Annotated in this window: 97 protein-coding genes and 1 pseudogene (1 of these 98 running past the window's edge); 60 read left to right on the top strand and 38 right to left on the bottom strand. The window is 60.9% G+C overall.

What is annotated here, in order from left to right:
- Nucleotides 1-283: 283 nt before the first annotated feature.
- From ACR0JN_RS20680 to ACR0JN_RS20660, 5 genes are read right to left on the bottom strand one after another with little or no spacing between them, the layout of a single operon-like run.
- A complete protein-coding gene (locus tag ACR0JN_RS20680; protein WP_480888365.1) occupies nt 284-1294 on the bottom strand; it encodes an Ldh family oxidoreductase in 1011 nt (336 codons plus the stop codon).
- Nucleotides 1295-1305: 11 nt separating this feature from the next.
- The gene (locus ACR0JN_RS20675; RefSeq protein WP_480888364.1) at nt 1306-1935 is read right to left on the bottom strand and encodes a DUF3726 domain-containing protein; all 630 of its coding nucleotides are present in this window, start codon (nt 1933-1935) and stop codon (nt 1306-1308) included.
- Nucleotides 1932-3617: a hypothetical protein gene (locus ACR0JN_RS20670; RefSeq protein WP_480888363.1), complete on the bottom strand. Its 1686-nt coding sequence runs from the start codon at nt 3615-3617 to the stop codon at nt 1932-1934. The genes ACR0JN_RS20675 and ACR0JN_RS20670 overlap by 4 nt, the downstream gene beginning before the upstream one ends.
- Nucleotides 3614-4591 (bottom strand): membrane dipeptidase, encoded by a 978-nt coding sequence (locus ACR0JN_RS20665; protein ID WP_480888362.1) that lies wholly within the window; start codon nt 4589-4591, stop codon nt 3614-3616. The genes ACR0JN_RS20670 and ACR0JN_RS20665 overlap by 4 nt, the downstream gene beginning before the upstream one ends.
- On the bottom strand, nt 4591-6036 hold the full coding sequence (locus ACR0JN_RS20660) for an aldehyde dehydrogenase family protein (RefSeq protein ID WP_480888361.1): 1446 nt from the start codon (nt 6034-6036) through the stop codon (nt 4591-4593). Before ACR0JN_RS20660 ends, ACR0JN_RS20665 begins: the two co-directional genes overlap by 1 nt.
- A gap of 102 nt (nt 6037-6138) precedes the next feature.
- On the opposite strand from ACR0JN_RS20660, the gene ACR0JN_RS20655 reads away from it, so the two are divergent.
- From ACR0JN_RS20655 to ACR0JN_RS20605, 11 genes are all read left to right on the top strand, one after another.
- Nucleotides 6139-7011: a LysR family transcriptional regulator gene (locus ACR0JN_RS20655; protein ID WP_480888360.1), complete on the top strand. Its 873-nt coding sequence runs from the start codon at nt 6139-6141 to the stop codon at nt 7009-7011.
- 138 nt (nt 7012-7149) lie between these two features.
- On the top strand, nt 7150-7665 hold the full coding sequence (napF, locus tag ACR0JN_RS20650; protein ID WP_480818605.1) for a ferredoxin-type protein NapF: 516 nt from the start codon (nt 7150-7152) through the stop codon (nt 7663-7665).
- Complete coding sequence (locus tag ACR0JN_RS20645; RefSeq protein WP_480818604.1) at nt 7662-7955, top strand: chaperone NapD; 294 nt, start codon at nt 7662-7664, stop codon at nt 7953-7955. The genes napF and ACR0JN_RS20645 overlap by 4 nt, the downstream gene beginning before the upstream one ends.
- Entirely contained in the window at nt 7952-10444 is a 2493-nt protein-coding gene (napA, locus tag ACR0JN_RS20640) for a nitrate reductase catalytic subunit NapA (protein ID WP_480888359.1), read from the top strand. The genes ACR0JN_RS20645 and napA overlap by 4 nt, the downstream gene beginning before the upstream one ends.
- A gap of 27 nt (nt 10445-10471) precedes the next feature.
- Nucleotides 10472-11290 carry a ferredoxin-type protein NapG gene (gene napG, locus ACR0JN_RS20635; RefSeq protein WP_480888358.1) on the top strand — a complete coding sequence of 273 codons (819 nt, stop codon included), beginning with the start codon at nt 10472-10474 and terminating at the stop codon, nt 11288-11290.
- On the top strand, nt 11287-12204 hold the full coding sequence (gene napH / locus ACR0JN_RS20630) for a quinol dehydrogenase ferredoxin subunit NapH (protein WP_480888357.1): 918 nt from the start codon (nt 11287-11289) through the stop codon (nt 12202-12204). Before napG ends, napH begins: the two co-directional genes overlap by 4 nt.
- Before the next feature lie 12 nt (nt 12205-12216).
- Entirely contained in the window at nt 12217-12654 is a 438-nt protein-coding gene (locus ACR0JN_RS20625; protein ID WP_480888356.1) for a nitrate reductase cytochrome c-type subunit, read from the top strand.
- A gap of 29 nt (nt 12655-12683) precedes the next feature.
- The gene (locus tag ACR0JN_RS20620; protein ID WP_480888355.1) at nt 12684-13385 is read left to right on the top strand and encodes a NapC/NirT family cytochrome c; all 702 of its coding nucleotides are present in this window, start codon (nt 12684-12686) and stop codon (nt 13383-13385) included.
- Nucleotides 13386-13398: 13 nt separating this feature from the next.
- Nucleotides 13399-13656 (top strand): hypothetical protein, encoded by a 258-nt coding sequence (locus tag ACR0JN_RS20615; protein WP_480818598.1) that lies wholly within the window; start codon nt 13399-13401, stop codon nt 13654-13656.
- 150 nt (nt 13657-13806) lie between these two features.
- Entirely contained in the window at nt 13807-17082 is a 3276-nt protein-coding gene (locus ACR0JN_RS20610; protein WP_480888354.1) for an adenylate/guanylate cyclase domain-containing protein, read from the top strand.
- A gap of 19 nt (nt 17083-17101) precedes the next feature.
- Nucleotides 17102-18274, top strand: a complete 1173-nt coding sequence (locus tag ACR0JN_RS20605) for a hypothetical protein (protein WP_480888352.1) — start codon at nt 17102-17104, stop codon at nt 18272-18274.
- Here ACR0JN_RS20605 and ACR0JN_RS20600 read toward each other — a convergent pair.
- On the bottom strand, nt 18271-21897 hold the full coding sequence (locus ACR0JN_RS20600) for a flavoprotein (protein WP_480888351.1): 3627 nt from the start codon (nt 21895-21897) through the stop codon (nt 18271-18273). The two genes, ACR0JN_RS20605 and ACR0JN_RS20600, sit on opposite strands and share 4 nt — an antisense overlap.
- 389 nt (nt 21898-22286) lie before the next feature.
- Between ACR0JN_RS20600 and ACR0JN_RS20595 the strand changes: the two genes are divergently transcribed.
- Both ACR0JN_RS20595 and amaB read left to right on the top strand, forming a co-directional pair.
- A complete protein-coding gene (locus ACR0JN_RS20595) occupies nt 22287-23393 on the top strand; it encodes a saccharopine dehydrogenase family protein (protein WP_480888350.1) in 1107 nt (368 codons plus the stop codon).
- An 18-nt stretch (nt 23394-23411) separates the two neighbouring features.
- Nucleotides 23412-24908 carry an L-piperidine-6-carboxylate dehydrogenase gene (amaB, locus tag ACR0JN_RS20590; RefSeq protein WP_480888370.1) on the top strand — a complete coding sequence of 499 codons (1497 nt, stop codon included), beginning with the start codon at nt 23412-23414 and terminating at the stop codon, nt 24906-24908.
- A 32-nt stretch (nt 24909-24940) separates the two neighbouring features.
- Here the strand turns inward: amaB and ACR0JN_RS20585 are convergent, their stop codons facing one another.
- Nucleotides 24941-26518, bottom strand: a complete 1578-nt coding sequence (locus ACR0JN_RS20585; RefSeq protein ID WP_480888349.1) for a DUF5928 domain-containing protein — start codon at nt 26516-26518, stop codon at nt 24941-24943.
- Between the two features lie 143 nt (nt 26519-26661).
- On the opposite strand from ACR0JN_RS20585, the gene ACR0JN_RS20580 reads away from it, so the two are divergent.
- Nucleotides 26662-27480 (top strand): sulfotransferase family protein, encoded by an 819-nt coding sequence (locus ACR0JN_RS20580; RefSeq protein ID WP_480888348.1) that lies wholly within the window; start codon nt 26662-26664, stop codon nt 27478-27480.
- A gap of 96 nt (nt 27481-27576) precedes the next feature.
- On the top strand, nt 27577-27957 hold the full coding sequence (locus tag ACR0JN_RS20575) for a hypothetical protein (RefSeq protein ID WP_480888347.1): 381 nt from the start codon (nt 27577-27579) through the stop codon (nt 27955-27957).
- 93 nt (nt 27958-28050) lie between these two features.
- On the opposite strand, the gene ilvD is transcribed toward ACR0JN_RS20575, so the two are convergent.
- Entirely contained in the window at nt 28051-29883 is a 1833-nt protein-coding gene (gene ilvD / locus ACR0JN_RS20570) for a dihydroxy-acid dehydratase (protein WP_480888346.1), read from the bottom strand.
- A 106-nt stretch (nt 29884-29989) separates the two neighbouring features.
- Between ilvD and ACR0JN_RS20565 the strand changes: the two genes are divergently transcribed.
- The 4 genes from ACR0JN_RS20565 (at nt 29990) to ACR0JN_RS20550 (ending at nt 32965) form a co-directional block, all read left to right on the top strand.
- The gene (locus ACR0JN_RS20565; protein WP_480888345.1) at nt 29990-30544 is read left to right on the top strand and encodes a helix-turn-helix domain-containing protein; all 555 of its coding nucleotides are present in this window, start codon (nt 29990-29992) and stop codon (nt 30542-30544) included.
- A 33-nt stretch (nt 30545-30577) separates the two neighbouring features.
- Nucleotides 30578-30847 (top strand): CBU_0592 family membrane protein, encoded by a 270-nt coding sequence (locus ACR0JN_RS20560; protein ID WP_480888344.1) that lies wholly within the window; start codon nt 30578-30580, stop codon nt 30845-30847.
- Nucleotides 30848-30926: 79 nt separating this feature from the next.
- Nucleotides 30927-31781: a 3-mercaptopyruvate sulfurtransferase gene (gene sseA, locus ACR0JN_RS20555; RefSeq protein ID WP_480888343.1), complete on the top strand. Its 855-nt coding sequence runs from the start codon at nt 30927-30929 to the stop codon at nt 31779-31781.
- Entirely contained in the window at nt 31781-32965 is a 1185-nt protein-coding gene (locus tag ACR0JN_RS20550; protein ID WP_480888342.1) for an amino acid aminotransferase, read from the top strand. Before sseA ends, ACR0JN_RS20550 begins: the two co-directional genes overlap by 1 nt.
- A gap of 68 nt (nt 32966-33033) precedes the next feature.
- Here ACR0JN_RS20550 and ACR0JN_RS20545 read toward each other — a convergent pair whose 3' ends face one another.
- The 3 genes from ACR0JN_RS20545 to ACR0JN_RS20535 form a co-directional block, all read right to left on the bottom strand.
- Nucleotides 33034-33378, bottom strand: a complete 345-nt coding sequence (locus ACR0JN_RS20545; protein WP_480888341.1) for a hypothetical protein — start codon at nt 33376-33378, stop codon at nt 33034-33036.
- 140 nt (nt 33379-33518) lie between these two features.
- Nucleotides 33519-34844, bottom strand: a complete 1326-nt coding sequence (locus tag ACR0JN_RS20540) for an ammonium transporter (RefSeq protein WP_480888340.1) — start codon at nt 34842-34844, stop codon at nt 33519-33521.
- A gap of 35 nt (nt 34845-34879) precedes the next feature.
- Nucleotides 34880-35218, bottom strand: a complete 339-nt coding sequence (locus ACR0JN_RS20535; protein ID WP_480656621.1) for a P-II family nitrogen regulator — start codon at nt 35216-35218, stop codon at nt 34880-34882.
- 260 nt (nt 35219-35478) lie between these two features.
- Here ACR0JN_RS20535 and ACR0JN_RS20530 point away from each other — a divergent pair, with 260 nt between their 5' ends.
- A complete protein-coding gene (locus ACR0JN_RS20530; RefSeq protein ID WP_480888339.1) occupies nt 35479-37662 on the top strand; it encodes a transglycosylase domain-containing protein in 2184 nt (727 codons plus the stop codon).
- 45 nt (nt 37663-37707) lie between these two features.
- On the opposite strand, the gene leuB is transcribed toward ACR0JN_RS20530, so the two are convergent.
- Nucleotides 37708-38811 (bottom strand): 3-isopropylmalate dehydrogenase, encoded by a 1104-nt coding sequence (leuB, locus tag ACR0JN_RS20525; RefSeq protein ID WP_480888338.1) that lies wholly within the window; start codon nt 38809-38811, stop codon nt 37708-37710.
- A gap of 90 nt (nt 38812-38901) precedes the next feature.
- Here leuB and ACR0JN_RS20520 point away from each other — a divergent pair, with 90 nt between their 5' ends.
- Nucleotides 38902-39429 (top strand): redoxin domain-containing protein, encoded by a 528-nt coding sequence (locus ACR0JN_RS20520; protein ID WP_480888337.1) that lies wholly within the window; start codon nt 38902-38904, stop codon nt 39427-39429.
- A gap of 11 nt (nt 39430-39440) precedes the next feature.
- Here ACR0JN_RS20520 and ACR0JN_RS20515 read toward each other — a convergent pair whose 3' ends face one another.
- The 6 genes from ACR0JN_RS20515 to ACR0JN_RS20490 all read right to left on the bottom strand — a co-directional run bounded on the left by ACR0JN_RS20515 (nt 39441) and on the right by ACR0JN_RS20490 (nt 44404).
- On the bottom strand, nt 39441-40472 hold the full coding sequence (locus ACR0JN_RS20515; protein WP_480888336.1) for an endonuclease/exonuclease/phosphatase family protein: 1032 nt from the start codon (nt 40470-40472) through the stop codon (nt 39441-39443).
- Complete coding sequence (locus tag ACR0JN_RS20510; protein WP_480888335.1) at nt 40469-41296, bottom strand: hypothetical protein; 828 nt, start codon at nt 41294-41296, stop codon at nt 40469-40471. The genes ACR0JN_RS20515 and ACR0JN_RS20510 overlap by 4 nt, the downstream gene beginning before the upstream one ends.
- A gap of 333 nt (nt 41297-41629) precedes the next feature.
- Nucleotides 41630-42235, bottom strand: a complete 606-nt coding sequence (gene leuD / locus ACR0JN_RS20505; protein ID WP_480888334.1) for a 3-isopropylmalate dehydratase small subunit — start codon at nt 42233-42235, stop codon at nt 41630-41632.
- Between the two features lie 42 nt (nt 42236-42277).
- Entirely contained in the window at nt 42278-42823 is a 546-nt protein-coding gene (locus ACR0JN_RS20500) for an HdeD family acid-resistance protein (protein WP_480818578.1), read from the bottom strand.
- Nucleotides 42824-42861: 38 nt separating this feature from the next.
- On the bottom strand, nt 42862-44265 hold the full coding sequence (gene leuC, locus ACR0JN_RS20495; RefSeq protein WP_480888333.1) for a 3-isopropylmalate dehydratase large subunit: 1404 nt from the start codon (nt 44263-44265) through the stop codon (nt 42862-42864).
- 43 nt (nt 44266-44308) lie between these two features.
- Entirely contained in the window at nt 44309-44404 is a 96-nt protein-coding gene (locus ACR0JN_RS20490; protein ID WP_224857982.1) for an isopropylmalate isomerase, read from the bottom strand.
- Between the two features lie 242 nt (nt 44405-44646).
- Between ACR0JN_RS20490 and rsfS the strand changes: the two genes are divergently transcribed.
- The 3 genes from rsfS to ACR0JN_RS20475 are packed head-to-tail and all read left to right on the top strand — an operon-like array spanning nt 44647 to nt 46011.
- Nucleotides 44647-45009, top strand: a complete 363-nt coding sequence (gene rsfS / locus ACR0JN_RS20485) for a ribosome silencing factor (protein ID WP_050605604.1) — start codon at nt 44647-44649, stop codon at nt 45007-45009.
- Nucleotides 45010-45053: 44 nt separating this feature from the next.
- Complete coding sequence (rlmH, locus tag ACR0JN_RS20480; RefSeq protein WP_480888332.1) at nt 45054-45524, top strand: 23S rRNA (pseudouridine(1915)-N(3))-methyltransferase RlmH; 471 nt, start codon at nt 45054-45056, stop codon at nt 45522-45524.
- A 1-nt stretch (nt 45525) separates the two neighbouring features.
- Nucleotides 45526-46011: a flavodoxin family protein gene (locus ACR0JN_RS20475; protein WP_480888331.1), complete on the top strand. Its 486-nt coding sequence runs from the start codon at nt 45526-45528 to the stop codon at nt 46009-46011.
- Here the strand turns inward: ACR0JN_RS20475 and ACR0JN_RS20470 are convergent.
- Nucleotides 46008-46355 (bottom strand): hypothetical protein, encoded by a 348-nt coding sequence (locus ACR0JN_RS20470; protein ID WP_480888369.1) that lies wholly within the window; start codon nt 46353-46355, stop codon nt 46008-46010. The two genes, ACR0JN_RS20475 and ACR0JN_RS20470, sit on opposite strands and share 4 nt — an antisense overlap.
- A 35-nt stretch (nt 46356-46390) precedes the next feature.
- The gene (locus tag ACR0JN_RS20465; protein ID WP_480888330.1) at nt 46391-47101 is read right to left on the bottom strand and encodes a DUF599 domain-containing protein; all 711 of its coding nucleotides are present in this window, start codon (nt 47099-47101) and stop codon (nt 46391-46393) included.
- An 82-nt stretch (nt 47102-47183) separates the two neighbouring features.
- Between ACR0JN_RS20465 and ACR0JN_RS20460 the strand changes: the two genes are divergently transcribed.
- From ACR0JN_RS20460 to ACR0JN_RS20435, 6 genes are all read left to right on the top strand, one after another.
- A complete protein-coding gene (locus ACR0JN_RS20460; RefSeq protein WP_480888368.1) occupies nt 47184-48632 on the top strand; it encodes an FAD-linked oxidase C-terminal domain-containing protein in 1449 nt (482 codons plus the stop codon).
- Between the two features lie 67 nt (nt 48633-48699).
- On the top strand, nt 48700-49788 hold the full coding sequence (locus ACR0JN_RS20455; protein WP_480888329.1) for an FAD-binding protein: 1089 nt from the start codon (nt 48700-48702) through the stop codon (nt 49786-49788).
- 4 nt (nt 49789-49792) lie between these two features.
- Nucleotides 49793-51115, top strand: coding sequence for a glycolate oxidase subunit GlcF (gene glcF / locus ACR0JN_RS20450; RefSeq protein WP_480888328.1), 1323 nt, complete (start codon nt 49793-49795; stop codon nt 51113-51115).
- Nucleotides 51116-51225: 110 nt separating this feature from the next.
- Complete coding sequence (locus ACR0JN_RS20445) at nt 51226-52017, top strand: trypsin-like serine peptidase (protein WP_480888327.1); 792 nt, start codon at nt 51226-51228, stop codon at nt 52015-52017.
- Nucleotides 52014-52829 (top strand): trypsin-like serine peptidase, encoded by an 816-nt coding sequence (locus tag ACR0JN_RS20440; protein WP_480888326.1) that lies wholly within the window; start codon nt 52014-52016, stop codon nt 52827-52829. The genes ACR0JN_RS20445 and ACR0JN_RS20440 overlap by 4 nt, the downstream gene beginning before the upstream one ends.
- A 124-nt stretch (nt 52830-52953) precedes the next feature.
- A complete protein-coding gene (locus ACR0JN_RS20435; RefSeq protein WP_480888325.1) occupies nt 52954-53421 on the top strand; it encodes an Hsp20 family protein in 468 nt (155 codons plus the stop codon).
- Nucleotides 53422-53897: 476 nt separating this feature from the next.
- On the opposite strand, the pseudogene ACR0JN_RS20430 reads toward ACR0JN_RS20435, so the two are convergent.
- Nucleotides 53898-56081: pseudogene (locus tag ACR0JN_RS20430) on the bottom strand (esterase-like activity of phytase family protein).
- 267 nt (nt 56082-56348) lie between these two features.
- Here ACR0JN_RS20430 and ACR0JN_RS20425 point away from each other — a divergent pair.
- From ACR0JN_RS20425 to ACR0JN_RS20385, 9 genes are all read left to right on the top strand, one after another.
- Complete coding sequence (locus tag ACR0JN_RS20425; RefSeq protein WP_480888324.1) at nt 56349-57428, top strand: hypothetical protein; 1080 nt, start codon at nt 56349-56351, stop codon at nt 57426-57428.
- 270 nt (nt 57429-57698) lie between these two features.
- On the top strand, nt 57699-58817 hold the full coding sequence (locus ACR0JN_RS20420) for a hypothetical protein (protein ID WP_480888323.1): 1119 nt from the start codon (nt 57699-57701) through the stop codon (nt 58815-58817).
- 53 nt (nt 58818-58870) lie between these two features.
- Nucleotides 58871-60802 (top strand): AAA family ATPase, encoded by a 1932-nt coding sequence (locus ACR0JN_RS20415; protein WP_480888322.1) that lies wholly within the window; start codon nt 58871-58873, stop codon nt 60800-60802.
- Nucleotides 60799-61134: a hypothetical protein gene (locus ACR0JN_RS20410; RefSeq protein WP_480888321.1), complete on the top strand. Its 336-nt coding sequence runs from the start codon at nt 60799-60801 to the stop codon at nt 61132-61134. Before ACR0JN_RS20415 ends, ACR0JN_RS20410 begins: the two co-directional genes overlap by 4 nt.
- Nucleotides 61131-61424: a hypothetical protein gene (locus ACR0JN_RS20405; RefSeq protein WP_480888320.1), complete on the top strand. Its 294-nt coding sequence runs from the start codon at nt 61131-61133 to the stop codon at nt 61422-61424. The genes ACR0JN_RS20410 and ACR0JN_RS20405 overlap by 4 nt, the downstream gene beginning before the upstream one ends.
- A 76-nt stretch (nt 61425-61500) precedes the next feature.
- Entirely contained in the window at nt 61501-61827 is a 327-nt protein-coding gene (locus ACR0JN_RS20400) for a hypothetical protein (RefSeq protein ID WP_480888319.1), read from the top strand.
- Nucleotides 61828-61884: 57 nt separating this feature from the next.
- The gene (locus ACR0JN_RS20395; RefSeq protein WP_480888318.1) at nt 61885-63222 is read left to right on the top strand and encodes a DUF6638 family protein; all 1338 of its coding nucleotides are present in this window, start codon (nt 61885-61887) and stop codon (nt 63220-63222) included.
- Complete coding sequence (locus tag ACR0JN_RS20390; protein ID WP_480818559.1) at nt 63223-63489, top strand: hypothetical protein; 267 nt, start codon at nt 63223-63225, stop codon at nt 63487-63489. It begins immediately after the preceding gene.
- Between the two features lie 11 nt (nt 63490-63500).
- On the top strand, nt 63501-64148 hold the full coding sequence (locus ACR0JN_RS20385; protein ID WP_480818558.1) for a DUF1523 family protein: 648 nt from the start codon (nt 63501-63503) through the stop codon (nt 64146-64148).
- Between the two features lie 32 nt (nt 64149-64180).
- Here ACR0JN_RS20385 and ACR0JN_RS20380 read toward each other — a convergent pair whose 3' ends face one another.
- From ACR0JN_RS20380 to ACR0JN_RS20355, 6 genes are all read right to left on the bottom strand, one after another.
- The gene (locus ACR0JN_RS20380; RefSeq protein ID WP_480888317.1) at nt 64181-65275 is read right to left on the bottom strand and encodes a flagellar basal body P-ring protein FlgI; all 1095 of its coding nucleotides are present in this window, start codon (nt 65273-65275) and stop codon (nt 64181-64183) included.
- On the bottom strand, nt 65272-66279 hold the full coding sequence (locus ACR0JN_RS20375; protein ID WP_480888316.1) for a flagellin: 1008 nt from the start codon (nt 66277-66279) through the stop codon (nt 65272-65274). Before ACR0JN_RS20375 ends, ACR0JN_RS20380 begins: the two co-directional genes overlap by 4 nt.
- A 2-nt stretch (nt 66280-66281) precedes the next feature.
- Nucleotides 66282-67733 (bottom strand): flagellar hook-associated protein FlgK, encoded by a 1452-nt coding sequence (gene flgK / locus ACR0JN_RS20370; protein ID WP_480888315.1) that lies wholly within the window; start codon nt 67731-67733, stop codon nt 66282-66284.
- A 33-nt stretch (nt 67734-67766) separates the two neighbouring features.
- Nucleotides 67767-69062, bottom strand: a complete 1296-nt coding sequence (locus ACR0JN_RS20365) for a flagellar hook protein FlgE (protein WP_480888314.1) — start codon at nt 69060-69062, stop codon at nt 67767-67769.
- A gap of 91 nt (nt 69063-69153) precedes the next feature.
- Nucleotides 69154-69993, bottom strand: a complete 840-nt coding sequence (locus tag ACR0JN_RS20360) for a flagellar motor protein MotB (RefSeq protein ID WP_480888313.1) — start codon at nt 69991-69993, stop codon at nt 69154-69156.
- Between the two features lie 58 nt (nt 69994-70051).
- Entirely contained in the window at nt 70052-71428 is a 1377-nt protein-coding gene (locus ACR0JN_RS20355) for a FliI/YscN family ATPase (RefSeq protein WP_480888312.1), read from the bottom strand.
- An 88-nt stretch (nt 71429-71516) separates the two neighbouring features.
- On the opposite strand from ACR0JN_RS20355, the gene ACR0JN_RS20350 reads away from it, so the two are divergent.
- Genes ACR0JN_RS20350 through ACR0JN_RS20310 form a run of 9 tightly spaced genes read left to right on the top strand, consistent with a single transcriptional unit; the run spans nt 71517 to nt 76047 of the window.
- Nucleotides 71517-71900 (top strand): FlgB family protein, encoded by a 384-nt coding sequence (locus tag ACR0JN_RS20350; RefSeq protein WP_480888367.1) that lies wholly within the window; start codon nt 71517-71519, stop codon nt 71898-71900.
- On the top strand, nt 71900-72286 hold the full coding sequence (gene flgC / locus ACR0JN_RS20345) for a flagellar basal body rod protein FlgC (RefSeq protein ID WP_480888311.1): 387 nt from the start codon (nt 71900-71902) through the stop codon (nt 72284-72286). Before ACR0JN_RS20350 ends, flgC begins: the two co-directional genes overlap by 1 nt.
- A 12-nt stretch (nt 72287-72298) precedes the next feature.
- Entirely contained in the window at nt 72299-72589 is a 291-nt protein-coding gene (gene fliE / locus ACR0JN_RS20340) for a flagellar hook-basal body complex protein FliE (protein ID WP_480888310.1), read from the top strand.
- A gap of 4 nt (nt 72590-72593) precedes the next feature.
- Nucleotides 72594-72866, top strand: a complete 273-nt coding sequence (locus tag ACR0JN_RS20335; protein WP_480818970.1) for a flagellar biosynthetic protein FliQ — start codon at nt 72594-72596, stop codon at nt 72864-72866.
- Nucleotides 72866-73576, top strand: a complete 711-nt coding sequence (locus ACR0JN_RS20330) for a flagellar hook-basal body complex protein (protein ID WP_480888309.1) — start codon at nt 72866-72868, stop codon at nt 73574-73576. The genes ACR0JN_RS20335 and ACR0JN_RS20330 overlap by 1 nt, the downstream gene beginning before the upstream one ends.
- A 16-nt stretch (nt 73577-73592) precedes the next feature.
- Nucleotides 73593-74378 (top strand): flagellar basal-body rod protein FlgG, encoded by a 786-nt coding sequence (gene flgG / locus ACR0JN_RS20325; protein ID WP_480888308.1) that lies wholly within the window; start codon nt 73593-73595, stop codon nt 74376-74378.
- Complete coding sequence (flgA, locus tag ACR0JN_RS20320) at nt 74378-74794, top strand: flagellar basal body P-ring formation chaperone FlgA (protein WP_480888307.1); 417 nt, start codon at nt 74378-74380, stop codon at nt 74792-74794. Before flgG ends, flgA begins: the two co-directional genes overlap by 1 nt.
- Nucleotides 74794-75525, top strand: coding sequence for a flagellar basal body L-ring protein FlgH (gene flgH, locus ACR0JN_RS20315; protein ID WP_480888306.1), 732 nt, complete (start codon nt 74794-74796; stop codon nt 75523-75525). The genes flgA and flgH overlap by 1 nt, the downstream gene beginning before the upstream one ends.
- Nucleotides 75526-75534: 9 nt before the next feature.
- Nucleotides 75535-76047 (top strand): flagellar basal body-associated protein FliL, encoded by a 513-nt coding sequence (locus ACR0JN_RS20310; RefSeq protein ID WP_480888305.1) that lies wholly within the window; start codon nt 75535-75537, stop codon nt 76045-76047.
- A 23-nt stretch (nt 76048-76070) separates the two neighbouring features.
- Here ACR0JN_RS20310 and ACR0JN_RS20305 read toward each other — a convergent pair whose 3' ends face one another.
- The 8 genes from ACR0JN_RS20305 to ACR0JN_RS20270 form a co-directional block, all read right to left on the bottom strand.
- Nucleotides 76071-76454 carry a hypothetical protein gene (locus ACR0JN_RS20305; protein WP_480888304.1) on the bottom strand — a complete coding sequence of 128 codons (384 nt, stop codon included), beginning with the start codon at nt 76452-76454 and terminating at the stop codon, nt 76071-76073.
- Entirely contained in the window at nt 76451-77539 is a 1089-nt protein-coding gene (gene flhB / locus ACR0JN_RS20300) for a flagellar type III secretion system protein FlhB (RefSeq protein WP_480888303.1), read from the bottom strand. Before flhB ends, ACR0JN_RS20305 begins: the two co-directional genes overlap by 4 nt.
- A complete protein-coding gene (locus ACR0JN_RS20295; protein ID WP_480888302.1) occupies nt 77539-78309 on the bottom strand; it encodes a flagellar biosynthetic protein FliR in 771 nt (256 codons plus the stop codon). The genes flhB and ACR0JN_RS20295 overlap by 1 nt, the downstream gene beginning before the upstream one ends.
- A complete protein-coding gene (gene flhA / locus ACR0JN_RS20290) occupies nt 78306-80393 on the bottom strand; it encodes a flagellar biosynthesis protein FlhA (protein WP_480888301.1) in 2088 nt (695 codons plus the stop codon). The genes ACR0JN_RS20295 and flhA overlap by 4 nt, the downstream gene beginning before the upstream one ends.
- Nucleotides 80394-80402: 9 nt before the next feature.
- A complete protein-coding gene (locus ACR0JN_RS20285) occupies nt 80403-81098 on the bottom strand; it encodes a lytic transglycosylase domain-containing protein (protein WP_480888300.1) in 696 nt (231 codons plus the stop codon).
- A 72-nt stretch (nt 81099-81170) separates the two neighbouring features.
- Nucleotides 81171-81599, bottom strand: coding sequence for an Lrp/AsnC family transcriptional regulator (locus ACR0JN_RS20280; RefSeq protein WP_480818959.1), 429 nt, complete (start codon nt 81597-81599; stop codon nt 81171-81173).
- Nucleotides 81600-81650: 51 nt separating this feature from the next.
- Nucleotides 81651-82871, bottom strand: a complete 1221-nt coding sequence (locus ACR0JN_RS20275; protein WP_480888299.1) for an MFS transporter — start codon at nt 82869-82871, stop codon at nt 81651-81653.
- A 3-nt stretch (nt 82872-82874) separates the two neighbouring features.
- On the bottom strand, nt 82875-83126 hold the full coding sequence (locus ACR0JN_RS20270; protein WP_480818957.1) for a metal-sensing transcriptional repressor: 252 nt from the start codon (nt 83124-83126) through the stop codon (nt 82875-82877).
- Between the two features lie 132 nt (nt 83127-83258).
- On the opposite strand from ACR0JN_RS20270, the gene ACR0JN_RS20265 reads away from it, so the two are divergent.
- The 7 genes from ACR0JN_RS20265 (at nt 83259) to ACR0JN_RS20235 (ending at nt 88038) form a co-directional block, all read left to right on the top strand.
- On the top strand, nt 83259-83873 hold the full coding sequence (locus ACR0JN_RS20265) for a ribonuclease D (RefSeq protein WP_480888298.1): 615 nt from the start codon (nt 83259-83261) through the stop codon (nt 83871-83873).
- The gene (locus ACR0JN_RS20260; protein WP_480888297.1) at nt 83870-84832 is read left to right on the top strand and encodes a KpsF/GutQ family sugar-phosphate isomerase; all 963 of its coding nucleotides are present in this window, start codon (nt 83870-83872) and stop codon (nt 84830-84832) included. The genes ACR0JN_RS20265 and ACR0JN_RS20260 overlap by 4 nt, the downstream gene beginning before the upstream one ends.
- A gap of 12 nt (nt 84833-84844) precedes the next feature.
- Nucleotides 84845-85444 carry an LPS export ABC transporter periplasmic protein LptC gene (locus ACR0JN_RS20255; protein WP_480888296.1) on the top strand — a complete coding sequence of 200 codons (600 nt, stop codon included), beginning with the start codon at nt 84845-84847 and terminating at the stop codon, nt 85442-85444.
- A gap of 3 nt (nt 85445-85447) precedes the next feature.
- Nucleotides 85448-85939: an LptA/OstA family protein gene (locus ACR0JN_RS20250; protein ID WP_480888295.1), complete on the top strand. Its 492-nt coding sequence runs from the start codon at nt 85448-85450 to the stop codon at nt 85937-85939.
- On the top strand, nt 85939-86697 hold the full coding sequence (lptB, locus tag ACR0JN_RS20245) for an LPS export ABC transporter ATP-binding protein (RefSeq protein ID WP_480818952.1): 759 nt from the start codon (nt 85939-85941) through the stop codon (nt 86695-86697). The genes ACR0JN_RS20250 and lptB overlap by 1 nt, the downstream gene beginning before the upstream one ends.
- A gap of 252 nt (nt 86698-86949) precedes the next feature.
- Nucleotides 86950-87513 (top strand): ribosome hibernation-promoting factor, HPF/YfiA family, encoded by a 564-nt coding sequence (gene hpf / locus ACR0JN_RS20240; RefSeq protein ID WP_480818951.1) that lies wholly within the window; start codon nt 86950-86952, stop codon nt 87511-87513.
- A gap of 60 nt (nt 87514-87573) precedes the next feature.
- Nucleotides 87574-88038, top strand: a complete 465-nt coding sequence (locus tag ACR0JN_RS20235; RefSeq protein ID WP_480818950.1) for a PTS sugar transporter subunit IIA — start codon at nt 87574-87576, stop codon at nt 88036-88038.
- Between the two features lie 52 nt (nt 88039-88090).
- Here the strand turns inward: ACR0JN_RS20235 and dalA are convergent, their stop codons facing one another.
- Nucleotides 88091-88606 carry a divisome-associated lipoprotein DalA gene (dalA, locus tag ACR0JN_RS20230; RefSeq protein WP_480818949.1) on the bottom strand — a complete coding sequence of 172 codons (516 nt, stop codon included), beginning with the start codon at nt 88604-88606 and terminating at the stop codon, nt 88091-88093.
- A gap of 169 nt (nt 88607-88775) precedes the next feature.
- Between dalA and ACR0JN_RS20225 the strand changes: the two genes are divergently transcribed.
- Nucleotides 88776-89375, top strand: a complete 600-nt coding sequence (locus tag ACR0JN_RS20225; RefSeq protein WP_480888294.1) for a L,D-transpeptidase — start codon at nt 88776-88778, stop codon at nt 89373-89375.
- 139 nt (nt 89376-89514) lie between these two features.
- On the top strand, nt 89515-89697 hold the full coding sequence (locus ACR0JN_RS20220) for a hypothetical protein (protein ID WP_117870963.1): 183 nt from the start codon (nt 89515-89517) through the stop codon (nt 89695-89697).
- A gap of 96 nt (nt 89698-89793) precedes the next feature.
- Here ACR0JN_RS20220 and hemH read toward each other — a convergent pair whose 3' ends face one another.
- Nucleotides 89794-90843 (bottom strand): ferrochelatase, encoded by a 1050-nt coding sequence (hemH, locus tag ACR0JN_RS20215; protein ID WP_480888293.1) that lies wholly within the window; start codon nt 90841-90843, stop codon nt 89794-89796.
- 56 nt (nt 90844-90899) lie between these two features.
- Nucleotides 90900-91730, bottom strand: a complete 831-nt coding sequence (locus ACR0JN_RS20210; RefSeq protein ID WP_480888292.1) for a methyltransferase domain-containing protein — start codon at nt 91728-91730, stop codon at nt 90900-90902.
- Between ACR0JN_RS20210 and ACR0JN_RS20205 the strand changes: the two genes are divergently transcribed.
- The 3 genes in view from ACR0JN_RS20205 to ACR0JN_RS20195 are tightly spaced (at most 37 nt apart) and all read left to right on the top strand, a layout consistent with a single transcriptional unit that may run on beyond the window.
- Nucleotides 91711-92475: a double zinc ribbon domain-containing protein gene (locus ACR0JN_RS20205; RefSeq protein ID WP_480888291.1), complete on the top strand. Its 765-nt coding sequence runs from the start codon at nt 91711-91713 to the stop codon at nt 92473-92475. The two genes, ACR0JN_RS20210 and ACR0JN_RS20205, sit on opposite strands and share 20 nt — an antisense overlap.
- 37 nt (nt 92476-92512) lie before the next feature.
- A complete protein-coding gene (grxC, locus tag ACR0JN_RS20200; protein ID WP_480818944.1) occupies nt 92513-92770 on the top strand; it encodes a glutaredoxin 3 in 258 nt (85 codons plus the stop codon).
- Nucleotides 92770-93482, top strand: partial view of a carbon-nitrogen hydrolase family protein gene (locus ACR0JN_RS20195; RefSeq protein ID WP_480888290.1) — the 5' portion only. The gene runs 118 nt beyond the window's last position; the window shows 713 of its 831 coding nt (coding positions 1-713); it begins with the start codon at nt 92770-92772; its stop codon lies beyond the right edge, outside the window. Before grxC ends, ACR0JN_RS20195 begins: the two co-directional genes overlap by 1 nt.

Raw genomic sequence — 93482 nt, 5'->3', positions numbered from 1 at the left:
CCAAATTCCAAACGCAGCCCGTTCGATCTACAAACAGTCCACCGGACTGTTTGCTTAACGATCAAACCTCGTCAGGCTCATAACCTGAAGGTCAGAGGTTCAAATCCTACTCCCGCAACCATTACTCTCAGTCAGATATCAAGCAATTAGCCTCACAACTCTAAAGGATAATTGTATCCCGATAATTCAATCATAAGAAGACGAGGTGGAATAGCGTTTGGTCCTAAAGCAACAGCCAGAAGCGGACGTCGGCGCGGATATCGATCCCGCCAAACAGGTCAGGTTACCCCAACAAATCTTCGATTTTCGCCAGCGTCGCCACGTTTACATCAACGCCGGTTTCCCGCGCCGATACGCGGTGCGACTGGCGGCCATCGCCGGGGAGGTGGGCTCCCTCCTGCGAGCGCACCGCCTCGACCAGCGAAGCGATCCCGCTCGAGTAGCCGCCAGCGGATGTCGCATCGGTGTCAATTGCAATAAAGAACTGGCCGGTTTTGGGCGGGCCACCGGCCGTTCCTGAAAAGGGTGAGGCGTGAAGGCCCAGTGTTGCCCCGGTCAGCGTTGCGGCCATGACTTCGGTCAACAGCGCGATGCCGACGCCTTTGTACCCGCCGGATGGGGCCATGCTGCCCTTAAGCCCGACAGTCGGGTCTGTTGTCGGCCTGCCGTCCGGATCAAGCGCCCAGCCAACCGGGATCGCCTTGCCCTCGCGCGCATGTTTCATCACTTCGCTTTTGGCAATTGTGCTGGCGCTTTGATCAATCAGCAGCGCAGGTTGCCCGTCTGCCCCCGGCGCAGCGATGGAGAACGGGTTGGTTCCGACCACGGGTTTCGAGCCCCCGGACGGCGCAATCGACGCCGGTGCGTTGGTGAAGCCGAGCCCGACCAAACCGGCTTGGGCCAACCGGTAGGTGTGATAGCCCAGCACGCCGCAATTGTAGCTGTTGGTGATCGCTAGCGCCGCAATGCCCTGTGCGCGGGCTGCGGGGATCAGGGCCTCGAACCCCAGATCAATCGCGGAATGGGCAAATCCGGTTCCCGCATCGACGCGGACGACTCCGGGCTTGGGCGCTTCAAGCGTCGGCACCGCTTGTCCGTCCACTTTTCCACACTGCACGTGCTCGCAATAGATCGGGATATAGGCAAGGCCATGGCTGGCGACCCCATCCGCCTCGGTTGCCGCTGTCGCAATGGCCAGCGGGCGTGCGTTCGCTTCGCTTGTTCCGGCGGCGGTCAGGGCCCGGAATGCCAGGTCTTCGATCTCTGTCAGCGAAAGTCTGCGCGTTTTAACCATCTTGTTTACCTTCATTCATTGTCGGACAGCCCGGATCCGGCCCCGAGCCTGCGGGACTCCTCGGTTGCGGGTGCATAAGTGCGGTGGGCCATGCCAGTGAGGATGCGCCAGCTTTCGTCATCCGGTGTGGCGCGAGTGGCCGGGGGTCGGGCATGATCCGGCCCCGGGCCTGTGGCGATGCGGACATTGCCGGTTTGGCCAAGGTGACCGTCCGGCAGGGACAGCGCCTCCCCATCCGTTGCCGCGACGCAATCGTCGCACGTAATGGTAAGGCCGGTCTCCAGACGCCGCGCCACATTGGCAGCAAAGGGAAGCAACAGCGCCGGGGCGGCGACATTTCGGATCAGGATCGATCCGGTTCGCAGGGTGGCGGCATGATCGGACAACGCCGCGCCAGTCATCAGCGGGCAGAGATCGCCCTCGCCCTGCCAGTCGCCGTTCACATCCCCGGGCACGTGCCGTTCCATATCGTCAGGAAAGCCGCGCTGCAGAACCGCAGCAAGTTCCGCAGCGCAGTCCAGACCCTGCGCGCACAGCCAGCGCGTGGCTTTTGCGGCCTCTTCCGCGAGGCCCCATGAATAGCCCGCGCCCCGGGTGGCGCGCTTGGCCATGGCTTCGACCTCGTTCAGGGAAAAGTTCATGGTGTGACCTCGGGATAGACCCAGAGATCGGCGTTTTCAGGGCTCAGGTCCTCGGGGTAGGGCGCGCCGGAATACATGCAGATGCGCACCCAACGATCCGACCGGGGATCGAAATGCGTCGCGCCAAAGAAAGAGAGTTTGGCCCGCAGCATGTCGATGGGCAAAACGGTGCCGCTGATCGTGTTGTCGCGGACCTCGCCATAAGGGGCGAAGGGGGTCATCTGCGCGCGGCGGACCGTGTGGCGATGTTCCGGGTGGCGCAGCAGGAAGGCGGCTACCGGTTCGTTGTCATCCCATCCGGTTAGACATTTGTGGGCCAAAGCCGCATCCCGCGCAGGCGCCAGCGGCTGTTCGTAGTCCGCAATCGGTTCCTCGAACCGTTCCCCTAGTCTGGGTTCCAGCTTTTCTTCCGAGACATACCACGCTCGCGCGCAATTCCCGGGGGCCTCCCAGTCCATATCCAGCGCCCAGTCAAAGCTTTGCCGGATCAGCGCCCGCAGGTCCGCGATCGTCATCGCGCCGTCAATGACCTGCGCTCCGGAATGGGTGTCTGACATGCAGCTCGCCAGACCGTCGACAAGGTCGGGGTATGGTTCGAGGATCAGCGATGCGATCAACTCCTGCCCTTCGGGGCTCAGCGCCGTTTCGGACCAGCGCACCAGCCGGTCCCAGGGGTGGTTTTCGGTCAGGTTGTCCCTGTCGAGATAGTCCGAGATTGCCGACAGGTCCGCCTTCAGCGCTGCCAGTTTTTCGATCTGAACCGGGTGCTCGGACTGCCACCACGAGACCGACAGTTTGCTGCGCTTGAAGATGTCCCGGAACGTCTGGGCCTCCGCAGCAGATGCTGTTTCGACCGAGCGCACGCGCGAGATCGCCTCTTCCCGCGCCATGATCCAGTTGTTGAACAGGACCGGGTGGTTGACGATGAAGGGGGCCATGCCCAGACCGGTGGAGTTGCCGATCCCCAACCAGCGTGCGATGTCGGGGGCCAATTCGGCGGTCTCTTCACCGCCCTTGGCGCGGGCCATATGCTGCACCAGATCGCGGACGAAGGTGCGGGTCAGGTAGACCGACAGCATCTCGGCTTGAAACGGCGCGCTGGTTTCCGGGCGGTCCGCGATCTTTTCACGATCCGCCGCCCCGAACTTGCCCGAGCCGTACACGGCGGTGGTCCGCATCAGGTAGCCGACCTTGTAGATTTGCTCGGGATCCGGCTGTTGCCCGGCTGCCAGCCTGTCCACCACATGCGCCCACAACCGGACCGAGCGATTGGCGCGCGACAGGGACAACTCGCGCTCGCTGACGCGACCCGCCTCTTGCAGTGGGACGTTTCGGGACAGCCGGTCGATATCCTCGGTCGTCGGCACGCCATCGAACAGGGCAAAGGTCGCATCCCACGCCTCGGCGATCACGCGGTCCGAGCGTTGTTCGGGCGGCAAATCATGGGCGAAGGCGACCAGCGAATAGGCGCGCTCGGGTCCTTGTGCGGTGTAGACGGCATGGCCGACGCCACGCGCATCAATCTCAAAGACCGGGCGCGAGAAGGTCCAGCGCTCATTGGCCAGGCGCCGGGTCAGTTGCCGCATGAAGCTGAGCCTGCATTGATGCAGCGACCCCAGACGCGACAGGCGCATCACCTGCGCGGGATCGCGCCGGGGGATATGTGCGCCGCTGAGGGTCATTTGGCCTGCGGTCCAAAGTTTTCGGCGAAGAAGCGATACCAGTTGCCGCCCATTATGCCCGCGACCTCGTCGGCGCTCATGCCGACAGCGCGCAATCCGTCTTCGATATTGCCAAAGTCGCGGCTGTCCTGAAACCAACCCGGCATCGGCGGGAAACCGGGGGCCGAGGCCGAACCTTCGCCATAGTCGATTTCCTTGGTCCAGCGCCCCACGCGCATCCATTCGACCACGCTGTCGGGCTGGTCCTGACACAGATCGGTGCCGATCCCCAGATGCTGTGCGCCGTACTTGTCAGCGGTGCGGGCGATCATTTCGCAGAAACTCTCCAACGGGCAAGCGGATTTGTCCTTCAGGTGATGAGGGTAGACCGAAAAGCCCAGCATCCCACCCCGTTCGGTCACCGCCCGGATCACCGCGTCGCGCTTGTTGCGCAGGGCAGGGGCCCAGTCATGCGGGTTGGCGTGTGTGATGGCGATGGGGCGCTCGGACAGGTCGGCGGCCTCGATGGTCGAGCGGTCGGCGGAATGGCTCATGTCGATCACAAGGCCCACGCGGTTCATTTCGCGGATCACCTGCTTGCCCATGCGGGTGATGCCGGTGTCGTGATCCTCGTAGCAACCGGTCGCCAGCAGGGACTGGTTGTTATAGGTCAGCTGCATGAACCGCGCGCCCAGATCGTGCAGGATTTCCACCAGCCCGATATCGTCTTCGATGGGCGAGGGGTTCTGGAACCCGAAAAACACCGCCGTCCGCCCGGTTTCGCGCGCTACGTCAATGTCGCTGGCCCAGCGGCCTTTCAGAATCAGGTCCGGGTATTGCTCGAACCAGCGGTTCCATTTTTCGAAATTCAGAACGGTTTCGCGGAAATTCTCATGATAGGCGATGGTGACATGGATCGCGTCCACGCCGCCCTCGCGTAGTTGGCGGAAAATCTTTTCCGACCAGTTGGCGTATTGCAGCCCGTCGATGCGCATCAGACCGGTGTCCCTGCGCTGATATAGGCGGTTTTGACCGTCGTGTAGAACTCAGCTGCCGCCTTGCCCTGTTCACGCGGGCCATAGGAACTGTCACCGCGCCCGCCGAAGGGCACGTGATAGTCGGTGCCCGCCGTGGGCAGGTTCACTGTGACAACACCGGTGCGGGCGTTGCGGCGGAAATGGGTGGCGCGGGCGAGGCTTTGTGTGACGATGCCCGAGGTCAGGCCGAAATTCGTGTCATTCACCACGCTTAGCGCCTGATCATAGCTGTCGACTTTGATGACGCTGGTCAGTGGCGCGAACATCTCTTCGCGGTTGATGCGCATGTCGTTGGTGGTGTTCAGGAACACGCCGGGCGACATGTAGAAGCCGTCATGCGGCATCTCCAGCCGTTGCCCGCCACAGGCCAGTTCCGCGCCCTCGGATTGGCCCAGGTCGACATAGGCCAGGTTTTCCTGCAATTGCTGTTCGCTGACCACCGGGCCCATCTGTGTGCCGTCCTCCAGCGCATGTCCGACCTTCATCGCTTGCGCACCCGCGACCAGCTTGTCGACAAAGGCATCGTGAATGCCCGCATGCACCACAAGGCGCGAGGATGCGGTGCATTTCTGACCCGTGCCGCCGAAGGCCCCGCCAAGCGCCAGCGTCACCGCCAGATCCAGATCGGCGTCGTCCATCACGGCCAAAGCGTTCTTTGATCCCATCTCCATCTGCACCTTGGTCAGGTTCTGAATGGCCGCCGCTGCTATGCCTTTGCCCACCGGAACCGAGCCGGTGAACGAGATCGCGTTGACCATCGGGCTTTCCACCAGCCGCTGCCCGATGCTGCGCCCCGAGCCCATCACCAGACTGAACAGACCTTTGGGAATGTCCTGCCGCGCGATGATCTCGGTCAGCGCGACCGCCGAGGCCGGGGTCAGGTTCGCAGGCTTCCACACCACCGCGTTGCCGTAACACAGCGCTGGCGCGATCTTCCACGAGGCGGTGGCGGTCGGGAAATTCCACGGGCTGATGATCGCCACCACGCCTACGGGTTCGCGGCGCACGTCGATCTCGACTCCGGGGCGGACGCTGTCGGCATTCTCGCCGATCTGACGCAGGCATTCGGCGGCATAGTAAGTGAAGAACTGACCGGCGCGATAGACCTCACCCTTGCCTTCGGCCAGTGGTTTGCCCTCTTCCCGGCTCAGCAGCGTTCCCAGTTCTTCGGCGCGGGCCATCAACTCGGTGCCGATATTCATCAGCACTGCCTGCTTGCGCTCGGGCAGATAGGCGGCCCATTCGGCCTGCGCGATTCGGGCCTGATCCAGCGCGGCGTCCAGCTGGTCGGCGCTGGCTTGCGCGAACAGGCCAACCAGATCGCTCTGGTCCGAGGGGTTGCGGTTTTCAATCTCAGCATCGCCCGCCAGCCATTCGCCAGCGATCAGGTTCAGTTTGGTCACGTCAGGCCCCAAATGCACAGGTTCAGTTGGGAACAGGATGGATTCCGCAGGGCGCATCAGTCAAACTCAAAGAACTTTAATCCAGTTCAGGAAATCTGAAATATGGCGATCAAAGTTGAGATGCTGCGCTGTTTCAGTACGGTCGCCCAGACCGGCACTCTGGCCGAGGCCGCCGATCGTCTGGGTCGCACCCAGTCTGCCGTGTCGATGACGCTGAAACAGCTTGAGGATCATCTGGGCAAGAAGCTGTTCGAGGGCGAAAGAAAGAACCACTTGTCACCGCTGGGGCAGCAGGTGTTCGATCTGGCGCTGCGGCAGGTTCGTGACTTTGATCAGACCGTTTTGGCCATCGAGGCCGCGGCTAAGGCCGAGCATGGCCTGATCCGCATCGTCTCGGTGCCGTCGGTCGGCGCGCTGGTGTTTCCGTCGCTGCTGGATCACATGACAGCCCGGTTTCCGGGGGTGAAGATCGAGTTGCGCGATGCCGACACGCAGCAAGTGCTGGATTCGCTGGCCGGTGACAGGGCCGATATCGGCATCGCGTCCGGCCATCATGCGCTGAACGGCGTGCAGGCGGTGCCACTGTTCGAGGACCCGTTCGGCCTGGTTGCTGCGCCGGATCACCCGCTGATCACACGCCCCGAACCGCCCCGGATCGCAGACCTGCTGACGACGCGGTTTGTGCGGAACGCGTTGTGCGACCTGATCGCATCGCCCGGATTTCAGGCGGTGCTGGACCGGTCCGAGATCACCATCCACAACACTCATTCCCTGATCACTATGGTCAGAACCGGGGAATGGGCGACGGTGCTGCCGCAAACCGTTGCAATGGTCGGGCCGGGTGGCGCGGTCTTTCGGGCCATTGCCGACCTGCCCGACAAGCGGCAGGTCTATCTGTATATGCGGGAACGCGCCCGGTTCCGGGACCTGTCCAAGGCCTGCAGCGCCTACATTCTGTCGGGCAAATTTGACTGACCAACCGGCGGCAGATGACCTGGACGCGGATAAAAAATACCCCGTGCCACATGACATAAGTCAAAACTCTTAATCTAAAATAATGCTACGCGTCAAAAAAACGGGATATAATGAGTCTTAGACTCAGGTTACACGCGAATGGATCAACTGCCGACACGACGCGCGTTTTTGAGCGCTCGTATGCTCCGTGAGGATGCGGATGTTTTGCGTCCTCCGGGATCGGCCAGCGCCGGATTTTCCGACCTATGCACCGGCTGTGGTGACTGTGTCAGTGCCTGCCCCGAAGGCATCCTGTTCGCCGATGACAGCGATTTCCCCGTACTTCAGGTCAATGACGGTGCCTGCACCTTTTGCGGTGACTGCGCCCGGGCCTGCCCTACGGGCGCGCTGGATGTTGACCGCCTGGCCGAGTGGCCCTGGCGCGCGGCGGTTCAGCCCTCGGACTGTTTGTCTTTGAACGGCGTCAGCTGTCGTCTGTGTCAGGATAACTGCGATCAGGGGGCCATCCGGTTCAAGCTGCAACTGGCCGGGCGCGCCGAGCCCGAACTGGACACCGACGCCTGCACCGGCTGCGGCGGATGCGCCAGCGTGTGCCCCGTCAGCGCCGTGTCCCTGCAGCGCGTCACCGATCCGCAAACGGGAGTGATCCAATGAATATCTGCGGCTGCCTTGTCCATGTCTCGCCGGATCGCACCGACTCGGCCCGCGCCGCCATGGCCGGTACGCGGGGGGTTGAGGTACATGCCGAAGCCGATGATGGCCGCTTTGTCGTGGTTGTCGAAGACACGCCCGAGCGGCTGGCATCCGACACGATCATGGATCTGCACCAGATCCCGGGGGTGATCTCGCTCTCGCTCACCTACCACCATTTCGAAGAACTCGCGGAGACGTCTCCGCACACCAATGCTCCAAGCCAACCGACCAGCAGGAGGCCTGTCCAATGACTGTATCTGAATCCCGCCGTACCTTCCTCAAGGCATCCGCGGCTGCCGCAACCGCTTCGGCTGCGGGTATTCCCATGGCCACAGGTCAGGCCAGTGCGCAGATCGGCAACCCCGACATCCGCTGGGACAAGGCCGCCTGCCGGTTCTGCGGCACCGGCTGCTCGGTGCTGATCGGCACCAAGGATGGCCGCGTCGTGGCCACACAGGGCGACCCGGACGCACCGGTGAACCGGGGCCTGAACTGCATCAAGGGCTATTTCCTGTCCAAGATCATGTACGGCAAGGACCGTCTGACTACCCCGCTGCTGCGCAAGACCAACGGCGAATACGACAAGAATGGCGAGTTTGAGCCGGTGTCGTGGGACGAAGCGTTCGACGTCATGGCCGCCAAGTGGAAAGAAGCGCTGGCCAAGAAAGGCCCAAGCAGTGTTGGCATGTTCGGCTCGGGCCAGTGGACCGTCTGGGAAGGCTATGCTGCCGCCAAGATGATGAAAGCAGGCTTCCGGTCGAACAACATCGACCCCAACGCGCGGCACTGCATGGCATCCGCCGTTGTGGGCTTTATCCGCACCTTCGGCATTGATGAGCCGATGGGCTGCTATGACGACCTTGAGCACGCGGATACCTTTGTGCTCTGGGGTTCGAACATGGCCGAGATGCACCCGATCCTGTGGTCGCGCCTGACCGATACACGCCTGACCAAACCAGGCTGCGAGGTGCACGTGCTGTCGACCTTCGAGCACCGCTCGTTCGAGCTGGCCGACAATGGCATGGTCTTTGCGCCGCAGACCGATCTGGCGATCCTGAACTATATCGCCAATTACATCATCCAGAATGGCGCGGTGAACGAGGAATTCGTCAAGAACCACGTCAACATCACCAAAACCGCCACCGATATCGGTTATGGCCTGCGCGACAATCATCCGCTGCAGGAAGCCGCCGAAAACCCCAATGTCGGCAAGATGGAACCGATCAGCTTCGAGGAATATGCCGAGGCGGTTTCGAAATACACGCTGGAATACACCTCGGAACTGTCCGGTGTTCCGGCTGACAAGCTGGAACGTCTGGCCAAGCAATATGCCGACCCCAACCGCAAGGTCATGAGCCTGTGGACCATGGGCTTCAACCAGCACACCCGCGGGTCCTGGGTGAACTCGTTGATGTATAACGTGCACCTGCTGGTCGGTAAGATCTCGGAACCCGGCAACTCGCCGTTTTCGCTGACCGGTCAGCCCTCGGCCTGTGGGACGGCGCGTGAGGTCGGCACCTTTGCCCACCGTCTGCCCGCCGACATGGTGGTGATGAACGACAAGCACCGCGAGATTTGCGAGACCGCCTGGAACGTGCCCGCAGGCACCATCCCGGCCAAGCCCGGCTTCCACGCCGTATTGCAGCACCGCAAGCTGAAAGATGGCGATCTGAACGCCTATTGGGTGCAGTGCACCAACAACATGCAGGCCGCGCCGAACATCAACGAAGAAGGTTATCCCGGCTACCGCAACCCCGAAAACTTCATCACCGTCTCGGACCCCTATCCGACCGTGACCGCCGTGTCCGCCGACCTGATCCTGCCCACCGCCATGTGGGTCGAGAAGGAAGGCGCCTATGGCAACGCCGAACGCCGCACCCAGTTCTGGCGTCAGCAGGTGAAGGCTCCGGGTGAGGCCAAGTCGGATGTCTGGCAGGTGATGGAGTTCTCGAAACGCTTCACCGTGGAAGAGGTCTGGGGCGAGGAATTGCTGGCCACCATGCCCGAGCATCGCGGCAAGACCATGTATGACGTGATCTTCGCCAATGGTGTGATCGACAAATACCCGCTGTCGGAAACCGCCGAAGGGTTCGACAATGACGAATCCGAGCACTTTGGCTACTACGTGCAGAAAGGCCTTTTCGAGGAATATGCCGAGTTTGGTCGCGGCCATGCGCATGATCTGGCCCCGTTCGACACCTACCATCAGGCCCGTGGCCTGCGCTGGCCGGTCGTGGACGGCAAGGAAACGCTGTACCGTTTCCGCGAAGGCTATGACCCCTACGTCGCCGAAGGCGCAGGCGTGCAGTTCTATGGCAAGCCGGATGGCAAGGCGAATATCATCTTCGCGCCTTATGAACCGGCAGCCGAGGAACCGGATACCGAATTCGATCTGTGGCTTTGCACCGGTCGTGTGCTGGAACACTGGCACTCGGGTTCGATGACCCGCCGGGTGCCGGAACTGCATCGCTCATACCCGAATGCGGTTGTCTATATGCATCCGCAGGACGCCGAGGATCGCGGTCTGCGGCGCGGGCAAGAGATCGTTCTGTCCACCCGCCGTGGCGATGTCACCAGCCGGGTTGAAACCCGAGGCCGCAACAAGGTGCCGCGCGGTCTGGTCTTCATGCCGTGGTTCGATGAGCATCAGCTGACCAACAAGCTGACGCTGGACGCAACCTGCCCGCTGTCGAAAGAGACCGACTTCAAGAAATGCGCCTGTAAGGTTGAGCGCGCGTAACCGGCAAGGATCGCAAAGGTAGTCCCCATGTCCCTTGCCGCCAGACCTCTTTCGCCGCAACGGCGTCGTTTCCTGCAGGATTCGGCGCGCGCGGCGGGCGGCTGCCTGGTCGCCGGATCGTTTCTGGCCTATCTGGCCCGCGACGCCCGCGCCCTGCCCGCCGAGGCATTGCGCCCGCCGGGTGCCTTGCCCGAGAAAGAGTTCCTGTCGGCCTGCATCCGCTGTGGTTTATGCGTGCGGGACTGCCCTTACGACACGCTGAAACTGGCTGAATTAGGGTCGGAGTCTGCGGCGACCGGAACACCCTATTTCACCGCCCGCGATGTGCCCTGCGAGATGTGTGACGACATTCCCTGCGTCGCCGCCTGCCCGACCGGGGCGCTGGACCCCGGTCTGGACAATATCGACGACGCCGAGATGGGCGTAGCGGTTCTGGTCGATCAGGAAAACTGCCTGAACTTCCTCGGCCTGCGCTGCGATGTTTGCTACCGCGTCTGCCCGGTGATTGACGAGGCGATCACGCTGGAAACCGCGCATAACGCCCGGTCGGGCCATCACGCCTTGTTCATCCCTACGGTCCATGCCGACCGCTGCACCGGCTGCGGCATGTGCGAGAAAAGCTGCGTTCTGCCCGAAGCGGCCATCAAGGTTCTGCCCACCCGTCTGGCCCGAGGCTCCAGCGCGGATCACTACCGCAAAGGCTGGGAAGAGAAAGCAGCCAAAGGCGCGCCGCTGGTCGATGGCATCATCGACCTGCCCGACCGTTTGCCGGGACCGGGCATCGACAATCTGGCCGCGCCGGGCGGGTTTGAACCGGGCTATAGCTTGCCGGGGGTGGGACAATGAGCGCCCGCACCCACATGCCCGTCGGGCAGGAGGCTATCGAGGCCAAGGGCTGGCTCGGGGCGCATAAATACCTGCTGCTGCGCCGCGCCAGTCAGCTGTTCTTTTTGGCCCTGTTCCTGCTGGGGCCGTGGTTTGGCATCTGGATCGTGCAGGGCACGCTGGCCGGGTCTCTGACGCTGGGCGTCTTGCCACTGACCGACCCGTTCATCCTGTCCCAAAGTGCGGTCGCCGGGCATTGGCCGGAACTGACCGCGCTGATTGGCGGGGTGATCGTTCTGGTGGCTTACGCGCTGATCGGAGGGCGGGTCTATTGTTCCTGGGTCTGCCCGATCAACCCGGTGACGGATGCCGCGCACTGGTTGCACCGCAAGCTGGACCTGCCCAAAGGCTGGCAGCCGAAACGCGGCACCCGCCTGTGGATATTGGCCACCGTTCTGATCGTATCCGGCTTGACCGGCGTTATCGCGTGGGAGTTGATCAACCCGATCACCATGCTGCATCGCGGGCTGGTTTTTGGCATGGGCTTTGTCTGGGCCATGATCGCCGCGATCTTCGTCTTTGACCTGTTCGTCTCGCGCCACGGCTGGTGCGGCCATCTCTGCCCGGTGGGCGCGTTCTACGGGCTGGTGGGCCACAAAGCGATGTTGCGGGTCAGCGCGACCAACCGCTCGGCCTGTGACGATTGTATGGATTGTTACGCGGTTTGCCCGGAAAACCACGTCATCTCACCCGCGCTGAAGGGCAAGGCGGGCACCACGCCCCTGATCCTGTCGCCCGACTGCACCAATTGCGGCCGCTGCATCGATGTCTGCGCGGTCGATGTGTTCACCTTTACCCACCGGTTCGACGACCACGTCACCGAACCCATCCGTTCAGTTGCCGCGCCCGACGGGCGCGCCGCCAGACCTATCTAAGGGAGTGCCAAGATGAAAATATCAATCGTGACAGGCGGAATAACCCTGATCCCCGTGTTGCTCCTGAGTGGGTTTGCCCTTGCGCAGTCGGCCCAGGTGGAAACCCTGCGAGGGGCCGATGTGGACGAGGCCATCCCTCTGCATGAAATCCACAAGAACGTTGAGGGGCGCATTGTCCGCAACTATCGTCAGCAACCGCCGCTGATCCCGCATTCGATCGAGCAGTACCAGATCGACGTGCGCACCAACCAGTGCCTGTCGTGCCATGACTGGACCAAAGCAGGCGAACGCAACGCGCCGACCCTGTCGATGACCCACTATCTGGACCGCGAGGGGCGCGAACTGGATCAGATCGCGGGGACCCGGTATTTCTGCAACCAGTGCCACGTGCCGCAGGCCGACGCGCCGCCGCTGGTCGAAAACGTCTTTCAACCGTCCCACGACAACTGATCCAACGCTAATCTGAAAGGAGCACCGATATGGCAGACTCCCCTGAAAAACGCGGTTGGATTGGCCGCCTCTGGACCTGGATCTGGACCCCGGCAGTTGCGTTCAGCTCTGGCTTCCTGATCCTTGCGGGCTTTCTGGCCGGTATCCTGTTCTGGGGCGGGTTCCACTGGACGCTGGAACTGACCAATACCGAGGAATTCTGCACCTCGTGCCACACGATGGAAACCAATCTGGGCGAATACCGCGAGACCATTCACTACAACAACCACTCGGGCGTGCGCGCGATCTGTTCCGATTGCCACGTGCCGCATGAATGGAACCACAAGATCAAGGCCAAGATCATGGCGGTCAAAGATGTCTATCACGAACTGGCAGGCACCATCAGCACGCCCGAAAAGTATGAGGATCACCGTCTGAGCATGGCATCGGCCGTTTGGAAGAAGATGAAAGCGTCGGACAGCCGGGAATGCCGGAACTGCCACAACTTCGACTACATGGACTTCACCATTCAGGAAACCCGCGCCGCATCGGAACACCAGCGCGCGATTGACGAAAACATGACCTGTATCGACTGTCATCAGGGCATCGCCCACAGCCTGCCGCCCAACTATCTGGAAGAATACCAGAACGTCACCGAAGCGCTGAACGGCGCGGCCGATACCCCGCTGCAGCAACAGGTCGCGGCAGGCAGCGACGAAATCCGGTCATTCCTGGCCACACGGACCGAGTAAGAGAGGGCGCGCTATGCTTGATATTCTTGGAACCATCGGCGGCAATGTCATCAGCCTGCCGGGCATTCTGGGTCTGGCGCTGGGCATGATGACCCGCAAGCTGTGGCTGGGAGCGCTGCTGGGCGGGCTGGTCGGCGTGTTCGAGACGCTAGTCTTTGCCGGCTTCCAGTTCGCCCATGTGGAAACGCTGGAACTGCTGATCGCCATCATCGTCGGCGTCTGCGCCGGCAGCCTCGGCACTGCCATTCGCCTGAAAGGGGCAACGGTCTGATTTTAACACCTTGACGGAAAGCCCCGCCCTTGGTGGGGCCTTCCCGCGAATAACTCTGATCAAAAACATTAATTTATTCACTACATGCAGACTCGGCGGGTTTTGCTGTGCTAGGTTGCGCCTTGAAGCTGGGGACTTCAGAGGGGCGACATGTCTCAGGACCTTGGGGGATGGCTGAGCGCGCACGGATTGTCTGACTACGCGCAAGCCTTTTTGGATAACAAAATCGATTTCGAAATTTTGCCCGATTTGACGGGCGACGATCTGATCGAAATTGGGGTAACGGCTGTCGGCGATCGTCGGCGGTTGCTGCGCGCGATTGCCGAACTGGAAAAAAGCGCCGGGGAAGCTGGGACCGCGCCCGAGGCCACTCTGGAACCGGCCCGGCGGCAGGTGACAGTGATGTTTGCCGATCTGGTGGGGTTCACCAAACTGTCCAGCGAATTGGACGCCGAAGACCTGCACGAATTGCTGAACGACTTCTTCGGCAAGGTCGACAGCGTGGTCGAAAAATACGGCGGGCGGATCGACAAACATATCGGCGACGCGGTGATGGCGGTGTTCGGCGCGCCGATCTCGCACACCAACGATACCGAACGGGCGGCGCGGGCTGCGCTGGATATTCATGCGGTTCTGCCCTCCCTCAGCCGCCCGCTGTCGTGCCATATCGGCATTGCCTCCGGGCAGGTCATCGCCAGCACCACCGGCAGTCAGGCCCATACGGAATACACCGTCACCGGCGATGGAGTGAATCTGGCGTCAAGGCTGACCGATATCTGCGCTGCGGGTGAAACGCTGGTTTCGCACGATATTCAGCGCGCGCTGGGGCCGCTGTTCGTTGGCGAAACCCTTGGAACCAAGCCGATCAAGGGTCTGAATGACCCGGTTGAAGTCTGGCGGCTGGACCGGCTGGCCCGCAATATCCGAACCCGGCGGCACAGGTTTATTGGGCGCGAGCGGGAACTCTCGCTGTTCTCGGCCACGTTCGAGCGCTGCCAGCGCCATGGTAAGGGCGAGGTCCATATTGTTCTGGGCGAACCGGGCATCGGCAAAACCCACCTGTCCGAGCAGGTGGCCGAGATGGCGCAAAGCCTTTCCTATTCCACCCACAACGGCGTCGTGATGGATTTCGGCGCGCGAGAGGGGCATTCGGCCATCCAGTCCGTGGCGCGCAGCATCCTTGGGCTGGACCCCTCGGACGATGCGGCGACTGGCGCGGCGGTGGCGAAGGACGCCATCGCCAAGGGCTGGGCCAGCCCCTCAAGCGCGGCGCATCTGAATGCCTTGCTGGAGCTGGAACAGGACCCCGGACTGGCCGAGGTCTATGCGGCGATGGACAACAAGGCGCGGCTGCGGGGGCGGCGTCAGGTGATTGACGAGTTGCTGTCCAGCCGCAGTCAGGAGTCGCCTCTGCTGATCCAGATCGAGGATATCCACTGGGCCTCGCCCGATATCCTGACCGCCTGTTCCCACATTGCGGCGGCCACGCGGGACCTGCCTTGTGTTCTCCTGATGACCAGCCGGGTCGAGGGCGATCCGATTGATCGCGACTGGCAGATGGGCACGGACGGGGCGCTGATCTCGAAGCTGGAACTGGCCCCGATGGGCGAAGACCAGGCCCGCAGGTTGGTTGAGGAATTCACCGGCATTGACCCTGAACTGCTGGACGCCTGCGTCGAACGTGCCGGTGGCAACCCACTGTTTCTGGAACAGCTTCTGCGCAACATAGATGTGCTGAAACGGGAAAGCGTGCCCGGCAGTATTCAGGGCATCGTGCAATCGCGACTGGATGCTTTGGATCGCAAAAGCCGCACGGCGATTCAGGCGGCTTCGGTCCTGGGGCAGCGGTTCTCGCCCGAGGTTCTGAATTTCACATTGGGCGAGGGGCATCTGGACACGACCAACCTGATCCGCTCGGCCCTGATCCGCGAGGCGGATGCGGATCTGATGTTTGCCCATGCGCTGATCCGGGACGGGTCTTATGCCACGCTGGTCAAATCCGAACGCGCGCGCCTGCACCGGCAGGCGGCAAAGTGGTTCGAGGATCGCGATGCCACCCTGCGGGCGCGCCATCTGGATCGGGCGGGGTCGAACACGGCGGCGCAGGCCTATCTGGAAGCGGCTGAAAACCTGATTCAGAGTTTTCAGTTCGAAGATGCAGGCCCGCTGATCGAGCGCGCATTGGAGTTACCCTCGCCGGCTGGTGTCCGGTTTGATCTGCTCTGCGCGCGGGGGGAAGCGCACCGGCTGCAAGGCCTGTCGGATGAGGCCTTAACCGAGTTCAAGGATGCCGCCCAGCACGCCGAGACCGACGAGCAGATCAGCCGCGCCCATATCGGGCTGGCTCAGGCCGCGCGGCAGGCGAGCCTCTATCAGGAGGCACTCGAGGCGCTGGATACCGCCGAGGCTGCGGCAGAACGCTGTGGCTCGGAACGGGATGTGGCCCAGATCAACTACGTACGGGGCAATGTCTACTTCCCGCTGGGCCGCGTCGAAGAGGCGTTGCAGGCCAACGAACGCGCGCTGTCGCTGGCGCGCAAGCTGGAATCGGCCCGGCTTGAGGTCGGCGCGCTCAGCGGTTTTGGCGATGCGAATTTCATGAACGCCACCATGCAGACCGCAACCGGGTTCTACACGCAAGCCGTTGAACGGGCGCGGGAAAAGGGGCTGGTGCGTGATCTGGCGGCAAACCTGCACAACCTCAGCGTGGCGCGCAGCTATACCGGCGACGTGCGGCAGGGCATGGCCGATGCCAACGAATCCATCGAGGTGTCGCAGAAGTATTTTGCCTTCATCCCGGAATGCGTCGCCCAGACCTGTCTGGGGGTCGCGCAGACCTTTCTGGGCGAGGTGGATCAGGCGCTGGACTCGTTCCGGGTCTCTGCCGAGATCGCCAACCGCGTTGGGGCCAAACGGCTCGAGGCGCAGGCGCTGGAACATCTGGCCCGCACTCAGGTCTATGCCGGGCAGATGGACGCGGCGCGCGAAACCGGACTGCAAGCGGTTGAGATCGCGCTGGAACATGGTCGCAATTTCGTGGGCCCCAAGGCGCTATCGGCCTTGGCGATGGCCGAGGCTGACCGGGACGAACAGGATCGCCTTCTGAAGCTAGGGGCCGAGATCATTGCCGAGGGCAGCGTCGGCCACAGTCATCTGCATTTCTACCCCGATGCCAGCGCCGTCATGCTGGCGCGTCAGGATTGGGACGCGGCCCTGCACTATGCGGACGGGCTGGCGCAGTTCACCGCCGGTGAACCCCTGCCGATGGTCGATCTATCGATCCGACAGACGCGGCTGCTGGCCGAAAGTGGGCAACGCAACATCGCGCCGTCAGCCCATGACGATTTCGCCGCGCTGCGGGCCGGGTTCGATGAGATGGGCATCACCCAATCCCTGCTGGGGCGTGTGGATTTTCTGATCACCTGATCCGGGGGCCATGGGGCGCATGAGCGTAGAAAAGAAGGTCTGGCTGATTTCCACCCTCGTCACGCTGGGCCTTGCGGGCCTGCTGTTCAAGCTTTGGGTCGATCTGAACCATTTTGAAGGTGACCCGACGCAACTGCACGATCAGGCTTTGGTAGACCGGTATCTGGCCTCGCTCGAAACCCCTCCGGAGTACCGGGTCAGAACCGGAATATTCATCAAGTCCTTCGGATTCGTCCGGGCCAGCGACATTCGCGTCAGCGGCTATATCTGGCAGCATTACGAGGACGGCGTGCATGACGCGATCAAGCCCGCTGTCGGAGAGATCGGTTTTATCCTGCCCGAGGCGGTCGATGCCGCCAATGGCACCATCGAAGAGGTCTACCGGATGCCCCAGCCTCAGGGGGAACTGATCGGCTGGTACTTTGAGCAGACCCTGCGCCAGAGCTTTGATTACACCAGCTATCCGTTTGACCACAAAACCGTATGGGTGCGGTTCTGGCCTGCGCCGTTCGACCTTGAGGTTGCGCTGATCCCGGATTTCGCCGCCTATCCCGCCACCGGGCCAAGGGATATTTTCGGCATCGACAATCAGATCGTCATGGGCACATGGGAGCGTGAGAATACCTATTTCGACTACAAACTTTCCGATCTGGATACCACGCTGGGGATCAGCCAGAACGGTTTCAAAACCAACGCGCCCGAGCTGCACTATAACTTCGTCATCAAGCGCAACTTCGCAAACGCCTTCATCGTGCACATGATCCCGCTGATCGTGGTGACCATGCTGCTGTTCGGCGCGGTGATGACCGTCACCCGCCGAGAAGGATTGATCGAGCGGCACAATTTCAACACCTCAAGCGTGATCGGCACCTGCTCGGTCCTGTTCTTCGTGATCCTGTTGGCCCATGTGCAACTGCGCGAAGGGTTCGCGGGCTCACCGGTGATCTATATGGAATCGTTTTTCTTCCTGATGTATTTCCTGCTGCTGGCGGTTTCGGTGAACACCTATCTGTTCGCGTCCGAGGCCGCGCCCGCGCTGCGCATCATCCACTACAAGGACAACCTGATCCCCAAGGCCGGGTTCTGGCCCTTTGTACTTTTGTGCATGGTGGCGATCACCGCCTATAACCTGAGCCTGAAGGAAGAACCCGACCACGGGGCCGAGTTCTTGGGCCTTGAGGCGGGCGGCTAGACCTTGGCCTCGCGCCCTTCTTTCAGGGTGCCGGTTGCCATGTCCAGCGTGTATTCCTCGACCACTTGTGAGGCGCCTTTTTCCAACTCACCCAGATACTTTTCGGGGTGGGCGATCACATAGGCATAGGCGGGCTTCTTCACATCGCCGATCATCACGTTGATGCGCTTGCGGATATACACATTGTCCGGCGAGCCCGGCCCATGAAACCCTTCCAGCTTGTCTAGCTCTTTCAGGCCCGAGGAGCTTACGCGATACACCTCGCCCCGGATCTGCTTGCCCCGGCCTTTCTGACCGACCAGCGTGGCCATGCGGTGCAGGTAGTCGCAGTTCGGGTTGTCGCAATAGGGTTCATTGGGAACGATCAGGGGCATGGGCTGGCGGGTTGTCGCCTCACCCACGAAATCGCTCAGCACCTCGGCATGGGCCGCGTGATTGGGGAAGCCTTTCTTGAGCGAGCCATACGTGAAATAGAGGTACGTCTTCTCGCGATCGCGCACCAGATCGACGCCGCTGTCTTCCGGTTCAGGCGGTGGCACCGAATTGGCCTGTGCCCAGGCCTTAAGCATGTCGTGGATTTCATCCAGTATCCGGACATCCGCGTCATATTTAGTGTCTTCGACAAACTGCAGGCAGGACGAGGCATCGACACCGTCGACCGACAGCAACAGCTCGACCATTCCGGGTGAGTTGTTCATCGCCGCCACATGCAGGGCGGTAAAGCCGTGATCATTGGTGGCGTTGACGTTGATGCCGCGTTTGATCAGCTCTTTTGCGGCCTGATGATCCGGCTTGCCCAGAATGTTGCAGCCTTCCTCGTCATTCTCGTTCAACTCGCCTTCGCCGCCTGCCGCGTAGTGCAGCAGCGTGTCGCCGTTCTGATCGTCCACGATGTCCACGCCCGCCACGCCGTTATCCAAGGCATCAAAGACCGGCTTCCACTTGTCGAACGTGTCCGAGGCTGCGGCCTCCTGCGCCCAGCGGCAGATGTTGTGCTCGTGATCTTCCAGCTCTTCCAATGCCTCTTCCAGCACATCCATGATCTGATCGGGCAGGGCCATCATGCCGATCCCCATCATGCCGTTCGAAAGCCGCCCTTTCCTGGGTCCGACCAGATCGACCCCCAGCCTGCGCAGCTTTTCGACATTGTTCTGGGTGGTGACATTGTTCCACATGTTGGTATTGCAGGCCGGGCACAGGATCACCGGCTTGTTGCGGTACTGCCAGGCGACAAAGATCGAGGTCAGCAGGTTGTCCGCGATCCCGTTGGCGATCTTGCCCATGGTGTTGCAGGTCACCGGGGCCACGATTACGCAATCGGCCCAGTCGCACAGCGCCAGATGCGAGGCGCGCACCGGCATGTCGAACTTCATATAGCGGAAGTTCCATTCGTCATCGTCGCGGTAATAGTCATTCGGCCCGACCCGTGCGGCGATGCGTTTTTCGCCAAAATCCTTAAAGAATTTTTCCGCAGACACCGACGGGATCAGCTTCACATTATGTCCTGCATCGGTGATTTTTTCGACCAGCGTCGGGATTTTGTCCGCCGCCGACGACCCGCAGGCGCAGAGCAGGATATTGCGCCGTCCAGTGGGGGCGTCGGTCAGACCGCCCTTGGGATAGCCGAAGATGTTCTTGTCCAGACTGGGCGATTCTGCGCGTGCGGAAACCGCCAGATTGGCCTCGCGCATCCGGTCCTGCAGGATGCCTTCGTCGACCATGTCCAGAATGTCCTGAAGATCGTTCCGTTTGCTGATGCATTTCTTGTCGAAAAACAGATAAGGCACCGAGACTTTACCCGCGATGGCAGCCAGATCGCGCCGCATCTTGCGGGCCGTCGGATCACGCCCGGCGACATTCACCAGCACCACATCCGTTGCGCCGATATTCGAGATGACGCTTTTGAGCATGTAGGACATCGGGTCCTCATCCTCGTAAAACAGCACGGCCGTGTTGTTTTCGATCAGGGATGCCACATCGTTGGGATCTTCCGGCGGGTCGACCTCGGCGATGACCAGCAGTTCCGGGCTTTCGACAAAGCGCAGGCCGCGGAAGATGTGGCCGCGCGGGGCCTGCCAGACCTGCGAGGTTGCGGGGCTCATATCCACGATCGTCACCAGATCGGATGCCTCGTCATAATCAACGCACAGGCACCAGAACTCCTCGAGCAGCGCGGTTTCCAGAAACACCTTTTTCGGGCGGTGAATGGCCTTGGACCCCAGAACGCGGTTGAAGTCGATATTGATCATCAGGTGGCGCTTCTTGTCGCCTTTCAGGCTTTGCAGATGGGATTTGAACCAATCCTCGGCGGATTGGATCGCCGTGTCGTCCCGGGTCGCAAAGCTGTGGTAGGTACTGTCCAGATGGGTGTCTTCGGACTGGCTCAGGTATTTATGGGCCATGTCGTGCATTTCTTCGGCGGTGGCCACCCGGCTGACGGCATCCTGAAACGACGAGCCGGTCAGGCGCAGCAGCTTATCCTCATCCACCTGATGGTCGCCGTGAATGGCGAGGCTTTCCACCAGCACACCCAGACTGTTCATGTTCGGGCTGGCGCGGCGGAACAGGTTGCGCCGTTTCTTGGGGTCTTCGGCCATATAGTTGGTGGGGTCGATATAGTTGCACGGCTGATCGAAGGTCTGCAGATGGGTTTTGACCGCCGCGCGCGCCGAAAAGCGCAGAATGCCGCGTGACCGCATCGAGGTTCCGTCGCGGTCCGACATCCCCTCCCACAGCCGGGTGGCGGTTGTGACCCACAGCTTGCCGTATTTCTCGGGGTGCACATCCATCATATGCACCAGACCGGTGCTGGGATTGCACTTGGCGATGATGGCAAAATGGCCGCCGGGCATGTTGTCCTTGCCATGGGCCACGCCGACCTGAAAGTTCGCCACCAGAATGTCGTTATCGCCGCCAAATCGGTTGGATTCGGCGATGGCGTCCAGCAGTTTCTGCACGTCCGTCCGGTCTTCATCCATGAAATAGGCCTGAACCTGCACCCGGTCCCGCAGCCCTTGCGAGTAAATATAGGTGCAGGCGACGTCGAACAACTCGCCCAGTGAAATCCCGTCATTGACCACAAAGGACGAGGGCAGCGCGCATTCGCGGAAAATGTCATTGACCTCGCAACTGAACCCCAGCGCGGACATGCTCAGCGCGGCGGCGGTGACGCTGCAGCAATTGATCGGCTGCTGAAACTCGTGCAAGTGGACATTGACCAGATCGCCGAACATCTTGCCGATACACGGCTTGCGAATGTCTGCGGGAATCTGCTTCCAGTTCGCGCTCGACAGATAGGCCAGCCGGGTCCCGTCCAGCGCCAGCGCTTCAAGGCTGACGGGGATATCGGAAATCTCAAGATGTTCCTCGTAAAAGTAATCGCCGATATCCGCGCTGGCCAACGGGGTGCCGTTCTGGCGCAACTGGACGCTGCCGCGCAGCACCACATACATGCCATGCGCTGGCAAAACGGCATTCGCGGTCACTTCGACAAAGTCGAAATACGGCTTGATCGCGCTTGGGTCCACATCTGCGCCATCGCCGGGTATGACGGCGTAAATCAGGCTCAGGTCTGCATCGGTTGGGTTAAAGCTTCTCGACTCGGTGATTTGATCTGTAGACACGACTGTTATCCCCCCTGAAGTGTGTCGCAAATAGCGTCAATCAACCAGCGCAGCGTGTTGAAATCGGGTACGGAGTTCTTCGGGCCAAACAGCAATACGACCCGTCCGTCGATATGTCTTGCGCTGGTCAGGCCGGATTCCTGCTGCAAATACAGCGAACAAAACTGCCTAATAGCCTGCACAGTATCCTATTCCAAAACAAAAATCACCGATGCAGTTGACCGGCGCGGGATCAGACTGCGGGCCGCTGTGAAATGAGGGGAGTTCTGTCATATATCCGAATGTAACGTCATAATGACGGCAATAACGCCTGTTTCGTCAAGATTGGCCCTGCAAAACGACGGAGTTTTCAGCCATCTTTAAAGAAAACCAGTAAGAGGAGGCACGCAATGTCTTGGAATGTTTGCGTTGTTGGGGCTGGCAAGATCGGGCAGATGATTGCCACGTTGCTGAAGGGATCGCCCAATTATCATGTCACGGTCGCGGATCACGACCTGAAAGCACTGGCCGAGATTGCCCGGATGGGCATCGCGACCAAACAGATCGACGCCAGCGACGACGCGGGTCTGGCACAGGGTCTGGCCGGGTTCGATGCGGTGATCTCTGCGGCCCCGTTTTTCCTGACGCCCGCCATCGCCGCCGCTGCCAAGGCAGCCGGGGCGCATTATTTTGATCTGACCGAGGATGTGGCCGCAACCAACGCCGTGCGCGATCTGGCGGCAGACAGCGAAACCGCCTTTATGCCGCAATGCGGGTTGGCGCCGGGCTTTGTCGGCATCGCGGGCGCCTCATTGGCGGCTGAGTTCGATCAGATCGACAGCTTGCACATGCGGGTCGGTGCGCTGCCGCTCTATCCGACCAATGCGCTGAAATACAACCTGACGTGGTCCACGGACGGGTTGATCAACGAATACTGCAACCCGTGCGATGCCATCGTGAACGGCGAACGGGTCAAGACCGCCCCGCTGGAGGACTACGAAGTTCTGGGTCATGACGGCGTGGAATACGAATGTTTCAACACCTCGGGCGGGTTGGGCACGTTGCCCGAAACGCTCGAGGGCGAGGCGCGTGCAGTGTCCTACCGCTCGATCCGCTATCCGGGCCATCGCGAAATCCTGAAGCTGCTGTTGCACGATCTGGGACTTGAACGCCGCCGCGACCTGTTGAAAGAGATCTTCGAATCCGCCCTGCCGCGCACCGATCAGGATGTGGTGCTGGTCTATTGCACCGCCAAGGGCATGATCGACGGATCGCTGCGCGAAAAATCCCTGATCAACAAATCCTTCTCGCGCGAGATCAACGGACAGGTCTGGAGCGCCATTCAGGTCACCACCGCCGCAGGCGTTCTGGGCGTGGTCGACCTGATGCGCACTGGCGTTCTGCCCGCAAAAGGCTTTGTCCGGCAAGAGCAGGTGAAGCTTGCCGATTTCCTGAACACCGAATTTGGCCGGCTCTATCGCGCCGGTGACGTAACCCCACAGAACAAGGCGGCCTGAGACATGAAAGACGTTATGATGAGCGCGGACACCACCCTTGCAAAACTCGACCTGACTGCGGCGGAGTTGACCGGCGGCAGCCTGCAAGTGACCTCACCCATTGATGGCCGCGTGCTGGCCGAGGTGCATGAAACCCCCGTGGCCGAGACGGTGGCTGTCTTTGCCCGCGCCAAATCTGCCTTCAAAGCGTGGCGGGTTGTTCCGGCCCCGCGCCGGGGTGAGTTGATCCGCCTGCTGGGCGAAGAACTGCGCGCCGCCAAGGACGATCTGGGCGCGCTGGTCAGCTGGGAGGCGGGCAAGATTACGTCCGAAGGTCTGGGTGAAGTACAGGAGATGATCGACATTTGCGACTTCGCCGTGGGCCTGTCGCGTCAGCTTTACGGCCTGACCATTGCATCCGAACGCCCCGGCCACCGGATGATGGAGACGTGGCACCCGGCGGGGCCTGTGGGCGTGATCTCGGCCTTCAACTTTCCGGTTGCGGTGTGGTCGTGGAACGCGGCGCTGGCGCTGGTCTGCGGCGATCCGGTGATCTGGAAACCGTCCGAGAAAACGCCGCTGACTGCGATGGCCTGCCAGAAGATTTTCGAACGCGCGCTGGCCCGGTTCGGCGATGCGCCCGAGGGCCTGTTGCAGACCCTGATCGGCGGTGCCGCTCTGGGCGAGGCGCTGGTCGCCAGCGAAAACGTCCCGGTCATCTCGGCCACCGGGTCCACCCGGATGGGCCGCGCGGTTGCGCCCATCGTCGCGCAACGCTTCGGCAAGTGCATTCTGGAACTGGGCGGCAACAACGCGATGATCGTCGGCCCCTCGGCCGATCTGGAGATGGCGGTGCGCGCGATTGTGTTCTCGGCCGTTGGAACGGCGGGCCAGCGCTGCACCACGCTGCGTCGCCTGATCGTGCACAACTCGATCCGCGAGGAGTTGGTCGTGCGGCTAAAGAAAGCCTATGCCGGTCTGCCCATCGGCGATCCGATGGCCGAAGGTACCCTGATCGGGCCGCTGGTGGACGAGGCCGCTGGTGCCGCGATGACTGCCGCGCTCAAGACGGCGGAAGGTGAAGGAGGCACGGTCTTTGGCGGCAATCGCGTGACCGAGGGCGTGCCCGCAGGTGTGTACATGGAACCCGCCATCGTTGAAATGCCCGGTCAGACCGCAACCGTGAAGACCGAGACCTTTGCCCCGATCCTCTATGTCATGGGCTATGACGCATTCGACGACGCGCTGGAATTGCAGAATGACGTGCCGCAGGGCCTGTCCTCCTGCGTGTTTACGCTGAACATGCGTGAGGCGGAACAGTTCCTGACAGCTGCGGGCTCGGATTGCGGCATTGCCAACGTCAATATCGGCCCGTCGGGGGCCGAGATCGGCGGGGCCTTTGGCGGCGAAAAGGAAACCGGCGGCGGGCGCGAAAGCGGCTCGGACGCGTGGAAGGCCTATATGCGCCGTCAGACCAATACGGTGAACTATTCCGCCGAACTGCCGCTGGCGCAGGGCGTGAAGTTCGACATCTAAGTTATGGCCCGGCGGTTTTCGGGCCGCCGGGCTTAGTCCGAGAACAGGTAATCCAGCCGCATCACAGCTTGGGCCTTTTCTGACCCGACGTCGAGAAAGTCAGCCATCGCTGCCTCATTCTCTGCCGGGTCCGCCGTTTGGCGAATGCGCAGATACCCGTCGATCCCGGCCCCCCGGATCAGTTCCGATTCATGGGCCAGATCGTTGCGGATAGTGGGCAAAAGCCGCGCGACCGTGTCCTCGGGGCTGTTTTTGCCCGCCAGTCCGATGCGGCGGGCATGGCCGATCAGATACTGGTCCGAGTATTCGCATTCGATCTCAAGCACTTTGGTTTTGGCCGTATCGCCGCAGAAATCCTGAATGATGTCCAGACTGGCCGGGTCCAGGCACAGAACTAGCCTGTTGGTGTCGAAATGCGCAAACAGCATGCCCACCACCGCGCGCCGGTGGCGCGAGCGCTTTTTCAGGGTCGCTTCGATGCCGCCCAGATCTGGCAGGGGGGTTTCTTCTTCATTGAACAGGTATTCGATACAGGGAATATCTGTTTCGCTGGCAATCTGATCGACCAGCCGCTTGGCGACGTGCCATTTCTTGCAGACCACCAGAAACAGCTCTCGCTCGGGGCCCAGAGTATTCGCGGCCTCCCAGAACCGCTGACCGAAGCGGCGGCCAACCCGCCCGCGACCGGTCAGGAAGGCATGCAGGTTGCGCCCCTCGCCCGAGATCGGAAAGTCGATCCCTTCGCGGGCGTAGAGCGCGCCCAGCCGCTCTTTCAGTTCCAGCGCTTCGGGGCTGATCTTGCGAGCGAACAGGTAATCCTGTCCCAAAAGCATGTCATAGTGGTCGTTGTAGAAGGTTACCGGCATGCCGTAGTCGGAAAACATCAGAAATGTCAGCGTGCGGTTTTCGATCTCGCGTTTCGGCACAAGATGGCGGACGAGGGTCTGAAAGAATGTCTCATCCGGAATCCATGTGGTCGAAAAAAACCGGATCACATCGCGGCGCTTTTGCAGGAAATCCAGGATCATCTCGACCGTGCGCCGACGCAGACACCACCACTGGCTGCCGATCATCACCTGAATGTCTGCCGGAATCTCGCGGGTCAGGCCAAAGCGTTTCTGCATCTCATAGGCGGCGTAGAACCGACCCGCCTGCGTGCGTTCGTTGAAATAGTGGCGATAGATCAGCCGGTCTTCCTTCATGCCGGTCTTGATCCAGTTGCTGTCAAAGAAATCGTGGCTTTCGATGAAATCCACGTCGTTTTCGTCCAGAAAGCGATGCGCATATTCCGCCGTTTTGATCGCCATGCAATCGCCCGACAGCATATAGAAATGCGTGGCGCGCGGAAAGGCCTCCACCGCCGCCTGCAATGCGTTCAGCGAGGCCTGAACCAGTGACCACTCGCCCCAGCCGCATTTGATCCGTTTGGCGGCAAAAGCCACATTCGGGTTGTCCTTGAAAGCGTTGCGGATGCGGTCATAGCTGTCCGTTTTGGCGCGCGCATCGAAGTGAATCGCGATGCAATCCCCGGCGGCGGTCAGTTGCTCGGCCTGCGCGATGATCGCGTCAGGGTCTTTGTGGCACAGCAAAATATAGGCAATCTTTGCCATCGAGGTTACGCAATTTCCGTTTCTGCCCGTTTGCATCCGTGATACTGAGGATGAGCGATTGAATAAACAGAATATTTTTGGTTCTTTGGCACCAAATGCTGGCCTATCACCCTGATATCTGACCAGCACAGGAGGCACAGCAGATGGGTTTTCCCGGCACCTGGATGACCGAGAGCGAAAGCATGGTGTACCGTGTGGTGCCGAAATGTGCCTGCTCGACCATCGGGCAGATCATGTATTATTCGGATCATGGCCGGTTTTTTGACGGCGACATTCATGATGCCAAGGATGGCATGCATAAATGGGCGTTTGATGGCAGTCAGGGTCAGATTTCCAGCAATGTGCGCAGCCATGCCTCGTATTCCTTTACCTGTGTGCGCAATCCTTACACCCGGATTCTAAGCTCGTTTTTCGACAAGATCTGCGGCATCCAGCGCAACGGCAAACGTTATCGCGGCAATCTGGTGCCGACGCTGATCTACAATTACGGGATCGAGGTTGGCGGCGACGACGGCAAGGGTGAGTTCGACCAGATCGCCAGCTTCCGCCGGTTCCTGCTGTTTGCCCGCGACACCATCCGCTGGCGGCGTCCGATGGACCCGGACATTCACTGGTCGGCCATGTCGGGCCATGTATCCACCTTCATTGTGAATGGCGGGCGGTATGACCGGATTTTCTGGACCGAAGCCTTCAATGACGGCATGCAGGGCGTTCTCGATCACGTGGATACGGCGCATAAGGTAGCCCTGTCCGAGATACCGCGCTTCAACGAATCCGAAGGCCACGGCCCGAAACGCGCGCATCCGGTCGAGGACTACTTCGACGACCTGTCGATGCATCTGGTCTACGAGATTTACAAACAGGATTTCGAACTGTTCAGATACGATTTCGAGAACCCCGCCAACAAGATGCCGGTGGGCGAGATTGATCTGGATGAGGTGCACGCCAAACTGGGCGATTGAAGGGCAATGGGTGACCCCGGCAGGGGTGCATCTGCTTAGAACATGATTTGCATCTGAGTGTCTGCAACGAGCCCAATTTGCTCAACCAGTTTGTACTTGATTGGACTTGCTAATTACACCGCACTTCAACAACATCACGACATGAAGAAATGGCACCGTTTTGACGATGATGACATCGCTGAGATTGGAAATCATACTTTGAAGTTTGATTTCCCCAATGGCAACTACACACTAACAGTGAAGCAATTAAGACAAAACTCCGTTGATGTGGTTTATGGAGAAAAAACAGAGGCTTGGCCTGTTGAAGTGAAAGAACAGAACGGTCCCGAGTTTAAACTCTCCGGATTCGCATGGGCGACGCCTGAGATAGGTTTAGAGGACTGCTGGTTCGAGTTGCACATTTGTCCCACCCCCAAAATTACTTACTGGGGCGACCGAGTGGTTATTCGGACAGACTTATGTTGCTCATCGCAATAAGTTCAACGCCTCGAACGGCGGCTATGTCCGTACAGCAAACGAAAAAACAGCCCACCGGATGGGTGGACCGTTTTTGTTGAGCGGTTTTCTAACTCAAACCTGACGCACAGCCCCTTTGGCGGCACTTGTGGTCAGCTTGGCATAGGCTTTGAGCGCCGTGGACACCTTGCGTTTTCGCGGCGCGGCGGGGTGCCAGCCCTTTTCGTCCTGTTCCTCGCGGCGGGCGGCGAGGTCTTCGTCGGAGACGGCCAGATGGATCGTGCGGTTGGGGATGTCGATCTCGATCTTGTCGCCGGTTTGCACCAGCCCGATCTCGCCACCCTCGGCCGCTTCGGGTGAGACGTGACCGATCGACAGGCCCGACGTACCGCCTGAGAACCGTCCATCGGTCAGCAGCGCGCAGGCTTTGCCCAGACCTTTGGATTTCAGGTATGAGGTCGGGTACAGCATTTCCTGCATCCCCGGACCGCCGCGCGGGCCTTCGTAGCGGATCACCACCACGTCGCCCTCGACCACCTTGCCGGTCAGGATATCGCTGACCGCCTGATCCTGGCTTTCGCAGACATAGGCCGAGCCGGTGAATTTCAGGATGTTTTCATCCACGCCTGCGGTTTTCACGATACAGCCGTCGCGGGCGATATTGCCGAACAGAACCGCAAGGCCGCCATCCTGACTGAACGCGTGCTCCTTGGACCGGATCACGCCGCCTTCGCGGTCGGTATCCAGTTCCTTGTACCGGTTCGACTGGCTGAACGCCTGAGTCGTGCGCACGCCGCCGGGCGCGGCCTTGAACAGGTCCTGTGCCCGTGGGTTGTTCGCAACCTTGATGTCCCAATTGGCAATCGCTTCGCCCATCGTGGCTGAATGCACGGTGTGGCAGTCCTCGTGCAGCAGCCCGGCGCGGCTCAGTTCACCGAGGATTGAGAAGATGCCGCCGGCGCGGTGCACATCTTCCATATGCACGTTCTCGGTGTTGGGCGCGACCTTGCACAGGCAGGGCACCTGACGGCTCAGCCGGTCCATGTCTGACATGTTGAAATGCACCTCGCCCTCATGCGCGATGGCCAGCAGGTGCAGCACGGTGTTGGTGGAACCGCCCATGGCGATATCGAGGCTCATGGCGTTCTCGAAGGCTTCAAACGTGGCGATCTCGCGCGGCAGGAAGCCTTTCTCGTCCAGATCGTAATGCCGTTTGGTGATCTCGACGATGCGGCGACCGGCTTCAAGGAACAGCTCTTTCCGGTCCGAGTGCGTCGCCAGCGTCGAGCCATTGCCGGGCAGGGCCAGACCCAGCGCCTCGGCCAGACAGTTCATCGAGTTCGCGGTGAACATACCCGAGCACGAACCGCAGGTCGGGCAGGCGTTTTCCTCGATATGTTTCACTTGCTCGTCGGTATATTTGTCGTCCGCCGCGGCCACCATCGCGTCCACAAGGTCGATCTTTTTCACGTCCAGATCTTCGATGTCGATCTTGCCCGCCTCCATCGGCCCGCCCGATACAAAGATCGCCGGGATGTTCAGGCGCATGGCGGCCATCAGCATCCCCGGCGTGATCTTGTCGCAGTTCGAGATACAGACCATCGCATCGGCGCAGTGCGCGTTGACCATGTATTCAACCGAATCCGCGATCACCTCGCGCGAGGGCAGGGAATACAGCATCCCGTCATGGCCCATGGCGATGCCGTCATCCACGGCGATGGTGTTGAACTCTTTCGCCACGCCACCAGCGGCCTCAACCTCGCGCGCAACCATCTGGCCGAGGTCCTTCAGATGCACGTGACCGGGCACGAACTGGGTGAACGAGTTGACGATGGCGATGATCGGCTTGCCGAAATCGTCGTCGCCCATACCGGTGGCGCGCCACAGGCCGCGCGCGCCCGCCATGTTGCGGCCATGGGTCGAGGTTCTGGATCGGTAAAGTGGCATGATGCTGTTTCCCTAATGCTCCGGTTGCGGTATCCGGGGTTTGTGCGTTATAGCGCACGTATCACATGTGCGCTATAACGCACAAGAGGATTCGCGGGACGGGAACATGAGCTCGGACGATATTACACTGAAGCTGCGGGACGTGCGGGCCGCGTCGGGGCTGAGCCTGTCGAAAGTGTCGGAACTGACCGGCGTCAGCAAAGCCATGCTGGGACAGATCGAGCGCGGCGAATCCAGCCCCACGATTGCAACGCTTTGGAAGATCGCCAAAGGGTTCCAACTGCCGCTCAGCGCGCTGATCGGCGCGGCGGCGATGCGGGCCCCGGCGGATGCGGGCGTGTTCCAATCCGTGACCTTTCCCGGCAGCCTGCAGGTCAAGATCGTCTTTCCTTTTGACCCCGCGCTGGGGGCCGAGACCTTTCACGTGGAGCTTTCGCCGAACCAAAGCCACGACTCATCCGCTCATGAAACCGGCATGACCGAAGAGGTCTTTGTTCTGGACGGCACGTTGGACGTGCTGAGAGACGGTGAATGGGTTGCGTTGACTGCCGGACAGGGCTTGCGGTTCGCGGCAGACCTGCCGCATGGATATCGCGCCGGGGCCGAGGGGGCGCGGTTCCTCAACATGCATCACTACAGACAGCAGGCCGCGGCGGGTTAAAGCCCTTCGCGTGGCATCGAAACAGGGACAGATATGGCGGACTTCATTGAGACTTTAACGCTGGCGGATGCGGTGGGCTCTTTTGGCGCATTGATCGTGGTCGCCGCCTATTTCGCCACACAGATGCGGATGATGAATTCCGACGATCTGGCCTTTCCGGTCGTCAACCTGCTGGGGTCGGTTCTGATCGTCTATTCGCTGCTCGAGAATTTCAATCTCGCCTCAATGCTGATCGAAAGCTTCTGGATCGCGATCAGTCTGATCGGCATTGTCCAGTTTTTCCGCCTGCGCCGTGCCCGCTAGGCCCGTTGCGCCCATCCAGCCTTGAACCCGCATGCGCGCGCGTATAGGGAAAACCCAAGCGCGCTTTGGGGAGGCTTTGATGCAGGACGATCCGAAAACCCTCGTTTCTACCGAATGGCTTGCCGCCCATCTCAAGGACCCGGATTTGCGGGTTCTGGACGGGTCGTGGTATCTGCCCGCGCAGAACCGGGATGCCAAGGCCGAATACGACGCGGCTCATATTCCCGGCGCGCGGTTCTTCGATATTGACGAGATTTCCGATCACCGCTCGGACCTGCCGCATATGGCCCCTCCGGTCGAGAAATTCATGTCGCGCCTGCGGGCGATGGGCGTGGGCGACGGGCATCAGGTGGTGGTCTATGACGGCGCGGGCCTGTTCTCGGCGGCGCGGGTCTGGTGGCTGTTCCGTCTGATGGGTCAGGAAAACGTGGCCGTGCTGGATGGCGGCTTCCCTAAATGGCAGGCCGAAGGGCGAGAGGTCGAGGACCTGCCTCCGATGATCCGCGACCGCCACATGACCGTGCGCGTACAAAACCATCTGGTGCGTGATGTCACGCAGGTGTCGGCGGCATCGAAGCTGAACGATCATGAGATCATCGACGCCCGTGCGGCCACCCGCTTTGCCGGGGCCGAGCCCGAGCCGCGCGAAGGGCTGCGGGCGGGCCATATTCCCGGTGCACGCAACGTGCCCTTCGGCAGTTTGCTGAACAAGAACGGCACGATGAAATCGCCCGAGGATTGCCGCGCCGTGTTCGAGGCCGCCGGGGTCGATCTGTCGAAACCGGCGATCACATCCTGCGGATCGGGCGTGACCGCCGCCGTCCTCAGCCTTGCGCTCGAGCGCATGGGCAAGAAAGACCACTCGCTTTATGACGGCTCCTGGGCTGAATGGGGTGCCTTCCCGACCCTGCCCGTCGCAACCGGAGAGACCTGATGTTCGAGAACCTCAAACCGCAGCCCGCCGACAAGATCCTGGCGCTGATGCAGATGTACCGCGACGACCCGCGCGATCAAAAGATCGACCTGGGCGTGGGCGTCTACAAGAATGCCGAGGGCGTGACCCCGGTGATGCGCGCCGTCAAAACCGCCGAAAAGCGCATTCTGGAAGAGCAGGAAAGCAAGGCCTATACCGGGCTGGCCGGTGATCCGGCCTATGCGGATGCGATGATCGGCCTGATCCTCGGCAATGCCGTTCCGCGTGCCAACATCGCTGCCGTGGCGACCCCGGGCGGCACCGGTGCCTGTCGGCAAGCGTTCGAGATGATCCGCATGGCCAATCCTGAGGCCCGCGTCTTCGTGTCGAACCCGACCTGGCCGAACCACCTGTCGATCCTGAACTATCTGGGGATGGAGGTGGTCCAGTACCGCTATTTCGATGGCGAAACCCGTGGTGTCGATTTCGACGGCATGATCGCGGACCTGAAAACCGCCAAACCGGGCGATGTGGTTCTGCTGCATGGCTGCTGCCACAATCCGACCGGGGCCAACCTGAACATGGTCCAATGGCAGGAGGTCGTGAACATCATCAACGAGCTTGGCCTCGTCGCGATGATCGACATTGCCTATCAGGGCTTTGGCGACGGGCTTGAGGAGGATGCGCAGGCGACCCGTCTGGTGGCGTCGTCCGTCAAGCGCTGCCTGATCGCGGCGTCGTGCTCGAAGAATTTCGGCGTGTATCGTGAGCGTACTGGCCTGTTGATGGCGATAAGCGATGATGCAGCGCAGACCGCGCTGAACCAGTCGACGCTGGCCTTCCTGAACCGCCAGAACTATTCCTTCCCGCCCGATCACGGCGCGCGGGTTGTGACCACGATCCTGAACGATGACGCTCTGCGCGCCGACTGGGCGGCAGAATTGGAAGAGGTCCGCCTGTCCATGCTGGGCCTGCGCCAGAACCTGGCCGACGAATTGCAACGCCTGAGCGGATCGGACCGCTTCGGTTTCATCGCCCAGCACCGCGGTATGTTCTCACGCCTTGGCGCAGCCCCGGAACTGGTCGAGCAACTGCGCAACGATCACGGCATCTACATGGTTGGCGATAGCCGCCTGAACATCGCCGGGCTGAACGCCAACACGGTGCCGATCCTGGCCAAGGCGATTGTGGAGGTCGGGGTCTGAAGCCAGTTTTAGAGACTTGGCCGCAGAGTAATCTGTGGCCAATGTTCTATCAGAACCTGTGATGTGGTTCAGCGAAACTGTCCCTTCGCATTAGGCCATGTCCAAATTTCGTTATCATTGGAGATTGCATTGACTACCTGTTCTGCCCTTGATCGCGTATCGGGCCTTTCGTTCAATCCCATATGCTTAGTTTCAATTTCTACCAGATAGTCGATCACTTCGTCTCTAGCCGCGTTCCTCCGTATCTCACCAGCCGCCAGAATCAGATACGAATCATATTCGTCGGCAAAAGGTAGACATTCCTCATCATCCCAATTTTCTTCGGAACTTAAGAGACCGATAGGGTCCCACAAATTCCAGCCAATATCCCGCAACCGGGAGAGCTTAACTCGGGGATTTGGAGTAAGTGCCATGAGCTAACCAGCGAATGATCTTTGTTTGACGATTTCACAAAACCCAATTGTTGGAAAGGGCACTGCCAAGAAAGCATTACGGTTGCTTTAAAGAAAAAGCCGGGCGCGAACGCCCGGCCTTCAAGTGGTTAAGTCAGGCCTTAGCCCTTGGAGAACTCAGGATACGCTTCCATACCCAGCTCGCCCATATCCAGACCGTTGATCTCTTCTTCTTCGCCAACCCGCAGGCCGACGGTGGCCTTGAGGATCGAGAACAGGATGAAGCTGACCACGAAGACGAAGATCCCGATGGCCGCGAAGCCGATGATCTGGGTCACGAAGGACGCGTCACCGTTGGTCCATGCCACGATGAAGGTGCCCCAGAAGCCAGCGATCAGGTGAACCGGGATCGCGCCGACCACGTCGTCGATCTTCATCTTGTCCAGCAGCGGCACGGTGTAGACCACGATCACGCCACCGATTGCACCGATGATCAGCGCCTGGAACAACGACGGTGCCAGCGGTTCAGCGGTGATCGAGACCAGACCGGCCAGCGCACCGTTCAGCACCATGGTCAGGTCGACCTTGCCATACATGACTTGCGTAAGGATCAGCGCGGCAACAGCACCGGCAGCGGCTGCCATGTTGGTGTTGGCGAAGATGCGGCTGATATCGGCCATGTCACCGATGGTGCCCATCGCCAGTTGCGAGCCGCCGTTGAAGCCGAACCAACCCAGCCACAGGATGAACGTCCCCAAAGTGGCCAGCGCCAGATTCGAACCGGGGATCGGGACAACCTTGCCGTCCTTGTTATACTTGCCGATACGCGGGCCCAGCACGATGGCACCGGCCAGCGCTGCGAAACCACCTGCGGCGTGGACCAGAGTCGAGCCTGCAAAATCGCTGAAGCCCATCTCGGACAGCCAGCCGCCGCCCCACTGCCAGGACGCTTCAATCGGGTAGATGACCCCAGTCAGGACGATCACGAAGATGAAGAAGGGCCACAGTTTAATACGCTCGGCCACGGTGCCCGAGACGATCGAGGCGGTGGTGGCGCAGAACATCAGCTGGAAGAAGAAATCCGACCCAACGCTGGCATAGGACAGGTCGGTTTCAACACCTTCCAGACCCACGGGTTCCAGCGATGTGGGCGAGAACGCGCCCAGAATTCCGGTGATGGTCCAGCCGTCGCCCGGATACATTAGGTTGAAGCCCACCAGCCAGTACATGATGGCCGCAAAGGAAAACAGGCCCATGTTCTTGACCAACTGCATGGCCACGTTCTTCGAGCGCACCAGACCGGCTTCGAGCATGGCAAAGCCTGCTGCCATCCAGAACACCAGAAAGCCGCCCATCAGGAACAGCAGCGAGGTCAGGATGTATTGCGTGTGCTGCGCGGTCTCGCCGCCAGCGGCCTCTTGCGCAAGGCCCATCTGCGGCAGCGCGACAATCGCGGCAGCAGGGATGAGAGATTTCATCAAGTTCATTTCAAGTCCTCGGATTGAGTGTGAGTTGCGGGCGCTTAAAGCGCTTCCTCGTTGGTTTCCCCGGTCCGCACGCGCAGCGCCTGCTCGACATCGAGGACGAAAATCTTGCCGTCGCCGATCTTTCCGGTCTTGGCGGTGTTGGTGATGGTTTCGACGATCTGGTCAGCCATTGTTGCAGGCACCACGATCTCGAGCTTGATCTTGGGCACGAAGTTCACCGCATATTCGGCACCGCGATAAATCTCGGTGTGACCGGATTGCGAGCCGAAGCCCTTGATTTCAGTTACCATCATGCCGCGAACGCCCGCATCGGTCAGTGCCTCGCGCACCTCCTCGAGCTTGAACGGCTTGATTGTCGCAATGATCAGTTTCACGTTAGTCCCCTCTGGTTCCCCGGTCGGGCCGGTTTACTTTGCACCTGCAGAAAAAAGCGCGATGTACTGCCTATGGGAACGGTTTCGGGGTCGAAATTTGGGGCTAAATTGCGCGATGTTGCACAATTTTTGCACAAAATATGTGATTTGCTTAAAAAGAAGGCAAAATATTATGGGGCAAATACAGGTATTTCACACCTCAACACCGGCGCGTCCTGACGGTATGGTGGTGCAAAAGCACAATCGGGCAGAGTTTGAGCATGACTGAGTCCAAGCGCCGCAAGCCGACATTGGTCGCGGATAAAAGATACCCGCCGAAGGGGCGCAAGCCCGCGGCGTCCAAACGTGCTGCGAACCCGGCAGGCAACAAATCCACCGCCCGCAAAAAAGCGACGCGCAAAACGCCACGCAAAAAGGCGCGCAGACGTTCGGGTGGAAATGGAGGCGGGATTTTCCGCCGTCTGTTCCGCTGGATCTGGCGGCTGATCTGGGGCGTGACCTGGCGCGTTGGTGCGGTGGCGGCGATGCTGCTCGCGCTGGCGGTCGGCGTCGTCTACACGACCCTGCCGGATGTCGATTCGCTGCTGGACGGGCGGGCGCGGGGGTCGGTCACTCTGCTGGATCGCGATGGCAAGGTCTTTGCCTGGCGCGGCGATCAGTTTGGCGGGGTGATCACGGCGGATACCGTCTCACCCCATCTGAAAAACGCGGTGGTCGCGACCGAGGACAAGCGGTTCTACCGCCATTTCGGTGTCAGCCCGCGCGGGGTTGCCAGCGCCGTGCGCATCAACCTGAGCGAAGGGCGCGGGCCACTGTCGGGCCATGGCGGGTCGACCATCACCCAGCAGACCGCCAAGCTGCTGTGTCTTGGTGTGCCCTACGAGCCCGAGGAGTGGGAATCCGAGGCCGCTTATGAGGCCGATTGCCGTCAGGGCTCGCTGTGGCGCAAGGCCAAGGAAGCGATCTATGCGATGGCGATGGAGGTCAAGTATTCCAAGGATGAGATTCTGACCATCTACCTGAACCGCGCCTATCTGGGCTCGGGCACGCGCGGGTTCGAAGCAGCCAGCCAGCGCTATTTCGGTAAATCGGCGGCCGAGGTGTCCCCGTCCGAGGCGGCGATGATGGCCGGGCTTCTGGTGGCCCCCACGCGCTATGCGCCCACCAACAGCCTGCAACGCTCGCAGGATCGGGCGCGGCTGGTTGTCGGGTTGATGGAGGATCAGGGTTATCTGACCTCGGCGCAGGCCAGCGAGGCGCGCAGCCGCCCGGCGGTGTTGTCCGAGGCTGCTGCGGCGCGCGCAGGCGGGTATTTTGCCGATTGGGTTATGGCCAGCGGGCCTGAGTTCTTTACCCGCAACACGACCGAGGACGTGGTGATCCGCACCACGCTGGATCAGCGTATCCAGCAATCGGCAGAAGAAGCGCTGCAATTCATCTTCCAGGAAAAGGTGCGCGAAGGGTCCAAGGCACAGGCCGCGATTGTGGTAATGTCAGCGGATGGTGCCGTGCGGGGGATGGTCGGCGGGCGCAAGACGCGCGTATCGGGTGCCTTCAACCGCGCCACGCAGGCGCTGCGGCAGACCGGGTCTTCGTTCAAGCCCTTCGTTTATGCGACCGCGCTGGAGCTGGGGTATTCGCCGCTCGATATCGTGGTGGATGAACCCTATTGCATCAACATTCCGGGGTCTGGTCAGTGGTGCCCCAAGAACTACACCAACAAGTTCTACGGGCGCGTGACGCTGGCGGATGCGCTGAAGAACTCGCTGAACATTCCCGCCGTGAAAGTGGCCGAGATGTCGGGTCTGGACAACGTTCGCACGGTTGCCGCCGGATTCGGCATCGCCAGCGATCTGGCCGAAGGTCCCGCGCTGGCACTGGGAGCATCCGAAAGCACACTGATCGAGATGACAGGGGCTTATGCCGGTATTCTGAATGGTGGCTCGGCGGTGGAACCCTATGGCCTGACCGAGTTGAAACTGCTGGGCGATGATGCGCCGCTTATGGTTACGACCACCGGTATCGGCGAGCGGGTCATCAACGACTCGGCGGCCCGGCAACTGACCTGGATGATGGAGCGTGTGGTGTCCGAAGGCACCGGCCAGCGTGCGAAACTGCCGGGCTGGCAAGTCGCGGGCAAAACCGGGACGACTCAGGCCGCGCGCGATGCGTGGTTCATCGGGTTTACGGCGGATTACGTGGCGGGCGTGTGGATGGGCTATGACGACAACACGCCGCTTTCGGGTGTGACCGGCGGCGGGTTGCCCGCAGAAATTTGGAAGGAAACCATGCTGCGCGTGACCGAAGGGATGACGCCGTCGCCCCTGCCGATGGTCGCCCCGGCCCCGCCGGTTCAGGTCGCGCAGCCCAAACGGCAGCAGCGCCGTCAGGGCGGGTTCGAGCGGGCGGTGAATCAGCTGATCAAGGATATTTTTGGCAACTGAGGCCGGTCGGTCAGGCGGCGCAAAGCACGCCGCCTGATTTCCAACTCAGAGGCTTTCGTCCAACGCCGCGATGATTGCGTCGCCCATCTCGGTGGTGGACACGGGCTGGACGCCTTCGTCGGCCAGCAGGTCGGCGGTGCGGACACCATCGGCCAGTACCTTCTCGATCGCGGCTTCCAGACGGTCGGCTTCTTCGCCCTGATCAAAGCTGTAGCGCAGCGCCATGGCAAAGCTGAGGATACAGGCGATCGGGTTGGCCTTGCCCTGACCCGCGATATCGGGGGCCGAGCCATGTACCGGTTCGTACATCGCCTTGGGGCGGCCATTGGCCATCGGTGCGCCCAGCGACGCCGAGGGCAGCATGCCCAGCGAGCCGGTCAGCATCGCCGCCGTATCCGACAGGATGTCGCCGAACAGGTTGTCGGTGACGATCACGTCAAACTGCTTGGGCGCACGCACCAACTGCATCGCGCCGTTGTCGGCATACATGTGGGTCACTTCGACCTCGGGGTAATCCTGCGCCACACGGTCGACGACCTCGCGCCACAGGATGCCCGATTCCATCACATTGGCCTTCTCCATCGAGCAGACCTTTTTGTTCCGACGCATTGCCAATTCAAAGGCCGAGCGCGCGGCGCGTTCGATCTCGGATTCGGTGTAACGCTGGGTGTTGATGCCCACGCGTTCATTGCCTTCTTCGAAAATCCCGCGGGGCTCGCCAAAATAAACGCCCGAGGTCAGTTCGCGCACGATCATGATGTCCAGACCGGCCACGACGTCTTTCTTCAGCGAGGAAAAATCAGCCAGCGCGTCAAAGCACTGGGCCGGACGCAGGTTGGAATAGAGGTCCATTTCCTTGCGCAGGCGCAGCAGGCCGCGTTCGGGCTTTACGCTGAAATCCAGATCATCGTATTTCGGGCCGCCCACGGCACCCAGCAGCACGGCGTCGGCCGCATGTGCCTTTTCCATCGTCTCATCCGACAGCGGCTTGCCATGCGCGTCATAGGCCGCGCCGCCGACAAGATCCTCGCTCACGTCAAAGTGAAGACCGCGATTGGTGCCGAACCAATCGATGATTTTGCGCACTTCGGTCATGACTTCGGGGCCAATTCCGTCTCCGGGCAGGATGAGGAGCGAGGGGTTGGACATGAACGGTCTCCTTGCGTTTCGTCGCAAAGGCCCTAGCGTCTGAGCCGCATCGGGTCAATGAGACGAACCCGCCAAATCACGAGGAAACACATGTTGATACCCGGAAAACCCGTCCCCGCGCTGAAAATCGAAACCGTGGCGCATGGTGAGTTCGATCTGGACCGCGATGCGGGCGAAAACGGAACGCTGGTGATTCAGTATCGCGGGTTGCATTGCCCGATCTGCGTCAAACAGATGACCGAGGTCGATGCCGCGCTGGACGATTTCGCTGAACTGGGTGTCGAGGTCGTCATGATCACCACCGACACCGGCCCGCGCGCGGCAGAGACCGCCGAAAAGGCCGGTGCGTCACGAGTGCGGATCGGCCACAGCCTGCCGCTGTCTGACGCGCGCGAGGATTGGGGCCTGAATATCTCAACCGCGCGCGAGGGCAGCTCCGAGCCTGATTTCTTTGCTGAACCCGGACATTTCTACATCGCGCCGGACCGGACGCTGTATTACGCGTGGCAGCAGACGACTCCGTTCGGGCGTCCGGCAACGTCGGATATTGTTGGTGGTCTGAAATTCACGCTTGGCAATAACTACCCTGCGCGGGGAACCTATACCGGGGCACTGTGATTCATTCAGCGTTACTCGCCGATCTGAATGTCGACCCAAACCAGCCGGTGACGGCTGGCGCGTTCCGCGCTTGGGCGGTGTTCGGACTCTGTGTCCGGCCAGAACACGCCCGACCCGACAACCGGCACATTCGCCGAGGGCAGGACGTAATCGACGCGCATCTCTCCGACCGCTTTCCAGTGGACGGTCGCCCCTGACCCCGCCGCGTCTGTCGGTTTGGGGTCCTGCAGGCGCGTGTCGGACAGCAGAATGCGGATGGCTGCCTTGTGCCCTTCGCCGTGCTGCGGGTCCAGATTGGCGTCTCCGGCGATCACGAAGGGGCTGGCCGGGGCCGGACCCAGCCTGCCGTCCAGCAGCAGCGACCAGAACCGGATTTCATCCCGGTTGCGCAGCCCATTGCGATCCTCGGGCCCGTCAAAGACCGGCGGGGCGGCGTGAAAGGTCATCAGGTCCAAACGCCCGCCGGGGGTCCGGATGGGCACTATCCAATGGACGGCCGAGGACAGGCGTTGGTGGACCTGCGCCTCTGCCGACGGGAAGGGCGCGCCGCCCTGGATGGGCAGGGTCGCGTCGGGCAGGTCCCGCCAGAGCCGCGCGCTGTGGTCCTGAACCTCGGGTCTCAGAACCTCATGGCGGGACAAGACGGCCAGCCCGCCCTGACCGGTGAACTGCCCCCAGCCCTGCGCATCGCCCGGCCCGTGGGTGCGCCCGTCGCCGTCCAGATCGAGGGTGGTCTCAAGCCCTGAATTGGGCTGCGCGGTATAGCTGTAAGGATAATCCAGCCCCGCGTCGCGTAGCCTGTCGGACAGGGCCGCAACCGCCAGCCCCTCAAAGTCCCAGTCGATGCCCTGTAGCGCGACAATGTCCGGCCGCACCTCGGCCAGTACATCGACCACGGCCTGAACTTGCGCATCGCCGCGCTGGATATCGCGCAGCAGCAGGCCGGGGCCTTTGCGGCTGAGTTCCGTGTTGAATGTGGCAACGCGCAGCACGTCGGCCTGTGCTGCGAAGGGAAGCAGCAGCAGGAAAAGGGCGCGGATCATGCGGTTTGAGTGGACTCGGTGGTCGAGTAGGCCCGGCGCTTTTCAACGATCAGGTTGGCAATGCGCAGGGTCGCCATGCCGCGCATGATCATGCTGGCGGGCAGGAAGGCCCAGGCGCTCATGGCCCAGATCAGGGTCTGCGGGTTGTTGAGCGAGATCGGAACAAAATGAGCCAGCAGTTTGGTGACCGCCGGGATCAAAAACGGGATCAGGATGCCGATGCAGATATTCAGCCGCCCGTCCCGCTGCAGCCGCGCCACCACATCGCCGCCCTTGGTCGGGTCGAACAGAGGCAGGTTGGTCCAGACGTTGAACGCGCCGTTTCCGGTGGGCCAGCCGCGCAGTTTCACCGCATAGGCAAAGGTGGCGATTGTCACCAAGGCCGCAACATAGGCGACGCTGGCGGAAATCCGGACCAATTCAACCAGCGGCTGGCTTGCATCCGCAGGCAGCATCAGCACGATCAGGCGGATCGGCGAATAGGGGAAATCGGCCAGATTGGCGACGCCGAGCCCTATTGCATAGAACATCGAGGTTAGTTGTGTCGGCTCGTACACGTTTTTGCAGATCAGCGTCAGACAGGTGACCATGGTCATCAGGCCGACAAAGCGCAGGCGGTTGACCGGCGGTGCGTCGCGGAATTCGATGAAACTGGGGAAGGCAGAGTTGTATTCGGCAAAGGTCAGGATAAACGCAAAGATCGCGAGGAAGACCACGATCTCGGTCCCGTTCGTCGATGTTACCGGCAGGTACAACGCAGGGGTCAGCACCATCAGTGCCACCAGTATTCCGCGTATCGCCGCCCCAGTTGTGCGCGCAATCACTATCCGAACCCTTTTCAAACCGGAGCGGTCGATTCTGCGCCGACTCGCTTCCAACCTGTGCCCGCCGCGTCTTTTCGTGTGACGGTTGCCTCTCGTTAACGTCAAGATGAACGATAAGCGGCATTTCGCTCAAGCCAGGGTGCAGAAAACACGGGAATTCAGGCAAAATGAGGGCGCAACTGGTGCGAGATTGCATCATTTTGGACGCAAATTCGACGTGTATCTCAAATTGATACCAAGATGTTGTGGTTTTCCAAAAATCAACCCCAAGAATGCGAACGGGGCCGCCAAGGCGACCCCGTTAGGTTGAGTATCCACAGATTCGGTTGAGAATCACACCCAGGGACGGGCTTGACTTGCGTGATCTTCAAACTTGTCGATGTGATGGTCTTTTTCCATCGTCAGCCCGATATCATCCAGACCGTTCAGCAGGCAGTGCTTGCGATGGGGGTCGATATCGAATTCGATCACCACTCCATCAGAAGTTGTAATCTGCTGATCTTCCAGATGAACGGTCATGCGGGCGTTTTCGCCCTTATGCGCGTCTTCCATCAGGATCACGTGATGCTCTTCCTCGACCACGATGGGCAGGATGCCGTTCTTGAAGCAGTTGTTGAAGAAGATGTCGGCGAAGCTGGTCGAGATCACCACCTTGATGCCGAAATCCTTGATCGCCCAGGGCGCATGTTCCCGCGACGAGCCGCAGCCGAAATTGTCGCCTGCCACCAGAATCTCGGTGTTGCGATAGGCGGGTTTGTTCAGAACGAAATCTTCGTTTTCCTGGCCGTCATCGTGGTAACGCATCTCGTCAAACAGCACGACGCCAAGACCGGACCGTTTGATGGTTTTCAGGTGCACTTTGGGAATGATCATATCGGTGTCGATATTGATCAGCGGCATCGGGGCGGCCACCCCGTGGACTTTTTCGAACTTTTCCATCTCTACACTCCTGCAGGAGAGGGCCGCGCCCATGCCCTGCGTTTAAGCTTCTTTGGTTTCGTCTTTGGGTGCGTTCTTGACGAAGAACGCCATGAAGATCAGGCCGAACCCGTTGAACAGCATCTCGATGCCCAGCAGGATGCCCAGAAGGCTCAGCAAGGCTGCCGGTTCTGCTGCCGCGTAAGACCAGATGATACCGGCCAGCACGATCGACAGGATGCCCGAGATCAGCGTGGGCCAGAAGAACTGCGTGCCTTTCATCTGGAACGACAGGATGACCCGCGCGATGCCGCCTGCCATGAACAGGATCAGCATCACAGTCGCCAGCGTCAGCGTGCCCTGCAGCGGATGGCCCAGAAAGGACCAACCCAGAAACAGCATGACCGCACCCATGATGAGCGACAGGATCTTGTTGCCGGTGCCTTCAACCGTGAAGCCGCCGACGACCTGCAGCACGCCTGAAATCAGCAGCAGCACGCCGGTCACAACGGTCACGGCCACGGATGCCACCACCGGTGCACCCAGCACGAATACGCCGAATGCTATGGACAGAAGTCCCAGCAGCAGCCATTTGACCCAATCACTCATGTTTGTCTCTCCATCAAATATCTAGATATGAGAGCTTCTTACATCAGTTCACGAACGTCCGTAAGACGTCCTGTGAGTGCCGCTGCGGCTGCCATGGCGGGGCTCAGCAAATGAGTGCGCCCGCCGCGCCCCTGACGCCCTTCGAAGTTGCGGTTCGAGGTCGCGGCACAGCGCTCGCCCGGTTGCAATTGATCGGGGTTCATCGCCAGACACATTGAGCACCCGGCCAGACGCCATTCGAACCCGGCCTCTTTGAAGATGTCGGCCAGACCTTCTTCCTCGGCCTGCGCCCGAACAAGACCCGAGCCCGGAACGACCATGGCGCGCATGCCATCCTTGATCTTCTTGCCCTTCAGGATTTCCGCCGCGGCGCGAAGGTCTTCGATGCGGCCATTGGTGCAGGACCCGATAAAGACGGTGTCGACCTCGACATCGCTCAGCTTTTGGCCGGCTTCCAGACCCATATACTCGATAGACCGGCGGGCCGCATCGACCTTGCCGCCTTCGAAATCTTCGGGGTGTGGCACAGTAGCGGTGATCGGCAGAACGTCCTCGGGGCTGGTGCCCCATGTGACGACCGGCGCGATATCTTCGCCGCGCAGGGTCACGACCTTGTCGAAATGCGCCCCGTCATCGGTGTAAAGCGTTCTCCACCAGTCCATCGCCGCTTCCCATTGCGCGCCTTTCGGGGCGTGGGGGCGGCCTTTAACGTATTCAAAGGTGGTCTCATCCGGCGCGATCAGGCCCGCGCGGGCACCGCCTTCGATGGCCATGTTGCAGACGGTCATGCGGCCTTCCATCGACAGATCCCGGATCGCTTCGCCGCAATATTCGATGACATAGCCGGTGCCGCCAGCGGTACCGGTTTCACCGATCACGGCAAGAGTGATGTCCTTGGCGGTCACGCCCGGCTGCAGTTTGCCGGTGATCTCGACCTTCATGTTCTTGGATTTCTTCTGGATCAGTGTCTGCGTGGCCAGAACGTGTTCAACCTCAGACGTCCCGATACCATGGGCCAGCGCGCCGAACGCACCGTGGGTGGCAGTGTGGCTGTCGCCGCAGACCACGGTCATGCCTGGCAGGGTCCAGCCCTGTTCGGGGCCGACGATGTGGACGATGCCCTGACGGACGTCATTCACCGGGTAGTAGTGAATGCCGAAATCCTTGGCGTTCTTGTCCAGTGCCTCGACCTGAATGCGCGATTCAGGGTTTTCGATCCCGTTCGCGCGGTCCGGCGTGGTGGGCACGTTGTGGTCCGGCACCGCGATGGTTTTCTCCGGCGCGCGCACGTTTCGGCCTGCCATGCGCAGACCCTCGAAGGCTTGCGGGCTAGTGACTTCGTGCACCAGGTGGCGGTCGATATAAAGCAGGCAGGTGCCATCATCGGCTTCATGCGCGACATGGGCGTCCCAGATCTTGTCATAGAGTGTTTTGGGGGACATTGGTCCTCTCCCGTGTGTAATGAGAAATAGCTGGCGAGTTGGCTCAGGCGACGGGTAGGCGCGCCAGGACCGTGCGGGCGGCACCAAAGAACCGTTCGCGCAAACGCGCGCGGTCTTCCAGATTCTGTTCTTGGGCCACATTGAGTCTCATGCCGGTTCAGATATAGACACTGGTCGAATCTATCAAGGTCCCGCGCGCGCCCGCAGATGCCATCAGGGCACATTCGTGCGAGCGCTCTGCGCGCGTTCATTGAAATGTCATGGGGCGCTTGTTACCTTGTAAGTGTCCCAGCGTCGGGGATTTGACGGCGCGCAGCAAAGGAGGACTATGTCCTGTCTCTACATACCCAGGCGGGTTTGCCCGCCGAAGACGGGGTCAAAATGATGGCCCACTCTCAGTCAATCAGCGACAAGCTGCTTGAACGCATCCTTTCCTCACTTTCCGATGACAAGGCCGAAGACGTTGTGCAGATCAACCTGCAGGGCAAGTCTTCTGTTGCGGATCACATGGTGATTGCCTCGGGTCGGTCGACCCGTCAGGTCTCGGCCATGGCGGAAAAGCTGACGGATCGCATCAAGCAGGAATTCGGTTTCACCTCGAAGGTCGAAGGCAAGGATGCCGGCGATTGGGTCTTGATCGATACGGGCGACGTGATCGTCCATATCTTCCGCCCCGAAGTGCGTGAATTCTATCAGCTGGAAAAGATGTGGCTGCCTCAGGGCGGCAGCGCCTCGGCGAACTGAGGCGCCATCCCGGCCCGTATTGAAGGGCCGGAGGCGAGAGAGACATGCGTATCAGCATCGTTGCGGTCGGGCGATTGCGCGCCGGACCCGAGAAATCCCTGCTTGACGATTACCTGACCCGATTTGACCGGACCGGCCGTTCGCTAGGCCTTGGTCCCGCGCGGGTGATTGAGGTTGAGGACAAGAAAAACGCAGGTATGGGGGCCGAGGCCGCCTTGCTGCGCAAGGCGCTGCCCAAAGGCGCGGTCATCTGCACTTTGGACGAGCGCGGGCGGGTCATGTCCTCGCCGGAATTCGCCAAGAAACTGGGTGGCTGGCGCGATGCCGTGCGGCAGGATCTGGCGCTGATCATCGGCGGGGCGGATGGAATAGAACCCAGCTTGCGGGCTGAGGCCGATTTTTCGATCTCGTTTGGGGCGATGGTCTGGCCCCATATGCTGGTCCGTGTGATGTTGGCCGAGCAACTTTATCGGGCCGCAACCATCTTGTCGGGTGGCCCCTATCACCGGGTCTGACATGGCGCAGCTTCTGATCGTTTACCATTCGCGTACAGACGGAGCACGGCAGATGGCCGAAGCAGCGGCCGAGGCTGCGCAGGCCGAAGCGGACACGATCCTGAAAGTCGCTGATCAGGCTGGCCCCGATGATCTGCTGGCCGCCGATGGCTATATCTTCTGCGCGCCCGAGAATCTGGCCGCAATTTCGGGTCTGATGAAGGAATTCTTCGACCGCAGTTACTATCCCGTGCTGGGCCGGATCGAGGGTCGCCCCTATGCCCAGATGATCTGCGCCGGGTCCGACGGGCAGAACGCCGCGCGCCAGATCGCCCGCATCGCAACCGGCTGGCGGCTGAAAGAGGTGCAGCCGCCGCTGATCCTGTGCACCCATGCGCAAACGCCCGAGGCTGTTCTGGCCGAAAAGACCATTCCGCAGGATGAACTGGACCAATGCCGCGAGATCGGCGCGGCGCTGGGCGCGGGTCTGACGTTGGGCGTGTTCTAGTTCAAATCAACCACGAAGGTCTCTTTAGCCCAGCCATCCGCATTGGTGCGGGCCTGCACCTGTACCTGAGACGTGCCCGCTGGGATCGCGACACCACTGAGGGATCGGGTGAAGGGCTGTTCGTTTTCATGCGGGTGATGCAGCACGCGCATTCCCAACTCGGTTCCCTCCATATCCAACACGCGCCAACCGTCGGCATAATCATCCCAACCGGTTTCCGGGTGCGAGACGGTCACGTCGAATCGCCACGTATCGCCGCTTTGCCGGGCGGTGACGTTTTCGATCACGGGATCATCGGCAAGGGCGGGGCTGGCCAGAAGGGCGGCAAGAATCACATATCGCATGGCGTGAATATACGCAGGGTTGCGGGGCGGCTCGATCACGTCTCTGTGTCCGGCGGCAGGGTCGTCAATACGCCCAGCGAATGCGACGCGAACTCGCGCCGGTAGAGCACGCCCAGCGTCAGCACCGACCCGATCATCAGGGCCAACGGCCCCAGAATCCACGCCACCGAAGCCAGCGCGAAATAGGTGGCCCGCAAGGCCCGGTTAAAGCTGCGCGAGGCGGTGACGCAGATCTCAGCCGCCTGCGCGGCGCGGGGATAGGCGCGCGGGTCGGTTTCATCGTTCGGCACGGCCGCCATCAGCACCGAGCAATAGCCAAACAGGCGGTGGGCCCAGACATATTTCAGAAAGGCGTTGGACAGAAACAGCAGCATGATCAGGATCTTGATCTCCCACACCAGCGCCGGCGCGCTGCCGATGGCAAGGTCCTTGGCAACCCCGGCCAGACGCTCGGTATTGCCCAGCAACGCCAGCGCGCCGCCAATGCCGATCATCGTGGTCGAGGCAAAAAACGTGCTGCCCTGCCGCATGTTGCCGATCACATGGGCGTCGAACATGCGCGGCTGCCTGGTCACCATTTCGCGCATCCAGTTGCGGCGGAAATCGTCCATGATCATCGACACCGATGGTTTCCCGGCGGGCGCGTTCTCGATCCGCCAGCCGATCAACTGCCATGCCCCCACCAGCACGATGATGGCCACATAGTCGAGCGGAGAAAACAGCAATGCACGGTCGATCCAGGTCATGGGCCGGACAGTAGGGTCCACGTTGACAACTTGCCAGATCGAAAAATTGGTAATATTATTTTACCAAATTGGAGGATTGATGATGGAAATGCCCCGGCCAAACCCTGCGGTGCTGTCCAAAAAGCTCAGCGTTCTGGCGCGCCTGCAACAGGTTCTGCCAGACGATGCGGTTATCCATGATCCGGCGGAAACCCGCGCCTATGAATGTGATGCTCTGACAGCCTATCGCTGCCCGCCGATGCTGGCGGTGCTGCCTTCGACTACGCAAGAGGTCTCGGACGTTTTGCGGATCTGCCATGACGAGGGCGTGCCGGTGGTGCCGCGCGGCTCGGGGACCTCGTTGGCGGGCGGGGCGCTGCCGACGGCGGATTGCGTCATTCTGGGCGTCGCGCGCATGAATGAGGTGCTGGAAACCGACTATGACAACCGCTTCATCCGCGTTCAGACCGGCCGCACCAATCTGAGCGTGACCGGCGCGGTGGAGGAAGAGGATTTCTTTTACGCACCCGACCCGTCCTCGCAACTTGCTTGTGCCATTGCGGGCAATATCGCGATGAACTCGGGCGGCGCGCATTGCCTGAAATATGGGGTGACGACCAACAATCTGCTGGGTGTCACAATGGTCTTGATGGATGGCAGCGTGGTCGAAATCGGCGGCGCGCATCTGGATGCGGGCGGGCTGGATTTGCTGGGTGTGATCTGCGGGTCCGAAGGGCAGTTGGGCGTCGTGACCGAAGCCACCCTGCGCATCCTTCGCAAGCCCGAAGGCGCGCGGCCCGTTCTGATGGGGTTCGATGACAACGAGGTTGCGGGGCAGTGCGTTTCGGACATCATCAAGTCCGGTATCCTGCCTGTGGCAATCGAGTTCATGGATACCCTCTGCATCAGGGCCTGCGAAAACTTCGCGCATGCAGGCTATCCGGATTGCCATGCTTTGCTGATTGTCGAGGTCGAGGGCTCTGAGGCTGAGATCGACGATCAATTGTCCAAGATCATCGAGATTGCCAAACGCCATAACCCGGTCGAACTGCGCGAAAGCCAGTCCGCCGAGGAAAGCGCGAAAATCTGGCTGGGGCGGAAATCGGCCTTTGGCGCGATGGGGCAGATGAACGACTATATGTGTCTGGACGGCACAATCCCGGTGTCCTCGCTGCCTGAAGTGCTGCGCCGGATCGGCGAGTTGAGCGCCGAATATGGCCTGCCGGTGGGCAATGTGTTCCACGCGGGGGATGGCAACATGCACCCGCTGATCCTGTTCGATGCCAACAAGCCCGGCGATCTGGAGAAATGCGAGGCGTTCGGGGCGGATATCCTGCGACTCTGCGTGGATGTGGGTGGGTGCCTGACCGGAGAGCATGGGGTGGGTATCGAAAAGCGGGACCTGATGTCGCATCAATACGACCCCGCCGATCTTGAGGCGCAGATGGCGGTCAAGGATGTGTTCGACCCCAAATGGTTGCTGAACCCGGCCAAGGTGTTTCCGCTGGATGTGTCCGAGTCCCGGCGCGCGGCTCGGGTGGCTGCCGCATGAGGGGCCAGCCCCTCTTGGCCCTGCGGGCCAATTCACCCCGCCGTATTTTCAAACAAGAAGAAGCGATATGAGACCTGAGACTGAGGCCGAACTTTCCGAGATCGTGGCCGGGCTAAATGGGCCCGTGCGCATTGTTGGCGGGGGAACGCGCGGCGTGACCGGGCCGGGCGCGACGCTTGAAACGTCCGGGCTGAGCGGCATAACCCTGTATGAGCCCGGCGCGCTGACTTTGGTGGCGGGGGCGGGCACTCCGGTTTCTGAGATTGAGGCGGCGTTGACCGCAGAAGGTCAGCAGCTTGCTTTTGAGCCTGCGGACTATCGGGCGCTGCTGGGCACGTCCGGTGAGCCGACCATTGGCGGGGTTGTGGCGGCCAATATCTCAGGCCCGCGGCGCATTCAGGCCGGGGCATGCAGGGACTTTCTGCTGGGTGTGCGTTTTGTCGATGGGCTGGGGCAGGCGATCAAGAACGGGGGCCGGGTGATGAAGAACGTCACCGGTTACGATCTGGTCAAGCTGATGGCCGGGTCCTGGGGCACGTTGGGGGTGCTTTCGGAGGTTTCGCTGAAAGTGCTGCCGAAGCCTGAGGCGGTGGCGACGCTTGGTATTTCGGTCACGCATGCGGGGACGGCTGTTCAGGCGCTGTCAGCAGCCCTTCGATCGCCATTCGAGGTCAGTGGTGCTGCGTATGATCCCGAGGCCGTTCAGGCGTTTTTGCGGCTCGAAGGGTTTGCGGAGTCGGTTGCCTATCGGGCTCGGCAGTTGCAGGCGGAACTGGGTGGGTTTGGCGAGGTTTCGGAAATCGGAGAGTCCGAAGCGCTTTGGTCATCAATTCGCGATGTAAATGGTTTTCAGGGACGCGAAGGGGATGTCTGGCGGATTTCGGTCAAGCCCGGCGACGCCCCGGAAATCGCCGCGCGGCTAGAGGCTGAGAAGCTGGTGCTTGATTGGGGTGGCGGTTTGATCTGGGCTTTGGTTTCCAAAGGCACGGATGTTCGGGCGCGTCTTGGTGCCTTCGCAGGCCACGCAACGTTGGTGCGGGGGGATGCGGCGCTGGGCCGGTTTCAGCCGGAGTCTGAGGCGATTGCCTCCCTGACACAGGCCATAAGGCATAAGTTCGATCCGCGCGGGCTCTTCAACCCGGGTCTGATGGGGTAGGGCGATGCAGACGACATTCACCGAAAAGCAGCTTCAAGACCCGGCGACCCGGCGCTCGAATGACATCCTGCGCAGCTGCGTGCATTGCGGGTTCTGCACAGCGACTTGTCCGACCTATCAGGTGCTGGGCGACGAACTCGACAGTCCTCGGGGCCGTATCTATCTGATCAAGGACATGCTGGAAAACGAGCGTGTGCCGGATGAAAAGACCGTCAAACATATCGACCGCTGCCTGTCTTGTCTGGCTTGCATGACCACCTGCCCCTCGGGCGTGCATTACATGCATCTCGTCGATCATGCGCGGGAATATATCGAAAGCACCTATAAACGCCCGTTTTCGGACCGGGCGCTGCGGTGGGTTCTGGCGCAGATTCTGCCCTATCCGATGCGGTTCCGCTGGGCCTTGATCGGGGCCAAGCTGGGCCGTCCTTTCCGGTTTCTGATGCCCGATGCGCGACTGAGGGCGATGCTGGAGATGGCGCCGAAACATATCCCTCCGGTCAGTCGCAATGACGATCCGCAGAGCTTTGCGTCCGCGATCCCCCGCAAGAAACGCGTGGCGCTGATGACGGGTTGTGCGCAAAAGGCGCTGAATACCGACATCAACGACGCCACGATTCGGCTGCTGACCCGTCTGGGGTGCGAGGTTGTGGTGGCCGATGGGGCGGGATGCTGTGGTGCGCTGACCCATCACATGGGCAAAAGTCGAGACAGCCATGCCGCAGCGGCGGCCAATATCCGGGCCTGGACGCGCGAGATGGATGGCGAGGGGCTGGACGCTATTGTCATCAACACCTCGGGCTGCGGCACGACCGTCAAAGATTACGGGCATATGTTCCGCAACGACGCGCTGGCAGATGATGCCGCGCGGGTGTCCGCCATTGCCAAGGATATCAGCGAAGTGCTGATGCAACTGGACATGCCGGAACAGACGGATCAGGGCCTGACTGTCGCCTACCACGCCGCCTGTTCCTTGCAGCATGGCCAGCAGATCAAGACCTATCCCAAGGACTTGTTGAAGCACGCCGGATTCAAAGTGGTTGAACCCGCCGACAGCCATCTCTGCTGTGGCAGTGCGGGCACCTATAACCTGATGCAGCCCGAGATTTCAGGGAAGCTGAAACAGCGCAAGGTCAAAACGCTTGAGGCGAAACTGCCCGACCTGATCGCGGCGGGCAATATCGGGTGCATGATGCAGATTGGGTCAGCTACGGAAATCCCGATCCTGCACACGGTTGAGTTGCTGGATTGGGCGACCGGCGGCCCCGAACCGCGCGCGTTACGGTCGAGGGGCGGGCTCGACCCGCAGGTTCCGATCCTGCGCTGACGCGGGCGGGCATCAGGTGGGGCTAAAATTCGGCCTTGTGGCCCTCGCCCTATTTTTGCCGCAGGCGGCGCATAAGGCTGGTGTCTCGGATTGAACACCGGAGAAACCGCGTGCGCCACTGGATCATGGCTGTCGCGCTGAGCGTGCTGCCTCTGGCGGCCACAGCGCAGGATACCAGGCTGGAGAGCCTGGACACCACCGATTCCGGTCGCGACTGGATGGCGGTCGGGCGGCTGGATATCGAGGGCAACGCGTTTTGCACGGGTACTCTTGTCTCGCCCACGCTGGTGCTGACCGCAGCCCATTGCCTGTTCAACAGGGCGACCGGAAAGCCTGTGGATCCGGCGGAAATCGAATTTCTGGCGGGCTGGCGTCTGGGCCGGGCCCTTGCTTATCGAACCGCGCGGCGGGCGGTTATTCATCCGGATTACCGGTTCAGCGCCACCGCGACCCCGGACCGGGTCAGCAGTGATGTGGCCCTGATCGAGCTGTGGCAGCCGATCCGCAACACATCCGTTGTGCCGTTCGAGACCGGGGATCAGCCGACTCGGGGCGAGGATGTGGGCGTCGTCTCATACGCCCATGACCGGGCCGAGGCCCCGTCGCTGCAGCAGGTCTGTTCGGTCATGAACCGCTATCCGGGCGTTCTGGTGATGTCCTGCAATGTTGATTTCGGCTCATCCGGTGCACCGGTGTTTTCCTTTGAAGGATCGCGCCCCCGGATCGTTTCCGTCGTGTCGGCCAAGGCCAGCCTGGACGGGCAGAACGTGGCGATAGGAACGGTGGCCGACAACTCGCTGCAACTTTTGCAGGCCGAGCTTGATGCAGGGCGCGGGTTCGGCGCGTCCTCAGGGGGACAGGGGGCAGGTAAAAACGTAGGTGCGAGGTTTATTCGGCCATGACGAAATTTTTCCTGGGCCTGTTGCTGGGCCTGTCTATCGCCTCAACTGCCGTTCATGCTCAGGCCGAAAAGCGCAAGCTGACCGACCGAGAGGATCTGTATGGGTGGGAAGCCATCGGGCGTCTGGATGTGGGCAACCGGTCCTTCTGCACCGGCACCCTGATCGCGCAGGATATCGTTCTGACCGCCGCCCATTGCGCTGTCGACACAAGAACGGGGAAAGCATACACGCCCGGCGAGGTCACCTTTCGCGCCGGGCTGAGCAACGGCACCGCACTGGCCGAGCGCAAGGTCGTCCAGATTGCGGCGCATCCGAAATACGGCGCCAACGATCCGCTGTCGCCCGCAAGCATCCGCGTCGATGTGGCCCTGATGCGGCTGGAAGAGCCGATCCCCTATTCGATCGCCGACCCCTTTGCCCTGCACAGCGGCCGGGTTTCGGGGTCCGAGATCAGCCTTGCCTCATACGGGCGCGGGCGGTCCGAGGCCATCACACGCGAACGCTCCTGCCGGATTCTGAACCGGCGGTTGGGTCTGATCATTTTCGACTGCGACATCACCTTTGGCTCGTCCGGTTCGGCCATTCTGGCGAGAAACGGCTCGCGCTGGCAGATTCTGTCGGTGGTGTCTGCGGTTGCGGTGCACGAGGGGGTAAAGGTCGGATTCGGAATGGAATTGTCCAATGTCGTGTCCGAACTGAAAGCCATTCTGCGCCGTGACGCCCCCCAGCCCAAGGCCGCGATCCGCCGGTTGCAAGTGGGGACGGGCAAGTCCAGCTCGGGCGCGAAATTCATCGGTGTTGGCGGGTCTTGAACTAGGCCAAATCGCTTCCCATGTCAGGTTTACCGGATCGCCACAAACGGGGTCCGGTCTTGATCACCGCCCGTCCATTCGGAGGGCACATATCGTAAATCGCTCAAGCATGAGGATACGACACATGCGTAGTTTTGACTTTGCACCGCTGCACCGCGCCACCATTGGGTTCGACCAGATCGCCGACATGATGGATCGCGTTCTGACCAACGACGTGGCCCAGCCCAGCTACCCGCCCTACAACATCGAAAAAACCGACGCCGATGCCTATCGCATCTCGGTTGCTGTCGCCGGTTTTTCCGAGGCCGATCTGTCGGTCGAGGTGAAGGAAAACGCCCTGATCGTCGCCGGCAAGAAAGCCGCCGAGGACAAGGACCGCTCCTATCTGCACCGCGGCATCGCCACCCGCGCGTTCGAGCGCCGCTTTGCCCTGGCCGACCACGTCCGCGTCACTGGTGCCAACCATGAAAACGGCATGCTGAACATCGACCTGAAGCGCGAGGTGCCCGAGGCCCTGAAGCCGCGCCGGATCGAGATTTCCTCGGCCAATGCCATCGAAAAAGACGTGGTTGACGCCAAAGCCGTGAACTGAGGCTTTTGATCAAAAAGCGACAATCCTCTCCTCCCTGGATTGTCGCACCAAACGCCCCGCGTACCTCCAGACGCGGGGCGTTGTATTTTGGGGTGCCGGGATGTTCGCTAGGCGGATGTAGCTGCTGTTAAGTTGGCGTCTTTCAATTCGACTTCCACAGCTTTGACAGCCAGCGTTCAGAAATAAAAATTGCCAAGACCCACAACACAAATCCAATGTTCAGTTCAGTGTTTCCCCAATTTGGGAAGGCCAAGTATCTGAGAAGAAAGAAAATAGCTGGAACGCCTACAATCACGCCACACAAAACTGCAGTTCTGCGAACAACATTGGAGATCTTGACCATACCAACCAACCTCATTTCGTCAGAACTTATGATTGAATTTTGTTTAGGTCAATTTCGAGCTCAAAGCTGACGTAAAAAGCAAAAGGACCCCGCACAATTTTGCGTGGGGTCCACCAGCGATTTGCAAGCGGGTTCAGTTCCCAGCCGTCACCGACCCGATCGACCAGAACATCGTCTCGCCCGAGGCGTCATCAACACCGTCATTGTCGGTCATCACAAACGCCTCGCCCGAGGGCAGGATGGCCAGACCTTCGATCTTATCCAGAACGTAGCCTCCGGTCGAGGTCAGGTCGGGCAGCAGGTCGCGGACCTCCTGCTTGCTGACCACGGGCAGGGGGCCGCCCAGCGGGGCCGGGGTCATTTCGGACAGCGGGATACGGTAGACCTTTTTGGTCACGGCGCGGTGGTCGTGCTGGTTGTCGCGTTCGATGACATAGACATGATCGCCGAAGGCCACGATTTCGGACAGGCCGACCCAGCCTGTGTCCGGCTGCGCTTTGGGATAGTGCACGGCACCCCATTCCTTGGCTTCAAGGTTGTAGGCGACCAGTTTCACGTGGTTTTCCGGGTCGTCCTTCCATTCGCGCTGAACGGCCATCCACAGGGTGTCGCCGACCTTGGTGATGCCTTCGAAGCCAAAGCGCTTTTCGACCGCCATCAGTTCCGGCGGCAGGCCGATCTCGCCTTTGCGGTCCTTGATCAGACCATCCGCTGACACGTGGTAGATCGCGTGCGGGATCACACGGTCGGTGCGGCCTTCCGAGGCGACGTAGAAGCCGCCATTGCCGTCCAGCGTGATGCCCTCAAGGTCCAGCTTCTGCGCCGGGTTGCCGTCCTGACGGTGGATGCGGATTACGTCAATAATGCGGGCGGGTTGCTGGCTGGGGTCGATCTTGAAGATCGAGGGCTGGAAGCCGTAAAAGCTGTCGTTGACCGCATAGATCATGCCGTCCTCATCGGCGACCAGACCGGAGAGAGCACCCCATCCGATCAACTCATCCGCGCCTTCCGAGGTCAGATGCGGATAAGCGGCGGGGGCGTCCTGATATTCAAAGATCGAGACATGCGCGCGCGGGCCGCCATCTTCGATCAGGTCCTTTTCGTTGGCCGAGATCAGCAGGTTACGCTCTGGGATCGCAACATAACCTTCCGGACCAACGCCCGAGGGCAGCAGTTGCTTTAGCACCGGGTTGGCTGGATCAGTGGCGTAATAGACACCCACGACCGAGGCACGCTCGGCCCCCACGAAGATCATCGGTGTGCCGCCGAACGTGGCTGCGGTCACGCTTTCGGGCTCAACCCCTTTGCTGTCCGAGCGTTTGTCGGGGTAGTGGCCGATCTGGATGATGGCTTTCTCGAACTCGGTGCCGTTTTCGTAAACAACGGTGCCGTCCTTGTGGAAGATCGTCCAGCCGCGCGAGCCGCCTTCGTAATCGCCCTCATTGGCGGTGGTGAAGTGGTTTTCGTCGATCCATTTCACCGCGTCCGGTTCACGCAGGCGACCCGGCTGGCTTTCGGTGAAGATCAGCGCGCCGCGCTCGTCGGTGGCGTCGAGGCCTTCCAGATCCACGCTGCCTGCCGAGAAATGGCTGATCACATTGCCGTCCTTGTCGACCACCGCGATGTGGTTGTTTTCCTGCAGGGTGATGACGGTTTCGCCAAGCGCGTTGATGTCCACGAATTCAGGCTCGGGGTCGGTGGGTGCAATCTCGGCCAGACCGGTCAATGACGCCATTGTCATACCCGCGCAATCCAGCGCGCCACCTTTCAGCGGCACCAGCGCCAGTTACCCGGCGGGCAGTTGCGGGATGATGCCGTCGTTCAGGTCTTCGTCACGCTCATTTTCAATCGCCACAGCGACAAAGCTGGCATCGGGGGCGATGGCGACGCTGTCGGGCTGGCCACCCAGATCACAGGCACCGGTTTCGGCCTTGCCCGCGATATCGACCGAGATCAGCTTGCCCGAAGGCGCGGTGTAGCTTTCCGAGGTGTTCACGCCGACAAAAGCCGTCGCGCCGACGATTCCAACCGAGGTCGGCTCGCCGCCCACCTCCATCGCACCCAAAGGCGCAGGGTTCTCGGGGTCGGTGATGTCGACCATGCCAATCACGCCCAGCGGGCTGTCGGTATAGACCAGCGTCATGCCATCCGCGGTCGCCGCAATGATCTCGGGCGAAGTTTCGCGGCTGGTATCCGCCCCCTCGGCCATGTTTTTAGCGACGGGAAAAGACGCAATTCGGTTGAAATTCATCTCTGCCACAGCCTGACCGGCGGTCAGGGCAAGGGCAGATGTCAGGCAGACATGGCGCAATGACATCGGGTTTATCCTCTCCTACTTGGACGCAAGTGGGATGAACCGGCTTTGTTGCGGGACTGTGACGGTTTTGATTCAGTTTGGTGACAAACCGCGCCGGGCGTTGCCGTGAAACCGCGCCTGTCTGAAACCACTCGCCGCGCGGTTGTTGCCGCTATCTTTTACCGGGTGAATTTGCCAGTCTTTGCGGGAATTTAGCCCCCAAGGGGATGTAAATAGGCGTAACATTACCTATCTTATTGGGTAGATAAACAAAAAAAGGGATAGCAGATGTCGAACCAGCAATTCGAAGCTTTGATTCAGGAAACGCAGACCAAGGTGCGCGAAAGCCAGTCGCAGATCGAAGGGCTGACCTCACGGATCGAAGCGGCGCGGGCCAAAATTGGCACGGCTGAGGCGGATATCGACATCGAAAACGCCACGCTCGAGGATGTGCATGCCCATACCGAGGTGATGAACGCCAATATCGCCGAGCTGATCATGGGGCTGGACGACGTCACCAACGCGTTTTCCAAGGATTTCGACGAAATGCGCTCGAAAACCGGATGGGAGAGCTTTGTGGGCGTCTTCTCGAAAGGCAAATCCGAGTCGATGCGGCAGGAGCGGATGCGCACCGCCAATATCGACGACAAGCTGCAGGACCTGATCGCCAAATCCGACGTGATAGTGAAACTGCTGGAAGGGCAGCTGTCAGTGCTGGAGGAACAGCGCGTGAAGGTCGAGGATAACCTGACCGTCACTTTGGATGATCGCGAGGCGACCGTGGCTGAACTGGAGGCCTTGCGCACTGAAATTCAGGGTATGGACCCGACGATTATCACGTTGGAAAACAAGATCAGCGTCGAACAGGACGCAGCTACCCGCACCCAGCTGGAAACCGAGCTGGCCGAGCTGAACAAGCAATACAACGCCAAGGTTCAGGACGAGCAGGTCAAACTGGCCAAGTCTCAGACGCTGGAGCGTTATATTGAAAAGGGCAAGACCTGGGTCGACTCACTGCAGAACCAGGCGGCGACGCAGATGGTGCTGATCAACAAGCTGCAGACAGACACGCAACAGCGCGTGGTGCTGTATGACGCCCTGACCAAATCGCTGAAAACCGCGCAGCAGCAGGATGTGGCCCACCGCATCAACGAGATCGGCGTGCAAACCGACCAGGAGGCGCAAACCGCCATGGCCGCCATCGGCACCGCGACCAACCAGAAAATGGCCGACATGCTTGAGGCGCATGAGGACCACATGGTCTTTGCCCGCGACGTGTTGGAGAAAAAGGCCAAGGCGGACGAACGCTTCGCCCGTCGCTTTGCCTCGATTGTCGAGAAGCATGATAAGAATTTGTATGGCGGATGAAGAGGTTTAGCCGAAGCGACGTCAGATTAATTCGGCTAGGACTTGTTCTCGTCGTCTGGCCGATCCTGATCTATGGGCTGTTAGAACTGCTGAATAGTTCGGGTGCAGACGGTGAACTTTACGAGACGCTCGGCCTCCTGACCTTGTATGTCGGGCCAGCTAGCGTAGGTGTCGGGCTTGTTGTCTTCGCTTTGTTTCTGATTTCAGAAATTTTTCTTCTGCCCTGGCGGACTAATCACTGTCGAGGAACTGGTTGTAGAAAATCTCAAAATGACTAACCCCACCCAAGACCATGTCGGCCTGACCGACACCTTCGCCTCGCGTCGCTATTTCCGCAAATTCGAGGTGATCACCGTTCACCTCCTGCGCGTGGCCGCGACGATGGAGGCGGAGGGCGCGATCAGCAAGCAAGAGGTGCGGATCGTGTCGCGCTACCTCTCGGGGCTGCTTTACACGTTCCGTGCGCTCAGCATGAAATACCTGCTGGTCGGGCGCGATACCGGGCGGTTCTTTGGCAGCCTTGCGATGGACAAACGCGACAGCGGCTTTCCGGTGGCGGCCGAGTTGCTGACCATGGCCAATGACGCGCAGCAGGCGCAGGTGCATCTGGCGAATATGCCTTCGGAAGACGACCTGAAAACCGACATGGTGCGAACGATCATCGGTGATCAGGAAATCCCGACTAAGCTGCAATTCGCGTTGTCCCAACGGCTCTATTATGAGGAATTGCTAAAAGGTCAGCTGTTCTGGGCTCGCAACGATCCCGAATGTTACTGGATCGGGAATGAGGGTGAACGGCGGAAGTTCCTGATCCATTGGGCGGTTTATGACAGCCAGATCAATCTGCCGGTCATCTACCTGATGCAGTTGGAGGATAGCGGCAAGACGGCCCTGCCCAAGGATCAACGCCGTTGGCCCGAAGTGCAGGCCCATCTTATGGCGCAATCCTTAGGCGGGCTGAAACTGGTGACCATCGCCAAGGGCTTCGATCAGGATTTCGACGACCTGCATCCCAAACACCTGCGCCGCATTCATGTCGGACCGATGTATTCCTCGGCCTATACCGAGCAATCCGGCCCTCTGCGGCAGGTGCTGGAGGATGCACAAGCGCCCGAGGGGCAGGACTGGGCACTGGCATGGACCACAGAGGAACTGGAAAGCGAAGAGGTGATCGAGGAACGCGCCGGGTGGTTCTCGACCGTCGAGCGTGAGGTGTTTGCCTTGGATCCGTTCGGCGGGCAGGGGGCTGAAACCGGTGCGACGCGCACGCAGCGGTCGATCATCCTGCCTCAGCGTCCGTTTCAGGTGCTGGCCGAGCGCAACCCGCCGGGGTTTGCCGATGTGCGCAAGTTCGTCGTCAGCAAGACCGGGCAGGTGTTGCGCTATTAGTTTCGCCTTCGGCGACCGTATTTTGAACGAGAAGAAGATGCAGGGTTGAGCATATGAGTTTGACGTCAGATCAGATGGAATTGCGGGAAGACGATATTCGCAAGCATTATCCGGCAGCGACCGCCTTGCTGAACGGGTTCGAGCATGCGCCGCGGATCGCGACGGCGGTTGAAGCGGTGGTCGAGCGGTCCTCGGGCGTGTCGACGGGGCGGCGGTTTCGGTCGACCACGCCGGGATTGGTGACGCGGCGCACCGTGCGGGCGGATGGGGTGCATCTGGTTGAGCGGATCGAGGCGTCGGATGATGGTGATGCGCTGGTCTCTCCGTCACAGGCGGTGGTGCAGCAGGCTATTCGTCGGGCTGTCGCGATCGCTTTGGCCGTGGCCGAGGCTTATGCAGAGCAGACGCCGCTGGCTGATCTGAAGCGCGCCAATCTGGCCGGGGACTTGCCTGCCGCGCGCAAGACCGAGTTTTCCGAGTTGCTGACGGCTGAGGCCCTGATCACGTCGCATAGTTTCGGCAATGCGCTGGCCTATCTGATGTCGTCGCATCTGGGCGAGACCAGCGTCGATATTGGAGAGATCGAAGAGGTTCTGACTGACAATGGCCAGCTTGCCCTGCATGGCGCGCTGTGGGAGTTGGATCAGATCTTGGCGAAACACGCCCCGGACGACGCGCATCTGATCGCGGCCACCAGCGCCTATGCTGAACAACTGATGGATAAGGTCGCCCTGCGTGCAGGGTCCGCAGGCCATCTGACCCCGTTTCAGAACGCCGCTTGGCATATCGAGGCCGATGATCTGACAATCCGGGGGTTTGAGCCGGCCTCAAAGGCGAAATCCACCACGCTGACCATGACGTTCAAGAAACCGAACGAGGTGGTGGGCAACCATATCGCCAAGTATCAGGCGATGAAGCTGGCCAAGATGGTGATGGCCTATGATTTCGACCGCCGCCTGAACCCGTTTGCGGAGCTTGGCGGGTTTATCTTTACCTTCATGGGCGATGGTAAACCGGGCACGGGCAAGACAACCCTGATCCAGATGATGGCCGGGTTGATCAACGACTATTGCCAGAACGCGGGCTATCCGTTCCGCTATCAGAACCTGAGCACCGACAATATCGACAGCTATCAGGGTAAATCCGGCCAGAACGCCAAGGCGTTTATCAACACGATCATCGACCCCTCGGTCATCGGGTTCGGCACCATCGACGATATTGACCAACTGGCGGGCAAACGCGGGGACCGGCAATCGTCAGCCGGGCAGTTGGAAATCACTGCTGTTCTGATGGAGAGCTTTGCGGGTGCCAACACCGTCGTGCGCGGCAACTGCACCTTTGGCATGTTCTCGAACTACCCCGAGAATGTGGACGACGCCCTGCGCCAGCGGGCGGGCGCGCGGTTTCTGGTGGACGGGCCGCAGACGCGGGAGGATTACATCGACATCCTGCACCTGCTGATGGGTCGCAACCACGACATCCCGCTGGGTGAACACGAAGCTTATGCCGCACAGGAAATCAAGAAGGCCGTCGCCGCCAGTTTCGAAAGCCATTCCCGCCCGCATGAGGACGCTTTGATGCAGGTCTATGACCGGGTCTCCGGCGAGATCGGCCAGATGGACACGATCGCCAAGTTGGGCACCTACCTCAAGGCGATCCAGCAGGCAGATGAGCGCTTTACCGGTCGCGCGATCAAGAACATCACCGACGCGGTCAAGGTTCGCGCGATGGATTTCGAACTGCCTGACGAATGGATGGAGAACCCCGACCTGTTCCTGTCCCGCGACTACGACACCAAGAAGGCGATGATCGAGGACCTGCGCCAACCGATCACGGTCGAGATGGTGATGCAGGAAATCAACCGCTACGCCGACAGCGAGTTCCGCTATGCCGACAAGAGCGATGAGGTCGCCATCGAAAACGCGGTCCGCGAGATGGGTCGGATGGAAGAGGCGAAGCGGCGGTATCTGGAGGGGAATGGGTGATCGGCAGTCTGTTCTTGATCTTCGCAAGCCTGATCGGCGCGTGCCTGTTCTTCGGGGTTGCTGTCGCCCGCCGCCGACCCGCATCCAGACGCGCGTTTGCCATGCTGGCGCTGATCGTCTTTGCCCTCACATATGTCTGGAGTTCATTGTTTCAAATCTGGATCAACGGCGCGTCGTTGGCCCATCCTACAAGCCTTTTGCACGCGTTCGGCCCCGGTGAGATGCCTTCACATTTCCTTGTGTGGGCGTTGTTCTGGTTCGTGCCCGCGATGATCTTGGCCGGCGGAGCGTATGCGATGACGCATCGCCGGAAAAAGGAAGCAATGGCATGACTTTAACACTCGCAATCACTGGCCTGGCAGTTGTTCTGGGCCTGATCCTGCCTCTGCGCTGGGGCGTATTCGGATTTCTGGGCGCCGTGGCGGTTCTGTTCTTGACCCAGTTCGGCGTAAACACCGGCAGTGGGTTCGAAGGCACCTCATGGGATGAGACATTGTTGCTGTTTGAGGGCAGCGTGGTGTCTTACATCGGGTTCAACCTGCAGATCACCGTGCGGGCGTTTGCGTTGCCGTTATTGGTGTTGGCAGTTGTGGTCGTTGGTCGGCTGAGCAGGAGAGGTTAAGGCTTTTGGTCAACCAATACGAGAACGAAATTCGTAATGCTCTAAAAGGGGAAAAGGATGCCGTCTACGAGATGGTTTGGATGAAAAAGTCGAAGCGGCTTTGTCTGGAGGGGAACAGGTGATCTTTCTGAGAATAGCGGTTTTGGGTGTTCTGTTCGGACTTGGTGTTGCAACTGGTATGACCGTCGAATTCTGTGGATGGAAATCGCTTCTTCCCAAGAATTTCAACGCCTATGGTTTTTGCGATGCGACAGATCCGCCGCTGGAGGTGTTTGCAAGCTTCGTGGTCTGGGCAACGCTTATTGGAACAATACTTGCCTCGGTTTCTATGGCTATTCTTTGGTGGATTGATCGCGACGCTAGGTTGAACTCCTTTTCAAAGGGAAATTCAAAGTATGATTAACCTCTCACGACATACCTCATTCGTTTTGGCGACTGTTCGAAGCTGGTGGAGCGTCCTATGATCCGCCTCATCGAAAAAGGCCTGATGTTCGGCAACCTCGTCCACATCTCCAGCCCGGCCTTGGTCGAACGGTATAACCGCGCGCTACAGCATCTGGCGGGCAAGACCACGGCGCTTTCGGATTTCCATGTCGATATCTCGGGCTATTCGCCGGAGGTGGGGATTGAGCTGGAGGACGAGCTCTACCTCAACCCCAACGGGGTCAACCGGCAGTTCATCCTGCTGACGACCGAGCAGAAACGCGCGCCTCTGCTGAACGTCAAATTCTCAACTTCGCGCGATATTCTGCGCGAGTTCATCGAGATGAATGAGGCGCAGTTGTTCGCCCTGACCGCCACCGATGCCGTGGCCGGAGAGTTGGTGAACTCGGTCTTCAAACTCACCACGCCGGGTGATCTGCTGAACATGCGCAAGATCGAGATTGAGGCTGACACGGTCGGTGGCACCTTGCGCAAAGCCGAGCAACTGGCGGGCATGGTCGAGCGGTTCAAAACAGAAGAAGACGCCTGGTTCGACGATGTGCTGATCGCGAAGATGATCGAAACCGCCAAAGACACGGGCGACGTGACGCGCAATCCGGTGCACTTGCGCCACACCGCATTTGAACAGCCGAATTTCTGGACGGCGCATTTCGGCGGGCTCTACCTGTTCCCTGATCTGGATCACCCGGCGGCGATTTGCATGGATGACACGCCCGACGATCTGCCTATGGAGTTCGTCTTCCACAAATCGCAGCGCAACCGGATCGCCCGGTTTCTGGATTTCAACGGTCTGGTCGAAACCATCATCGAGGCGCGCGGCGTGGATTCCGCTGCGATCCTGCAGCAGAAGATGGATTTTCTGACCGTCGCCGCCGCTGCCGATGCCGATATCGACCTGACCGCGCTGGATCGCAGCGACATGCGCCGTCTGGCGCGCAACCACGCGGACCGCCTGCCCGAGGCCTTTCACGGGTTGGCGGACCTGTTGCGCTGGGCGCGCGAAGGGGGGCCGTGGCCGCGGATTACCTCAGACCATCCGGCCTATTTCTATACCCTTTGGGCGGCGGATACGCCGCACCGCGATCTGGTGAACATGCTGCTGGCCGAGCTTGCGCCGCTAGACCCGCGTCAGATGTTCATCTGCCATAAAGAGCTGTTCTACAGCACCTACGCCACATGGCCCGAGGCCAAGAAAGCCTATGTTGCCGACTTCCTCGCGCGCGAGTATCAGGTGGACAAGGCCGGAGCCCGCGCGGCGCTGTTCGGCCATGAACCGGATATGAGCGGCGAGGATCGGGTCAGCGATGCGATGATTACTCGTGTCGGCCCCTGGGGCGCTTTGGAGAGAAAGTAAATGATCGTTGCAATTCGCTTTCTGATACCGTTGCTGGTCGTTCTGACGGTGATCTATGTCGGGTTGTCGATCTATTCCCGTCTTGTCCGCCGCCGCAAGCTGATCGCGCATTGGGATAAAAAAGGGCTGAACGGTGATCGCGAGGCTTTTTTGATGCGGGGGATGAAGCAATATGACAAATCGTTCCGCAAGAAACTGCTGCTGGGTGTCTATGTTATTCCACTTGGGGCTATTGCCCTGCTGATCTACATAACAAATTTCAAATGAGGGCCGGATAGATGGTCTATGTCAAATGGGCGTTCATCACAGTGTTTTGGGTTCTGGTTGCGTCGGTGCTGGAATATACGCTGCCGCAGCAGGATGTTGTGCGGATTGTGAAAACCGAGGTGCGGCGCGTTGATTTCGGTGAAAACTCGATCTTCTGGGCGCAGCAGGATACCGGCCAGGAAGGGGCGCAAAGCGTCAATCGCGATGTGCGTTTTGTCGAAACCTTCCGCCCAAACGGGAAGCCGCGCGTGTATCGCAATGAGGATACCGGCTGGGGTTGGCCACCGTATTTCAAGCTCGACAGCTCGAACCTGCAGGCCGAGCTTACCAACCTTGTCTCGACCGCAGATAATCCGCAATGGGTGGTTTTGCGCCATTATGGCTGGCGCAATCAGCTTATGTCGATCTTTCCCAACGCAGTATCCGTACGCCCGGTTGACAGCCCTGATGTCCGGCTGATCCCGTGGTTCAACATCATCTTCCTGACGGTTTTTGCGGCTTTGATCTGGGCCCTTTGGGTGCGCTGGCGGCGGTTCCGGCAGCGCCGGATCGATCCAATGCTCGAAAATGTCGAGGACGGGATCTACGCCGCAGGCGACGCGATTGAGGAAAAGCGAAACGGGTTCCGCCGGTGGCTGGACAGTTGGAAGTCAAAGTAGTCACGGCGTTAAAATAGTCCAAAGGGCCGGGGTCATCTGACGATAAACTCGGCATGCAAAGCACCCGCCGCCTTGATCGTTTTGAGAATGTCGATCATGTCACGCGGGGATACCCCCAGCGCGTTCAGCCCTGCCACAACCTCGGACAGGGTGGTCGCCTCCGGGATTTCGGCCAGGCCTGTTCCTTCCTCCTCTTCGATATTCGCGAACGTTCTGGGCACCACAACCGTTTCGCCCTGCGCGAACGGGTTGGGTTGCACGGCAATCGGGGCTTCCTCGACCGTCAGGGTCAGGTTGCCCTGTGAGACCGCGACGCGTGAGATACGCACCTCCTGCCCCATCACAATGGTTCCGGACCTTTGATCGACGACCACGCGGGCTTTGGTTTCCGGTTCGACAAGGATGTTTTCGATCCGGCCGATCGCATGGGCGGTCGACGCCGATTGCGTGGCGTCGATGTTCAGCTCGACCGTGCCGGAATCACGCATGATCGCGACGGCGCGGTTGAATTCGGTGTTGATGGCCCGCTCGATCCGGCTGGCAGTGGTAAAGTCCGGCTCGCGCAGGGCCAGCCGCATCTGGGTCAGGGTCGAAAGGTCGAAGTCGATTTCCTTTTCCACCCGCGCGCCCGAGGGGATGACCCCGGATGTCGGCACGCCGCGCACGACCGAAGCCGCCTCACCCTCGGCCACCGCACCGCCGGCCAGAACGGTGCCCTGAGCCACCGCATAAATCTGACCGTCCGCCGCGTTCAGGGGCGTCATGATCAGGGTGCCGCCCAGCAGGCTACCGGAATCCCCGATGGCCGAGACCGTCACGTCAATCTGGCCGCCAACCCGCGCAAAGGGGGGCAGGCTGGCGGTGACCAGAACCGCCGCGACGTTTTTGGGCCGGAAATCCTCGCCCGTGACATTGACGCCCAGCCGTTCAAGGATGTTCGACATGATCTCTTCGGTGAAGGGCGAGTTTCGCAACCCGTCGCCGGTTCCGTTCAGGCCAACAACAAGGCCATAGCCGACAAGATCGTTGCCGCGGACCCCATCGAAGTCCACCAGATCCTTGAGCCGGATCGCCCCTGCCGAGGCTAGACCGGGCAGCAGCATCAGAAGAAAAAGCAGAACCCTCATCTCAGGAAATTTACCAGCGACAAGCTCGCGTTCCGCACGGTGACGGAATAAAGGCTTTCCAATTGGAACTGGACGGTTTGCAATCTGGTTGCCGTTTCATAAGGATCGGCTGCGATCAGCGTGTTCCGGCTGAATTCGAGGCTGGTTCGCGCCGCCGCATTGCGGGTGGCCGCCTGTTCGACGCGCGCCTCAGCAGCGCCAACCTGTGCCCGCAGGTTCACCGTGTCGTTCTGCGCATTGGCCAGATCGATGCCCAGTTGCGTGAACAGGGTTGTCCGTTGCACCGGCGGCAGGGCCAGCGCGGTGTCCGAGGCCAGCGCGGCCAGCGCCACATCCCTGAGCGCGGCCTTGAATGTCGGGTCGGTTGCTGTGATGGGCACATCGATGTGCTCGTTTTCCGAGATGTTTATCGGGGCCAGCGGCGCGTTCGACCCCTGATAGATCACCGCATCAAACCCTGCAGGATCGTTGAACCAGGCCTCGGCGGCGGCGCGAATGTCTGTCACCGTTGTAAGGCCGGTCAGTTCCGCCTGCAACGCGGTCAGAAGCGTGTCCGCTGATGGCAGCGGAGAGACATCCGTTGCAATCCCCGCATACAGGCTGCGCCCACCGGCACGCGTGTTCAGGGCGGACATCATGGTGTCAAGCTCATTGCGGGCCTGAACCGAGGCCTGCTCATGCGTCACAGTACTCACGGCCGTTCCGAAGGACAGCAGAGAGGCGGTGATTTCACCCAGCGACTCATCAAAGGTCGTCAGGCTTTGCTGCATCGCGTCGGTGAACAGGCCAGCCTCGGCCGTGGCGATCCGGAACGCGTCGAGCCGGGCAAGGGAGTGGTCCAGATCCAGGAGTTGAGAATAGTCGCCGCCGAGATGACCGGACACATCCTGCACTTTGCCGGTCGACATCTCATAGGAAAGGGTTTCGATCTGGGTTTTGATCTCGGTGGCGCGGGTCCGAAGGGTCATGCCCCGGGCCAAATCCCCAATTGCGGTTAAGTTCATAGTCACAACCTCAGTAGGGTTTGCAGCAGTTCATCGACGACGGTGATGACCCGGGCATTTGCGGTATAGGCCTGTTCGATCTGCATCAGGCCTTGCAGTTCCTGATCGGTATCGACGCCGTGCTCAGCCTCGATCTGGGCCATGTGCACCTGCGCCGTGTTGGCGAAGGTCTTGCGCTGGGTGGCGACATGGGCGTTGGCGCCCGCCTTCGACAGCAGGGCTTCGGTCAGTTCGGCGGCGCGCATATTGCCAGTGCCGAACAGTGCGCCCGGTAGGGGGCGGGCGTCGTTCAGAATTGCGCCAAAGGCCTGCAGTTGGGTTGCATCCCCGGGGTTTCCGGGCGTTGCCGCGCCAAGACCCGCCCGCAGTTTCCAACTGTCCCCCCCGGCATCGGGGTCAACCGCCGTATTGAGCGCGACGCGGGACGCAATTCCAATCATGGTCGTCGGGTCGAACCGGGTTCCGGCATCCGTGAACAGCCCGGGGTCCGTCGGGCCAGCGGTCGGGTCCAGCCCGGGGGTTTCAAACCGTTCGACAAGATCGCGGGCGACGGTGTCCAGTTGATCTTGCGCCTCCACCGCCAGCTCGTCGCGAATTGTGAATTGCGCGGCCAGCGACCCACCCCTGATCTGGGCGGTGTCCCCGGCGGTACGAACCGGCTTGCCGTTCATCTCCAACCCCGACAGCAGCCCGTTGGCGAAGGTCATATGCGGTTTGGTCTCGCCAGTGGTCGAAAAGGTGAACTCCGCAGCATTGCCCTCCAGCAGGATCAGCCCGCCATCGGAGTAGAGCGAGACCTGATCGTTGCTGCGCGCCACAACGTTGACCGGCATCAGCTCATTGACCTGATCAATCAAAACCTGCCGCTGATCCAGCAGGGCGCCAATGTCGCCGCCCGAGTACCGGATCGCGGGGATCTTGGCGTTCAGCTCTTCGATATCCTGCAGCGTCTGGTTCAGGCGTTCGATTTGCGCGCCGATTTTGCGGTCGGCATCCGATCGCGCCTGCCGCAGACCCTCGGACGCTTTGTTAAGGCCGGTTGCAAGATCGGCCCCTGCGCGGGCCGCCTGATTCAGACGTTCGGCGGAATCGGGCAGACTGGAGGCGGTGATCAGACTGCCTTCGAACGCGGACAGCCGCGCTGTTAGCGATGCGGGATCATCGGCCGAACCAACCAGCCCTTCGAACCGGGTGTGAAAGTCGGACAGGGCCGTCTGTCGGGCCAGATCGGCATCGGTCGTGCGCCTGTTGGCCGTCAGAACCGGATCCTGATGTCGGATCACGCCAACGGTCCGCACGCCATTGCCCGAAATCGGGCTGGTGGCCAGTTCCAGCGACCGGCGTGCATAGCCCGGTGTCAGGGCGTTGGCGATGTTTCCGGACACCACCGCTGCTCCGCGGCTGGCTGCGGTCAGCCCGCCCAAGGCGTTGTTCAAAGCCGTCGACATGTTCATGAGGCCGCTCCTTTCCCGCGTTCAGAATCCGGATTACCGTTTGATATTCGTGGTTTCCTGCAACATCTCATCCACGGTCTGGATCACCGTGGCGCTGGACGAATAGGCCCGCTGCGTCTGGATCAGCGAGGTCAGTTCGGTCGCGACATCCGTGGTCGATTCCTCGCGCGCGAATGAAATCAGGTCTCCGGTCGGGCCTTCGCCTGCGTTCCACAGGAAGAACGTGCCGCTTTCCCGTGACGGCGCATAGGTCTGGCTGTCGAGCGCGGTCAGGCCGTTGGGATTTGGCACATCCGCCAGCGGAATCTGGAACATGCGGCGGCTGATGCCGGTATCATAAAAGGCGTAGACATATCCGTTTTCATCCACCTGCACGCTGGTCATAGTGCCCACGGCGGACCCGTCGCGGGTGATCGACACCGGCGCAAAGGTGTCGGACAGTTGCGTGATTCCATCCGCGTCGCCGATCATGCCGATATTCACCTCCATCGGGCCGCCAGCGACGTTGACCACGACACTGCCGGTTGCCGGATCATAGGCCCCGCCGGACACCGGGGTGACGCTGGCCAGAGTGCCCCCGGCGGTTCGACTGTCAGTGAAGGTCAGCGTGTATTCCCCGATCACCGCGCCGCCCGAGGCCGAATCGCGCAGGGTCATGGTCCATTCATTGCTGGACCCGGTGGCGGGCACGGTCGGAACCAGTTCGATATCGACACTTTCGGACTTGCCCAGATTGTCGAAATACTCGACCGAGAGCGGCTGCGTATCGCCGGGTGCCCCTGCATCGGTTGCGGTTGCGGGCAGGTTCATCCGCAGGTTCATCTGTGTGGTGGGCGCGCCGGACAGTTGATTGACGCTTAGCTGAATGGGCTCCAACGCGGCCGGGGTGTCGCGCGGCACGGCGGGGATGGACCCGTCGGCTGCCGCGCGCCAGCCTAACAGGACAAGGCCGGATTCGGTGACCAGATACCCCTCATCATTGGTGCGGAACGAGCCGGTGGTGGTCAGCAGCATCTCGTTCGAACCGCCCGCGATTTGCGAGCTTGGGCGCACCGGCAGCATCCCGCGCCCGCGCACGGCCAGATCGGTGGAGTTGTTGGTGGTCACAAGCGACCCGCGCTGGTCGATCAGACGCTGGCTGGTTGTGCGGACACCCCCCGCCGAATAGCTGCCGCCTTGGCCCGAGGTAACCATCGAATGAAAGTCAGTCTCGACCCGTTTATAGCCGAATGTCGAGGAGTTCGCGATGTTGTCCGAGATTGTGGCCAGCCTATTGGCATTGGCCTTCAACGCCGCCACACCGGCATTCAGCGAAGAGGAAATTGTCATCGGCACGCCCTTCTGTTGCGTCAATCGTTGATGCAACAGCTAGCGCACTGCCTCTTAACAGCGCGCTAACAGGTAAAATGCGTTCTACTCTTCACGGGTTGCGCAGGAAAATGACTTCGATCCTGTTGTTGCGCACATCCATCGGGTTCGGGCTGGACAGGTCGCGGTCGGCATGGCCGGTGACGCGGTCGAACCGCTTTGCGGCAACGCCCTTCTCCTGCAACAACCGGCGCACGACCCGCGCGCGGTCGGTGGACAAATCCCAGGCCGGGTTGCGGGCTAGAACGACCGGCGACGCGCTGACATGCCCTTCGACCGACACCGAATTTGTCACCAGATCCGAGGCGCGGGCCACGAACAAAGCCAGCGCGCGCATCATCGGTGTTGGTTTGTCCGACCCCGATTCGAACAGCGGCTGTTCGTCGGTGTCGAACAGTTCGACCACCAGCCCTTCGTCGGTGACGCGGGTGACGATGTGTTTTAGGATCTTGTCAGAAACCTCGCTTTCCCCGGTGCGGCCCAGCAGTTCGGCCTGAAGCGTTTCAAAATCGTCCGCCGCCCCGATGCCGCCGTCCTTCGGTGCCACACCGGTCGCTCCGCGGGCGCGTTCGGCCTCGGTCGGGTAACGGCTGATGGCACCGGTGCCGTTCTTGACCATCACGTCCTCCGAGAACATGCTGTCGCCGCCAAAAGCGCCATCGCCGCCGCCGGAGCTTGGGCTCAGCGGTATCGTCGGCGAAAAGTAGTCCGCCAGACCCTTGCGTTGTTTTTCCGTCGTTGCGTTCAGCAGCCACATCAACATGAAGAAGGCCATCATGGCCGTGACAAAGTCGGCATATGCGACCTTCCACGCGCCGCCATGGTGGCCATCGCCCCCTGACACACGCTTCTTCTTGATGATGATTGGCGCCGCATTGGTTTGCGCACCCATCTCCACCACCTTTTTATCACCCGATTACAGGCGTAGCAGCGGGGGCCTTAATGCAGGCTTAACACTTAAAACTGTCGCGACTTTTGCCTAGCGCGGCGGCCCAGCCCAGCCCAGCCGAGGCGCGGCGCAGGATCAGGGACAGGCGATTGAAGCTGTTTTCGATCCCTTCGGCGTCCGGTTTGCCGAAGAAACTGTCCAGTTCCTCGTGCACGCGCACGGCCTGATCCAGCAGAGGGTCCGCGCCTTCGGAGTATAGCCCGGCCTTGATCATCACTTCGGATTGTTCGTAGCTGCCCACCAGCTTGCGCGCCTCGGCAATCATCTGGTTTTCAGTCTCGGTCGCGGCCCCAGGCAGGCTGCGCGAAACCGAGCGGCTGAGGTCGATGGCCGGGAACCGGCCGCGTTCGGCAATCTCGCGGCTAAGCACAATATGCCCGTCCAGAACCCCGCGCAGAATGTCGGCGACAGGTTCATCCATGTCCGATCCGGCGACCAGCACGCTGAACACCGCCGTTATATCGCCCTGATCCTGGGTTCCGGGTCCGGCCCGTTCGCATAGATTGGCGATCAGCGGCGTGACCGAGGGTGGAAACCCCCTCAGCGACGGCGATTCACCCATCGCCACGGCGATTTCCCGATGCGCCTCGGCAAAACGCGTGACCGAATCGGCCAGAAACAACACGTTCAGCCCCTGATCGCGCAGGTATTCTGCCACGGACATAGCCGACCACGCGCAGCGCCTGCGTGCCAGCGCCGACTGATCCGACGTCGCGGCCACGACGACCGAGCGTTTCATCGCCTCTGGCCCGATGGCGTGGGTCACGAACTCGTTCACCTCGCGCCCGCGTTCGCCAATCAGGGCGACCACAACGGCGTCGGCCTGCATCGACCGAGCCAGAGTCGCCAGCAGGGTGGATTTGCCGACGCCCGAACCGGCAAACAGCCCCACTCGCTGTCCGCGAACAATCGGCAGCATTGTGTTCAGCACGGAAAGCCCGGTCGGACTGCGCATGCCCAGAGCTTTGCGCTGAACCGCGGGCGGCGGGGGCTGCATGATGTCCCGGTCCTGCACCCCGCCCAGCAAGGGTTTGCCGTCCAGTGGCTGCCCGAACGGGTCGATCACCCGGCTCAGCCAGTGCATTCCAGGCGCGAAACCGGGCGTTGGGGTCAGGGTCACACGATCACCAAGGCTGACCCCGTCGGGCGCGGCCCCGGGCAGCATATGGATGTGATCGGCGCCCACATGCAGCACCTCACCCGCCAGATCGGGCCCCGAACGGCGCTGCAGCGACAGCAGATCACCGATTCGTGCTTGTTCGGTCAGACCGCCCACCTCAATCACCCCATGGGCGACGCCGGACACGAGCCCGACATGCCGGGCTGCGGACAACCGGTCGAATTCGCATTTCAGACGCATCGGGTCGAGATCGGACATCTTGGATTCTCCAACTGAGTTTCTGAAAACGCTTTCTAAAGGAATCGGAGTTAAGCCTTGATTGAAATTGATCGAGGGAGAAGCCCCGATGTTCTATGACCTGAACGTCTTTAAAACAGCGTACGCTATGGCAACCCATGCCGGTCAACGGCAGGCTGTGATTGCGCGTAACATGGCCAATGCGGATACGCCGGGCTATCAGCCCCGCGATCTCGAACCCTTCCAAACCGCTTTTGAAAACGCAGGCCCTGCAACCGGGATGACCGCCACCCGCCAGGGGCATCTGAACGGCGATAGTGCCGCGCGCTGGGCGGAACAGGCCGCAGCCGCGTCGGGGGACCCCAACGGCAATGGCGTCTCGCTGGAAGAGGAGATGCTGAAAGCGGTCGATGTCAAACGTCAGCATGACCGCGCTCTGGCCATCTACCGCTCGTCCATCGGCATTCTGCGCACCAGCCTGGGTCGCGGGTGATGAGCGATTTTTCCCATTCACTAACCGCCTCGGCCAGTGCCTTGCGCGCGCAGGCGGCCCGTTTGCGCCATGTGTCCGAGAATATCTCGAACGCCGATACGCCCGGATACCGGCGCAAGACCGTGCCGTTTGAGACGGTCCAGAAGGATGGCAAAGCCGTGGTCGAAGCTGGCCGCGTGCAGCTTGACCGGCGCGAACTGTCGCGCATCCACGACCCGAGCCATCCGATGGCAGATGAAAGCGGGCACTATCTCGGCTCGAATGTCGATCTGATGATCGAGATCGCCGACGCGCGCGAGGCCCAGCGCAGTTACGAGGCCAACCTCAAAATGTTCGACCAGACCCGGCAGATGTCGTCGTCGCTGATGGATTTACTTCGCAAATAAAGGACAGCCAGAATGGATATCCGATCACTCACCGCCGCGCAGAACTACGCGGTTGCGCGCCCGGCCACCCAGGCCAACCCCGACCACGCCGGGATGGCGCAGGGGCTGCGGTCAACGTTTCAGGATTTCGCCGCCACGCTGAAACACAGCGAGCAGATGGCCCAGACCGCGATGACCGGTCAGGCCGATCCGCACGCGCTGGTGCAGGCGCTGGCGCAGACGGAGCTGGCAGTGGAAACCGCCGTGATCGTACGTAACAAGGTGGTCGAGGCCTATCAGGAAATCCTGCGGATGCCGGTCTGATTTGATGCTCAGCGAAGGTCTGTTCTACGACATCGTGCGCCAGGCGCTGTGGGTCGCGGTGATCACCTCGGTCCCGATTCTGGCGGTGGCACTGATCTCGGGCCTGATCGTGGGCCTGTTTCAGGCGCTGACCTCGGTGCAGGAGATGACGCTGACCTTCGTGCCCAAGCTGATCGCCATCGTGATCGTGTTCTGGATTTCGATGGGCTTCATGACCCAGACCCTCGTTACGTTTTTCACCGGAACACTGGTTCCGCTCATCGCAGGAGGCCGTTGATGGACACCGCCTATACCACCCTGTCCCGTCAATCCGGGCTGATGAATGAAATGCGGCTGGTGGCGAACAACATCGCAAATGCCAGTACCACCGGATACCGCCAGCAGGGGCTGGTGTTTTCCGAGTTCATTCAGGACATGCCGAACACGCCCTCCCTGTCCATGAGTCGGGCTGAGGTGCGCAACACCTCGATGCAGCAAGGTGTGCTGACCGAGACCGGAGGCCAGTTCGACTTTGCCATCGAAGGCGACGGGTTCTTCATGGTCGAAACCCCGGACGGCAACAGTCTGACGCGTGCGGGCAGTTTCACACCCAACGCGCAGGGCGATCTAGTGGCGATGGACGGCGCGCGCGTGCTCGACAGCAATGGTGCCCCGGTGTTCATCCCGCCCGACGCCGCGTCAATTGATGTTGGCAGTGACGGCACGCTCAGCGTGAACGGGCAGGCGCTGGGCCAGATCGGCGTCTACCGCGTTGCCGAACCAGGGGATCTGATGCGCGAAGGGAATACACGGTTTCGGCCCCAGGGCGATGTTGAACCGGTTCCGGACCCCGTCGTCGTGCACCGCTTTCTGGAAGGCTCGAACGTCAACACCATCGGGCAGGTGTCGCGGCTGATCGAAATTCAGCGCGCCTATGAGCTGGGCCAGAGCTTCCTTGAAACCGAAGACGAGCGGGTGCGGGCCGCCTTCAAAGCGCTGATGCGCTGAAACAGGAGAATTTCACATGCGTGCATTGAAGATCGCAGCGACGGGCATGACCGCGCAGCAGATGCGGGTCGAAACCATTTCGAACAACCTCGCCAACATGAACACCACCGGTTACAACGCGCGCCGGGCCGAATTTGCCGATCTGCACTACCAGCAGATGGCGCGGGCCGGGACGGTGAACGCCTCGGACGGGACCGTGCTGCCCACCGGTATTCAACTGGGGCTTGGCGTTCGCCCCTCCGCCGTGACGGTGCAACTGGCGCAGGGCGGGCTCTCAGCTACCGGCAGCGATCTGGATGTCGCCATCGAAGGCCGGGGTTATCTGGAAGTGACGCTGCCCAGCGGCCAGTCGGCCTTCACCCGGGATGGCAGCCTGAAACGGTCGGCAGAGGGGCTGATCGTCACCTCGGACGGCTTCGCGGTCGCGCCCGAGATCACCATCCCCGACGACGCGCGCTCCATTTCGATCAATGCCGAAGGCGAGGTCTATGCCTATTTCGATGACACGCCAGAAGGGCAGTTGCTGGGCGAGTTTACACTGGCCAGTTTCTCGAACGCCAAGGGGCTCGAGGCGATTGGCAGCAACCTGTTCAAGGAAACCGAAGCCTCCGGCGCGCCGGTTCCGAGCGTACCGGGTGAAGATGGGTTGGGAACGCTGCGGCAGGGCTATCTCGAAGACAGCTCGGTCGATGCCGTGCGCGAAGTCACTGAACTGATCGAGGCGCAGCGGGGATATGAAATGAACGCCCGCGTCATCTCGGCCGTCGACCAGATGATGAGCGCAACGACACAGGTGCGCTGATGCGGTTGACGGTATTGATCCTGGCTTTGTTGGCTCCCGCGATAGTCTTTGCTGACATCGTGGTGCCAACCCGGACGATCCGCGCGAAAGAGGTCATCTCGGCCGCTGATCTGGAAACCAAGCCCGGGGATTTTCCGGGTGCCGTCGCCCAGCCGGATCTGCTGATCGGACAGGAGGCGCGCGTGGCGCTGTATCCCGGTCGCCCCATCCGCGATGCAGATGTGGGGGCGCCTGCCATCGTGGACCGCAACGATCTGGTTCTGCTCGTTTTCAATCGCCAGCCCCTGTCCATCACCACCGATGGCCGGGCTTTGGGGCGCGGTGCCGCCGGGGACAGAATTCGTGTCATGAATCTGTCCTCGCGCACAACTGTCACCGGGCGCATTCGGCCCGACGGAAAGATCGAGGTAAACTGATGCCAAGACTACCAAAAACCCTGCTGTTAGCCGTCTTGGCCGTATCCGCCTGTGGCCGGTTTGATCACCTTGGAAAACCGCCCAGCCTGACGCCAAACGACCAGTCGCCCGAGCAGGTTGCGATGCTATGGCCAGGGCTGCCCCTGCATACCCAATCGCAGCGCACCGTTGACGGATCGTCGCTTTGGAGCGGCGGCCAACAATCCCTGCTGGGGGATCAGCGAGCGATCAAGAAGGGCGATATCCTGACGGTCGTGATCGAACTGGATGAGAAGGCCGAGATATCGAACAACACCAACCGGTCCCGGTCCGCCTCTGAAAGCCTTGAGGTTCCCAGCCTGCTTGGCCTGCCGCAGCGGGTTCAGGACAAGCTGCCAGATGGCGCGTCGCTCGACGAGGCAGTCTCGGTCGAATCGGACGCGTCAACCTCGGGGCGCGGCTCGGTCCGGCGCAATGAGAAACTGACCCTGCGCGTGGCGGCGACCGTTCTGGACGTATTGCCGAACGGGGTTCTGTCGATTTCCGGCTCGCAGGAGCTGCGGGTCAATTTCGAACTGAGGGAACTGCTGGTTGCGGGATATGTCCGCCCGCAGGATATCTCGCGCCAGAACGAGATTACCTATGACAAGATTGCGTCGGCACGGGTGTCTTATGGCGGGCGCGGGCAGATCACGGATGTGCAGCAGCCGCGATACGGCCAGCAGATCCTCGATTCCCTTTTGCCCTTCTGAGGTGCTGAAATGTTGAAGATCGTGCTGCCTTTCGTGTTTTTGTGCACCGGACTGGGAATGGGCGTGGGCGCCGGAGTTTTCCTGGCCCCTGCGGACATGCCCGAGGATGTGGCTGGGGCGAAGGAGCAACCCAAGAAGGCCAAAGACAAAAAGGCCAGCGCCGGGCCAAAATCCAAGGACAAAAAGGACGGCAAGGGAGAATACGAATACCTGAAGCTGACCAAGCAGTTCATCATCCCGGTGGTCGAGGACGATCAGATTTCGGCCATGGTCACGATGTCGCTGAGTCTGGCGGTGAAACCGGCGGTGACCGAGAGGTTCTATGCCATCGAACCCAAACTGCGCGACAGCTTCCTTCAGGTTCTCTTTGACCATGCAAATACCGGCGGGTTTGACGGGGCCTTCACCCAATCCGGTAATCTGGATGTCCTGCGCAAAAGCCTGTTTGAGGTGGCGCATAAGGATCTGGGCGATGACGTGTCTCAGGTGCTTATCATGAGCATCAATCGTCAGGACACCTGATCCCCCCCGTCCCGATCACGCCGTCACCCTGTCTGCTTCTTGACCTGCGCGCGCCGGAGGTCTTGCTTTTGCGCCTCCAGCAGGCCCTCGACGGCCTGTTTGCGACCAAATGCGTGCCGCAGTTCCGCAAGCGCCTCGATCTTGCGGGCCCGCAATCGGGCCAGATCGGTGGTTAGGTGTCGGCGCGTCGCGGCTTCCCATCCGTTCCAAAGGATATCCGTGCCCGTCACCCGATAGCCCTCGGCCCCGGCACTGTCGGTGCGTGCCATTTGAACCTGCGTGTCCAGCCGGGCCAGATTCTGCCGCAGTTTGGCTTCGGCCTCGAGCACCGGGCGCAGGGCCTGGTGTTTTTGCTGAAACACAGCCTCGGTCGCCATCGCGAGATTTAGCAGTCTGGTTCGGTTCATCGGATTTGTCCTTTGACCCGTTTTTGCATCGCTTCGGCGAACCGTATGGCTGCAGCGACCGGGCGGTAGAGGTTTTCGGGCACCTCCTGCGCGATCTCGACCGTTGCGTGCAGCGCCCGTGCGGTCGGGGGATCGGAATGGAGCGGAACGGCAGCCTCTGCGGCCGCGGACCGGATCGCCGCCGCCACTTCGTCCACACCCTTGGCAACGCAGACCGGGGCGGTCCCGGCTGCCCGCGACCATTTCAGAGCAACCGCATAATGGGTCGGGTTCACGATTACCACATCCGCCTTCGGCACATCGGCCATCATCTGATTGGTGGCAATGTCCTGCGCGCGTTGCCGACGCTGCTGTTTCACATGCGGATCGCCCTCGGCATCTTTGGTTTCATCCTGAATTTCCTTGCGCGACATCCGGTTCTTGCGCATGTGCTCGGCTTGTTGCCACAGGTAATCGACCACGCCGATAGCCAGTGCGACGGTGATCACGATGAAGAGAAAGCGAAACAGTAGATTCATCATCAACAGAATGGATGACCCGGCAGGGGCAGCGCTGGCCGACAGGATTTCGGTCAGGTTGGCGTTCAGAAACAGCGCAAGGCAGGTGCCGTAGAACACCAGCTTGAAGAAGCTTTTGGCAAACTCGAACAGGCCGCCGCGCCCGAACTTGTTCTTGGCGTTGGACACGAGGGAGATGCGCGACAGCTTCGGTTTCAGCTTGCTGGGCGCAAAGATCAGGGCGCGCTGGGCGATCAGGTTCAGCAAAACGGCGGCCATCGGCAGAGCAAACAGAAGGGCCACGGGCACGAGGGCTCCGGTCAGCATACCGGCGACCGGCGCGGCGGCCGGCCCAGAAGACACCAGTTGGGCAATCGCATCGGACTGGTCGATCAGAACAACGAACAGGGTGCCGAGGCGATCCGCCACATAGCCTCCGGCAGCAAGCAGGGCGATCAGAAGGCCGGAATAGGTGGCCACGGCGGACAGGTCGTTGGATTTGGCGACCTCACCCTTTTCGCGGGCTTTCTGCAGTTTCTGCGGGGTCGGCTCAAAGGATTTGTCGCTGTCGTCATCCGCGGCGCTCATCATCGGCCTCCAGTCGGGTTCAGGAAGAAGGCAAACAGGGCGTCCGACCAGACCGACAGGATCAGCGGCGCACCGGCAAACAGCAGAAACAGGCCTGCAAAGGTGATCGCCGGGGCCCCGACAAAAGCCACCATCAGCTGCGGCATGGCCCGGTTGATCACCCCCAGCGCCAGATTATAGATCAACGAGGCGATCACCAACGGCATCGCAAGCGCGAAGGCCAGCCCGAAACTGTAGGAAATCCGCTGCACACCCCATTGCGACAGATCCGCCGCTGCCGGGGCCAGCCCCATAGGAAACAGGGAATAGCTATGGATCAGGAATTGCGCCGCGCGGATATGCAGCCCCATCAGCGCGGCCAGCGCCAGACCTGCGATCGTCAGTAGATACCCCATGGCCGGAACCGGATCGACCGCCGCGCCGCCCAGAATCTGGGAAAGCGATGTCGATTGCGCAGCGATGGACCCCGCCGTTTGCAGCGCGAGAACAAACAGCCGCAACCCCATGCCAAGGGCCATCCCGATCAGGACTTCGGTTCCGACCAGCCGCACCATCGGCAGCAATCCGGGCGCGAACGCAGGGGGAGAAATCGCCGGGACCACGATCAGGGTAAAGGCCACGGCAATTCCCAGTTTAACCTGCACCGGGATGCTGCGTTCCCCAAAGGCAGGCAGCAGGGATACCAGCGCCGACACCCTCAGAAACACGGCGAAGGCGTGCCAGAGCCCTGCGCCCAGTTGGGCCAAAAGCTCGGGCGGCAGGGCGATCATGCGGGGACCGTTCCAACAAGGGCCGGCCGTGCCTCGAGCCCGATTTCCTCGAAGGACAGGACCGGGTTTGCAACGCCGCGCGCCTGCATGATGGAGCGCAGCATGCGGCGGCGGCGGGTCGAGGTGACGACCGCCGGGAACAGCCCGTGATCAGCTGATCGGCTGACGCTTTCGACCACGCCATCCGCCAGCTTATTGAACAGGTTCGGCGGCAGGGCCACATCGCCCCCGGCGGTCTGGGTGTCAATCTGGTAGGTGGCAAACGTATCCTCCCACTCGGGCGCAAGCTGGATCAGGGGGATCGACCCATCGTCGCGTTTCATGTCGGCAACCAGTTGAAAGCCCAGGCGCTGCCGGACCAGTTCGCAGATGCCTTCGGGCTGGGTGGTGGTCAGCCGCGCCTCGGCCACGCTTTCAAGGATCAGGGCCATGTTGCGGATCGAGACACGTTCGTCCAGCAACAGGCGCAGCACGGCGTGCAAAGTGTCGATGGGAACCTTGTCGGGGATCAACTCGTCCAGCAGCTTGCGGTTCGCCTCGGCCCGGACCGGATCGCTGAGCCGGGTCATTTCCGACAACAGGCGGCGCAGGGATTTCAGGGTCAGCAGGCGCGAGAAATTCTGTTTGATGATCTCAAGCAGATGGGTCGCAAGGATTTCCGGCGGTGAGACGATGGTCGCTCCGTTCAGAGTGGCCTCTTCCTGATCCTTGGGCAGAATCCACCGGGCGGGCGCGCCGTAGACGGGTTCGGTGACGTCATTGCCATCGGGCAGAAGGTCTGCGCCGTCCTGCACCAGCGCCAGCACAAGATCGGGGTTCAGAACGCCACGCGCCTGTTCGACGCCCTGCACCTTGATCACATAAGTTCCGGTGGGCAGGTCGGCGCGGTCGGTCAGGCGGATCTCGGGCAGGATCAGGCCAAAGCTCGAAGCGACATAGGTGCGCATATTGGCGATTCGGGCGTCCAGACCGGTGCCTGGGTTCAGCACCATGCTGACCAGATCGGGAGCAAACTCCAGATGCACATCGTCAAGGTCGAGGATGTCGCCGATGGCCTGAGAGACGGGTGCGTCGGTCTGGGCCTCGGGTTTCAGCGCCTCAGCCTGGGCCGTTTTTTGGCTTTGGTGCACTTTGTAGGCGGCATAGCCCAGAACACCCGCCCCCAGGATAAAGGGCAGAAACGGCAGGCCGGGCACCAATGCGAACAGCACCATCAGCAGCGCCACCGTGCCCAGCGCCGCCGGATGCCGTCCGAGTTGCGAGAAGATTGCGCTGTCGGTTGCACCTTGCGTGCCGCCCCGCGCCAGTAAGAGGGCCGAGGCGATTGAGATGATCACTGCCGGAATCTGCGACACCAGCCCGTCGCCCACGGTTAGAATCGCATAGGTCTCAAACGCGGACGCAACCGGCATGCCATGCACGATCACGCCCATGACCAGACCCATCACAAGGTTCAGCAGGGTGATCAGCAGCCCGGCAACCGCATCCCCTTTGACAAACTTCGACGCACCGTCGAGCGAGCCGAAAAAAGTGGTCTCCTGCTGTTCACGCTCGCGCCGTTCCTTGGCCTGTTGGTGGTCGATGGCCCCGGCGGACATGTCGCTGTCGATCGCCAGCTGTTTGCCGGGCATCCCGTCCAGCGCGAAGCGCGCGCCGACCTCGGCCATGCGGGCGGCGCCTTTGGTGATCACCATGAAGTTGACGATCAGCAGTACGCCAAACACCACGAGGCCCAGAAAGATGCTGCCGCCCATGACGAAACTGGCAAAGCCCTCGATCACGTCCCCGGCGGCGCTGGGCCCGGTATGGCCCTGACCTATGATCAGCTTGGTCGAAGACACGTTCAGCGACAGCCGCAGCATCAGCGAGGCCAGCAGGATCGTCGGAAAGGACGAGAAATCCAGCGGCCGTTCGATGAACAGGGTCAGGGTGAAGATCAGGATTGCCAGCGCGAAGGAGGCCGCAAGCCCCACATCCAGCACCCAGGCGGGCATCGGTAGGATCATCATCACGATGACAGTCATCAGCGCCAGCGCCAGCAGAACGGTGGGCGAAAACAGGGACCGGGCGTCGATCTTGGGCACGGTAAGCTCCTAGTTGATGGCGATGAAGGCGGTGGCGGTTCCGGCGGCGGGCATCAGGGACCCCAGCGACCCGCCCCGGGGGTGCGCGGTTTGCAGCGGGATCAAAGGGGCTGCGGCACCGACAAAAGGATCGCGCGGCGCGGATGCGGTTTGGCGGGAGGGGGTGCCGTCCAATTGCGCCAGCACCGTTTGGAACCGGCCTTTATAGGCCTGCGCAAGGCTGTCGGTGCGCGAGTGATAGGCACCGGCGGCCGCGGGCCATGAGCCAAGCTCGGCATACAGATCGCTCAGGAAGCGGGCGGCGTATGTGGCGTTTTCCTCAGGGTCGAACATGGCGTCGATGGAACGGAACGCCTTGCCGTGCCAGCGGTAATTGATCTGAAAGCAGCCGATATCGAAACTGCGCTTCCCCGCCTTGAAAATCCGGAACACATAGGATTTGGCTTCGATCTCGGATTTGAACCAATAGCCCTGCCCTTCGACATTGATGGTCCAGGGCCAGGGCGTCAGGCGACCATTCTGCGCCCGCCCGGTTTCCACCCGCGAGATTGCGCGCAGCACGTCCAGCGGCACCCCCTCGCGCGCGGCGGCGCGGCGGGCTGCGTGATCGCATATGTCGCCGGTTCGCGCATCGGGCAGGGCAATGACCGCCTGCGCGGCAAGCACAAGCATCAGGGAAACAAAAACGGTCTTGCGATAGGGCATTCTGCCGGTCCGGGATTCTGATCAATCCGGGCCAAGCTAGCCAGTTATGGGTTTACAGAGGGTTAGCGCCGCTTATCTCCGGTCAATCCGCCGACCAAAAACCACGCTGGTATTGGTGCGCAGCACGCCGGGGATTTTGGCCAGATCGTCGACCAGAATGTCCAGATCCTCGATCCGGGGGGCCTCGGCGGACAGAAGCAGGTCAAACTCACCATTGATCGACAGGCAGCGTTTGACCTCGGGGTAGGTTTCCAGCCGCTTGATGATGCGGGTGGTTTCCTTTTGCTGCACCTCCAGCAGGACCACGACCTGAACCTTTGGGACATCTTCGGAACTGTTGAGAATGACCTTGTAGCCTGCGATCAGGCCGCGGTCTTCCATCCGTTTGATGCGTTCATGCACCGTGGTCCGGGCCACGCCCAGTTTTGCGGCGATTTTCGTTGTCGACTCGCGGGCGTTGTGTTGCAGGGCGGCGATGATGCGGCGGTCAAGCTGGTCCATGAGGTCTCCGGCACGGGGTCGCTCTGGTGTAAGGCAGATGGGCGCCGGGGCTCAAGGCTTGTGCGCGGCCTGCGCCGTCTCTGACCGGGGCCAGAGCGCCAGCGCGGCCACCAGCCCCAGAACCGCAGCGCTTGTCATGCCTGCCAGCGCCACGGTTGCGCTGAACCGGGTCATCAGCCATCCGGCCAGCGGGTAGAGCAGCAGCCAGCAGGCATGCGACAGCGTGAACTGGGCGGCAAATACCGCCGGGCGATCCTCGGGCCGGGCCGAGCGGGTCAGCAGGCGGCCCGATGGCGTCACAGTCATCGCATAGCCAAAGCCCGCGCAGGCCCAGAGTGCGGTCAGCAGGGGCAGGGACAAGGGGGTAATGCCGCTCAGAAGCGCGGCGGTGGCCATCGTTGCGGTTCCCATGGTCGCCCCGGCCAGCATGACCCGGCGATCTTCGACCCGGTCCAGCAGCGGCGGCAGGGCAAAGGCCGCCGCCATCGATCCGCCGCCAAACCCGGCCAGCGCAATAGCCACGGCGCTTTCGGGCAGGCCCAGATTGGCGCGGACGAGGACCACGGTATTGACGATCACCATCGCGCTGAGCGCTGCAGCAGACCAGTAAAGCGCAAGCAGCCCGCGCAGGCGCGTTGTGGACAGATAGATGCGAAGGCCGCGCGTTGTGCGGTCATAGACCCCCCTCCGCGCGGTCGCCTTGGGCGATGGCAATGTGACAGACACGACCAGAACCGCCGAGGCGAGGAAGCCAAGGCCGGTTCCCAGAAACAGCGTGTCGAAGCTGACAAACACCAGCAAAGCCGCCGCCAGCATCGGACTGAGCAGGCTTTCCAGATCATAAGCCAGCCGCGACAGGGACAGAGCGCGGGTATAGTCATGCTCATCCGTCAGAACATCCGGGATCGTGGCTTGAAACGCAGGCGTGAACCCCGCCGAGGCGGATTGCAGCACGAAGATCAGCACATAGACTTGCCAGATCTCGGTCACGAAGGGCAGACACAGCGCCACGGCGGCGCGCACAATGTCCAGCACCACCAGCATCCTGCGCCGGTCGACCTGTTCGGCAATGGCCGCCGCCAGCGGCGCAACGCCGACATAGGCCACCATCTTGATGGTCAGCGCCGTGCCCAGCACCATCCCCGCCGCATCCCCGGCCAGATCAAAGGCCAGCAGCCCCAGGGCAATCGTGGCCAGCCCCGTCCCGGTCAGCGCAACCACCTGCGCCGCCAGCAAATGGCGGTAGGTTCGGTTCTGCAGAACGCTAAGCATCGCTTACAGGTACTTGGTGATGGTCTTGAAATCGTCGACGCCTGCCCCGTCCGACGACAGACAATGGTCGATGTGGTCGTGGATCAGAACGCGTTTGGCGTTGGTGATCGCCTTTTCCACAGCGAAAAGCTGCTGGGCGATGTCCGGGCAGGGGGCTTGATCCTCGAGCATGGCGATGACTTTGGCCAGATGGCCATGCGCGCGTTTCAGCCGCGCGGTGATCTGAGGGTGGGATTCGTGGGTGTGGTCGCTCATGATATATCCTTATCCCCACCATGGGGATAATGTCAAGTCGACCACCCCTGCGCTGCAGTGCCACAGACAGAGCGTTGAGTTTGGCGGGCAAACCCCCTATCTCGGGGTCGAGACCGCACAAAGGACAAATCCGTGGCGAACCATCTGTATAAAAACGACCTGCCGGACGGGCTGGACCTGGGCCCGGTTGTGGCCATTGATTGCGAAACCATGGGGCTGAACCCGCATCGGGACCGCCTGTGTGTGATCCAGATGTCGGGCGGCGATGGCAACAGCCATATCGTGCAGGTGGAAAAGGGGCAGACCGAGGCCCCGAACCTCTGCGCCATGCTGGAGAACCCGGATGTACTGAAGCTGTTCCATTTTGGCCGGTTCGACATTGCCGCGATGTATCATACCTTTGGCGCGCTGGCGGCACCCGTCTATTGCACCAAGATCGCCAGCCGGCTGGTGCGCACCTATACCGACCGGCATGGGTTGAAGAACCTGTGTCAGGAACTGATCGGCGTCGATATCTCGAAGCAGCAGCAGATGAGCGATTGGGGCGCGGACACCCTGACCGACGCGCAACTGGAATACGCGGCCTCGGACGTACTGTACCTGCACCGCCTGCGCGACGCTCTGGACTTACGGCTGGCCCGCGAAGGCCGCACCGAGATGGCGCAGGCCTGTTTTGATTTCCTGCCGATGCGTGCGAAGCTGGACCTCGCCGGTTGGCCCGAAACGGATATATTTGCGCACTCATGACCGATACCGAAGCATTCCTGAAAACCGCCCGACAAGTCGTCACGGATGAAGCCCGCGCGCTGGATTTGCTGGCCGAGGGGCTGGACGAGCATTTTGCCGAGGCCGTACAACTGATCCTGCAGGCCACGGGCCGCATCATCATCAGCGGTATCGGCAAATCAGGCCATATCGGCCACAAGATCGCGGCGACGCTGGCCAGCACCGGCACGCCCGCCTATTTCGTGCACCCGGCCGAGGCCAGCCATGGCGATCTGGGCATGGTGTCCAAGGGCGATGTGGTTCTTGCGATTTCGAACTCGGGCGAGGCGCCGGAACTGATCAACCTGCTGGCCTTTACCCGGCGCTTTGGCATCCCGCTGATCGGTCTGTCCAGCAAGCCGGAAAGCACGTTGATGAAACAGGCCGACGTGCATTTGTTGATCCCGTCGCTTGGCGAAGCCTGCGGGTTTGGCATGGTGCCCTCGATCTCGACCACGCTGACGCTGGCGATGGGGGATGCGCTGGCGATTGCGCTGATGAAACATCGCAACTTCAAGCCCGAGGATTTCCGTGCCTACCACCCCGGCGGTAAGCTGGGGGCGCAGCTGTCCACCGTGCGTGACCTGATGCATCAGGACTTGCCTCTGGTCCCCGCAGGCACCCCGATGAGCGAGGCGCTGCTGGTCATGAGCCAGAAAAGCTTTGGGGTCGTCGGCGTCACCGATGAAACGGGCCGCCTGCTGGGCATCGTGACCGATGGGGACCTGCGCCGGAACATGGATGGCCTGCTGGAAAAACGCACCGATGAGGTGATGACCGAAAACCCTCTGACCATCGCGCCCAATGCCATGGCGGAAGAGGCGGTTGCGATCATGAATGACCGCAAGATCACCTCGCTCTTCGTCGTCGACCCTGAAACACAGGGCCCTGCGCAGGGGCTGCTTCATATTCACGACTGCCTGCGCGTCGGATTGGGCTGAGGGGGCACGCCGGTGGACCGCCATTCCCGATGGGTGCAGTTTCTAAAAGTGGTGTTGCCTCTGGCCGCCATTTTTCTGTTGTCCACCGTCTTCCTTCTGTCGCGCAGCATCGAAACCAACGTCTCGGTGCCCTTCACGCAGAAGGATATAGATGAGCGTCTGGCCGAACAGGTGGTGACCCAGCCCAACTATCGCGGTACCACGCGCAAGGGCGAAGATGTAAGGATCGAGGCTGCGCAGGCGACCCAGGGCGCCAGCGGGTCGATCCCCACGGCGTCCGAGTTCCGGGGGCGGTTCGGTCTGCTTAACGGCGGGGTGATTACGCTGGATTCGAACTCGGGACTGATCCGGCCAGACAAGGGAACGGCGACCTTTGTGGGCGATGTGGTCATCACCACCACCGATGGCATTCAGGTGACGACCGATTTGCTGAACACCTCGCTCGAGGAAATCCGTGGCGACACGCCGGGCCAGGTGCAGGGCACTGGGGTGATCGGCAATTTCTCTGCCGGGCGTATGACCTTTGGTACGGAAAAAAAGGATGGCCCGGTCCATATTCTTTTTACAGATGGTGTGAAGCTGGTATATGAGCCAGCAAAAGCAGAAAGATAACCCGTGTTCGATTTTCGATGTGTCCTTTTGTGTATCGCCCTGACAGCGGGTTCCGTTTCTGCAAACGCGCAGGAAGCGCAGGTCGCGTTTGGATCGGCCAAGGCAGATCCCAGCCTGCCGGTCGAGGTGACGTCGGACACGCTGAACGTGAATCAGGAAGACGGGTCCGCTGAATTTGTCGGCAACGTGTTGGTCGTGCAGGGCGAAATGCGCCTGACGGCTGCGCGGGTGCTGGTGATTTACAATCAGGAACGCTCGGCCATCGAACGGATGGAGGCGACCGAGGACGTGGTTCTGGTCAGCCCGCCGGACGCGGCCGAGGGCGACTGGGCCGAATACACCATCGATTCCGGTGTGATCGTGATGCGGGGCAACGTGCTGCTGACCCAAGGTCCCAGCGTCATCAGCGGCGATCAGCTGAACGCCAACCTGACAACCGGCACCGCGACAATGACAGGTCGGGTTAAGACGATCCTGCAGCAGGGCAACAACTGATGGCACGCCCCGCTCTGTCCGTCGCCGAAGGCAACTCGGGTCTCCGGATCGAGAAGCTGCGGAAGTCTTACAAGAAAAAGACGGTGATCCGCGATGTGTCGATGACGCTGAACCGGTCCGAAGTGGTGGCCCTGCTGGGGCCGAACGGATCGGGCAAGACCACGACCTTCTATTCGGTGGCCGGTCTGGTCTTCCCCGAGGCGGGCAGTGTCACAATCGACGGGCAGACGGTCACGACGCTGCCGATGTACCGCCGCGCACGGCTTGGCATCGGCTATCTGCCGCAGGAAATGTCGATCTTTCGCGGCATGAGCGTCGAAGACAACATCTCGGCCGTTCTGGACATCACGGTAAGCCACGTTCACCGCCGTAAAGAGCGGCTGGAAGAACTGCTGTCGGATTTCTCGATCGAGCATCTGCGCCGTGCCCCCGCGCTGGCGTTGTCGGGAGGTGAGCGGAGACGTGTGGAAATCGCGCGCTGTCTGGCTGCGGACCCGAAATACCTGTTGCTGGACGAACCTTTTGCCGGGGTTGATCCGATCAGCGTGGGCGATATTCGCCATCTGGTGGCCGATCTGAAAAAGCGCGGCATCGGCGTTTTGATAACCGATCACAACGTCCGGGAAACGCTGGAGATTGTTGACCGGGCTTACATCCTGCATGACGGGCAGGTTCTGATGTCCGGAACACCGGATGAAGTGGTCGAAAACGAAAACGTGCGCCGGGTTTATCTGGGTGAAAACTTCCGTATTTCATAGGGTTGCGCGGAATTGCGCCTGCGTCATGGCGGAAATCGCGTATATACACACCTGTTTTGATTGACTCTTCCGTCGTCTCTTGCCTCAATTGGGTCATGGCAATTCTTCGGTTCCAGTCTGGATCTCGATGTCCCTTCTTCGAAGGGCCGGGTCAGGGGCAACCGCAGATCACGCCAATATCCCCCACCCGATAAAAACAGGCACGTTGCGCGACGCAGCGTCAGAATGGGTGTGAATTGTGAAGGAGATCACATGCGTTACCAAATCAGCGGAAAACAGATCGACATCGGCGCGGCCCTGCAGACCCACGTGCAGACCGAGCTGGGCGAGGTCGTGGGCAAGTATGCCCAGCGACCGACCGATGCCAATGTCGTCTTTTCCCGTTCAGCGCATGAATATGTATGCGAAACCACCGTGCATCTTTCCACCGGCCTGACGGCACAAGCCAAGGCCCACGCGGTCGAGATTTATGCGGCGTTCGAGGGATGCTGCGACAAGATGGAAACACAACTGCGGCGATACAAGCGCCGCCTGAAGGACCACCACAAGGATCGGTCCGAGCCGGTTGAACTTTTCGGGGCGTCCTCGTATATCCTCGCCTCTGACGAATCGGACACGGCAGACGAACCCGAATCGCTGCAGCCCATGATTGTGGCTGAGATGGAAACGAAGATCCCATCACTCAGCGTCGGTGAAGCCGTGATGCAAATGGAACTTGCCGGTGCGCCGGTGCTGGTGTTCCGAAATGAAAACAAAGACGGGTTGAATGTCGTTTATCGTCGGGAAGACGGTAATATTGGATGGATTGATCCGTAACAGGCAAGGATAACAAGGCGGGTCCCGGCCAGTGCCGGGGCGTCGTCACGGAGCAAGATGATGGAGCTTTCGAGCATACTCAAGCCCGAGGCAGTGCGCGTTTTGTCCGCCGCTTCCAGCAAGAAGCGGCTGTTTCAGGAAATCGGCGAAGTGGCGGCGGCGACCTTGGGTCTGGAGTCGCAATCTGCGGTCGACAGCCTGCTGGAACGCGAAAGCTTGGGGCCGACCGGCGTTGGCCACGGCGTTGCCCTGCCACATGCGCGGTTGACCGAGATCGAGGCGGTCTCGGGCGTTTTTGTGATGCTGGAAAAGCCGATTGATTTCGGATCGGTTGATCGCCAGCCCGTGGACATCGCTTTTGCCTTGTTTGCACCGGAAGAGGCGGGTGTGGACCACCTGAAAGCGCTGGCGCTGGTGTCGCGGACCCTGCGCGACACGACGGTGTGCTCGAAGCTGCGCGCGAACCCCGATCCGGTCAAGCTCTATGCGATTCTGACCGAAGCGCAGTCAATGCAGGCAGCCTAACAAAAAAGCCCCCGAAAAGCGGGGGCTTTGAACTTTGGTGAACTTTGGCGGATCAACCGCCGGTTCCCATTTCCAGCGTCCACCAAATTTTCCCGCCGCCTTCCTGATGCCAGGCAAAGCCCATCTGCGTAGCCTTGGGGTCCAGAATGATGGCGCGAGGCCCCGGTTCCTGCATCCAGGCGGCCAAGGTTTCGGTTTCGGTCTCGTAGGTTTCCGAGATCGCCTCGCCCAGGAAAGTGCCGAAATATCCCACCCGCGCGGCGCGGTCGATCGGCGAAGACCCGTCCGACCCGAAATGCCAGGGGCGGTTTTGCCGGGCCATGTCCTTGGAATGCGTCGCCGCCGCCGCATTTAGCTGCGAATTCAGTTGTACCGGCTGTAAACCCTGCGCCTGCCGCAGCGCGTTGACCGAATCAAGCATACGGAACTGCAGCTTTTCCGGGTTGCCGCGAATTTTGTAGACCGTCGGCAACGGGCGGCCATCGGCCCCCAGTGACGTGGGCCGGGTATCGGTACATGCCGCAAGCGCGACAAGGCAGGCAAACAGTAAAGAAACGAGACGCGTCATGATCGACCTGATTATTGTATCGCAACCGGGCATAGCGTGCCTGACGGTTCTGAGCAAACGCACAATGGCCACAGACCGCGTGATTCTGCCGGTTTGATTTGCGACTGAAGCATTCTGGCAATAATATGCCTTAGATTTTTCAGTTCGCCATAGCAAAGGACCGGTTGTCATGGTCAAGAAACGCATTCCTCCGTCGACCCGCCGCGGATTTCTGGCCGGTGCGTCGGCCATGCTGGCCTCGCCCGCGATTGCACAGTACATTCCGGGCGACCCCCTGCGCCCCGCGCCCGAGCCGGAACCACCCGTACGCCGCAATGTGTCGGGCTTCCGCGCGCAGGACTGGCGGCCCTACTTCTCGAACACCAATAACGGGGCCATTCTGGTCGATACCGTCTCGCGGGCGCTGCATTATTGGTCAGATGACCAAACAATCTACAAACTCTACCCGTCTTCGGTGCCTCTGACCGAGGAAATGACCCGCCGCGGACGCACCAGCGTCATCCGTAAGGTCGAAGGGCCAAGCTGGTCGCCGACGCCGTCGATGAAGAAACGAAACCCGGAATGGCCGGATTATATCCCACCGGGTCCCGATAACCCGTTGGGAACGCACGCTTTGTATCTGAGCTGGAAGTATTATCGCATCCACGGCACCCACGATACGCGCAAAATCGGGCGGCGGTCGTCAAATGGCTGCATCGGCCTGTTCAACGACGACATCGCCGAGCTGTTTTCTATGGCGAAGGTCGGCACGCAAGTGTTGCTAATATGACGACATTTTCGCGCACGAACCCGCTTAGCGGCGAAGTTGCAATTGCAATCTCGCCGCATTGCTGCTTAGAAAAAGTCACGAGGTAAGTCTTAGGTGTGTGGTTCCGGTTATTGGAACTGCGCAGATTCTGGAGGTTAATATGAAAAAACTCGTTCTCGCCGCTGCACTGACCGCTGCTGCTTCGACCGCTTATGCGGGCAACCTGGAAGAGCCGGTTGTTGAGGCACCTGTTGTTGTTGAAGAAACTCAGGGTTCCTCGCAGGGCATCCTGCTGCCGCTGATCCTGCTGGTCGTTGTGGCCGCAGCCGTCGCAGCAAGCTAATTCGACGAGATTTATCCAGGAAAAAGGCGGTGGAGTTTTCCACCGCCTTTTTTCACGCCTGATTGACAGAGTTGCGCAGCTGAAACACAGAACGCCTTAGTCCAGCCAGCCGCGCAGATTATCCTCGATTACCTTACCCAGTGCGGCGATGTGCGAATCATCGTCATTCAGACAGGGAATGTAGGTAAAGCTCTCTCCGCCTGCCTCTTCAAAGCTTTCCTTGATCTCTTCGTTGATCTCTTCCAGCGTCTCGATGCAATCGGCGGAAAAGGCCGGGGCGATCACGGCAATGTTCTTTTTCCCCTGCCGCGCCAGATCAGCCACGTGATCGACGGTATAGGGTTTCAGCCATTCCTCGGGGCCAAAGCGGGACTGGAAGGTTGAGACAAGCTGGTTGTCCGACCAACCCAAGCGATCCTTCAGCAACCGGGTCGTTTTCGCGCATTGGCAGTGATAGGGATCGCCCTGCTGCAGATAGCGCTCGGGCATGCCGTGGTACGAGCAGACAAGGATGTCCGGCTTCGTCTCCATCGCCGCATAGGCGTTTTCCACCGAACCGGCCAGCGCGTCGATATAGGCGGGTTCATCGAAATAGGCCGGAACCGTGCGGGTCGCGGGTTGCCAGGTTTCCTCCATCAGCGCGCGAAAGAACTGGTCGTTGGCGGTGGCGGTGGTGGCGCCGGCATATTGGGGGTAGAGCGGAAAGAACAGCAGGCGGTCGCAGCCTTCGGCCACCATCTGCCGTACCTTGGATTTGGTCGAGGGGTTGCCGTAGCGCATGCAGAAATCGACCATCACCCGGTCGCCATAACGCGCCTGCATTGCGTCGCGCAGCTTCGCGGTCTGATCCTTGGTGATCGTCATCAGCGGGCTTTCGCCCTTGTCGTGATTCCAGATCGACTTGTAGGCCTCGCCCGAACTGAAGGGGCGTTTCGACAGGATGATGCCTTGCAGGATCGGCTGCCATTTCCATTTCGGATAGTCGATCACGCGTTGATCCGAGAGGAACTCGTTCAGATAGCGCCGCATCGGCCAGTAAGAGTAATCATCCGGTGTGCCCAGATTGGCCAGCAGAATACCGACGCGCCCCATTTTGACCTTGGGGTGATCGGCGGGCGCATGCGCTGGGCGGGTGGCGTCAAACATGTGGGCGGTCCTGATTTTGGTTGTTCCGGCCTGAGATAACGGGAAATGCCCGGTCGTCAATCGGGCAGTTTGCCCTCATCCGTGCCAAGGGCTTCGGCCAGGCGCATCCGGGCTGATCCGGGGCGCAGCGGTTTCGGCTGGCTGTCATCGGGGGACCAGCCGGTCAGGCAGATCAACTCGAAGGTGGCAGGCAGCCTCCCCTCGGGCGTGGCGAAGTGATCGCTGTAGATTTGCTGGGCGCGGTCGAACACGCCTCGGCGGGTCGGTGTTCTGAGACGATTGGACAGGACATTGGTTTCCGCCATGGCGCGCAGATCGTGCATCAGATGGACGAGATCGCGATATTCCGCCGTCAGCGGGATGGCATCCGCCACGGGCAGGGTCAGCCCGGCGCGTTGCAAAAGGCCGCCCAGATCGCGCAGCTCGCCCATCGGCGCGATGCGGGGGCTCAGGCCGCCCGTGACCTCGATCTCGGCCTGACCCAGTGCTGCGCGCAACTGGTGCAGGGTCTCGCCGCCCAGACAGACGGCGAGCATCAGACCATCCGGTTTCAAGGCCCGTCGGCATTGAATCAACTGGCCCACCGGATCATTGGCCCAGTGCAGCGCCATCGCGTGGATCACCAGATCATGAGCGCCTTCGGTCAGGGGCAGCGTGTCCTCATCCGCCGCAATGACGGCATCCTGCAGCACACCTTGCCAGATTTGCGGAAAGGGGGTCACAATCGCGGGCGCTGTAAAGGGTCTGTTAACCAACGACAGACGATCCTGCACCTCGTCAACAGCGGCGCGGTGCAGGAACAGGGTCTCATCCGTCGCGCGGGTGCGGCGGCGGGTCAGGGTCGCGCGGTCAAACAGAGATGGTGCAGTGGGTTCAGGCAGTTTCATAGGCCGCAACTACCGCATTTGGCAGCGCGTTCAAAGCGCCGTCGAACTGATCTATCCGCCCAGATGCTTAGGCTGCGGGGACCTGACCGACTCTGACTTTGGGCTGTGCGGTTCCTGCTGGCGCGACACGCCCTTCATTGGGGGCACCGTGTGCGACAGTTGCGGCATGCCCCTGCCCGGCGAGGCGGACGGCCACCGGATCGAGTGTGACGACTGCCTGACGACCCCACGACCCTGGTGCGACGGGCGTGCGGCGCTGCTGTACAAAGGGCGTGCCAGATCGCTGGTTCTGGCCCTGAAACACGCAGATCGCCCCGAACTGGCCCGCCCCGCCGCACGCTGGATGGCGCAGGCGGGGCGTGAGTTGATTCGGCCCGACATGCTGATCGCCCCGGTGCCGCTGCATTGGTCGCGGCTTATCAAGCGACGGTACAATCAATCGGCTTTGCTGGCGCACCATCTGGGCCGTGAAACTGGGTTGCAGGTCTGTCCAGACCTGCTGATACGCCGGGCGCGCACGCCCGTGCTGGATGGCAAAACGGCGACCGAGCGCGCGCAGACGCTGGCGGGGGTGATCCACCCCCATCCCAAACGGATACACAAGCTGCAGGGGCGGGATGTTCTGCTGGTGGACGACGTCATGACCTCGGGCGCGACCTTGGCCGCCTGTGCGCGGGCCTGTGCCGATGCGGGAGCAAATCATATTTTCGTGTTGGTACTGGCACGCGTTGCCAAGGATGCCTAATTCGCGGAAGATCACGCGAAACCCGAAGGGACGGAATATGAAACCGGTAGAAATCTACACCTCTCCGCTATGCGGATATTGTCACGCGGCCAAACGGCTGCTGAAACAGAAAGGCGTCGAGTACAAGGAGATCGACGTATTCCTGCACCCCAAACGCAAACCCGAAATGATCAAGCGCGCAGGGGGCAAACGCACCGTGCCGCAAATCTTCATCGGCCCGGATCACGTCGGCGGTTGCGACGAGCTGTATGAGCTGGACCGTCAGGGCAAGCTGGATCGTCTGCTGGCGGCCTGATGAGAACGGCGCTGCTGCAGATCACCTCGTCGGACGACCCGCCTGAAAATCTGGACATGGTGCGTACCCTGATGGCCGATGCGGCGGATCAGGGGGCGCGGTTCATTCTGACGCCAGAGGTGACGAATTGCGTCTCAACCTCGACCACGCGGCAGCGCGCAGTTCTGCAGCATGAAGAAGACGACATCACACTGGCGGGCCTGCGGGAACAGGCCGCCGCGCTGGGTGTGTGGCTGCTGATCGGGTCGCTGGCGATCAAGACCCACGACGCCGATGGGCGCTTTGCCAACCGGTCCTTCATGATCAACCCGCAGGGGCAGATCGTGGCGCGCTATGACAAGATCCATATGTTCGACGTGCAGGTCACCGAGACCGAGACCTTCCGCGAATCGAAAAACTACCGCCCCGGCGACCGGGCCGTGATTGCGCAGACCGATTTTGGCAAGGTTGGTCTGACCATCTGTTACGATATCCGCTTTCCGCATCTCTACGCCGCGCTGGCGCAGGCGGGTGCGCAGATCTTGACCGTCCCGGCGGCGTTTTCGCCCGTGACCGGCGCGGCGCATTGGCAATCTCTGCTACGCGCGCGGGCGATTGAGACCGGTTGTTGGGTGCTGGCCCCCGCCCAGACTGGAGAGCACCCTAAAACGCGCGGCAAAACACGCTACACCCACGGTCACAGCACGGTTGTCGCCCCGTGGGGAGAGGTGCT

This window comes from Ruegeria sp. G12, assembly GCF_056533565.1.
Note: the sequence above shows the minus strand (reverse complement) of the source record. Positions and strands in the feature narration are given on the sequence as shown.

Bases quoted from the DNA above. Each gene is read 5' to 3' on its own strand.
- ACR0JN_RS20295 (WP_480888302.1), bottom strand. From the start codon at position 78,309: ATGATCGCCCTGCCGCCCGAGCTTTTGGCCCAACTGGGCGCAGGGCTC.
- lptB (WP_480818952.1), top strand. From the start codon at position 85,939: ATGGCACGCCCCGCTCTGTCCGTCGCCGAAGGCAACTCGGGTCTCCGG.
- flgA (WP_480888307.1), top strand. From the start codon at position 74,378: ATGCGGTTGACGGTATTGATCCTGGCTTTGTTGGCTCCCGCGATAGTC.
- ACR0JN_RS20335 (WP_480818970.1), top strand. From the start codon at position 72,594: ATGCTCAGCGAAGGTCTGTTCTACGACATCGTGCGCCAGGCGCTGTGG.
- fliE (WP_480888310.1), top strand. From the start codon at position 72,299: ATGGATATCCGATCACTCACCGCCGCGCAGAACTACGCGGTTGCGCGC.
- ACR0JN_RS20540 (WP_480888340.1), bottom strand. From the start codon at position 34,844: ATGAACTTGATGAAATCTCTCATCCCTGCTGCCGCGATTGTCGCGCTG.
- ACR0JN_RS20680 (WP_480888365.1), bottom strand. From the start codon at position 1,294: ATGGTTAAAACGCGCAGACTTTCGCTGACAGAGATCGAAGACCTGGCA.
- rlmH (WP_480888332.1), top strand. From the start codon at position 45,054: ATGCGTATCAGCATCGTTGCGGTCGGGCGATTGCGCGCCGGACCCGAG.
- ACR0JN_RS20655 (WP_480888360.1), top strand. From the start codon at position 6,139: ATGGCGATCAAAGTTGAGATGCTGCGCTGTTTCAGTACGGTCGCCCAG.
- ACR0JN_RS20625 (WP_480888356.1), top strand. From the start codon at position 12,217: ATGAAAATATCAATCGTGACAGGCGGAATAACCCTGATCCCCGTGTTG.
- napG (WP_480888358.1), top strand. From the start codon at position 10,472: ATGTCCCTTGCCGCCAGACCTCTTTCGCCGCAACGGCGTCGTTTCCTG.
- ACR0JN_RS20675 (WP_480888364.1), bottom strand. From the start codon at position 1,935: ATGAACTTTTCCCTGAACGAGGTCGAAGCCATGGCCAAGCGCGCCACC.
- ACR0JN_RS20380 (WP_480888317.1), bottom strand. From the start codon at position 65,275: ATGAGGGTTCTGCTTTTTCTTCTGATGCTGCTGCCCGGTCTAGCCTCG.
- rsfS (WP_050605604.1), top strand. From the start codon at position 44,647: ATGATGGCCCACTCTCAGTCAATCAGCGACAAGCTGCTTGAACGCATC.
- ACR0JN_RS20520 (WP_480888337.1), top strand. From the start codon at position 38,902: ATGTTGATACCCGGAAAACCCGTCCCCGCGCTGAAAATCGAAACCGTG.
- ACR0JN_RS20470 (WP_480888369.1), bottom strand. From the start codon at position 46,355: ATGCGATATGTGATTCTTGCCGCCCTTCTGGCCAGCCCCGCCCTTGCC.
- ACR0JN_RS20415 (WP_480888322.1), top strand. From the start codon at position 58,871: ATGAGTTTGACGTCAGATCAGATGGAATTGCGGGAAGACGATATTCGC.
- ACR0JN_RS20365 (WP_480888314.1), bottom strand. From the start codon at position 69,062: ATGACAATTTCCTCTTCGCTGAATGCCGGTGTGGCGGCGTTGAAGGCC.
- ACR0JN_RS20595 (WP_480888350.1), top strand. From the start codon at position 22,287: ATGTCTTGGAATGTTTGCGTTGTTGGGGCTGGCAAGATCGGGCAGATG.
- ACR0JN_RS20545 (WP_480888341.1), bottom strand. From the start codon at position 33,378: ATGGCACTTACTCCAAATCCCCGAGTTAAGCTCTCCCGGTTGCGGGAT.
- grxC (WP_480818944.1), top strand. From the start codon at position 92,513: ATGAAACCGGTAGAAATCTACACCTCTCCGCTATGCGGATATTGTCAC.
- leuC (WP_480888333.1), bottom strand. From the start codon at position 44,265: ATGTCCCCCAAAACACTCTATGACAAGATCTGGGACGCCCATGTCGCG.
- ACR0JN_RS20260 (WP_480888297.1), top strand. From the start codon at position 83,870: ATGACCGATACCGAAGCATTCCTGAAAACCGCCCGACAAGTCGTCACG.
- ilvD (WP_480888346.1), bottom strand. From the start codon at position 29,883: ATGCCACTTTACCGATCCAGAACCTCGACCCATGGCCGCAACATGGCG.
- flhB (WP_480888303.1), bottom strand. From the start codon at position 77,539: ATGAGCGCCGCGGATGACGACAGCGACAAATCCTTTGAGCCGACCCCG.
- sseA (WP_480888343.1), top strand. From the start codon at position 30,927: ATGCAGGACGATCCGAAAACCCTCGTTTCTACCGAATGGCTTGCCGCC.
- ACR0JN_RS20350 (WP_480888367.1), top strand. From the start codon at position 71,517: ATGTTCTATGACCTGAACGTCTTTAAAACAGCGTACGCTATGGCAACC.
- ACR0JN_RS20220 (WP_117870963.1), top strand. From the start codon at position 89,515: ATGAAAAAACTCGTTCTCGCCGCTGCACTGACCGCTGCTGCTTCGACC.
- ACR0JN_RS20580 (WP_480888348.1), top strand. From the start codon at position 26,662: ATGGGTTTTCCCGGCACCTGGATGACCGAGAGCGAAAGCATGGTGTAC.
- ACR0JN_RS20375 (WP_480888316.1), bottom strand. From the start codon at position 66,279: ATGAACTTAACCGCAATTGGGGATTTGGCCCGGGGCATGACCCTTCGG.
- ACR0JN_RS20665 (WP_480888362.1), bottom strand. From the start codon at position 4,591: ATGCGCATCGACGGGCTGCAATACGCCAACTGGTCGGAAAAGATTTTC.
- hpf (WP_480818951.1), top strand. From the start codon at position 86,950: ATGCGTTACCAAATCAGCGGAAAACAGATCGACATCGGCGCGGCCCTG.
- napF (WP_480818605.1), top strand. From the start codon at position 7,150: ATGGATCAACTGCCGACACGACGCGCGTTTTTGAGCGCTCGTATGCTC.
- ACR0JN_RS20270 (WP_480818957.1), bottom strand. From the start codon at position 83,126: ATGAGCGACCACACCCACGAATCCCACCCTCAGATCACCGCGCGGCTG.
- hemH (WP_480888293.1), bottom strand. From the start codon at position 90,843: ATGTTTGACGCCACCCGCCCAGCGCATGCGCCCGCCGATCACCCCAAG.
- flgG (WP_480888308.1), top strand. From the start codon at position 73,593: ATGCGTGCATTGAAGATCGCAGCGACGGGCATGACCGCGCAGCAGATG.
- ACR0JN_RS20355 (WP_480888312.1), bottom strand. From the start codon at position 71,428: ATGTCCGATCTCGACCCGATGCGTCTGAAATGCGAATTCGACCGGTTG.
- leuB (WP_480888338.1), bottom strand. From the start codon at position 38,811: ATGTCCAACCCCTCGCTCCTCATCCTGCCCGGAGACGGAATTGGCCCC.
- flgK (WP_480888315.1), bottom strand. From the start codon at position 67,733: ATGAACATGTCGACGGCTTTGAACAACGCCTTGGGCGGGCTGACCGCA.
- ACR0JN_RS20455 (WP_480888329.1), top strand. From the start codon at position 48,700: ATGAGACCTGAGACTGAGGCCGAACTTTCCGAGATCGTGGCCGGGCTA.
- flgC (WP_480888311.1), top strand. From the start codon at position 71,900: ATGAGCGATTTTTCCCATTCACTAACCGCCTCGGCCAGTGCCTTGCGC.
- glcF (WP_480888328.1), top strand. From the start codon at position 49,793: ATGCAGACGACATTCACCGAAAAGCAGCTTCAAGACCCGGCGACCCGG.
- ACR0JN_RS20405 (WP_480888320.1), top strand. From the start codon at position 61,131: ATGACTTTAACACTCGCAATCACTGGCCTGGCAGTTGTTCTGGGCCTG.
- ACR0JN_RS20620 (WP_480888355.1), top strand. From the start codon at position 12,684: ATGGCAGACTCCCCTGAAAAACGCGGTTGGATTGGCCGCCTCTGGACC.
- ACR0JN_RS20305 (WP_480888304.1), bottom strand. From the start codon at position 76,454: ATGAACCGAACCAGACTGCTAAATCTCGCGATGGCGACCGAGGCTGTG.
- ACR0JN_RS20515 (WP_480888336.1), bottom strand. From the start codon at position 40,472: ATGATCCGCGCCCTTTTCCTGCTGCTGCTTCCCTTCGCAGCACAGGCC.
- flgH (WP_480888306.1), top strand. From the start codon at position 74,794: ATGCCAAGACTACCAAAAACCCTGCTGTTAGCCGTCTTGGCCGTATCC.
- ACR0JN_RS20530 (WP_480888339.1), top strand. From the start codon at position 35,479: ATGACTGAGTCCAAGCGCCGCAAGCCGACATTGGTCGCGGATAAAAGA.
- ACR0JN_RS20560 (WP_480888344.1), top strand. From the start codon at position 30,578: ATGGCGGACTTCATTGAGACTTTAACGCTGGCGGATGCGGTGGGCTCT.
- ACR0JN_RS20460 (WP_480888368.1), top strand. From the start codon at position 47,184: ATGGAAATGCCCCGGCCAAACCCTGCGGTGCTGTCCAAAAAGCTCAGC.
- ACR0JN_RS20670 (WP_480888363.1), bottom strand. From the start codon at position 3,617: ATGACCCTCAGCGGCGCACATATCCCCCGGCGCGATCCCGCGCAGGTG.
- ACR0JN_RS20310 (WP_480888305.1), top strand. From the start codon at position 75,535: ATGTTGAAGATCGTGCTGCCTTTCGTGTTTTTGTGCACCGGACTGGGA.
- napH (WP_480888357.1), top strand. From the start codon at position 11,287: ATGAGCGCCCGCACCCACATGCCCGTCGGGCAGGAGGCTATCGAGGCC.
- ACR0JN_RS20550 (WP_480888342.1), top strand. From the start codon at position 31,781: ATGTTCGAGAACCTCAAACCGCAGCCCGCCGACAAGATCCTGGCGCTG.
- ACR0JN_RS20235 (WP_480818950.1), top strand. From the start codon at position 87,574: ATGGAGCTTTCGAGCATACTCAAGCCCGAGGCAGTGCGCGTTTTGTCC.
- ACR0JN_RS20225 (WP_480888294.1), top strand. From the start codon at position 88,776: ATGGTCAAGAAACGCATTCCTCCGTCGACCCGCCGCGGATTTCTGGCC.
- ACR0JN_RS20475 (WP_480888331.1), top strand. From the start codon at position 45,526: ATGGCGCAGCTTCTGATCGTTTACCATTCGCGTACAGACGGAGCACGG.
- ACR0JN_RS20465 (WP_480888330.1), bottom strand. From the start codon at position 47,101: ATGACCTGGATCGACCGTGCATTGCTGTTTTCTCCGCTCGACTATGTG.
- ACR0JN_RS20605 (WP_480888352.1), top strand. From the start codon at position 17,102: ATGAGCGTAGAAAAGAAGGTCTGGCTGATTTCCACCCTCGTCACGCTG.
- ACR0JN_RS20360 (WP_480888313.1), bottom strand. From the start codon at position 69,993: ATGGGTGCGCAAACCAATGCGGCGCCAATCATCATCAAGAAGAAGCGT.
- ACR0JN_RS20390 (WP_480818559.1), top strand. From the start codon at position 63,223: ATGATCGTTGCAATTCGCTTTCTGATACCGTTGCTGGTCGTTCTGACG.
- ACR0JN_RS20420 (WP_480888323.1), top strand. From the start codon at position 57,699: ATGACTAACCCCACCCAAGACCATGTCGGCCTGACCGACACCTTCGCC.
- ACR0JN_RS20615 (WP_480818598.1), top strand. From the start codon at position 13,399: ATGCTTGATATTCTTGGAACCATCGGCGGCAATGTCATCAGCCTGCCG.
- ACR0JN_RS20435 (WP_480888325.1), top strand. From the start codon at position 52,954: ATGCGTAGTTTTGACTTTGCACCGCTGCACCGCGCCACCATTGGGTTC.
- napA (WP_480888359.1), top strand. From the start codon at position 7,952: ATGACTGTATCTGAATCCCGCCGTACCTTCCTCAAGGCATCCGCGGCT.
- ACR0JN_RS20610 (WP_480888354.1), top strand. From the start codon at position 13,807: ATGTCTCAGGACCTTGGGGGATGGCTGAGCGCGCACGGATTGTCTGAC.
- ACR0JN_RS20385 (WP_480818558.1), top strand. From the start codon at position 63,501: ATGGTCTATGTCAAATGGGCGTTCATCACAGTGTTTTGGGTTCTGGTT.
- leuD (WP_480888334.1), bottom strand. From the start codon at position 42,235: ATGGAAAAGTTCGAAAAAGTCCACGGGGTGGCCGCCCCGATGCCGCTG.
- ACR0JN_RS20275 (WP_480888299.1), bottom strand. From the start codon at position 82,871: ATGCTTAGCGTTCTGCAGAACCGAACCTACCGCCATTTGCTGGCGGCG.
- ACR0JN_RS20565 (WP_480888345.1), top strand. From the start codon at position 29,990: ATGAGCTCGGACGATATTACACTGAAGCTGCGGGACGTGCGGGCCGCG.
- ACR0JN_RS20425 (WP_480888324.1), top strand. From the start codon at position 56,349: ATGTCGAACCAGCAATTCGAAGCTTTGATTCAGGAAACGCAGACCAAG.
- ACR0JN_RS20285 (WP_480888300.1), bottom strand. From the start codon at position 81,098: ATGCCCTATCGCAAGACCGTTTTTGTTTCCCTGATGCTTGTGCTTGCC.
- ACR0JN_RS20210 (WP_480888292.1), bottom strand. From the start codon at position 91,730: ATGAAACTGCCTGAACCCACTGCACCATCTCTGTTTGACCGCGCGACC.
- ACR0JN_RS20440 (WP_480888326.1), top strand. From the start codon at position 52,014: ATGACGAAATTTTTCCTGGGCCTGTTGCTGGGCCTGTCTATCGCCTCA.
- amaB (WP_480888370.1), top strand. From the start codon at position 23,412: ATGAGCGCGGACACCACCCTTGCAAAACTCGACCTGACTGCGGCGGAG.
- ACR0JN_RS20280 (WP_480818959.1), bottom strand. From the start codon at position 81,599: ATGGACCAGCTTGACCGCCGCATCATCGCCGCCCTGCAACACAACGCC.
- ACR0JN_RS20645 (WP_480818604.1), top strand. From the start codon at position 7,662: ATGAATATCTGCGGCTGCCTTGTCCATGTCTCGCCGGATCGCACCGAC.
- ACR0JN_RS20330 (WP_480888309.1), top strand. From the start codon at position 72,866: ATGGACACCGCCTATACCACCCTGTCCCGTCAATCCGGGCTGATGAAT.
- ACR0JN_RS20500 (WP_480818578.1), bottom strand. From the start codon at position 42,823: ATGAGTGATTGGGTCAAATGGCTGCTGCTGGGACTTCTGTCCATAGCA.
- ACR0JN_RS20585 (WP_480888349.1), bottom strand. From the start codon at position 26,518: ATGGCAAAGATTGCCTATATTTTGCTGTGCCACAAAGACCCTGACGCG.
- dalA (WP_480818949.1), bottom strand. From the start codon at position 88,606: ATGACGCGTCTCGTTTCTTTACTGTTTGCCTGCCTTGTCGCGCTTGCG.
- ACR0JN_RS20395 (WP_480888318.1), top strand. From the start codon at position 61,885: ATGATCCGCCTCATCGAAAAAGGCCTGATGTTCGGCAACCTCGTCCAC.